Source organism: Arthrobacter parietis, from assembly GCF_039530425.1.
Classification (GTDB): Bacteria; Actinomycetota; Actinomycetes; order Actinomycetales; family Micrococcaceae; genus Arthrobacter_D; species Arthrobacter_D parietis.
This window is the reverse complement of the sequence record NZ_BAAAON010000002.1, coordinates 744,346-859,688: the sequence shown is the minus strand read 5'-3', so window position 1 is coordinate 859,688 and position 115,343 is coordinate 744,346. Positions and strand designations below refer to the sequence as shown.

Genomic DNA, 115,343 nt, shown 5'->3' with positions numbered 1-115,343 from the left:
CGGTCCTTGCGCAGCATGTAGCTGATCAGGGCCTCGTTCCGGTGACCACGGCGGATCCGGTTCCCGACGCCGTCATTCAGGGCTTCGAGCCATCGCTTGGATGGAAGGATCTCGCCGAGGCTGCGTTTGCGGTTGCCGGCGGCGCGGTGTGGGTCGCCACGAACACAGACATGTCCATCCCGCAGGCACGTGGAATCGCTCCAGGCAATGGCACGCTTGTCGCGGCGGTGAGCGCAGCCACCGGTAGAAGCCCGATCGTCGCCGGCAAGCCTGAAGCCCAATTGTTTACAACGGCGGCGGCTCACCTCGGCGTCGAGGAAGCGCTGGTGGTCGGCGACCGCCTCGACACGGATATTCTCGGCGGAAACCGTGCCGGAATGGCCACGGCGCTGGTGCTCACCGGAGTGGACACGGCAGAGAACGCGCTGGCAGCCGTCACCGGGCAGCGCCCAACGTACCTTTTCGCGGACCTTGACCAGCTGCACCGTCCTTATCCGGAGGTCACCGAGCAGGACGGCGTCTTCTCCTGCGGTGAGTCGTCAGCCAGGGTTGAGAACGGCGTCGTTCTTATGACCGGTGGCCGCGATGATCTCGACGCCTGGCGTGCAGCGTGCGCTGCCTGGTGGGCCGCGTGCCCGCTGCAGGACACCGCCGATCTTCCCGGACTGAAATTCCTGGACGAGGATGCGCAACGATGAGGAGCCATCGTGGGAGCCACTGAACCGCCTCCTGTTGAGCAAGGATCGCTGCCGGACGGCGGGCTAGCGGATTATCCAGCAGTGTCGTCCACCGGTGACGCGGCTGTGGACGACGTTCTGCACACGCTCACCGCGATGCCTGAGCTGGCCGAGGCGGACCAGCACACGGCCTACGAACAGCTTCACGACGAGCTGCTCGCTGAGCTCAACACGGAGCACAGCTGAGCGTGGCCCGACTTGACCAGGAGCTGGTGGCCCGTGGGCTGGCCCGCTCACGATCCCATGCGGCGCAACTCATCGCAGAAGGCAGGGTTCGCCGCTCCGGCTCTGTCCTGACCAAGGCCTCGTCGTCGGTCTCGGAGGGTGACGAAATACTCGTGGCCGGCAGCGGCGCCCCCGACTACCCCAGCCGCGCCGCATACAAGCTCGAAGGTGCGCTGGAAGTCTTCACCGGCGTCGGGGTTCAGGGCAAGCGGTGCCTCGACGCGGGCGCGTCCACCGGCGGCTTCACCGACGTCCTGCTTCGCCGTGGGGCGGCCGGAGTGGTGGCGGTGGATGTTGGGCACGGGCAGCTGGTCGATCAGTTGCGTAACGATCCGCGCGTTTTCGTGCACGAAGGGCTCAATGTCCGGTTCCTCGACTCGGAGCAGATCGGCGGGCGGGTGGACCTGACGGTTGCGGACCTTTCCTTCATCTCGCTGACCCTCGTGATGGCACCGCTTGCTAATGCGACGCGGAAAGGCGGGGATCTGGTGCTCATGGTCAAACCGCAGTTTGAGGTCGGCAGGAGCGCACTCAGCCGCACCGGAGTGGTGACGGATGAGGAGCAGCGGCGCGGCGCCGTCGTCGGCGTGGTGCATTCCGCACTGGAAGCGGGTCTCGACGTCGAGGGGGTCGCGCGTAGCCCACTGGCGGGTCAGAACGGAAATGTGGAGTTCTTTCTGTGGATGAAGGTGCCCTCGGGCTCGATGGTGCCTAGGATCGGTAGGGACGCAGGTCAACTTGCGCACCGAATCGTGGACGGCAGCTCCGCGTTCGGCTCCAGCGGCGATGCGTGAAGCCGTCCCCACCTGATACAACGGAGCGTGATGACTAGACGCATACTGGTACTCGCCCACACCGGCCGGCATGACGCAATGGCCGCTGCCCAGGAGGCCTGCACACGGCTGCACGCTTCCGGGCTGACTCCGGTCATGCGCGCCGAGGAACTGCGCGACATCCAGGCGGAGTACGGCACGCTGGCAGCGCCTACCGAGACGCTCGGGGCGGACGTGGGACTCGAGGATATCGAGCTTGGCATGGTGCTCGGCGGAGATGGAACCATCCTCCGTGCAGCTGAACTGGTCCGCGGGACAGACGTTCCGCTACTGGGCGTCAACCTCGGCCATGTCGGTTTCCTCGCCGAGAGTGAGCGGGCGGATCTCGCCGAGGCGGTCCGCTGGGTCGTGGACAAGGATTACACCGTCGAGGAACGCATGGCCATCGACGTGCAGGTCTGGCGTGGCGACCAGCTGACCGCACAGACCTGGGCGCTCAACGAGGCCGCGATCGAGAAGGCCAACCGTGAGCGCATGATCGAGGTGGTCCTGGAAGTTGATGGCCGCCCGGTCAGCTCCTTCGGCTGCGACGGCGTCGTCCTGGCTACCCCCACCGGTTCCACCGCTTACGCTTTCTCTTCCGGCGGTCCGGTTGTCTGGCCGGAGGTGGAGGCCCTCCTGGTGGCTCCGATCAGTGCGCACGCGCTCTTCGCGAAGCCGCTCGTGGTCGCCCCGACGTCGCTGCTCGCCGTGGAACTCCTCACCCGCACCGACGCATCCGGCGTGCTCTGGTGTGATGGGCGGCGCACCGTCGATCTGCCGCCCGGCGCCCGGGTTGAGGCCACGCGGTCAGATATCCCGGTCCGGCTGGCGCGCACGCATCAGACACCCTTCTCGGAGCGGCTCGTCCGCAAGTTCGAGCTGCCCACTCAGGGCTGGCGCGGCCCGGCCACTCATGACGGCGAGCCCGCCCGATGATCGAGGAGATCCGGATCCGCGACCTCGGAGTGATCGCAGACGCGACGCTCTCCCTGGGGGCCGGCTTCAGCGTTGTCACCGGTGAAACCGGCGCGGGCAAGACGATGGTCCTCTCTGCGCTGAACCTGCTGATGGGCGCGCGTTCCGACGCCGGCGCTGTACGCCTTGGCGCGAAGAACGCGTCCGCTGAGGCAGTGCTTCGCGTGGACCTTCAGGGCGCTGCAGCGCAGCGAGCCCTGGAAGCGGGCGGCGAGCTGGAAACAGACGACGACGGCGTCGCCGGCCTGATTCTCGCCCGCACAGTCAATAGCGACGGCCGTAGCCGCGCCTACGTCGGTGGAAGATCAGCTCCCGCCGGCGTCCTTGCCGAGGTGGGGGAGAAGCTGGTGGTGGTCCATGGCCAGTCGGACCAGCTCCGGCTGCGAAGTGCTGCGGCACAACGCGAGGCGCTGGACAAGTTCGGGGGCCCAGAGCTCGCCGCCGCCCTTGCCGCCTACCAGGGGACGTACCGGCGCTGGCGGGAGGTGAGCGCGAGCCTCGAGGCGCTGCGTAGCGCGGAGCGGGACAGGCTGCGGGAGGCCGAGTCGCTTCAGTCGGCACTCGAGGAGATCGATGCCGTTGACCCGCAGCCGAATGAGGACGAGGCGCTGAAAGCGGAAGCGATGAAGCTCGGCAACGTCGAGGAGCTTCGCACTGCGGCCGCGGCCGCGCATCAGGCGCTGGTGTCGGGTGAGTTCCCCGAATCGGGCGATGCCACAACTCTGGTAGATGCGGCGAAGCGCCAGCTGGAAGCGGTCGGAGCGCATGACGCTGAGCTGGGATCACTGGCCGAGCGGCTCGCCGAAGTCGGTTACATCCTGGCTGACATTTCCACCGAGCTGGCCGGCTACGCGGCATCTCTTGACTCGGAGGGGCCCGGGCGGCTGGCCGAGGTCGAGGCGCGGCGGGCAGAGCTCAACATTCTGATCCGCAAGTACGCTCCGTCCATCAGCGAGGTGCTCGACTGGGCAGCCACCAGCCGGGACCGGCTCGACGAGATCAGCGGTGACTCCGACAGGATCGAGGGCCTGCAGCAGGAAGCCTCTGCTTTGGAAAGCAAGCTGGTCGCTGACGCGGAGGTCCTTGGCCGGCTGCGACTGGCTGCCGCAGAAGACCTGTCCGGACGGGTCAGCAGCGAACTTTCCGCCTTGGCCATGCCTGATGCGTGGCTCATCATCGACGTCACTTCGGGCGGCACCCCTGGACCGCTGGGCGCCGACGAGGTTTCCTTCTCGCTGCAGCCGCATGCCGGGGCGGCCCCGCGTCCGCTGGGCAAGGGTGCCTCGGGCGGTGAGCTCTCACGGGTCATGCTGGCGATCGAGGTGGTGCTCGCCGCCGTGGATCCCGTACCGACTTTCGTTTTCGACGAGGTTGACGCGGGAGTCGGCGGCAAGGCCGCCGTCGAAATCGGGCGTCGTCTTGCCATGTTGGCCCAGCATGTACAGGTTGTCGTCGTCACCCACCTGCCGCAGGTGGCGGCATTCGCCTCGCACCATATCCGCGTGACGAAGAGCAGGGCGGCAGACGGCGGTTTCACCGCCAGCGACGTCGAGGTCCTCCCGGAGTCGGAGCGGGTGCGGGAACTCGCGCGTATGCTCGCGGGTCAGGAGGAGTCTGCCAGCGCCCAGGCACACGCGGAGGAGCTTCTGCTTGATGCAGCGCGGACAGCCGTCAGGTGATAGGGTCGAACTCCGTGGTGCAGCAAACAATCTCCCGGTTCCAGAAGTCCGCAAAGACTACCAAGCACATCTTCGTCACCGGTGGTGTGGCGTCTTCTCTCGGTAAGGGACTGACGGCTTCCAGCCTCGGGCACCTGTTGAGGGCGCGCGGTCTGTCCGTCACCATGCAGAAGCTGGATCCGTATCTGAACGTTGATCCCGGCACCATGAATCCGTTCCAGCACGGCGAGGTCTTTGTGACCGACGACGGCGCGGAGACGGACCTCGACATCGGTCATTATGAGCGCTTCCTCGATGAGAGCCTTGACGGCTCAGCCAATGTCACCACCGGCCAGGTGTACTCCGAGGTCATCGCCAAGGAACGGCGCGGCGAGTACCTGGGTGACACTGTGCAAGTCATTCCGCACATCACCGATGAAATCAAGCGCCGCATGCGCCTGCCCGCGGAGCCCACAGGGTCCCGCAAGGCACCGGATGTCATCATCACCGAGATCGGCGGCACGGTCGGTGACATCGAGTCCCAGCCGTTCCTTGAGTCAGCGCGTCAGGTGCGCCAGGATATCGGCCGAAACAACGTGTTCTTCGTCCATGTGTCGCTCGTGCCCTACATCGGACCCTCACAGGAGCTGAAGACCAAGCCCACGCAGCATTCGGTGGCTATGTTGCGATCAATCGGTATCCAGCCGGACGCCATCGTCATCAGGTCAGACCGCGAGGTGCCGGATGCCATGCGCGAGAAGATCGGCCGCATGTGTGATGTGGATGTCGATGCAGTGATCAACGCCGCTGACGCCCCCAGCATCTATGACATCCCCAAGACCCTCCACGCGCAGGGACTCGACGCCTACATCGTCCAGGCACTCGACTTGAAGTTCAAGGACGTCAACTGGACCAAGTGGAACAAGCTCCTCGAAGCCGTTCACCACCCGAAGCACCATGTCGAGATTGCGCTGGTCGGCAAGTATATTGACCTCCCGGACGCCTATCTCTCCGTGACCGAGGCGCTGCGTGCCGGCGGCTTCGCGAACAAGGCCAAGGTCCAGATCCGCTGGGTGCCCTCGGACGATTGCGCAACCCCGGATGGTGCGGCAAAGGCGCTCGATGGCGTTGACGCCATCTGCGTCCCAGGTGGCTTCGGCATCCGCGGGCTTGAGGGCAAGCTCGGTGCCCTGCGCTACGCCCGTGAGAACAAGGTGCCCACGCTGGGTCTCTGCCTCGGTCTGCAGTGCATGGTGATCGAGTACGCCCGCAACGTTGTGGGCCTGAAGGGCGCTTCATCTACCGAGTTTGAGCCTGACACTGATTTCCCGGTCATCGCCACCATGGCTGAGCAGCTCGAGATCGTTGCCGGCGAGGGTGACATGGGCGGCACCATGCGGCTCGGCCTGTGGGACGCATCGCTCAAGGAGGGGTCAGTGATCGCAAAGACGTACGGCCGCACCGAGGTGAGCGAGCGCCACCGCCACCGCTACGAAGTGAACAACGAGTACCGCGAGAAGCTCGAGGCCGCCGGTTTGGTTGTCTCCGGTACCACCACGGACGGCAAACTGGTCGAGTTCGTGGAACTGCCCGCTTCGGCACACCCGTACTATGTCTCCACCCAGGCCCACCCCGAGCTGAGCTCCCGTCCCACCCGCCCGCATCCGCTGTTTGCCGGGCTGGTCAAGGCGGCCCTCTCACGCCGGGGCGTCAAGGCTTAGCCATGGGAGTCGAGCCGCAGGCCGCCGCAATAGCTGACCGGCAGAGTCCACGCCGGTTGCTCAACTCCACCACGGCTTTCTCCGGCAAGATTTGGGACGTGGTCAGCGAGACCTTCCGGCTGGATGAGGACGGCGAGCCGATCACGCGCGAGTACATCCAGCACCCGGGCGCGGTCGCGATTCTCGCCATGGATGATTCCGAGCGCGTCCTGCTGCTTCGCCAGTACCGCCACCCGGTCCGGATGGATTTGTGGGAGATTCCTGCTGGTCTCCTTGACGTTGACGGAGAGGACTTCGCCGTCGCCGCAGCTCGGGAACTGGCTGAGGAAGCGGACGTCACGGCGAGCACCTGGCACGTCCTGTCGGACCTGTTCCTGTCTCCCGGCTCCTCGAGTGAAGCCCTGCGTATCTACCTCGCACAGGGCATTGAGGAAGTTCCTCAGGACAAGCGGCACACCCGCACCCATGAGGAAGCCGAAATCGAGCTCGCCTGGGTACCTTTGCCGGATGCAGTCCAGGCAGTGCTCGAGGGGCGGATCCACAGCCCCTCCGCCGCGGCAGCCGTGCTGGCAGCGGCGGCGGCCAAGACATCGGGCTACCGCTCCCTCCGCCCCGCAGATGCTCCCTGGCCCGAGCACCATAGCCAGCACGGAACGTGGCCCCAGGGCCCTGTCCTGCAGGACTGACCCAATGGCCGAGGGCAGGCAAGCGACCGTACAGGACGAGCTCCAGACCACTGGACCCGGCCGGCTTATCAGCGAGTACCTCCAGCACATGCTGGTGGAGCGCGGCCTCTCCGTGAACACCCTTGCGGCCTATCGCCGCGACCTGCTGAGATACCACCGCTTCCTCACAGCAGCGGGCATCGAGTCGATGGACACCGTGACGCGCCAGCAGGTGTCCGCGTTCGCGCAGGGACTGGCCACCGGCGAGGACGGGCAGGCGCCGCTGAGTCCCCGCTCCGCAGCCCGTACCGTTGTCGCTGTACGCGGCCTGCACCGCTTTCTCGCACTCGAAGGAACGACGACGGCGGATCCCGCCGAGGATGTGCACCCGCCCACCGCCGGGCAGCGGCTTCCGAAGGCGATCTCCGTGGACGACGTCACCCGGATCCTCGAAGCCGTCGACACTTCCACTCCCGGCGGCTTGCGTGACCGGGCACTGCTGGAATTTCTGTATTCGACCGGGGCACGCATCAGCGAGGCCGTAGGACTGGACGTGGATGATGTGTCGGTCGATGCTGCCCTGGATGGTCCCGCCGTCGTCCGTCTGTTCGGCAAGGGGTCCAAAGAGCGGCTGGTGCCGCTCGGCTCTTACGCGGCGCGGGCCATAGAGTCCTATTTGGTGCGGGCTCGCCCGGCGCTGGCCGCCAACGCATCCGAGAGGAACAGTGCTCCTGCACTGTTCCTCAATCTCCGCGGCGGCCGGCTGAGCAGGCAAAGTGCATGGACCATCCTAAAAGCCGCTGCGGAGCGCGCCAAAGTAGCCGGGGAAGTGTCACCCCATACCCTTCGCCACTCCTTCGCCACCCACCTGCTGCAGGGAGGCGCCGACGTCCGGGTTGTCCAGGAGCTCCTGGGACATGCGTCCGTCACGACAACCCAGGTGTACACGTTGGTCACCGCTGACACGCTGCGGGAAATCTATGCTGCAGCCCACCCGCGCGCTCTTTAATTGGTACGTGGTTGACAGATAATTGACAGTGCCTGTAACCCCGGAAGGCCTGTCGGAAACTATAGGTGTATGGACAGGACACATACACCAGGGGGGATAGTGTTGCAGCGATACGATGACGTTTTCGCGGCGTTACACAGAGAACACCGCGACCGAGTGTTTTCCTTCATACACCGGCGGGTGAGCAGCAGGGAAGCAGCCGAGGAACTCACCAACGACGTGTTCCGTATTGCCTGGCAGCGGAACCCGCAAGCCTCAGACGTCACGCCGGCGTGGCTTCTCACCGTCGCCCGCAACGTCATCGGCAATGAATACCGCCGCCGTGAGCGGGCGGAGCATCTCATGCAACGGGTACGGGACTCGGTTGTTCTTGCCGCCCGGGCCGGAAACGGGGCGGGGCAGCAGGCGGTAGCCGACTCACTGCTGCGGCTCCGGGAGAAGGAACGCGAAGTTTTACTCCTCGCCTATTGGGATGACCTGTCCACCACAGAGATCAGTGAGGTGCTGGGGTGTAGTCCCTCCGCAGCCAAGGTGCGCCTGCACCGGGCCCGCGCCGCATTCGCACAGATGATGCCTGCCGCTCTCATGGCAGAAGAAGGAGCCTGAAATGGACCGCATAGAGAACCTGATCCGGGGCCTCGACCCCGTGCGCGCCGAACGGGAATCCTCCGATTCACCCACCGAAATAATCGCTCTTCCGGCCGGGAACGGCCAGCAGGAACCTGGAGTTACCATGAACACCGAACCTATCGACAGCTTGCCTATCGTGGGCCGCGAAACCGGGAATGAGGGGAACGACGCCTTCAGCGATGACCGTCCCGTCGTCGTCCCCCTGCGGCGCCGCCGCAGGACGGCAATGATTCTCGCGGGTGCCGCCGCGGCAGCAGTGGTGGCGGGCGCCGTCGTCGTCGGCGGTTCCCTGGGTGCTGAATCACCCCTGCCGGCGGGAACAACGAACCCCGCGCCATCGGTTGAACCGACCCAGCAACGAACGGCCGATCCGTCACCGTCAGCTGAACCGACCGCGGAACCGACTGCGGAACCAAGTGTCGAGCCGAGCGGGGTGCCGACAGGTCCTCCGGCGGACGAGGGCTGCCGCGTGCAGGACGTCGACCGTGTCATGGAACAGGGGAGTGACTTCATGAGCCTGACTCCCTTTGCGGCTGATCCGAGCCACTATGCAGTAGTTGGTTGCACCGATGATTGGATGGCGATGGAACTGACGGACGCGGGCTTTGAGGCCAACCCGCAGGACGGCGGCAACGCCTGGTACTACGTCGCTCGACGGGTGGACGGCCAATGGCTGGTCGAAACCGCCAGCTACAGCGCGCTTACGAAGTGGGAGTTCCTGCCCGTTGTGGAAGGCCGCACCCCTCAAGAGGTGATGGACCAGCAGTTTATCGACACGGGCATCCCGGTGGAGCTTCGCCCGGAGCTGGTGGGGGATGGGCCCTCAGCGTCGGATTCGCCGGAGACCCACGAACTGACGGAACTTGGGGTCGTCTTCGACACCCGGAGTGATTGGGATGTAGTGTCCGCCTCGCAGGGAGTGGATCTGGTGAATGCCGAGGACACAAAGGTTGCCAACCTGCAGCATTCGAGCGCGAGCGGCCTCGGCGGCGCGTGTTCCCAGGCCCCGGTGCCGTGGCAGGAACTCGGAGCGGTGCCCGTTTCCGTCAGTGTTCCGGGAGGTTCAGAAGTGCCCGCACGCTTCACGCTTCGGATTTTCGAGGGAGACCCGCTCATGGCAGCCCCATCGCTGATTGGCGCAGACCAGCCTGCTTCCGGAGAATCCTGCATGCTGTACAACGTGATCAGTGGACCGGGAACGGGCCTGCTGGCGTTGACAACCACCTTCATGTTCTCACCCTACGAACCGGGCAGTGCGCTTGAGTTCAGCTCGATGGCTGAAGCGGCAGCCTATGCTCAGTCGGAAGAGTTCGCGCAGCTCGCCCAAATTGCTGACTCGATTACCGTCACCGACTGAGTCGCATTTCAGGCCGCTAACGCCCTGCTCCCCGGTCCGTCCGGACCGGGAAGCGGGGCGTTTACTTCACGAACTTTCCCGGTAGGGGTACCGGTGGTCGCTGGCATAGGACTGGAAGATGTCCTGCGTGGATTCGCCTTCGTGCTTGAACTCCTCCTTGAGGAAAGCGGCAAGCGAATCGAGAGCATCGCTCAGGAGGGCGCCGGCCGTCTGGAGGGTCGGCTGGGCAGAATGGCCTGCTTGATCAGCGATGTCGACAGCGTAGGAGAGTGAGGCAGGCAGGGACAGATCCTTGTTGGACTCCCAGAAATAGTAGGACTCCGAGGTCTGGGTGAGGTCCACCCTGATCTGCACCAGATCAGCAACGAGTGTTTCCACGGTGTTGGTGACTGCGGCAGCATTCAACTGCTCCAGCCGGGCGGCGTAACCCGCATTCTGCAGCAGGGAGAGCCTGATCGCCAGTGCGCGTCGCCTGGCCAGCGCCGGGTAGACCTGCATGAACCAGGACACCGCGGCCGTCAGCAGAGCGAAGCCCGTCAGAGCTTCCAGGGGAGCCAAGAGGCGAATCAGGGGGTCGGTAGCAATGACGTCTCCGTATCCCAGGGTCGTCAGGGTCACCATGGAGATGTAGAAGGCCTCAGCGGCGTCACCGTAGCGGGAAGGATCGAGGCCAGGAGAGTACGTGAAGCCCTGGGGTACGTGAGGATAGAGCATCAGCGCCCAGCCGAGCGCCTGCAGGGCAGCCCAGAAAACGATCACGCAGACGAGCGCGAGCGGCCCCGCAATTCCGGCGCCCTTGTCTCCCAGGCGCCGCATGATCCTCCAGACGGCCGCCACGCACAATCTGCTGAGGCGCCCGCGGCCGCTGGGGTGAAGTAGCGTGTGAAACACCTCGATCAGCCCCAGCAGGATCACCAAAGCACCGAGGACGGACAGCAGCAACGGCACAACGCTCTCCTGACTGGTCGGGGGTCGTCGGTCGGAGCAGTCTAACTGGTTCAGCATCCTGTCGTGGAAAGATGGGCGAGTGAACGACTCGCACCAATTCTCTTCCGAACCGCCCACTCCGGGAGACAGCCTGACCGCCGCCGAAATGCTCGCCCGCCGCCTGGATCGGCCGATGGGTGTGCTCGGGTTGGTCTTCCTCTTCGTGGTCCTGGGCCAGCTCCTTGCTACCAACCCGACCCTGGTGTTGGCACTGAGCATCGCGGGCTGGGTCTTCTGGGCAGTGTTTGTCGCAGAATTCTTTCTGCGTGCCTACATCGCCGGGTTCAGCAAGGCGTTCTGGAAGAAGAACTGGTGGCAGGTGGTCTTCCTGCTGGTGCCGTTCCTCCGGTTCTTCCGTGCGCTGCAGGCGGTGCGCCTGCTGCGGCTGACACGAGTGGCACGGGTGGGAGGAATTCTTTCCGCAGGGATTCGGGGTTCGCGCTCGGCTGGAAGGCTGCTCTCCAGCCGGATTGGCTGGATGGTCGCCGTGACCGCCGTCGTCATCCTGGCGACGAGCCAGCTTTTCTATGCGACCGGAACCCACTCGAATTACGGCGAGGCGCTGTTCGAAAGCGCGATGGCCACGATCACCGGCAGTGGAATCACACCGGAGACGGGCTTCGCCCGCGTGATGCAGGTTGTGCTCGCCGTTTATTCGATTGGTGTCTTCGCTACGCTGGCGGGTTCGCTGGGCGCATTCTTTCTTCGCGAGGATGACCGGCGGCGGACCACACCGGACGGCGGTATCAACCCTGGGATCGGCCGCGACTAAACTTGGCTCGCATGACCCCCCGACGCGTTGCGCTCTGTTTTCTGTTCCGGCACACGGAGGCCGGCCGCGAAGTGCTGCTCGGAATGAAGCGCTCCGGATTCGGAACGGGCCGGATCGTTGCGCTTGGCGGCGGGATCGAACCCGGTGAAACTGCGGGAGAAGCAGCGGCCCGGGAGGTTCAGGAGGAATCCGGGATAGTCGTTGACGTGGCGGATCTCCTGGAGCTCGGTCCGGTGCGGTGGCGCTTTCCGGTCAAGCCCGTACTGGACATGGACGCAGTGGTCTTTTCGGCCGACCGCTTCAGGGGTGAGCCGGCCCTCACAGATGAAATCGATCCCTGCTGGTACCCCGTTGGGCAGGTGCCCTGGGACGGCATGTGGGAGGACGCCAGGCACTGGCTCGGTCACGTATTGCGCAGCCAGCGCCTGGACGTCACCGTCACCCTCAATAGCGACAATGAGACGGTGCGGACAGCGGACTTCGCCTAGTCCCCGGCGGACAGGTCCGGTCCGCTGTCAGGAAAGGTGACGTTCTTCCGGACCGTTGTACGCAGCCAGCGGCCGGATCAGTGAGTTCGCTGCGCGCTGCTCCATCACGTGGGCAGTCCACCCGGTGATCCGGGCGGCAATGAAGAGCGGGGTGAACATCTCGGTATCGAAACCCATGAGGTGGTAGACGGGACCGCCGGGGTAGTCGAGGTTCGGCTTGATTCCCTTGGCCTCCTGCATGGCTGTTTCGAGGCCCTCATACAGACCGAGGATTTCCGGCCGCCCGTAGTGCTTGATCATGCCGTCGAGGGCCGCTTTCATGGTGGGCACCCGGGAATCACCGTTCTTGTAGACGCGGTGGCCGAAGCCCATGATCTTCTTCTTCTGGGCCAGGGCCTCGTCCATCCATGCCTTGGCCCTGGCGGTCGCTTCCTCTGCGGACTCCTCTTCGCGGATGCCGATTTCCTCGAAGGTATGCATGACGGCCTCGTTGGCACCGCCGTGCAGCGGACCCTTGAGCGCTCCGATAGCCCCGGTCACCGCGGAGTGAAGATCGGCCAATGTGGAGGTGATGACGCGGGCGGTGAACGTTGAGGCGTTGAAGGAGTGCTCTGCATACAGGATCATCGAGATATTGAAGGCCTCGACCACCTCCGGTGCCGCCTCCTCGCCGAAAGTCATCCACAGGAAGTTCGCGGAGTAATCCAGATCGTCACGGGGTTCCACCGGCTCCAGCCCGCGGCGGCGCCGCTGGTCGTAGGCAACGACTGCGGGGAAGGCAGCAAACAGCTCCACCGCTTTCTCCAGTTCGGCCTCCGGAGATGAATCCTCTGCCTTCGGATGGTTCGCCCCGATCACCGATACAGCGGTACGGCTGACGTCCATCGGGTGGCAGCTGAGCGGCAGCAGGTCAATGGCGGCCCGCACGTTGTCCGCGAGCGTACGGGCTGAGCGTTCCGCGGAGTGGAATTCACGGGCTTCCGCTTCGGTCGGGAGCTCGCCGTGCCAGAGCAGCCAGGCGACGTCCTCGAAGTTCACCGCGGCCGCAAGCTCCTGAACCGGGTACCCCCGGTAGAGCAGGGAATTGGACTCGGGGTTCACCTTCGAAATTGCCGTGGTGTCCGCGGTGACGCCGGCGAGGCCCTTGTAGATCTGCGGTTCGGTCATGCCTTGACTCCTTCGTCTGTAAGTGGTGGGTGCGCTGGGCCCGGCTTAGCGTCCGCCGGGGACCTGGAAGTTGAACACTGAGGTATCGAACTGGTTGTACGCTTCGTAGTCGACGAGCTCGTAGAGTCTGGCGCGGGTCTGCATGGAAGTAACAGCGCCCTGCTGGGTGCCGTCGGCCTTGATCGTTTCCAGCGTACGCTCCGCCGCGCCCATGGCACTACGCAGCAGCGTCACTGGATAGATGACCATGTTGACACCCACGGATTCGAGGTCCGCGATCGAGAAGAGTTCGCTCTTTCCGAACTCGGTCATATTCGCGAGGATCGGTACATCGACCGCATTGCGGATCGCCTCAAACTCGGTCAGATCCCGCATCGCCTCCGGAAAAATGGCGTCCGCACCGGCGTCAACAAGAGCCTTCGCCCGCTCCTGGGCTGCCTGCAACGTATCGGTGCCGCGAATATCAGTCCTGGCCATCACAAGGAAGTTGGGATCGCGGCGACCATCGGCAGCGGCGCGGATTCGCTTCGCGGCAGTGTCGGTGTCCACAACGTTCTTGCCATCCAGATGGCCGCACCGCTTCGGATTGAACTGATCCTCGATGTGACAGCCGGCCAGGCCCGCGTTCTCCAGCTCCTGCACCGTCCTGGCGACGTTCATCGGTTCGCCGAAACCGGTGTCCGCGTCCACCAGCGAAGGGAGGTCCGTCATGCGCGCTATCTGGCCGGCGCGCGTGGCAACTTCGGTCAGGGTCGTGAGCCCGATGTCGGGCATGCCAAGGTCATTGGCGAGAACAGCTCCGGAGATATAGACGCCGTCGAACCCCTTGTCCTCGATCAGGCGGGCGGACAGGGGGTTGAAGGCTCCGGGGAACTGCTGGATATGGCCTGAGGTCAGGCTTGCGCGCAGCGCTTCGCGCTTTTTCTCGGGCGTTATGGAGGAGTACAGCATTTAGAACAGCCCCTTCGGTGCTTGTGCGGAAAGGACGCCGACGGCGGCAGTCAGGTTCAGCTGGTCCAGCTCGCCGGACGCGAGCAGCGGGAGCCGCTGGACAGCGTCGAGGAAGCGGTCGACCTCCGCGTCGTCCACGATTCCGTTTGCGAGGGTGCGGAGTTTGCCGATGTACTGCTCGCGGGCGAAGGGGCGGGCACCCAGCGGGTGGGCATCAGCGACGGCAATCTCATCGGTGATGACGGTTCCGTCGGTGAGAGTGATTTCCACCCTTCCGCCGAACGCCTTCTCGCTGATGTCCAGTGAGTGGTAGCGCCGGGTCCATTCAGCGTCCTCCACCGTGGTGACTTTTCGCCAGAGTTCGACCGTGTCGGCGCGGGAAGCGCGTTCGGGAGTGTAGGAGTCGACGTGGTGCCAGCGTCCGTCCTGCAATGCAACGGTGAAGATGTAGGGGATCGAGTGGTCGAGCGTCTCACGGGACGCCGTTGGGTCGTACTTTTGCGGGTCATTCGCGCCCGAGCCGATCACGTAGTGGGTGTGGTGCGAGGTGTGGATCCGGACGGCCTCAACCTTCTGCGGGTCGGTGACGTCTGGATGTGCGCTATGGAGCCTGCGGGCCAGGTCAATCCACGCCTGCGCCTGGTACTCGGCGGAGTGCTCCTTCGTGTACGTGTCCAGGATTGCTCGCTTCGATTCGCCCTGGGTGGGCAGCGGAACCTCATAGCGGGCGTCGGGGCCGTCGAGCATCCACGCGATCACGCCGTCCTCACCCTCGTAAATCGGTGTGGGGGAGGTCTGCCCGCGCATGGCCCGGTCGACGGCTTCCACGGCCATCTTGCCGGCGAAGGCCGGCGCGTGGGCCTTCCACGTCGAAATTTCGCCCTTGCGTGACTGGCGCGTTGCCGTCGTCGTATGCAGCGCCTGCCCGACCGACTGGAAGATCGTCTCGACGTCGAGGCCGAGCAGGGTCCCGATCCCCGCAGCCGCGGACGGACCGAGATGCGCAACGTGGTCGATCTTGTGCTTGTGCAGGCAGATCGCCTTCACCAGGTCCACCTGGATCTCGTAGCCGGTGGCGATGCCGCGCAGGAGGTCCGCCCCGCTTGCCCCCGTGTGCTGGGCGACGGCGAGGATCGGCGGGATGTTGTCTCCCGGGTGGGAGTAGTCCGCGGCGAGGAAGGTGTCGTGATAGTCGAGCTCGCGTACGGCGACCCCGTTGGCCCAGGCGGCCCACTCGGGCGAAGATTTCCCGTCAATCCCGAAAACCGTTGCGCCGCGTCCGTTGGCGGAGACGGGGTGGCTCAGAGCCTGGGCGCGGGCAGCCACGATCGGTGCGCGGGAGAGGGACGCAACGGCGACGGACGCGTTGTCGATGATGCGGTTGATCACCATGTCGGTCACGTCGTCGTCGACTCCCACGGGATCGGCAGCCACCTCGGCGATTTTCCAGGCCAGCTGGCTGCTTCGGGGCAGGTTTTCCTCGCTGCGGTGCACTCGGACGGGGTGTAGCTCAACCATGTGGTGTTTCCTCTCGGACGGTTTTCGCGGTGTTGTCTGTTCGGGTGGTGCTGTCTGTTCGGGCGGCCAGCAGGTACTGCAGGCTGTTGTGGAGATGGACCTTGGTCGATGCAACGGCCAGGTCGGTGTTGGCCTGGGCAATGGACCGGGCTATCTGCGCATGTTCGGACGCCGAGGCCGTCAGGCGTGCAACATCGTCCCGGGCCAGCCGGCGTACGCGGCTCAGGTGAGTGCGCAAGTGCCGCTGGGCCTGAAGGAGATAGGGGTTAGCGGCGGCTGCATCAATTGCGGCGTCGAGCTCGGCGACCAGCTCGTAGTACTCGTGCTGTTCGCCGTCGGCCTCCTGAATCAGCGAGGATGCCGATTCAAACCGGCGGGTCAGTTCCTGGAATGTGTGCCGGTCCCCGCGCGTCGCAGCGAGGGCAGCAGCTGTGCAGTCCAGGGAGATACGGACATCAAACAGCCCGGTGATTTTCTCAAAGGACACCTCGCTGACGATGACCCCGCGTCCCGGCTGCGGAGCCGTCAATCCTTCGGCCGTCAACCGTGAGAGGGCCTCCCGCAGCGGTGTTCGGGAGACACCGAGCCGGGCTGACTGCTCGACTTCCCCCAGTACGGTGCCCGGGCCCAGCCGCCACTCGATGATGTCAGCGCGCAGAGCCTGATAGGCGCGGTCACTGGCCCGCATCTGCCTGCTCCATCGCCCGTATCACCGCTCCAATGTATACAGAACAGGCGCCCGAAACAATACATCGCCGCGTTAGTGCGCTTTTTGTATACATGAACTGCTCTACCCGGACATTCTCGACGCTTTCGGCTACCGGTTCCAGGTGTACTCGAGTTCAGGCCGACCACGCGTTCCGTAGCGGGGCATCCGACGGGCAGACCCGCCGTCGGCAAGGTGTTCCAGGTAGCGGCGTGCGGTCACCCGGGACAGTTCCAGCGAGGACGCAACTTCCACCGCTGACACCGGCGCCGGCGCAGCAGACAGGAAGGAAACGACGGCGCGCAGTGTCTCCTCGGACAGCCCCTTCGGCAGGGTTCCCTGCGACGGCGGACGCAGCGCTGCGAACGCGTTGTCGACTTCCGATTGCGTGGTGGAGGAGGCTTGCGCGTGCAGGTTCTCGCGGAACAGCCGATAGTTGCCCAGCTTCTCGCTGAATGCCGAATAGGTGAACGGCTTGATCAGGTACTGCACAATTCCGGATGAGATCGCGGAGCGCACCACACCGAGCTCCCGTACCGCTGTGATGGCGATAACGTCCACGCTGCTGCCCGAACCTCGGATCCTGCGGATGATGTCCAGTCCGTGAAGGTCGGGCAGATTCATATCGAGCAGCACCAGATCGACGACGGCGCCTCCCGCCTCGGTCTGCCGTCGCAGCATCGCAAGCGCCTCGGATCCGGTGCCGGCAATACCGGCGAGGTCAAACCCGTCGAGACGCTTCACGTATAGAGCGTGGGCCTCCGCCGCGATGGGATCGTCCTCCACCACGAGTACCCGGATGGGGTGAGCGGCGGGCCGGTCAGCCACGGGTAGCCTCCCCGTGCGCTCGCGGTCCGGCCGGGTCTGCGCCTTCCGGTGCGCGCGGTCCGGCCGGGAGGCGGACCGTGAAGAGTGCGCCGCCGTCGCTGGTGACGGCAATGGTGCCGCCGAGCCGGTGCACGGCCTGCCGAACCAGTGCCAGCCCGAGACCGCGAGTTCCTGCCGTGCCTTTGGAGCTGGAGCCCAGCGTGAAGATCGTGCCGAGCTGGGCCTCGCTCAAGCCGGGCCCACTGTCGCCGACCTCGATGTCAACAAAGCCGGCGTCGTCGCCCGCTGTGTGGATCGAAAGCGAGACGGACCGTTCCTCCGAGGAGGCGGCGGCATCGAACGCGTTGTCCAGCAGGTTGCCGATGATCGTGACGAGGTCCCTCGGATCCATGCCGTGGGTTTCGAGGGTGCCTGCAACATCGATGTCCAGGTGCAGCCCCCGTTCGTTCGCCTGCGCCGCCTTGCCCACCAGGAGCGCGGTGATGAACGGTTCGTCGATGGCGGCCACCACCTCATCGGTGAGCTGCTGCGACTGCTGAAGGTCCCTCGTCGCAAACTCGAGGGCCTCCGTCCGGCGATCAAGTTCGATGAGGGACACGATGGTGTGCAGACGATTGGCGTGCTCATGGGTTTGCGCCCGAAGCGCTTCGGTCAGGGTACGCATGGTCTGAACTTCGTCCGAGAGGGCCTCCAGCTCGGTGTGGTCGCGGATGGTGGTCACTGTGCCCAGGGGCTTTGTTCCCGACGCCGGGACGGCCGGTTCCTGGTTGACCACCAGCACACGGTCATCGGTGACATGGATTTCGTCCACCGCGCGGCGGCCGCTCGCCAGCAGCTCGCGAATAGAGGGCGAGAGGCCGACGTCGGACGCCGGCTTTGGCTCGCCCGGAACCGACGGCGGCAAGTTCAGCAGCGCTGCGGCCTGGTCGTTGTAGAGCACCAGATCCCCCCGAAGGTTGGTCAGCGCCAGGCCGTCACGCACGGAGTGCAGCACTGAGTCGTAAAACACGAACATGCGCGAGAGCTGTTCGGTGCCAAGGCCGAGCGTTGCCCGGCGAAGGTGGCGGCTCAGCACTAGGGAAACGATTGTTCCGGCGGTGAGCGCACCGGCTGCAATGAGCCAGACGAGCGGCAACTGCGCATTTCGCGCAATGGATACTGTGTCCACGGTGACACCGGCCGAGACCAGGGCGGTGACGGCGTTATCCGGTGTGGTGACGGGGACAATCGCACGGACTGACGGTCCCAGTGTCCCCGTGAACAACTCGACGTGAGGGACTCCGCCAAGCGCCTGCTCAACGGATCCGATGTACTGGCCGCCGATCTCACTGGGGTTTCGGTGGGTGTAGCGGGTGCGGTCGGTGTCCATAATGGTCACGAAATCGACGCCGAGCTCATCCATCACTTCCGCCGCGTAGGGCTGCAGGAGGTCCGAGGGATTCGGTGACTGCACAGCTTCAAGAACGAAGGGATCGTTGGCGAACGTCGTGGCGACTGCGAGCATGCGCGCCGATGCGGAATCGAAGGTGTTGTCCTCCGCATCGAGGTAGAGGACCCAGGAGATGGTCGTGGTCAGCGCGAGGACGAAGACGAGTTGGCCAATGAAGAACTGACGTGCCAGGCTCCAGTTCCTCACTCGGATCACGCTCCTTCCGCCTGCGACGGCGCCCGTTCTTCTGGCAGTTGCCCAGCATTGTTCACGGTCCGGCGAACAGTATGAACGCAATCGTGACCGGCATCACTCTAGCGCTCACGATGGTTAGGAACCGGCCATCGGGCCGCCTACCAGCATAAGGAGTAAATAGCATGGCGAAGATGCCTGCACAGTCTGCCGCTTCGGTCGACAAACCCCGCAAGAGGGTGGATAAGACCCACTTTCTCTACATTGCCGTCATCGTCGCCGTCATCGCCGGCGCAATTCTTGGCCTCGCTGCGCCTGAGGTTGCCAAATCACTCAAGCCCATCGGCACGGCCTTCATCGGTCTGATCAAGATGATGATCGCCCCGATCATCTTCTGCACCATCGTGCTGGGCATCGGGTCCATTGCGAAAGCGGCAACTGTCGGCAAAGTCGGCGGTCTGGCCCTCGGATACTTCATGCTGATGTCCACGTTCGCCCTGGGAATCGGCCTCGTGGTCGGAAATATCGTCAAGCCCGGTGCAGGCCTGGACATTTCCGGCGCCACCTATGAGACAGAGAGCAAGGAAGCTGAGGGAACGGTTGACTTCCTGCTCGGCATCATTCCGGACACCCTGCTGTCCTCGCTGACCGGCACCAGCATCCTCCAGACACTCTTCGTCGCCCTGCTGGTCGGTTTTGCGCTGCAGAAGATGGGAACGGCCGGTAAGCCGATCCTGCGCGGCATCGGCCACATCCAGGCGCTGGTCTTCCGCATCCTCATCATGGTCATGTGGCTCGCACCGATCGGCGCCTTCGGGGCCATTGCCGCCGTCGTCGGTGAAACCGGAGTCCAGGCCATTGTGAGCATGTTCACCCTGATGGCCGCGTTCTACGTCACCTGCATCATCTTCATCGTCGTCATCCTCGGCGGTCTCCTCAAGATCGTCACCGGCATCAACATCTTCAAGCTGATGAAGTACCTGGGCCGCGAGTATCTGCTCATCTTCTCGACCTCGTCCTCGGAAGCAGCACTGCCCCGCCTGATCGCGAAGATGGAGCACCTGGGTGTCTCCAAGCCGGTAGTCGGTGTCACGGTTCCTACCGGCTACTCCTTCAACCTTGACGGCACCGCCATCTACCTGACCATGGCATCGCTGTTCGTTGCCTCCGCCCTCGGTACCCCGCTGGCGCTCGGCGAGCAGATCTCGCTGCTGATCTTCATGATCATCGCGTCGAAGGGTGCAGCAGGTGTCACTGGCGCAGGCCTGGCCACCCTGGCAGGCGGCCTGCAGTCGCACCGCCCCGACCTTGTGGACGGCGTCGGCCTCATTGTGGGCATTGACCGCTTCATGTCCGAGGCACGCGCACTGACCAACTTCACCGGCAACGCCGTTGCCACCGTGCTGATCGGTACCTGGACCAAGGAGATCGAGCGCGGTCAGGTGGACGAAGTGCTGGCCGGCCGCCTGCCCTTCGACGAAGCGACCATGACTGCCGGTCACTTCGAAGATGCCAAAGCGGACACCGCCGAGGACGGCGCAGAAACCAAGACCGACATCGCCGAAGCCCACATCACCGGCCGCGAAGCGGAAAGGGTCGGCGCCACGCGCTGATCCCCCCGTTGAATTGTCAGGACACGCCCCTTTTGCAGGCTCATAGGGGGCGTGTCCTGCTGTTTCATTAACCTCCACCGCCAGCCAGGATCTCAAGCTTGAACTTCAAGTTGAGACTCAAGGCTCGCGCACCGCGAACACTACATTTCCACGGCTCCGGAGGGGAGCGGTTGTAACGTGGGGAAGCAAGCGAACAGTATCTTGTTACTGGACAAGCACTAGACGGAAGCGTGGATAGATACGTGAGTAGCGAACAGGGTTCCACAACTCTGAAGGACGCAACCGACTCAGAGATTGGCCCCACCGGACGTCCGGTCACCGAATTTCCCGAACCGCCGGTGCTGGCCTCCCATGGCCCAGCCCGCGTCATCGCCATGGTGAACCAGAAGGGTGGTGTCGGCAAGACCACGTCCACCATCAACCTGGGCGCCGCGCTCGCAGAAGCGGGCCGCCGTGTCCTCCTCGTAGACTTCGATCCGCAGGGTGCGCTCTCCGCGGGCCTCGGCACCAACCCGCATGAGCTCGATGTCACCGTCTACAACGTCCTCATGGACCGCAAGGTCAACATCGAGGACGCCATCCAGCGCACCGGCGTCGAGAACATCGACCTTCTTCCCGCGAATATCGACCTCTCCGCCGCCGAGGTGCAGCTGGTCAATGAGGTCGCCCGCGAGCAGGTCCTGGACCGCGCATTGCGTAAGGTCGAGGACAACTACGATGTCATCCTCATCGACTGCCAGCCATCACTCGGTCTCCTGACAGTCAACGCGTTGACCGCGGCGCATGGTGTCATCATTCCGCTCATCTGCGAGTTCTTCGCGCTGCGCGCCGTTGCGCTACTGGTCGAAACCATCGAGAAGGTTCAGGACCGCCTCAATCCGCGACTGCAGGTGGATGGCGTCCTCGCAACCATGTACGACGCGCGGACCCTCCACAGCCGAGAGGTCATCGCCCGTCTCGTGGAAGCCTTCGGAGACAAGGTCTTCGAAACGGTCATCAAGCGCACCATCAAGTTCGCTGATGCCACCGTCGCCGCAGAGCCGATCACCACCTACGCCGGTAACCACTCCGGCGCGGATGCCTACCGCAACCTCGCCCGGGAGCTCATCTCCCGTGGCGGCGCGCCTTAGCAGGCACCCCGCCTGATGGCGCAGGACGCTCACGACGACGGCGGCGCCCCCCTCGCGCTGCCGGAGCCTGAGAAGGCCGGGCGGTTCGAAGTCCGGCTCGACAACTTCAACGGACCGTTTGACCTTTTGTTGAGCCTCATCTCCAAGCATGAGCTGAACATCACCGAAATTGCCCTCGCGAAGGTCACCGACGAGTTTATCGGCTACATCCGCGCTTTCAGCGCAGCCGGGGACAGTTTTTCACTGGACGAAGCAAGCGAGTTCCTTGTCATCGCCGCGACCCTCCTGGATCTCAAAGCGGCGCGGTTGTTGCCATCGGGGGAGGTTGAGGACGAGGAGGACATCGCACTGCTCGAGGCCCGTGACCTTCTCTTCGCGCGCCTGCTGCAATACAAGGCATTCAAGGAAATCGCCCGGCAGTTGGGCACGCGCCTCGCCGAAGAGGCCGGACGCTTCCCGCGTGAGGTAGCGCTTGAACCGCAGCTCGCCGCAATGATGCCCGAACTCACCTGGCGAATGTCGCCTTCGGACTTTGCCGCGATCGCCGCGAAAGCGCTGGAGCCCCGCGAACCGGCGCCTACCGAAGTGGGCATTGGTCACCTCCACGCTCCGGCAGTAAGCGTCCGCGAGCAAGCCGACATCATCGGGCACCGCCTGCGGGAGCAGGGAGTCCTGTCCTTCCGCCAGCTCACGGCAGACGCGGACTCACTTGTTGTCGTCGTCGCCCGTTTTCTTGCCCTGCTGGAAATGTTCCGGGACATGGTCATCACCATGGACCAGGCCGCGCCGCTGGGGGAGCTGACTGTCCGGTGGTCGGCGGGGGAGCGGGACTGGTCAGCGGAGCGCATCAGCGAGGAATACGATCAGGACGTGTCGCCGGTTGTGGATGAGAACGCAGAAGGAGGAGTCCGTGAGCGAGCGAACTGAAACACCTGACGGCACTCGCGGTGAGCCGGGCGAGGGGTCGGTGACTGACGTCGCCTCTTTATCCGGCGGAGTGCCGGCCGCAGTCGAGGCCGTGCTCCTTGTCGTTGAGGAACCGGTGACCGAGATGCAGTTGGCCACAGCGCTGGAAGTTCCTGTCCAGCAGGTGCAGGAAGCGCTCGCGGAATTGATGGCCGAGTATGACGGCTATACTGGTCAGGGCCCGGAACCCGGACCAACGCGGCGTCGGGGTATTGAGCTCCGAAATGTCGCCGGCGGGTGGCGGTTCTATACGCGCAGCGAGTTCGCTGCCGTCGTCGGACGGTTTGTTCTCGACGGACAGAGTGCGCGGCTTTCGCAGGCAGCTCTGGAAACCCTCGCCGTCATCGCCTACCGGCAACCGGTCTCACGCTCGCGGGTGTCGGCAATCCGCGGGGTGAATGTGGACTCCGTGGTCCGCACCCTTGTTCAACGTGGACTTGTCGCCGATGTTGCTACCGATCCGGAGACCGGCGCGGTGCTCTACGGAACAACACCGCTTTTTCTGGAAAGATTGGGTATTGGCACCGTTGCCGATCTGCCCAAGCTTTCTCCGCACCTGCCCGGACTGGAAAACCTGCAGGACTTCGATCACACCACGTACTGACGTACAACAGCTAAGGACTTTCAATGACACAGGCGCCCCGCTCCGGATCCGGAAGGAACCGCGACGGCCGTAATCCTGCCTCCGATTCCGCGGGCAGGCCCGCCAGGGACGCCGGTGACGCGAAGCCCGCACGCGCAGGCAGGGAGTACGACGGCCCCAAACGCACCGGTGCTCCCAAGAGTGCGGGCGCAGGCGGTTACAAAGGAGCCGGTGCTGGCAAGAGCGCAGGCGGTTACAAGGGTGCCGGTGCTCCGAAGAGTGCGGGCGCAGGCGGTTACAAGGGTGCCGGTGCTCCCAAGAGTGGCGGCGCAGGCAAGGGCGCTCCGAAAGCAGCGCGCAGCGGTCAGCGTGGTGCTTCCGCCGGGTCAGCGCCCTTTGGCAAGGAGCGGTTCGGCCGCAATCTCGGCGCAGTGCACCGCCCCCGCCGCCCCAAGGCTCCGCCCGTCGACCGGCTCGATGTGCACAATCCCGACGGCGTCCGCCTGCAGAAGATCATGGCGTCCGCCGGCGTCGCCTCCCGCCGGGTGTGCGAGGACATGATCCGTGACGGCCGCGTCGAGGTTGACGGCACCATAGTGACGGACCTCGGCGTGCGCGTCGATGCATCGACCGCAGCGATCCACGTCGATGGCCTCCGTCTTCAGCTCAACGAGACCATGATGTACTACGCCTTCAACAAGCCCAAGGGTGTCGTTTCCACTATGGAAGACCCCGAAGGCCGCCCCTGCATCAGCGACTTCCTGAAGAACCGCAAGGGCGAGCGTCTCTTTCACATCGGCCGCCTCGACGTCGCAACCGAAGGCCTGCTGCTGCTGACCAACGACGGCGAACTTACCAACCGCCTGACGCATCCGTCCTTCGAGGTGCCCAAGACCTACCTGGTGCAGGTCCGTGGCCCCATGGCCCACGGCATCGGCACCCAGATGAAGGAAGGCATCGAGCTGGAGGACGGCATCGCCCGGGTCGATTCCTTCAGGCTTGTCGATTCCACTCCTGGACACGTGCTCGTGGAGGTCGTTCTCCACTCGGGCCGCAACCGCGTGGTGCGCCGCTTGTTCGATGCCATCGGGCACCCGGTCGAGCGTCTGGTCCGCACCCAGTTCGGTCCAATTCGCGTCGGCGACCAGCGTCAGGGCAGCATCCGCGTTCTCGGCCGTCAGGAAGTTGGGCACCTCCTGGCCGCTGTGGAGATGTAGCCGATGACCGTAACAAACGGCGGCACACACCTGTCGGGGCCCGTGCTTATCGTCGGCACCGGGTTGCTCGGCACCAGTATCGGGCTCGGTCTGCGCGCGCGGGGAATCGATGTTGTCCTGTCGGACATCTCCCCGTCCACCCAGGCCGTGGCGCAGGACATCGGAGCCGGCCGGCCGCTTGAGCCGGCTGATGCCGCATTCGCGCCGGAACTCGTGGTTGTTGCAGCGCCGCCGGACGTCACCGGTGCGCTCGTGATTGATGCGCTGGCAGCCTATCCGGCTGCCGTCGTCGTCGATATTGCAAGTGTCAAGGATGCGGTGCTGAAGTCGGTTCTGGAAGCAGCCGACGACGACGCCCTCTCACGCTATGTAGGCACCCACCCGATGGCGGGGCGCGAGAAATCCGGGCCGGTAGCGGCCCGCGGTGAGCTTTTCACGTCCATGCCGTGGGTGATCTGCGCATCCCAGCGGAGTGCTCCGGAAGCGGTACGCACGGCCGAGGCCCTGGCTATCGACCTGGGCGCAGTCGTATCGCGGATGACCGCTGAGGAACATGACCAGTCAGTTGCGGTCATTTCACATCTGCCGCAGGTCTTGTCGTCCCTCCTGGCGAGCCGGCTGCAGGACACGCCCGCACACGCGCTGTCCCTCGCCGGGAACGGGCTCCGGGACGTGACGCGTATCGCCGCGAGCGACCCCCGGCTGTGGGTCCAGATCCTGTCGGCGAATGCCGGCCGGCTCGTGGAGATTCTCTACGGGGTGCGCGAGGATCTGAACCGGCTGATCGGGACGCTCGAAAATCCGGTGGGGGAGGGCGCCCGCCTGGACATGGCACAGCTGATGGCCGAGGGAAACATCGGCCAGGCACGCATTCCAGGCAAGCACGGCACACCGCCGGAAGCCTTCGCCCGGCTTACCGTGCTGGTCGATGACGTTCCGGGGCAGATCGCGCGGTTGCTCACCGACATCGGGGAAACCGGAATCAACCTTGAGGACCTCCGCCTGGAACATTCACCTGAGCGGCAGGTGGGCATGGCCGAGGTCTCCGTACTGCCCGGCAAGCGGCACGAGCTCACCGATTTCCTGACGAACCGCGGTTGGAAGGTGGTCCAGTGACTGTATCTCTCGCCCACTTCCGATTGGGCAAATCACTTGTCGTGGCCATCGACGGGCCGTCCGGTTCGGGCAAGTCCAGCGTCAGCCGGGAAACTGCCCGACGGCTTCACGCGGCCTACCTCGACACCGGCGCAATGTACCGTGCGGTGACACTTCACTGCCTCGAGAAGGGCGTCGATTTCTCCGACGCCGGCGCGGTGGAACGAGCCTCCCGTGAACTCGATCTGTCCATCAGTACCCGGCCGGATACCGAGTCAGTATTGATCAGCGGAATCGACGTCACGGACGCCATCCGCGAACCGCAGGTTTCGCAGGCCGTCAGCGCCGTCGCGACCACCCTCGGTGCGCGCAGCGAACTGATCCGCCGGCAGCGCCAGATCATTGCCGACTCCCACCACCGCATCGTGGCAGAAGGCAGGGACATCACCACCGTCGTCGCCCCTGACGCGGAAGTACGCATCCTGCTGACCGCCAGCGAGGAGGCGCGGTTGCGGCGGCGCGGGGATCAGCTCGGCGGTACCCAGACAGTCGAGCAACTGAAGCAGCAGGTCCTTGCGCGTGACGCAAAGGACTCCTCAGTGGTGAATTTTCAGCAGGCCGCAAACGGTGTAGTTACCGTTGACTCATCGGACCTGGATTTTGAGCAGACAGTGGCGGCGGTGCTCGACGTCGTTCGCACTGTCGCCCACCAATAAAACGAAGGATCGCGAAATATGAGCGAGAACCAGACCGGACTTGAGGAAGAGTACGAGCCCACGGGCGAGGACTCCGTATCCGAACACATCCACGCCCTGGATGATGCGGAGGCTGAGCGCCGCGCTGAATCGCTGCGCGCCGGTCTGGAGGACTATGAGCTGGACGAGGAGGACGCAGCCCTCCTCGCGCAGGAGTTGGGCGATTACGACGACGACGCCCCGGTCCGGCTGGATCCGGTCCTTGCGATCGTCGGGCGTCCCAACGTCGGCAAGTCGACGCTCGTTAACCGCATCCTCGGACGCCGCGAGGCAGTCGTGGAGGACACTCCGGGTGTCACGCGTGACCGCGTGATGTACTCGGCCACCTGGAACGGCAACGACTTCACGCTGGTGGACACCGGCGGTTGGGAACATGATGCGCGCGGTATTCACGCTCGCGTCGCCGACCAGGCTGAGGCCGCCGTCGACCTCGCCGATGCCGTGCTGCTTGTTGTGGATGCAACGGTCGGGGCTACCGCCACCGACGAGGCGATCGTGCGGATGCTGCGGCGCAAGAAGAGGCCGGTCATCCTGGTCGCCAATAAGGTCGACGACATCCAGAATGAGGCCGATGCCGCAGCGCTCTGGTCGCTTGGCTTCGGCGAGCCGATGCCGGTGTCCGCGTTGCACGGCCGCGGTACGGCGGACATGCTGGACAGGGCTGTTGAGCTCATGCCGGAGTTTTCCGAGCACGGCGGACTGGAGCGTTCCGGCGGCCCGCGCCGGGTTGCGCTGATCGGGCGCCCGAACGTCGGCAAGTCCTCACTGCTGAACAAGTTGGCAGGTACCGAGCGGGTTGTCGTTGACCCGTTGGCCGGCACCACGCGCGATCCCGTGGACGAGATGATCGAGCTCGGTGGCCGTGTGTGGCGCTTCGTCGATACTGCGGGCATCCGCCGACGCCAGCATATGGCGCAGGGCGCCGATTTCTATGCGTCGCTGCGCACTCAGTCCGCGCTGGAGAAGGCGGAGGTCGCCGTCGTCCTCCTCGCGGTTGACGAGGTGCTCAGTGAGCAGGATGTGCGGATCCTCAATCTGACCATTGAATCCGGCCGTGCGCTGGTGCTCGCGTTCAACAAGTGGGACCTGCTCGACGACGAACGCCGCCGCTACCTGGAGCGCGAGATCGAGCAGGACCTGGCGCACGTGGAGTGGGCGCCACGCGTCAATCTTTCCGCGATGACCGGCTGGCACAAGGACCGTCTTGTACCTGCACTTGATCGGGCGCTCGAGTCCTGGGACAAGCGCATCCCCACCGGCAAACTGAACGCGTTCCTTGGTGAGCTCGTTGCAGCCCATCCGCACCCGGTGCGCGGTGGAAAGCAGCCGCGCATCCTGTTTGGGACGCAGGCCTCATCGCGTCCTCCGCGTTTTGTCCTCTTCACCACCGGATTCCTCGACCCGGGATACCGCCGGTTCATCACGCGCCGCCTGCGTGAGACGTTCGGTTTCGAGGGGACGCCGATCGAGGTTTCGATGCGCGTTCGGGAGAAGCGCGGACGCAAGAAGTAGATGCATCGTCGCCCTGCACCGGTTCGCTGGTCAGGGCAGCGATAGGATAGGATTCTTGAGGTGGTTCGGACGGTATGTCCGCGCCAATCGGGATGTGGCGCAGCTTGGTAGCGCACCTGACTGGGGGTCAGGGGGTCGCAGGTTCAAATCCTGTCATCCCGACAGCGAGGTCCCGGAAACTTACGGTTTCCGGGACCTTTTTCGTTCCCCCGGGCGTCCTTCGGGGCGGAGTTTCCGCTCCCCGCTACCTGGACATGGCGCCGGTGATTTCCTGCGCTGAGAGCCTGCGTTCGCCTACGTAATAGAGAACTGAGCCGGCAGGCAGCGGCGAGTCCCATCCGGGATTGATGACGGCTCCTTCGTGTTGAACTGCAAGCACCGTCGTAGTGAACTTTCGCCCCAATGCTTCCTGCACCTGGCCGAAGTTCATGGTCGACAGCGTGTTCGGCAGCGTTGTGCTGTAGGTATTCCTGCCCCCATGGGACATCAGGTCCGCGTAGACAATTGCAATACCCGGGTCTTGGAGTTCTTCGATAGCGAGACGCGGTGAGTGCCACTGGACGCAGCGGACGTCGTCGTCCACGTAGGAGAAGTTGCGGGCGCGGCTCATATCCCGCAACGTGACAACGATGTGCGCGTCGGGGTTTACGTGCGTGGCAGCCACAGTGATGGTCAGCGCTTCATTATCATCCCGAGCGTCGATGAGGATCCGCGTTGCGCGATGGACCCCGGCACGCTTCAGCACGCCTTCTTCGGCGAGGTCACCGCGGACAAAGCCGAGGTTGGCGTGGTCCGACATGGGGTTTTCGGCGACGTCTTCCCAGGTGCATAGCGCCACTGGGTCAGCGCTGTCTGCCAGGATCTCCTGCACCAGCCGTTCGGTGCGGCCGGGCGTGTAGCCGACAATCACCAGGTGGTCCGACATATCGAGGTCTGACTGACCCTTCATGCGCCGTCCTTTCGCGTTTTCGATCGCGGTTGCGATGCGGGTGAATAGCGTGGTCAGGGTAACGATGCCGCCGATGATGACGTAGACGCCAACAAGGTGCCCGCCGACTGTAGTGGGAAAGAAATCGCCGTAACCGACAGTGGAAGCCGTAACCATGAACCACCACCAGTAGTTCTCTGGTGACGTGATGGTGTTGCTGGATGGCTCTGCCCATGCCATGAGCGGCCAACTGGTCAGGAACACTGTAAGGATAATGAGACCCGGCGCCACCCAGATGCGGGAGCGGCCAAGTCGGCGAATCAAGCGGGAGAGTACAAACGGCACCCGGCGTTCCTTCCTGGGGATGGGCGATCACTCTCTGACCCTATGCCCTTGGGCCCGGCACGCTTCGAGCCCGTGAAGATTCAGTGGAACGTGTCCGGGCGTGAGAAGTTGGATGTGTGAATAATGTCCCGAAGAAGGCAAAGCCGGCGCGGCCGCAGCTTATTTTTGATGTCGTGAGTGCTTCCTGGCTGACCCCTCACATGGTGCGGGTGACACTTGGTGGACCTGCATTCGACCAGTTTCAGCGCAAGGACGTCACTGACAGCTATGTGAAGCTCTTGTTCGCGAAGCCGGAACTCGGACTTGAGCCGCCCTACGATCTCGCTGCGCTTCGTGAACAGCTGCCGCCCGAGGACGTTCCGGTCACCCGTACCTACACGGTTCGGCAGGTCAATTCGGTTGACCGGACCATCGACATCGATTTTGTCGTTCACGGTGATGAGGGCTTGGCCGGTCCCTGGGCGGCCCAAGCAAAGCAAGGAGACCCGATCGCATTGATGGGCCCGGGTGGAGCCTACGCTCCTGACGCGAATGCCGACTGGCACTTATTTGCCGGTGATGAGTCAGCGCTGCCTGCCATTGCCGCGGCCCTTGAGTACCTGCCGGAGGAGGCTGTGGGCGTTGCTTTCCTTGAGTGCGGCGGAAACGACGACGTCCTCGAGCTCTCGAAACCGTCCGGTGTAGAGATCGTTTGGGTTCACCGTGACGCGCGTGATGACAGGACGAAGTCGCTACTCGCCGCTGCGGTCACCGGATATCAGTGGCCGACTGGACGCGTACAAGTCTTCGCGCACGGCGAGCGGGAATCCATGAAGGCGCTGCGGGACGTCTTCCTCAAGGATCGCGGATTGTCCAAAGACCAGCTCTCGTTGTCCGGATATTGGGCTGCTGGGCGTACCGAAGACAAGTTCCAGGCCGAGAAGCGCGAGCCGATTGGTGTGGTCCTCCCTACGTGACCCTTTCGACATGCTCGATCTGCGGCATGCTCGATCTGCGGCGTGCCGCGTCGGGTGCGTTCGTGGTCCTGCAGAGTATGTTGGACGCATGGCATCCGAGGCGACAATCTTATCCGTTGATGGGCCGCACGGCACCCGCGAAGTACGCATCTCGAGTCCCAGCCGTGTCATGTGGCCGGCACTCGGACTGACGAAGCTTGATCTGGCGAAGTACCTCATCGATGTAGGCGACGCCTTCATTGCGGCCAATGGAGACCGTCCGCTCGCGCTGCAGCGTTTTGGGGACAACATCGATGGTGACCAGTTCTTCTCGAAGAACCCGCCGAAGGGTGCACCGGACTATATCCGCTCCGTGAAGGTCGAGTATCCGAGTGCGCGGTCCCACCCGCAGCTGGTGATAGATGAGCCGGCGGCAGCGGTGTGGGCAGCCCAGATGAATACCGTCGTATTTCACCCGTGGCCGTCCCGTGCCGACAACTCGGACAACCCAGACCAGCTGCGCATCGACTTGGATCCTCAACCCGGCACCGATTTCGACGACGCCGTGCCGGCTGCGATGGAGCTGCGAAAAGTGCTGCAGGAGGCCGGGCTCAACGCATTTTTGAAGACGTCGGGTAACAGGGGTATCCACGTGTACGCGCCTATTGAGCCCGTGCGGGAGTTCCTTGATGTGCGGCATGCGGTAATTGCTGCTGCCCGTGAACTTGAGCGGCGTATGCCTGAGCAGGTGACCACCTCCTGGTGGAAGGAGGAGCGGGGCGAGCGGATATTCGTCGACTTCAATCAAGCGAACCGGGACCGCACTATCGCAGGTGCATATAGCCCGCGGGCGCTCTCACACGCTCCGGTTTCCTGTCCCATAACGTGGGAAGAGCTTGAGAGGGTACACCCCAAGGACTTCACGATCCTGACGGTGCCGGATCGGCTGCGTACGGTCGGTGACCCGTGGGCCGACTTCCACGAGAAGCCAGGGACTATCGACACGCTGCTCGAATGGTGGCAACGGGACTTGGATTCCGGTCTCGGGGAGCTGCCGTTTCCGCCCGATTACCCCAAGATGCCGGGGGAGCCGCCAAGGGTTCAGCCAAGCCGGGCGAAGAAAGACAAGTAGGTTTCGCTAACACCCCCACGCTGACGGGTTTTCTGCGCACGTGCCGTCCACAAGCCGGTTATCCGAGCGCCAGATACTGATCAGGTGCGGGTCTGATTGAACCGCGGCTTGTCCCGCGATAGGAATCCATGGCCCGCCATTGACCGAATAGTCCCCATTGAAGCGGGTAGTGAGGACCAGGTTGTAGTCCCCGGTCTCGCCGTAGGCATGACTGGTGGGTGTTTCCACCAAGAGCCAGTCCGACTCGGGGACGGCGTTCCCGGCGGTTTGGGTGGTCCGGGTAGTGCCGTCGCCATAGTTCCAGTCGTAGGCCACCGGCCAGGCACGGATCCGCACCTGGTCGCCGAGGGTTTCGAAGGCAAACTCTTGTTCTTCAACGTCCGCCCAGAAGTTGTTGTGTCCGCCCAGTAGCCCGAAGTTGTTCGGCTCTGAAATTACGGCAGCGGCGATGATCGGCTGACTCTGGAAGTCCTCGAGAGTGATGACTACCGCCGGTTCCGCCACCTCTCCGCCGTTCGGCGGCTCTGGCGCAGGGGAGCCCGGATAGAGGCAGGACCTGTCGCCAGTGCGTGTTTCCGTGGGCGGGGTAGTGGAGCTGTCGATAGCAATCCACTCGACCATGGCGCCGTCGGGTTCGGAATCACAGGCAGCGTCTATGATCACGCAATCGCCTCGGTTCAAGAAGCTGCCAACTCCTTGCAAGCAAACTCGTTCGTAGCTGTACGTGATGGTTGTGGTCGCGACAGGGGCTGCAATATTCGAGCCCGACCTGACCGGGTTAGTGCCAGTGCCAGCCGGAGTGTCCTCGCTTGCTTCCTTTGTAGAGTTGACAGCGACGTCGTCACTCCCGCCGAGGATGCCTTTTGTGTCTCCTTCAGCAGCTACCGCCTCCGTAGTTCCGGTAAACATGGCAGCGACAATCAGCACTGCCCATAAGCATCGAAAAATGGATTCTTTTAGCATCCCTATGACGCAACTTCCACTGTCCCGAAGTCGAGCATCGTCCAGTGATCTGTCTCGTAGAGGGCGATAAGCTTCCGCAAAGTGGGTTCAGCGATAGCAGGGACTTCTTCCAAGGACTCCCCGTTGGGATCGAACACCGTAAGTTCGTGTTGGACGAGGGACACGAAGGAATCGACCGAGCCGGTGGCAGTTCGACGAAACTTAGTTTCGAAGCTCTCAAGACTGACCTCCCCACCACTCTGCCAGCCGCCGGTTGCATATGTGTCGCCAGTCGTTTCAGCAATGTTCTTGCAATTCTTGCAACCTGTGTCCGTCACCGCCCAGAGCGGCTCAAAGTCGTTAGTAGCCTGCGCGTAGTTCAGCAGCGCAAACCACCACTCCGTGAACGCCTCCAGCCCCTCCACCGTATTCTCGTCCGCAAGGGCCGGCTTTTCCGGAACCGGAATGTTCACGGCGGGCCCGGCTGCGGAAGCGGGAGACGGCGTCGGCGTGGGCGTAGCTGAGGGTGCCTCAGACGCCGAAGGTACTGCTGACGCCGACGGAGATTCCGACGGCGTCTGAGCTGCGCCGGGATCACCACCTGAGCACCCGGCGAGAACAAGAACTGAAAGGGCGGCGCCGGCAAGGGCACACGCCAGGCGAGACTGATTCATGAATTCCCCGAACCTGTGATGAAGTAAGCTGCCAACCATCCTAACCAGAGTCGGTTGACACGCCAGCAGTTATCCACACGCAGGGGTAACGACGCCTAGGCGAGCACCTCGCTGAGGTCGTATGCCGCCGGAATTTCCAGCTGCTCGAACGTACAGGACCGCGCTTCCCGGTCCGGGCGCCACCGATCAAATTGCACCGTGTGCCGGAACCGGTCGCCCTCCATCTGGTCGTACCGCACCTCCATGACCCGTCGCGGATGCAAGCGGACATACGAAACATCCTTCGCGGAAGCGAACCGGCTCCGGTCCGTCTCGCCGCGAACAATCTCGCCGTCCTCATCCCGGATGACATCGGGCTCAAGCTCGTCAATCAGTTCCAACCGTCGCTTGTCGGAGAATGCGGAGGCGCCGCCGACATTACGCAACTCACCGCCGTCGTCGTACAGGCCCAGAAGAAGCGAACCAACACCCTGACCGCTCTTGTGTACGCGGTAGCCAAGTACAACGACGTCGGCAGTGCGCTTGTGCTTGACCTTGAGCATGCGGCGTTTATTCGGCTCGTAGGCAGCCGCCAGCGGCTTGGCGACCACACCGTCCAGCCCGGCACCCTCGAACTCGACCAGCCAACGCCGAGCGAGCTCGACGTCGTCGGTCACCTGTGAGAGGTGCACCGGTTCGGAAAACATTTCAGCAATTCCCTCCAACGCCTTTCGGCGATCTGAGAAAGGGACATCCAACAGATTGTGTTCGTCAAGACCGAGCAGATCAAAGGCAATGAACGACGCCGGTGTCTCCTTGGCGAGCAGGCGGACCCTGCTGTCGGCTGGGTGGATCCGCTGCGACAGAGCTTCCCAGTCGAGGCGCTCAGCTCCAGGTTCACCGCGGCGGACAACAATCTCTCCGTCGACCACGCACCGCTCAGGTAGGTTCTCAAGGAGTGCCTCTACGAGCTCGGGAAAGTACCGGGTGAGCGTCTTGGACCCGCGGCTGCCGATTTCACACTTCCCGTCCTCCACATGGATAACCGCGCGGAAGCCGTCCCACTTCGGTTCGTAGCTGAGTCCGCCGGGAACGCTGTCTGGCTCTGGGACAGCGTCCACGGCTTTAGCGAGCATCGGCTGAATCGGGAAGGGCAGGTCAGTCATGGATCGATCCTGTCTCATCGAGATCTGAATTTCCATGGACACGGCATATGTGCAGCGCGGTGACGCTGGAATTGAACGTTCCGAAAGAGGTGACGCACGGCATGGGCACTGTGCCTATACTCGTTCCTAAGGCCCCCGATCGGAAGAGAAGGGGCCGCCGCTTATTTACCGCATGCCAGGAATCATCCGTCCGGTGCCCACGAAAGGCCGACAATGAGCAACATTCCCGAAGACCTTTACTACACGGCTGAACACGAATGGGTCACAGCCCCCGACAACAATGGCGTTGTTCGTGTCGGCATCACCGACTTCGCCCAGGATGCGCTCGGCGACGTCGTTTATGTCCAGATGCCGGAGGCCGGCTCCAAAGTAGGTTCATCCGATGTCATCGGTGAAGTTGAATCCACCAAGAGTGTCAGCGACATTTACGCCCCGCTCACCGGCGAGGTCGTCAACCGTAACGAAGCGCTCGACGGCGAGCCTGCCCTGATCAACACCGATCCATACGGCGACGGTTGGCTGCTTGAAATCAAGGTGGAGGACAGCTCGGTGGTCAAGGAGCTTCTCAGTTCGTCGGAATACTCACAGCAGGTAGGCTAGGGTTACCGGCTCAGGCAAACAGATGGTGGCCAGCCGGGTAACCGGTTGGCCACGAGTTTTGGGGAAGGAAATTTTCAATGGTAGGCGAGAACAACGCAGCCGCACAGGACGCTTCGGGATCGCATGTGCCTTCACCTGAAACCACCACAATAGGACTGCCGCCGCAGACCTCCACGTCGGTGGAACCGCGGCTCACTCGCGAGGAACTCGCGGCCGTTGCCGCCCTCCCGGCCGGATCGGCACTGCTGATAGCACACACCGGACCGAATGCCGGTGCTCGTTTCCTTTTGGACGAAGATGTCACGACGGCCGGACGCCACCCGAACGCTGATATTTTCCTCGATGACGTCACGGTTTCTCGCAAGCATGCTGAATTTCGCCGTGAAGCAGAGGGCTTCCGGGTTGTTGACTCCCGCAGCCTCAACGGCACCTATGTCAACAATGATCGCGTAGACAGCGTGGTGCTGCGCAACGGTCACGAAGTGCAGATCGGCAAGTTCCGCCTCACTTTCTATGCTGCCGGGAGCGTGTCGCAGCCGCAGGGTCAGGTCTAGGGACTTTCATGCCCTCCTCCCAGCCGTCCCGGCGACCCGTGGGTGTAGCCCCGGAGCGTGTCAGCGGGAACGTACTGAATATCGGGGAGGTCCTCACTGAGCTGGCCGGGGACTTCCCGCACATCAGTGCCTCCAAGATTCGGTTCCTGGAGGAAAAAGGCCTAATCAGTCCTCAGCGCACCCGTGCGGGCTATCGGAAATATACGCCTGTCGACGTCGAGCGGTTGCGTTTTGTCCTGGCCCTCCAACGCGATCAGTACCTGCCGCTTAAAGTCATCAAGGACTACCTCGACGCGGTGGACCGGGGAGAGCGCCCCGAGAACCTGCCCGGCGGTCTCACTCTCGCGCCGCGGATGGTCTCGGAGCAGCTAGCCCGCGAGCTCGGATCGCACGCTCGCCGGCTCACGCGGGAAACCCTGGCCGCGGAGGCAGGTGCACGCCCGGAACTGGTTCGGGACCTCATGGCGTTCGGTCTCATCGCCGAGGTGGAGGGCCGTTTCGATGAACACGCGCTGAAGATCACTCGTGCGTGCGTCCAGTTGGAGTCCCACGGAATCGAGCCGCGGCACCTTCGTCCTTTCCGTGCTGCAGCGGACCGTGAACTCGGTCTTGTTGAGAGCGTCGTCGCCCCGGTCGCCTCCCGCCGGGACGTTGCATCCAAGGCCCGGGCTGCAGAAACCGCTCGCGAAATCAGTGAGCTGTGTCTGAACCTCCACAGCGCCCTCGTCCAGGGCCAGATTGCGCGGATGGAAAATTAGGAGGCAGACATGATCGAGATGGATGTTGTGGGCGTTCGCATCGAGCTGCCGTCCAATCAGCCCCTCGTGCTGCTCAAGGAATCCGCAGGCACGCGCCACATCCCCATCTGGATCGGTGCGCCTGAGGCCAGTGCAATCGCCTTCGTCCAGCAGGGCATTGTTCCGCCGCGGCCCATGACTCATGATCTCCTGGTCAGCATGGTGGCAGCACTGAACCACACCGTAACTGAGGTCCGGATCGTTCGGGTTGAGGATACGGTGTTCCACGCTGAGGTGGTGTTTGAGGACGGAACCACTGTCAGTTCCCGTGCGTCAGATGCCATAGCAATCGCACTGCGTGTGCCATGCCCGATTTACTGTGCCCCACAGGTCATGGAGGACACCGGGGTGGAGATCGCAGAAGCTGACGACGACGACGGCGAGGCGGCTTCCCCCGAAGGCCAGGCTAACGCTGAGCGTGAATTGAAACAGTTCCGCGAGTTCCTGGCCGACGTCGAACCCGAAGACTTTGAGAAGTAAGCAAAAACGACACGGTTGGATTGTTATGTACGGCATCTTTGACCTCGGGCACCCGGAGATCTAACGTCGAAGCATACAGTTCCCATTGCACTAGCTGTAAACTCAGGGCAACACTCAATAAACCCCTGTGGACCTCGGCTTGCGCCACTTCCCCCCGGGAACCAGAACGAGGAGGCAACACGTGAGTCCGAAAGGCGACGCCGGTACGGGTGCCAACGCGGCCGCTACGGGTACTGCGATACCTGCCAGCGCACAGGGCCTGCTCTTCACCGAAGACCTCCCTGTGTTGGATGAAGACGCGGGTTACCGCGGCCCCACAGCCTGCAAAGCCGCAGGCATCACTTATCGCCAGCTCGATTACTGGGCGCGCACCGGCCTGGTTGAACCGGCGGTCCGGGGCGCCAAGGGATCTGGATCCCAGCGGCTCTACGGTTTCCGGGACATCCTGGTGCTCAAGGTTGTTAAACGTCTGTTGGACACCGGAGTTTCACTTCAGCAAATTCGCAGCGCCGTTGAGCACCTGCGGGAGCGCGGCGTCGAGGATCTTGCGCAGATCACATTGATGAGTGACGGCGCGAGCGTATATGAGTGCACGTCTGCAGACGAAGTGATTGATCTTGTCCAGGGCGGGCAGGGAGTCTTCGGCATCGCCGTCGGGCGTGTATGGCGGGAAGTTGAAGGCAGTCTCGCAGCGCTACCCAGCGAGCACGCAGCCGACCAGAACTTCCCGGATGACGAGTTGAGCAAGCGACGGGAAGCCCGCAAAATCAGCTGATCGGAAGTGTGCATTGTGCCCCGCCCCGAGCGGGGCATTTTTGTGTCCTGCGTCAGGATTGAGTAGATCGCAGGCCGTGCTTCAGCGGCGCGCCACGCGATTGCGCATACGGCCGGAATCGAGCAGCGCACGGAGCAAATCATCGAAGTACCCGGCGGCCTGCTTGGCCGATTCACCCGGCCAGTGGTGCACCGCGTGCGCCGCGCCCTGGATCTGCTGCCAGTTGGCCTGTTCTGCGATGGTTGGGCTGAGCAGGAGGTCGCCGAACATCTGCTTCATCTCGTTCAACCGGAAGGTGTGCTCATTGGAACCGGTGCGCACCCGGTTGGCGACTATCCCTGCGGGTGTGAGGTTCGGTGCAAACTCGTTCTTGAAAAGTTCAATGGCCCGCATGGTCCGTTCAGTGCCGGCAACGGAGAACAGTCCGGGTTCGGCAACAAGCAGAACCCTGTTGCTCGCAGTCCAGGCCATGCGCGTGAGGCCGTTCAGCGAAGGTGGGCAGTCAATCAGGACAAGGCGGTAATCCTCAACCCGTTCCAGCAGCATCGACAGGCGGCGTAAGTCGCGCTTTCCCAAGTCGGGGCGGTCGTAAATGCCAGAGTACGCAGAGCCGATCGCGACATCGAGGACGGGAGCCGTGCCGTTCGAGCCACGCTTCACGGCGTTACTCACCCAACCGCTTGGCGCCACATTGGCTGCAAGATCTCCCCGACGTGCATTCTTCAGCAGGCGGCCGATGTCAGTCTGATCGCCAGCTTGAACACCCAGTCCGGTGGTGGCGTCCGCGTGGGGATCGAGATCAACAACAAGTGTGGGGATTCCAGCGGACATCGCCGCCGATGCGAGTCCAAGGGTGACCGAGGTCTTGCCGACCCCACCTTTGAGGCTGCTGATGCTCACTACTTGCACTTGTTGAACCAATACCTAACGTTGAGATGCCCGGATCGCAGGATCTATGGTGCCCGCACACCTATTCATCATAGGTGGACCGATAGTTCCGACGAACTCGGCTCTACGGTGAGGCGCGACAAGAAGTTACCGGCTCGTGAACGCAGATTACTGTGACCAGAAAGACCAAATGTAGGCTGGGGACGCTAAGTTGTCGTTCCATCGAACCCGCAAGAGCACAGGAGAGCAATGTTCTCGAAGATTCTGGTAGCCAACCGAGGCGAAATCGCCATTCGTGCGTTCCGGGCGGGTTTTGAAACCGGCGCCAAGACGGTAGCGGTTTTCCCGCAGGAGGACCGCAACTCGATCCACCGGCAGAAGGCCGATGAGGCCTACCTGATCGGTGAGGAAGGCCATCCGGTCCGCGCTTATCTGGACGTCGATGAAATTGTTCGGGTAGCCAAGGAGGCGGGCTGCGACGCAATCTATCCTGGCTATGGTTTCCTTTCGGAGAACCCGAACCTTGCACGCGCAGCGGCCGACGCCGGGATCACCTTCGTGGGCCCGCCGGCTGATGTGCTGGAGCTGGCCGGCAACAAGGTCCGTGCGCTGGAAGCAGCCCGTCAGGCTGGTATCCCGGTTTTGAAGTCTTCACAGCCGAGTGCCGATCTTGAGGAGCTGGTATCGGCGGCGGATGAGATTGGTTTCCCGATTTTCGCAAAGGCGGTCGCCGGTGGCGGCGGCCGCGGTATGCGCCGGGTGGACAAGCGGGAGGACCTGCGCGAAGCCCTTGAGGCGGCGATGCGCGAGGCAGACTCCGCGTTCGGTGACCCGACCATGTTCCTTGAGCAGGCGGTGCTGCGCCCGCGGCATATTGAGGTTCAGATCCTCGCCGACGCCGAGGGCAACGTGATGCACCTGTTTGAGCGGGATTGTTCCCTGCAGCGCCGTCACCAGAAGGTGATTGAGATCGCTCCGGCACCGAACCTTGATGAGAACATCCGTCAGGCGCTGTACCGTGACGCGGTCGCGTTCGCGAAGGCTTTGAATTACGTGAACGCGGGAACGGTGGAGTTCCTCGTGGACACGGTCGGTGAGCGCGCCGGGCAGCACGTCTTCATTGAGATGAACCCGCGTATCCAGGTGGAGCACACGGTGACGGAGGAAGTCACCGACGTCGACCTCGTCCAGTCACAGCTACGCATAGCAGCGGGGGAGACGCTGGCGGATCTTGGCCTGTCGCAGGATTCAGTGCGGCTTCGGGGTGCTGCCCTGCAGTCCCGGATCACCACGGAGGACCCGGCGAACGGGTTCCGCCCGGATGTCGGGAAGATCACCGCGTACCGGTCGGCCGGCGGCGCGGGTGTGCGCCTGGACGGTGGCACGGTCTATGCGGGCGCTGAGATCAGCCCGCACTTCGACTCGATGTTGGTGAAGCTCACCTGCCGCGGCCGGGACTATGAATCCGCGGTCCGCAGGGCACGCCGCGCGCTGGCGGAGTTCAGGGTGCGTGGGGTGTCGACGAACATCTCATTCCTGCAGGCGGTACTGGAGGATCCGGACTTCATCGCCGGTAACGTCGCCACCTCGTTCATCGATGAGCGCCCCGAACTGCTCACGGCCCGGGTCTCCGCTGACCGTGGCACGAAACTGCTGAACTGGCTCGCTGATGTCACCGTGAATAAGCCCAACGGGGAACTCACGGTTGAGCTTGACCCGGCCGAGAAGCTACCGGAAATCACCGAGCCGGAGCAGGACACGGCGAAGCGTCCGGGAAGCCGGCAGCGGCTGCAGGAATTGGGTCCGGAGGGTTTCGCTGCGGAGTTGCGCGCGCAGACGGCGTTGGCGGTCACTGACACCACGTTCCGGGATGCTCACCAATCGCTGTTGGCGACCCGGGTCCGTACCCGTGACCTTGCCGCGGCAGGTGCGGCGGTCTCGGCGAAGATGCCGGAACTGCTCTCTGTCGAGGCGTGGGGCGGGGCTACCTATGATGTCGCGCTGCGCTTCCTGGGCGAGGACCCGTGGGAGCGGCTCGCTGTGCTGCGCGCCGAGATGCCCAACGTGTGTCTGCAGATGCTGTTGCGTGGCCGCAACACGGTCGGCTATACCCCGTACCCGGAAGCGGTCACCGAAGCGTTCGTGCAGGAAGCCGCAGCGACGGGTATCGATATCTTCCGGATCTTCGATGCCCTGAACGATGTTTCGCAGATGGAACCGGCGATCCGCGCCGTCCGGGACACCGGAACCGCCGTCGCCGAAGTGGCCCTGTGCTACACCTCGGACATGCTCGATCCGGAGGAAAAGCTCTATACCCTGGATTACTACCTCGACCTTGCGCAGCGCATCGTCGACGCCGGTGCGCACATCCTTGCAATCAAGGACATGGCGGGGCTGCTGCGCCCGGCGGCGGCGGCGAAGCTTGTCACCGCGCTGCGTGAGCGGTTCGACCTGCCGGTCCACCTGCACACCCATGACACCGCGGGTGGTCAGTTGGCCACCCTGCTGGCGGCTTCCAACGCCGGGGTCGACGCCGTCGATGTCGCCAGCGCTTCATTGGCCGGAACCACCAGCCAGCCCTCTGCCTCCGCTCTGGTCGCAGCCCTCGCGCACACCGAACGTGACACCGGCATGTCGCTGGAGGCTGTGAGCTCCCTGGAGCCGTACTGGGAAGCAGTGCGGCGGGTGTACGCCCCGTTCGAGTCCGGGCTGCCCGGGCCGACGGGCCGTGTCTACCGGCACGAGATTCCTGGCGGTCAGCTCTCCAACCTCCGCCAGCAGGCCATTGCCCTGGGTCTGGGTGAGCGGTTCGAAGCCGTCGAGGACATGTACACGGCGGCGGACCGGATGCTCGGCCGGCTGGTGAAGGTCACCCCGTCCTCCAAGGTCGTCGGGGACCTCGCCCTGCAGCTCGTGGGCTCGAACGTGGACCCTGCCGCGTTCGAGGAGAACCCGCAAAGCTACGACATCCCGGATTCCGTGATCGGGTTCCTCAGCGGTGAACTCGGCGACCCGCCCGGAGGCTGGCCTGAACCGTTCCGCACCAAGGCCCTGCAGGGACGCACCATCAAGGTCCGCGACGCGGACCTGGCCGCCGAAGACCAGCAGGCACTGGCGGGCGACTCGGCGACCCGCCGCGCCACGTTGAACCGGTTGTTGTTCGCAGGGCCCACGAAGGACTTCCAGACCACTCGGGATACCTTTGGAGACGTGTCCGTCCTGGACACCCGCGATTACCTCTTTGGGTTGCAGCAGGGCAGCGAGCACGTCATCGAACTCGAGAAGGGTGTCCGCCTCATCGCCACCCTCGAGGCAGTCTCTGAACCGGACGAGAAGGGCATGCGGACCGTGATGTGCACCCTCAACGGGCAGATGCGCCCCGTCGTCGTACGCGACCGCAGTGTCCACAGTGACGTCAAGGCCGCCGAGAAAGCCGACCCTGCCCAGCCCGGTCACGTCGCCGCACCGTTCGCGGGCGCCGTCACAGTCAGCGTGGCTGAAGGTGACACCGTCCAGGCAGGTGACACTGTCGCAACCATTGAAGCAATGAAGATGGAAGCAGGCATCACCACCACCGTCGGCGGAACCGTCAAACGGCTCGCTATCGGCGCCATCGAACAGGTACAAGGCGGCGACCTCCTCCTGGTCATCGATCCCTCCTGAAAGGTGCCTGCGCTAAGGTGATGCAGAATCCACCTGTGGTGTCCCGCTGCGGGTGTTATGCGAGCGTGAGGAATTATGGCGAACGAGAAGAAGCCGGCAGAGCGGTCCAAGGACGGGGTCGGCGTGCCGCAGGAGTCGGATGAGGCCGTAATGACTGGAGACCAGTCCGCTGGCGAGACGGCTACCGGCGGCGCCGGCACGGCACAGTCAGACGAGCAGGCGGGCTCGGATGAGTCGCAACACCCAGCACCGGAAGCGGCCGGGGAGTACACGCTGAGCTCTGAGGACGACGCCGCTTCACCGGATGGCGCTGATCTGGGCGGTCCTGCGGTGGTCCAGGCGCCGCTGCCGGACCGGCTGCCGCACATCGGGATCACCCCCGCCACGGATGGGCAGCGCCCGGGACAACATCCGACCGATTCTTCCGAGCTCACCCTGGCCGACAGCGACATCCGGCTCTCCGAGGATGAGGAGTTGACCGGTTGGCAGCCGTCAGGCGGACGTGGCAGCGAACTACCTGCTGTCCCTCAGGCTGTTACCCCCGCATCCCCTGACCGCAGCGCGCGGCGGAACAGGGAAGAGGGTCCGGAGCCGGCGTCGTCGCTCACGGCAGACAGGCTGCTGACGTCACAGCAGCGTGCTCCCATCAGCGGATGGCGGTACTGGCTGTACAAGGCGACCTTCGGCTACCTGAACCTCGGCGATTCGGACGCCGTGCGCATCCGCCGTGCGCTTGAGCACCGGGTGAGCGTCCGGTTGGGGGAGCGGACCCGGTACGTCCCGGTGCTTTCCCGCAAGGGCGGCGTCGGGAAGACAACGGTGACTACCCTGCTCGGAATGGCTCTGGCAGACATCCGCGAGGACCGGATCATTGCCATGGACGCCAACCCGGACCGCGGCACGCTCTCCGACCGGTCGCCGGGCAAAGCCGACTTCACCGCGCGCCAACTGGTGCAGAACCGGTTCATGGTCGATTCCTTCGCACAGCTGTCCAGTTATGTTGCACGGGACGGCTCGCGCCTTCACGTGCTCGCCTCCGACACCGATCCCGCTGTTGCCCAGGCGTTCGATGACGCTGATTACCGCGCGGTGACGGACATCCTCGGACGGTACTACTCGATCGTCCTCACTGACTCCGGCACCGGTATGGTGCACTCGGTTATGAAGGGGACCCTCGAGAAAGCCGACGCCGTCGTCCTCGTTTCAGGCGGCAGCGTCGACGAGGCGCGCCTTGCGTCCGAAACGCTGTCCTGGCTTGAAGCGCACGGCCGGCATGATTTGGTGGCCAAGGCAATCGTGGTGGTCAACATGTCCTCCGGGAACCGCACGGAGGTCAACGTCAACGAGATCGAGGAACACTTCCGTTCCCGTGTCGGCACTGTTGTGCGCATCCCGTATGACCGCCATCTCGCCGAGGGCTCCCGCGTGGAGCTTTCCAAACTGCAGACCCGCACCAGGGATGCAGTGGTTGAGCTCGCCGCGCTTGTTGTAGATCAGCTGCACTGACCCGTGATCCACTACGACCTCGCGATTATCGGGTCCGGCTCCGGCAACACCATCATCACGCCTGAGTGGGATGACAAAAGAATCGCGATCATCGAAGGCGGGACTTTCGGCGGAACCTGCCTGAACGTGGGCTGCATCCCGACCAAGATGTTCGTCTACCCGGCGGAGCTGGCCCGTGCAGCTGACGAGGCCGGCCGCCTCGGAGTGGACCTGCAGCACACCGGAACACGCTGGACAGACCTGCGGGACCGGATTTTCACCCGCATCGACAGCATCTCCGACGCAGGGCGTGTCTACCGGGCCGATGAACTGCAGCATGTTGACCTGTACGAGGAAGACTTACGTTTCACCGGCGACCACTCTCTGAGAACGAACGCCGGCACCGAGATCACTGCTGATCAGGTGGTCGTCGCGGCAGGCTCGCGGGCAGTGATTCCGGACATTCCAGGACTGGACCTGCCACAGGTCCACACCTCGGACACCGTCATGCGGCTGGAGGAACAGCCACGAAGGATGCTGATTATCGGTGGCGGGTACATTGCAGCCGAGTTCGCGCACATCTTCTCTGCCCTCGGCACCGACGTCACCCTTGCGGTGCGGTCGGGACACATGCTGCGCTCCCTCGACGACACCATTTCCGAACGTTTCACGGAGAAGGCACTGGCGCAGTGGAAGGTTCTTACCCGACACCAGGTCGACAGAGTGGACGCCAACGCCGACGGATCGGTCACCGCTAACGTCACTGGACCTGACGGAACCGCTCTGTCTGTGGAAGCCGACGTCGTGCTCGTCGCGACCGGACGCACGCCGAACAGCGACCGGGTGGGTGCAGCGGCGGTCGGTTTCGACGAAACCGAAGACGGCCGGATTGCGGTTGACCCGTTCCAGCGAGTGCTGAGGGACGGCAAGCCCGTACCCGGAGTCTGGGCACTCGGGGACATCTCAAGCCCCTTCCAGCTCAAGCACGTCGCTAACCATGAGGCGCGGGTGGTATCCCACAACCTGCTTCATCCGGAGGCCCTGCATACCAGCGATCACCGTTATGTGCCCGCAGCCGTCTTCACCAGGCCACAGATCGCGACCGTGGGTCTTACCGAAGAGCAGGCACTGGAACGCGCGGAGCGAACTGGTTCACGCGTTGCGGTGGCCGTCCAGCAGTACGGGTCAACCGCCTACGGGTGGGCGATGGAAGACACCTCGGGCATCGTGAAGGTGCTCGCGGAGGAAGACAGCGGCATCATCCTCGGCGCACACATCATGGGACATGAAGCCTCGAACCTGATCCAGCCGATCATTCAGGCAATGCACTTCGGTCTGGACGCGTTCACCATGGCCCGCGGCCAGTACTGGATTCACCCCGCGCTGACCGAGGTGGTGGAGAACGCCCTGCTTTCGCTGAAGGCGCCCTCCACCTGAGAACCTACGCCTGCTGCATGCGCTGCTGCGCGTAGATTTCCTCAACCACCGTGGAGTAGTCCTTGAGCACCTGCGCGCGCTTGATCTTCATCGACGGCGTGAGATGACCGCTTGCCTCTGTGAAGTCGTGCTCAACGATGCGGAATACCTTGATCGCCTCCGCCTGGCTGACCGACTCATTTGCGGAATCCACGAGCGCCTGGATTTCTGCGCGGACCGCGGGATGATTCGCCGCTTCAGCCATCGTGGTTCCGGCAGGAAGGTCGTGACGCTCAAGCCATCCGGGCAAAGCTTCCTCATCGAGGGTTATCAAAGCGGAGATGAACGGCCTCTGATCTCCCACAACAACACACTGGGACACGAGCGCGTTGGCGCGGATGGTGTCCTCCAGCTGTGCCGGGACGACGTTCTTGCCGCTGGCCGTCACAATAATTTCCTTCTTGCGCCCCGTGATGCTCAGGAAACCGTCCTCGTCGAGTTGCCCAATGTCGCCGGTGTGGAACCAGCCGTCGGTGAAGGCTTCCTCCGTGAGATCGGGACGCTTGAAATAGCCTTTCAGGACGCAGACGCCCTTGGTGAGGATTTCGCCGTCGTCCGCGATCCTGACTGCGTTGCCCGGCAGCGGCGCACCCACCGTGCCTATCTTGATCTTCTGCGGCGTGCTGACCGAGATGGGCGCCGTGGTTTCAGTCAGCCCGTACCCCTCGAGCACCATCAGCCCGATGCCATGGAAGAAGTGGCCGAGCCGGTCGCCCAGCGGCGCGCCGCCTGACACAGCATGCTGGACCCTGCCGCCCATAGCGGTCCGGATTTTGCCATAGAGCAGCTTGTCGAAGATGGCGTGCTTGACCTTCAGGCCGAGGCCCACCTTGCCCGCCTGGTCGGCTTTCGACCAGGCGATCGCGACATCGACGCCGGCATGGAAAATCTTGCCCTTGCCGTTGTCCTCGGCCTTCAGCATGGAGTTGTTGTAGACCTTCTCGAACACGCGCGGTACAGCCAGAATGAAGGTCGGCTTGTAGCTTTGCAGGTCCGGAAGCAGGTTCTTGATGTCCGGTGTGTGCGCAACGGTGGCGCCGGCGGCAACGCAGAGCACCGAGATGAACCGCGCGAAGACGTGCGCGAGGGGCAGAAACATGATGGTCTGCGCGCCCTCGTGTGCAACTTCGGGCAGCGCCGCCGCCGCGTTCTCCGACAACTCAACGAAGTTGCCGTGCGTCAGTTCGCACCCCTTGGGCTTTCCGGTTGTCCCGGACGTGTAGATGATGGTCGCTACATCGTCGAGACCTGCGATCAGGCGCCGCTCCTCAAGCGCTGCATCACCAATGGCCGCCCCGGCTTCCCGCAGGGTATCGAGCCCGCCGCCGTCAAACTGCCACACATCGCGGAACCCCTCCAGGTTCTCCGAGGCAACTGCCTGACGCACCACGTTCTCGTGGCGGCCAGACTCCACGAAAGCAGCGACTGCACCGGAATCACCAAGGATCCAAGCGACCTGCGACGGCGACGACGTTTCATACACAGGCACGGAGACAGCCCCCGCGAACCAGACGGCAAAATCAACCAGAGCCCACTCATACCGGGTACGCGCCATGATCGCGACGCGGTCGCCCGCTTCCACACCTGACGCCATCAGGCCCTTGGCGATCCTGCGAACATCGGAAAGGAAGTCCGTTGCGCGGATATCGGACCATTGCCCTGAGGCGTCCTTCGTGGCAAAAAGGGCAGGATTGCTCTGTTTCTCCGCCTGCTTCACCACGAGGTGCGTAGTGTTGTTGTCCCGAGGGACCTTCACCTTGACCGGAACGCTGAATTCGCGCACGGGAATCTCCTTTGATCTTCATCACATCCTGTGAGTGGCCCTAGCCTATAGCTTTTCCCGGGAGCTCTTACTCTCCAGTAATGTACAAAACGGTAACGGTGAACCGCAGTCAGCAACGCGGTGCAGTCCCAGAACGACGGCGGGAGGCCGGTACCCATGCAGGCGGAACGAGAAGAGCGTCCCACGGCAGGCGGAAACCGTTTCGGCGGCGGAAGCCGCCAACCCCTTGGATCGCCGCTGGCCGCCGGCTCCCGTTACGCGGCGCGCCCGTTGCGTGCACGGGGTCTTGCCATCGGCATCGACATCGGCGGGACCAAGGTTGCAGCCGGGGTCGTGGATCCGGACGGCACCATCGTGGCCTCTGCCCGCAGGGAAACTCCCGGCCAGGATCCGCGTGCAGTGGAAAGAGTCATCGCTGACCTGGTGCGGGAGCTTGGAAGCGGTCGCCGCATCCGGTCAGTCGGGATCGGCGCCGCCGGGTGGATGGACCTCGACAACGGGACGGTCCTGTTCAGCCCGCACCTTGCCTGGCGCAACGAACCATTGAGAGCCAACCTGGAGAAGGCGCTGCGGCGGCGCGTCACCGTGCTCAATGATGCCGACGCCGCCGCCTGGGCCGAATGGCGTTTCGGTGCAGGGCGTGGGGAACCGCGGCTCGTCCTCATCACGTTGGGCACCGGAATAGGCGGCGCAATGATCATGGGCGGTGTGCTTGAGCGCGGACGCCACGGCGTGGCGGGGGAGTTCGGCCACCAAATCATCGTGCCGAACGGGCATCGCTGCGAGTGTGGAAACCGTGGTTGCTGGGAGCAGTACGCCTCGGGCAACGCCCTGGGCAGGGAAGCCCGCGAGCTGGCGTCCGCCAATTCACCGGTGGCGCAAACGCTGCTGCGGGAGGTGAATGGCAACATCGACGCCATCACCGGAGCAGTGGTCACACGCCTGGCGCTTCGTGGCGACCCGGTGTGCCGGGAGTTGATTGACGACGTCGGTCAGTGGCTTGGCCTTGGCCTCGCGAATCTCGGTGCCGCCCTGGACCCGGGGACCTTTGTCATCGGTGGCGGACTCGGCGCCGCCGGGCAGCTCCTCATTGACCCGGCGCGGCGAACCTTCGAACGTAATCTGACCGGACGCGGCTTCCGTCCCGCCGCCATGATCACCTCAGCAGCGCTGGGTCCGGATGCCGGCCTCGTCGGCGCCGCGGACCTCTCACGGATCAGATACCGCCCATTGTTGGGCAGGGCTTACGGAAATGCGCCGTCGGGACGTTTCCGTGAGCGGCGCTAAGCCGCCGGCGGCAAGTTAGACCTCCGCGCCGTCGTCGTCGTAATCACGGGTTTTCGGAAGGCGGAAGATCAGGAACGTCACGCTCGCAATGAAGATCCCGACGATTCCCAGCATCACGGTGGTGGAGACTGACCGCCAGAACATTGCAATCAGCATGAGCGCTACTGGGCCGCCCACCGCGCACAGCCAGGCCAGCACCACGAGGGGATCTCCCACGCCGAGGGCCGGAGGTTCGGGCGGCTGGTAGGTGCCGTCATCCTCATTTTCGGATGCCGAGTAATCCCGGGGGCCGGGCGGCGCCGGTGCAGGCTGGTTGTCGAAGATCGCCCGAACGCGCTCCTCGGCGGTGGGTGCAGGTCCTGATGCCTGACGTTCGGGAAAGTCACTGCTGGGGCTTTCTTCCAACCGCGCGACGAGGTCCTGCCAGACGGCGTCGTCAGTGGATTCGTTAGGGTCCTGTGCTCGGGGACTCATGCGGTGGTACCTGCTGTCACGTGCTCGATGAATGCTGCGGAGCGCTCGAAGATGAGCTCCTGGTCGTGGTCCATGGTGGCCACGTGGTAGCTGTTCTCCAACCGTATTACTTCCAAGTGTGCGCTCCCAATGCGCCTTTGTAGAACTTCCAGGCTGCTTTCCGGCACAATCCTGTCCACATTGGACCGGAAGACCAGCGTGGGTGCGGTGACCTGGGGGAGCCGGTCGGTGGTGTCGCGAAAAAGCTGCGCAAGCTGGTGGACTGCAGCGACCGGCGTACGGGGATACGCCCGCTCGTCCATGCCCTCCTTCCGGATGTCATTGCCGATCGAGGGGACCGACCGGAGCAGGTACTTCAGTACGCCGGCGTAACGGGCGCGCGGATCGCCCATGGTGAGGCCGGGATTTACGACGACGACGCCAGCCACCGGTTCCAGCGCCGCCAACCGCAGAGCGAGGGCACCACCCATCGACAGTCCTGCCACGACCACCGCGTCAGTATTTCGAGCCAGATCCTGATACGCCGTGTCGATCCCCTCGTACCAGCGCTCCCAGGGTGTCCTTGCGAGCTCCTGCCAGGTGGTGCCGTGCCCGGCCAGCAACGGGAGCCGCACGGCAAAGCCGTAATCAGCCAGGTACCGGGCCCAGCCAGCCACGCTCGCCGGCGAGCCGGTGAAGCCATGGCTCAGAAGAACCCCAATACGTGCGTTATTTCCTGAACCGTTCGAGGAGAACGCTGCGAGAGTGGGGTCGGCCGTCATGATTCCAATGGTGTCATCGCGTTCCGCGGACTGCCAGTGACGTCCCGCACACTGTCCGCCCGTAGAGTAGTGTTCCAAGAACCCGTTTGCGGAAGGCATGGTTTTGCCTGTTCCCAGGTAATCGGAACATCCACGCAGGAAGGCTGGCAGAGTGTTCTACTGGATCATGAAGAGGATCTTTATTGGTCCACTTGTGAATCTCTTGTTCAGGCCATGGGTCAAGGGACTGGATAACATTCCGGCAACCGGTGCAGCTGTCATCGTGAGCAACCACCTATCTTTCTCGGATTCGATCTTCCTTCCACTTGCAGTGCCGCGTCCTGTGGTGTTTCTGGCTAAATCCGAGTACTTCACAGGCAAGGGCCTGAAAGGAAAGCTGACCGCTGCGTTTTTTCGGCTGACAAACCAGCTGCCGATGGATCGTTCCGGGGGCGCCGCGTCCGCCACGTCGCTGTCGGCAGGAGAAGAAATCCTGAAGTCCGGTGCGTTGCTGGGTATCTATCCCGAGGGAACGCGTAGCCCGGACGGCAGGCTTTACCGCGGAAAGACCGGCGTTGCCAAGCTGATCCTCGCAACCGGGGTACCGGTCATTCCGGTTGCCATGATCGGTACGGACAAGGTGCAGCCCATCGGAAGACGGATCCCGAATATTCGCCGTGTGGGCATCATCGTCGGGGAGCCGATGGACTTCCGGCGCTATGCAGGGATGGGCGAGGACCGCTTCATTCAACGTTCCGTGACCGATGAAATCATGTATGCGCTCATGCGGCTCTCCGGTCAGGAGTATGTCGACGTCTACGCCAGCAGCGTCAAGGAGCGTCTCGCCAGCGCGAAGACGGCAGGCAGGAAGACCAGCAAGAAGGCGGAGCGGATCGCGGATCCGTCCCGTCAGGCCGCCGTCCGGCTGGAAGGCTCTGCTCCGGCAGACGTATTTCAGCCGTCGTCGGACACCTCCTTGCCGCCAAGTACCGAAGGTCCGTTGCCCGGTGAAGTACGAACCATCGGACATGACCCTGGCGAGGCCTCTGATGAGACGCCGGACCCTCCTGCCGCACCCCGGCGAACACGGAAAAGGCACGAGGGCGATTCCAGCAGCCGGGCTATGTGACGGGACGGGCGCTGCCGCATGACAGGGGAGTCCGCCGGCATCGGGTATAGCCATTAGGCTTAAGTAGTGACCGAAACAACCGTTACCTCCGCTTCCCGTTCAGCAGCACCCGATCATGGGCTGGATATCTGGCGGGAGCTGGCGATCTCCCAGCAGCCCAGCTGGCAGGACTCCACGGTTCACCGGTCTTCTCTCGACGAGCTCTCCACGCTGCCGCCGCTTGTTTTCGCAGGTGAGGTGGATGTGTTGCGTGAGCGGCTCGCCGCCGCTGCCCAGGGTAAGGCGTTCCTCCTGCAGGGGGGCGATTGCGCGGAGACTTTCGAGGGCGCCACCGCAGACAGAATCAGCGCTCGTGTGAAGACCATCCTCCAGATGGCCGTAGTCCTCACGTACGGTGCCTCGCTTCCTGTCATCAAGATGGGACGCATGGCCGGCCAGTTCGCGAAGCCGCGTTCATCGAACGATGAAACCCGCGAAGGCGTGACCCTACCGGCATACCGCGGGGACATGGTGAACGGGTATGACTTCACACCGGAGAGCCGTGGTCATGACGCCTCCCGGATGGTGCGGGCGTACCACACCTCCGCATCGACGCTCAATCTGATTCGCGCCTTCACCCAGGGCGGATTTGCAGACCTCCGTCTCGTCCACCACTGGAATAAGGGCTTCACTGCCAATCCGGCCCACTCGCGGTACGAATCGCTGGCGCGCGAAATTGACCGCGCCGTCCGCTTCATGGAAGCCTGCGGCGCCGATTTTGATGCCTTGACCCGCGTCGAGTTCTTCGCCAGCCATGAGGCCCTGCTGCTTGAGTATGAGCGCGCATTGACCCGCACCGACTCACGCACAGGCCTGCCTTATGACACGTCGGCACACTTCCTGTGGATCGGCGAGCGAACGAGGGATATCGACGGCGCTCACATTGATTTCCTGTCACGCGTACGCAACCCGATTGGGGTGAAGCTTGGCCCCGGTACGTCGCCGGATGATGCGTTGGCACTCATTGACAAGCTGGACCCCAACAGGGAGCCGGGCCGCCTCACGTTTATCACCCGGATGGGCGCCAAGAATATCCGCGAGAAGCTGCCCAACCTCGTGTCAAAGGTGACTGATTCCGGCGCCAAGGTCCTCTGGGTAACTGATCCAATGCACGGCAACACGGTCACTTCCCCCAACGGGTACAAGACCCGCAATTTCGACGATGTCATGGATGAGGTGCGCGGTTTCTTTGAGGTACACAACGAACTCGGCACCTTCCCGGGCGGCCTTCACGTTGAGATGACCGGTGATGACGTCGCGGAGTGCCTCGGCGGAGCGGACCCGATCGATCAGGAAGCGTTCCTCGACCGCTATGAGTCCGTGTGTGATCCACGCCTGAATCACATGCAGTCCCTCGAGATGGCTTTCCTTGTGGCCGGGGCGCTGTCCCGACGCTAACCGGCGCAGCTACCTTCGCCGGTGCTTCGATCTCACGTCACGGTAATGGTGACCGTTGATCCTTCGGGATGCTCGCCCGTGAGGTCCTGGCCGGCAACGAGGCCCAGCACCGGGCGGCCGAAGGCGTAGTTCACCTTGACCGTGAACCCGGCCTCCTCCAGTGCGGCGATGGCTTCCGCCTCACGTTCGGAGAATACGTCGGGAACAGCAATGATGCGCGGGCCGTCGGAGAGAGTCAGCGTCACTGACCCGCCCGGAGGCAGCTGCCCCTCTGCCGGTGTCTGTACCAGGACGGATCCGGCCGGTACTTTGATGTCATTGACCGGCGCGGGCTCGATTAGCGGGGTCAGCCCGGCGCCCGCCAGGATGCTGACCGCTTCTTCCTCCGGCAGGCCCACAACGGAAGGAACCGAGACCGGCTCCGGTCCCCGTGAAACCGTCAGGCTCACGGGGGTGCCCGCGGGAACCTGTTCACCTGCTGCTGGAGTAGTCGCGATCACCGCGCCGTCGGCAACGGTGTCACTGAACTGCGGCGTCACTTCTCCTACTTCGAAACCGGCGGCGACCAGTGTGGCCGCCGCTGTTGCCTCAGCGAGACCGACGACCTCCGGAATCGCGAAAAGTTCCGGTCCCAGCGACACCAGGAGCTGAATCTCCTCCCAGGGCCTCACCGTAGCGGTTGCCTCCGGCTCGCTGGCGATCACAAGGCCCTCCGCGACGGAATCAGAATAGGACGGCTCCGCGCTCGAGGATAGGCCGGCCTGGGCCAGCAATGCCTGCGCTGCGCTTACTGAGCGGCTGGAAACATCGGGAACGGCCACCAGCGCGCCCGGACCCACACCGAAGAACCAGCCGGCTATTGCCGCCAGCGCTGCGAGCAGTGCGAGCAAGAGAATGAGAAAGGCATTCCTGCGCCGTGCATTGCCTGGCCGCAGGGTCTTTTCCGGGCGCTGTACGGCCCGTGCCTGCTCTTTGCGGTAGGTCTTGAAGTCCCTCGCAGCGAGCTTCTCTCGTGCGGCTGAATCCAGCTGCCGCTGCGGCATGGATCCTGCAACCGGCGTGGAGCCCAGGACTGTGGTGTGGTGGGAACTGTTTCCCAGCACAGTTGTCGGAGAGCCCGGGGCGCCGATGACCTCCGTTGGATATGGATGCGATCCCGCTACGTCTGTGGACGAGTGCGCTGCGCCGATGATCTCCGTACGTTCGGCGCCGTCGGAGGCCGCTGCTTCTTCGCCGCCTGGTGCCGAACCGGCGCGGTGGTCGCTGCCGTGGTCGAGCTCGTCATCGCTCAGGGTGGTTCGAATGTGCCGCAACTCGCCGAGGAGGGCATTGCCGTCGATAGGGCGTTCTTCGGGATCAACCGCGGTGCACCAAAGCACCAGTTCGTCGAGGTCCTCTGCCAGTCCCGGAACGATCGTGGAGGGCGCGGGAACCCGCGAGTTCACGTGCTGGAACGCAACCTGGATGGGCGCTTCACCGGAGTATGGCTGCCTGCCCGTGAGGAGCTCGAACAGGACGATGCCAGCCGAATAGATGTCGCTGCGCGCGTCCGCGGCTCCGCCTGTCACCAGCTCCGGTGGGAAGTAGGCCGCCGTGCCCACCAGCGTTCCGGTATGGGTTGCGGCCGAGACCGCACGGGCAAGACCAAAATCGGCAATCTTGATTCCACCGCGTTCGGACAGCAGGACGTTCTCCGGCTTGACATCCCTGTGAATGAGCCCGGCATCATGTGCCGCTCCCAGTCCCTCAACCACTGGATCAAGAATCGCGAGAGCCTGGCGGGGCGTCAGCCGTCCCCGTTCGGTGAGGAGGTCCCGGAGGGTCTTGCCCGGTACATACTCCATTACGAGGTAGGCGACGCTTTGCCCTGGTCCGTCTTCCACGCCCTGGTCCAGTACCCCGACCACGTGCGGGTGCGAAAGCCTGGCCGCTGACTTCGCTTCGCGCTCGAAACGCTCGAGGAAGCGCTCGTCTTCTGCGAGGTGCGGATAGAGAACCTTCAGCGCGACGTCGCGTTCCAGCCGTTCGTCGGTGGCAAGGTAGACGGTCGACATGCCGCCGCTCGCCAGCCGTGAACGAACGTGGTAGCGCCCGTCTACAACGGTGTCTACCAGTGAGTCCTTCGGCCGCTCCCGCACTCTTCGATACTAAGTGAAGCAGCGGCCGGCGCCCGCACCAACACAGGTCGGTCGGGCGTCGGCCGCTGAACCCGCAGGGGGCGGTGGTCGCCTACCGGAAGTTTTTCTGGTGCGCCTTGATCGCTGCCACATAATTCTTGGTGTCTGCGAACATGCCGTGGGTTTTCACCGAATACTGGCCCTGGTAGTAGGACGCGATCGCTGTATCCAGGTTGGGGCTGGTCCGGATCAGCGCCTTGATGATCGCCACACCGGCGGTTGCATTGTCATAGGGATCCAGCAGATTCAGCTTCCGGCCAACGAGATCGGAAGCCCATTCGCCGGACATCGGGATGACCTGCATGGCACCGATGGCGTTCGCCGGTGAGACAGCCCGCTGATTGAACCCCGACTCCTGGTAGGAGAAGGCGAGCGCAAGGCTTGGGTCTACGCCCATTTTGCGGGCAGTGTCAGCGACAATCGCTTTCATCTGGGCCTGCGAGGGAACCGGAAGGCCGTTCAGCGTGTGCTTGTTCTTATTGGCTTCCGCAACCACTGCATCCGGGTAGGTGTAGTGGAGGAAGGTCGATGGAACGAGGTCCGCCGGCTTCTGTTCCGGGGCAGCCTTGGACCCACCGGGGATCGTGAGCTTCTTTCCGGGGTAGATGATGGTGGTGGCGCTCAACTTGTTGGCGGAGAGCAGCGCGCTGAGGCTGACTCCATGCCTGCCGGCGATGCCGCCGAGCGTATCGCCGGCCTTGATCGTGTACGAGCCGCCGGCCGTTGGGGCGGACGGCTTCGGTGCTGCGGGCTTCGGACTTGTCTGAACAGCTACGCTCGACCCGCCGGTCAGCTTGATTTTCTGGCCAGGATGAATGATCGAGCTCATGGAGAGCCCGTTCGCCGAAAGGATGGATCCCAGACTCACATTGTGGCGGGCAGCGATCGCACCCAGCGTGTCACCTGGTTTCACCACATAAGTTGCTCCGGATGCCGATGCGGCGAGCTTTGGAGCTGACGGCTTGGGGGTTGTCGCCTTGGGCGCCGGCGCCGGCGTTGCGGATGAACCCGAGAGCTTGATCTTCTGGCCCGGGTGGATGATGGACGTCATCGACAGCCCATTTGCCGTCAGAACCGACGAGAGGCTGACACCGTGGCGGGCAGCGATTGCTCCCAGAGTATCGCCGGACTTCACTGTGTACGTTGCGGAGGACTGCTGCTTGGGCGGAGCAGTCTGCTTCACCGGAGCCTCAGATGCCGACGAACCCGCCAGCTTGATCTTCTGGCCGGGGTGGATGATGGAGTTGACCTTCAACCCGTTCGCTTTCAGGACCGCGTGCATGCTCAGCCCGTGACGGACTGCGATGCCGCTGATGGTGTCTCCCGCACGGACCACGTACGTTGTGGCGCTGCTCTGCATGGGAACAATCCGCGGTACCTGCGTTGCCACCAGGGCCGCGGGAATCATGGCGCCGGTCGCACTGGCAGCGGCCGGCATGGTCTTCAATGGCTGGTACGCGCTATGGCCTGCGGCCGGCGCGGCGGCTGCCGGTGCTGCAAGTGCAAGCGACGAAAGAACGACGGCGGGTATCGCTGCGGAAGACACTGCGATACCGATTCCACGGTTTCGGAAAGGCGTGGTGCAGGCGGCTGGCACGTTCAGCGGCGATGACGGGCGCTGGGCGGTCATGGTCTGTCCTCATCTGTAATGGCGGGCTGGGCCGCATGGCAGGGCAGGGAGCAACAGTCGATGCCGCCGTAATCCCCGAACCCCATGGTGCAGTTGATACACAAGTTGTTACTGTTACCTGTGTGACTTATGTGAATCTACACCATGGGTCGTTTACCACAACAGCTCAAAAAGTCTCAGTATTTGCGCAGTTTCGGCGCGTCGGTGATTCCATCCTGACTGCAGCTGCTGAGTGGAGTTAGGGCAGCAAGGCATGGCACGCTTAAGGGCGTGAATACACTGGAGAACCTCGTGGGCAGCTGGCTCACCCTTCCCGATGTCGCGGAAGCGCTTGATCTGTCCATCACCAAGGTTCATGGACTCATCAATGAGCGGGCGTTGGTGTCGGTTCGCGTTACTGATCGTGGAATCCGCTCAGTGCCTGCGGAATTTATCGATGACGGGCACGTCCTGGAAAGCCTCAAGGGGACGGTCGTTGTACTCGGCGACTCAGGGTTCTCGGATGAAGAGATCATTCGCTGGCTCTTCACGGAAGACGAGTCTCTGCCGGGCCGGCCGGTCGATGCGCTGAAAGCGGGGCGCAAAACCGAGATCCGTCGCCGTGCGCAATCCTCGGCGTGGTAGCCGCCCTGTTCAGGCCACTCGCGTAACGGCAGCTTCCGCAAGAACGGAGAGCGCGTCTCTGCAGGGCGGATCGAGGGGGAGTGCCTCCAGCGATTTGTAGCTGGCGCGGGCACGTTCGGCTATCAACGCCTCCACCTCGTCGCGGGCACCTGTTGCGTCAATGATGCGCTGCAGTTCCAGCACTTCGTCCTGGCTCAGGCCTTCTCGGCCAAGGCCGGCATTGAGGGTCCTGGCCTGGTCTGCGCTGCAAGCCTGCAGCGCCTTGGCAATCAGCACCGTTCGCTTTCCCTCCCGCAGGTCATCGCCGGCGGGCTTGCCGGTGAGCGCCGGGTTGCCATACACGCCCAGGAGATCGTCCCGCAGTTGGAAAGCTTCCCCGAGGGGGAGTGCAAAGCCGGAGTAGCCGGCGAGCAACGACGGCGATGCTCCCGCGAGAGCGCCCCCAATGCACAGCGGATGCTCCGTGGAGTATTTGGCGGATTTGAAGCGCACGATGCTCAGTGCCTGCTGAACTGCAACATCCGGGTGCCGATCAGGCCCGACTGCCTCTTCCAGGAGATCCAGATACTGGCCGGCCATGACTTCCGTGCGCATCCTGTTGAATATTGCGCGGGCTTCAGCGGTTCGCTTAGGTGCGGCGGTGATCGAAGCGAATGCTTCTTCGCTGAGAGACAGGCACAGGTCACCCGCGAGGATCGCAGCGCCGGTTCCGAAATGTCCGGCATCCAGATGCCAGCCGCCGTCGTCATGAAGGGTCTCGAACTGTTTGTGCACACTGGGGGCTCCGCGCCTGAGATCCGAGCGGTCAATGATGTCGTCATGAATGAGCGCAGCTGCCTGAAACAGTTCCAGGGACATGCCCGCCAGAACGACGCCGTCGTCATCCGCTGCGCCTCCGGCGCCTCGCCAGCCCCAGTAGCACAGCAGCGGACGCATCTTCTTGCCACCGGAGGCCAACCGTTCTATCGCATCGACAAGCACTGCACTGTCGGACGACACCGTTTCGAGGATGGACCGCTGCGCTGAGAGGAAGCGGGAGGTAGCTTCGGTAAGCGACTTCCTGAAGCGATCCTGCTCATCCTGCACGGGAGTGGAAAGAGCAGCGATACCGTCAGTCATAGGCTCAGTCTAGGTGCTGCCCTCCCAGGCGAAGCTGCTTCAGGTGCATCCCGCCCACCGATTCCGTGGGCGCGCAGCAGTAGGATGGTTCGCATGCCCGTCCGTTCCGACCTCGCGGGAATCGAGGACGCGGATTGCACAATCCTCCATGTGGACATGGACGCCTTCTATGTCTCAGTGGAGTTGCTTTCCCGCCCAGACCTGCAGGGCAAGGCTGTTATCGCCGGCTCGCCGTCAGGTCGGTCGGTGGTGCTGTCGGCCTCCTACGAAGCACGGCGGTTCGGGGTGCGCTCCGCGATGCCCATGGTCAACGCCCTGCGGCTCTGCCCCCATGCCGTCGTCCTCGAACCGCACCACCACCTTTATGCCGAGGTGTCGGCGTCCGTCATGGAAATCTTCGGCTCAGTCACGCCTATGGTGGAACAGCTGAGCGTCGACGAGGCTTTCCTCGACGTCGCCGGGTCGATCCGGCGACTGGGTTCACCCAGGACAATCGGCGAGTTGATCCGAACAATGATCCACCGGGAACTTGGAATAACGGCGAGCGTGGGTATTGCCTCCACAAAGTTTGTCGCGAAAATTGCTTCCACCCGCGCGAAGCCGGACGGGCTGCTGCTGATTCCAGCGGCGCGAACCGTGGAATATCTCCACACCCTTCCGGTGTCGGCGCTCTGGGGTGTCGGCGCCAAAACCCAGGAGGTTCTTGCACGGTTGGGGATCAGGACCGTGGAGGACGTCGCGCGCACTCCCGTGTCGGTCCTCCAGCGGACTCTCGGCGCCACCGGTGCCCATGTCCACCGGCTTGCCTGGGGGCAGGACCCCCGTCCGGTAACCGTCAGCAGGCAGGAGAAAAGTATCGGTGCCGAGGAAACGTTTGCATCCGATGTCGATGACGATGATCTCCTTCGGGCAGAACTGCTTCGCCTGTCGCACCGCACAGCCACGCGCCTTCGTTCCGCAGGGCTGCAGACAGGAGGGGTGTCACTGAAGGTTCGCTACGCTGACTTCTCCACCCTGACCCGGTCACGGCGCCTCCCCGAACCTGCCGACAGCGCGCATGCCTTATATGCGGCAGCGTGTCAGCTCCTGGAATCGCTGGGTGAGCGCCCGCTGAGCGTTCGGCTCATCGGAATCCGGGCGGAGCGGCTCGAAGGCGCTGCGGGCACTTCACATCAGCTGACGATCGACCGCCAGGATGACAATTGGCGCCTCGCAGAGCAGGTACTCGACAAGGTGAACGGCAAATTCGGTGCGTCGATGGTCTTGCCTGCGCGGCTGCTCAAACCGCCGTCCGGCGCGAGGGGCGGGCACCCTGCCGACGGGCAGCCAAAACGCCGGGATACCGGCGCGCAGGGGCCGGCCGGCGGGTGACTGTGGCTTTCCCTTCGGGTGATTGCAAACTATCCTTAGCAGTAGGGATCAATTAGGCGTTGACCCACTCAGATCAGCATGCTGAAGCGCATCGCGGCGGCAGCAGCCGGGAACCAGTTCACGGCTGAACTCGTTGTTGGGTTTGAGGGATTCGGTATTAGTAGCAAGGAGGCAGTGATGGCACTCTCGGAACACGAGCAGCGGCTGCTTGACCAGTTGGAACAACAGCTTCATGCCGACGATCCCAAGTTCGCCCACTCCATGGCATCAAACACCGGTCGCCCGATGTCCACGCGCCGCATCGTGCTCGGATCGCTTGTGACCGTCGCTGGCTTGGCGGTCCTGCTTTTGGGCATCTGGAATCAGTTCATCCCGGTAGGAGTGGCGGGTTTCCTCATCATGGGTGCCGGCGTGTACTACGCCACCACAAGGTCGAAGGTGGACGGCGCGGCCCCTGGTGCCGGTAAAGCTGCAAAGGCCTCCAGCTCTCCGCGTGGCAGTTTCCTCAGCAGTCTCGAAGAAAAGTGGGACGAGCGTAAACGGGACCAACCCTAAACCACCCACTTCCTCCACTTTCCCCCACAGGGCCGGCCGAAAGGCTGGTCCTGCGGCATTTAATGCGGTTCGACCCGGAACTGATCAATCGCTGACCCTGTTGCCCCCCAACTACCCTCCACTCTCCACCACACGCCAGATACCGCACAGCTACGCGGATTTCCCGGGCGAACGAATCGAGAAACGCTCGGAGGGACATTGACTGTGGAGGATTGTGGAGTAAAGTGGAGGTTATAAGAGCGTAGTGGCAGCGCTTGGCTCTCATGACGGACGGGCGGTGGCGAATGTTCCTCGGAACACACTCGCCGCGGTTGGACGAGAAGGGACGGTTGATCCTTCCGGCCAAGTTCCGCGACGAGCTGAGCGAGGGTTTGGTTCTGACCCGGGGGCAGGAGCGCTGCATCTACGTTTTTAGCCAGCGGGAGTTCGTCAAGGTCCATGAGCAGATGCGTGAGGCGCCAATCTCATCGCGTCAGTCCAGGGACTACATTCGGGTATTTCTGTCGGGTGCCTCGGATGAGGTTCCGGACAAGCAGGGCAGGGTAACCATCCCCCCAATGCTGCGGACCTACGCAGGGCTGGACCGGGAGCTCGCAGTGATCGGAGCGGGAAGCCGCGCGGAGATCTGGGATGCGACCGCCTGGAATGACTACCTCGAAGAGAAGGAAACCGCCTTCTCTGAAACAGACGAAGATGCACTGCCGGGAATTATCTGACAGCTGCGAACAAGCGAGACACAGAGCAGTACAGCAAGACCGAGTTGACCGAGGATCTTCGATGAGACCTCCAGCCGCCCAGCCGGCCGACTACCTGGATCACCTTCCCCGGAGCCAGGCAGGCGGAAGCCCGGAGCGGATGGGGATCTGATTGAAGTACCAAGGCAACGGATTCACGCAGGCTCAGCCTGAACAGGACAGCAGGAAGGAGCGGGTGAATGGGGGAGGAGCGTCCCACTCAGGAGCGGCATACTCCCGTTCTGCTGGATCGGTGCATCAATCTCCTCGCTCCCGCGATCGAGGCCGCCGGTGAGGGGGCCGTCGTCGTCGATGCGACCCTCGGCATGGGTGGTCACTCCGAGGCACTGCTTCAGCGGTTCAGTGAACTTCACCTCGTGGGTATCGACCGCGACCGGCAGGCCTTGCGGCTTGCCGGAGAGCGGTTGGCACCGTATCGGAACCGCACCGACCTCGTCCATGCGGTGTACGACGAAATCCCTTCGGTCCTCGAAGACCTCGGCATCGCACGGGTCCACGGTGTGCTCTTCGATCTCGGTGTCTCGTCCCTTCAACTGGACGAGCGTGACCGCGGATTCGCCTACTCCTATGACGCCCCCCTCGACATGAGGATGGACACGAGCACCGGGCAGAGCGCCGCGGATGTCGTCAACACCTACTCCGAGGAAGAGCTGCGACGCATCATCCGTACCTGGGGCGAGGAGAAGTTCGCAGGACGGATTGCGTCCGGAATCGTCTCGGCCCGGGAGGCAAAGCCGTTCACCACGACGGGCGAGCTGGTCGAGGCAATCCGCTCCGTGGTTCCCGCGGGAGCGGCAAGGACCGGAGGTCATCCGGCGAAGCGGACCTTCCAGGCTCTGCGTATCGAGGTCAACGAAGAGCTCACCGTGCTGACGCGTGCTATTCCTGCCGCACTCGAATCGACGGACGTGTTGGGAAGAGTGGTTGTGATGTCCTACCACTCCCTTGAGGACAAGATCGTGAAAGCCGCGTTCTCCGCGGGAACGCGATCGTCCGCACCCGTCGGATTCCCGGTGGAGCTCGAGGAACACAAGCCTTACCTCAAGACATTGACCAAGGGCACGGAGGCTCCTACCGACCAGGAGATCGCTGACAACCCGCGCGCCGCATCGGCAAAGCTCAGGGCAGTGGAACGCACCAGATCCAACACAACAGACAGGAACGCGAGATGAGCCAATCAGTGCAGCAAAGGCCGTCTGTGCGTCACAGCGCTCATGCAGCGGCCGGCGCAGTAGCCGGAAACACCGCCCGCGCGCTGCAGCACCCGGCAGTGTCCAGTCCCGCGGTGCAGCCGGGACGGGAACGACGCCGGACCCCACTCTCGGTGGTCCCGGCCGCACCCACGCGTGGCCGGGTCCCATTCGCTGTGTTCTCCATGGCCGCGCTGATCGCAGCCCTGGTGGTGGTGCTCATGCTGAACATCTCCGTCTCGAGCAGCCAGTACAAACTGGTCTCGCTGCGCGGTGAAGAGGTTGCACTTGCCGAGCGGAACCAGGCGCTGACGCAGCAGCTGGAGAACCTCCGCGCACCGCAGAACCTCGCATCAGCGGCGCACGAACTCGACATGGTGGCCTCCCCGAATTTTGGGACCATTGATGTAAATTCGTTGGCAGTCACCGGAAGCCCGGAGCCAGCCAAGGAGTCGGATGCACCGCCAGTTCTCGTGCCGGCACCTGCCGTGAACGTGCCGAGCCAGGCCGCCGCGCCGACGCCTGCGAATGAGCCGGCGGAACCGTCCGCACCAGCGGAACCCGCCGTACCGGACGCGGCCGCCGCACCGGAAGCGACCGTCGACGACGGGACAATCCCCGCACCGGCGCAGACTAAGCCCGGACAGTAAGAGACCGCAGTACACCAACGCAGCGAGGAATCACGGTGGCACCAGCCGACAACCCCCAACATGAAACATTACGGGTCGCGCTCGGAGCCGCTAGGCTCAGGGTCGGACTGGCCTTTGTCCTGATTCTGCTGCTGGTCCTTGGGGTTCGCCTTTTCCAGGTCCAGGGCCTCGACCCCGACGGAATGGCGCAGGTCGGCCTGAACAAGCGACTGGTTACCCAGCAGGTGCCGGCACTGCGTGGCAGCATCCTTGATGACGAGGGCAACGAGCTGGCGCACACGGTGCAGCGCTTCGATATTGTGGTTGACCAGACGCTCAGCGGCGGTGAAACCTTCGACCGGTACAACCGGGAGACCGGTAAGCGGGTTGAGGACATCCCCATGGAGCAGGGGTTCGAGGAGCTCTCAACAATCCTTGGAGAGGACGTCGCCACGCTCAAGTCCTCCATCCTCGGAGACGCCAAGTTTGCCTTCGTTGCGCGTTCGGTGACGCCCGACATCAGGAACCAGGTGCTTGCTGTCGGGATGCCGGGAGTCTACGCCGACCCCACGACACTGCGCACGTACCCATCGGGAGCAGTAGCGGGCTCGATTCTAGGGTTCATGAGCGGTGACGGACGCGCCCTGAGTGGAATCGAACTCACCCAGGAGGAACAGCTGACGGGGACACCGGGCAGCCGCACCTTCGAGATCGGCGGCGACGGTATACGCATTCCATACGCGACCAACGAGGACGTGCCCGCACAGGATGGCCAATCGGTGCGGCTGACCATCGATCAGGACCTCCAGTACTTCGCACAGCAGACCATTGCCGCGCAGGTCGAGGACTACAACGCCGAATGGGGCAATATTGTTGTTGTGGAGGCCAAAACCGGTGCCATCAAAGCGATGGCAGAGTCAACCACGCCCGACCCCAACGACTATGCGGCGACTGCTCCTGAGTTTTGGAAGCCGCTGTCAGTCACCGCCTCCTTTGAGCCGGGTTCAACCACCAAGCTGATCACCATGGCTGCCGCGCTGGAGGAGGGGATCATCGAACCGACCAGCAGGTTCGAAACACCGCCCACCTATACCGTGGACGGGCAGACCTTCAAGGACGCGTTCGAGCACGGGACGGAAAAGCGCACAGCGGCCGGTATTTTCGCCAAGTCCATGAACACCGGAACGGTCATGATCGGTGAGCAGCTGAGCAAGCAGCAGCGCTATGACTGGCTGCGAAAGTTCGGCATCGGCGAACCGCTCAATGTGGGGCTCAACGGCGAGACGGCAGGGATTCTCCCGACGCCGGACTCGTGGGATGAACGCCAGCAGTACACCGTCCTCTTCGGTCAGGGACTCGCGCAGACCGCATTGCACACCGCCATGGTGTACCAGGCCGTCGCCAACGACGGCGTCCGACTGCAGCCCCGCCTCATCGACGCCTACATCGATGCAGACGGCACCGAGCACGTCGTTCCGCAGGCAGAGGGTACAAGGGTGGTGTCCCAAGAGACGGCGGATCAGCTTCACACCATGCTGGAAACCGTCACGGTGGAAGGGTCCGGAGCTTCTGGAGCACTCGAGCAGTACCGGGTGGGATCCAAGACGGGTACCGCTGAAGCGCCCAGTCCACAGGGCGGCTATGACGGCTACACTCTCTCCTACGCCGGAATGGCCCCGATGGAGGACCCGCAGTACATTGTCGTCGTCACCCTTCAGCGGCCTCAGGGTGACCTGTACTATCTGGTTCCGGGGGAGTCCTTCCAAAAGGTCATGAAGTATGTTCTGAACTCGAACAACATCCCACCCTCGACCGGTAAGCCCGAGACTTACCCGGTCAAGTACTGAACCGCGTAAGCAGGCCCCAACGTGTCCACAAATGAAGAGTCCGCTGCGCTCATGCGTCCGGACGCCGTCGTCCCCCGCACCATGGATGAGGTGCTTGCCGAGCTCCCGTCGGAGCTCGCCCGCGTGCAGCTCGTAACCGGACCCCACGACGGCGGTGCGCCCGCTTCGATCACGGGCGTCACCATTGATTCCCGGGAAGTTCGTGCCGGCGACCTCTACATTGCACTGCCGGGCACGGGTCGCCATGGGGCTGACTTCACCGGTCAAGCCGTTGCGGCCGGAGCCACGGCAGTGCTCACGGATGACCAGGGAGTGGCTGTCGCCGAGCCGGCGCTGAGCGGCTCGAGGATTCCGCTGTACCGGGCAGCACCGGTGCGGGATTACGTCGGACCACTTGCCGCCGTCGTTTTCAATAGCCAGCCGGCCGGCAGCCGTCCCGTGCTCTATGGGGTGACCGGCACCAATGGGAAGACCACCACGACCTACTTCCTGACTGCACTGGAGTCGGCGCTCGGCAGGAGTACCGGACTGATCGGAACCATCGAGATCCGGGTAGGGGAAACGGTTATCCCGTCCATCCTCACTACGCCCGAATCTCCGCAGGTGCACGGCATCCTGGCGCTGATGAGGGAGCGGGGTATCGAAGCTGCTGCCATGGAGGTTTCCTCGCATGCCGTTGAGTACCGTCGTGTCGACGGAGTGCACTTTGACGTTGCGGGCTTCACCAATCTGACCCAGGACCATCTGGATCTCCACGGAAGCATGGAAGAGTACTTCGCCGCGAAGGCTGCCCTGTTCCGGCCGAACCGGACCCGCCGCGCCGTCGTCCTGATCGACGATCCCTGGGGGCGCCGCATCGCGGACCAAGCCGGCGTCGAGACGCTTACGGTGTCAGTGACCGGTGCGTCGGAGGCGGATTGGAACGTCTCGGAGATACAGCGCACCGGCCTCGGACATACCTTCACACTCATTGGTCCGCAGAGACAGCAGTTGCGGCTTCGCTGCGGCCTCCCCGGCACCTTCAACGTAGCCAACGCCGCTCTGGCTGCGGTGATGGTTCTGGCTTCGGGCGTTGAGGCGGATACGCTCCAGCGGGCTGCGGACGCGCACGATCCGTTCACCACCCAGGTACCCGGCCGCATGCAGCTGATTGCTGAGCGTCCGGCTGCCATTGTTGACTTCGCACACAATCCCGACGCGTTGGAGCTTACGCTCGACTCGGTGCGCGTGCCGGACGCCGGCTCCCGTGTGATCGTGGTTTTCGGCGCTACCGGGCAGAGGGACGTCTCGAAGCGCCCGATCATGGGCGCCACGGCAGCCAGGCGGGCCGACGTCGTGATCATCACGGATGACGATCCCCATGATGAGGACGCGGCCGGCATCCGTGCGGACGTGCTTGAGGGTGCTCGCGTTGCACGGGACGGCGAGAACCTGTCGTGCGAAATCATTGAGGTGTTCCCGCGTGCTGCGGCTATTGATCGAGCGGTGGCTCTTGCCCGGCAAGGCGATGTGGTCCTTGTCGCCGGGCGTGGCCATGAGGTGTGGCAGGAGGTCAAGGGCGTGAATCTTCCACTCGATGACCGGGTTGAGCTGGCGGCCGCATTGACACGGCACGGATTCTCTGCGCTTTCCGGCAACAGGATAGAGTCCTAGATCGTCATGATTGAATTCAGCGCAGCCGACATCGCGGCAGTCACAGGCGGAACGCTCTCCCTGTCGGCTCAAGGGGCTCCTTCTTTGGTTGTCCATTCAGCCACCACCGACTCTCGGGAAAGCCGCCCGGGTGGTCTCTTCATCGCAAAGCCGGGTGAGTCCACAGACGGCCATCACTTCGTCTCCAGTGCCTTCGCGAACGGTGCGGTCCTGGCCCTTGTCGAGCGGCCGGTAATGGACGACGCCGGCACTGACTTCCCCGCTGTGGTGGTGCCCGATGCCGTGGAGGCAATGGGCCGGCTCGCCGGAGAGGTGGTGCGCCGCCTCCGTGCGCACTCACCACTGACGGTCATCGGCATCACGGGTTCAGCGGGCAAAACCACCACGAAGGACGTACTTGCGCAGCTTCTCCGCCAGGAGGGGCCCACCGTTTCCCCCATCGGCTCGTACAACGGTGAGATTGGGGTTCCGCTGACGGTTTTCTCCGCCGAGTACGGCACCCGCTACCTGGTCATTGAGATGGGCGCCACGGGCGTCGGGCACATCGAGTACCTTGCCTCCATGGTGCAGCCGGACATCGGAATAGTCCTGTGCGTCGGATCCGCGCACGCGGGTGAGTTCGGCGGCGTCGACATGATTGCCAAGGCCAAGGGGGAGCTGCCGCGGTCCCTTGGTTCAAACGGTGTGGCCATCCTTAATGGTGATGACCGGCGGGTACTGGCGATGGCTGATCAGACCCAGGCACAGACCGTCCTCTTTACCGAGGACTCCACCTTTGACGAGCCGGGCAGCAGTGTCGTCCGTGCTGCGGATGTAACGCTCTCCGTCGAAGGTAATCCGTGTTTCACCCTGCACCTCCCGGACGGTGGTCGTCACGAGGTTCGGCCGCTGCTGATCGGACGGCATCATGTCGCCAACCTCCTCGCGGCCGCTTCCGCTGCCCACCTCCTCGGGATTCCGGGGGATCGAATCGCTGCCGGACTGTGCACCGCCCGGGCGGTCAGCCGCTGGCGGATGGAGCGTACCGACAGGCCGGACGGCGTGACGGTGATCAATGACGCCTACAACGCCAACCCGGAGTCGATGCGTGCGGCGCTTGCGACGCTCGCCGAGCTGGGGCGCGGCCGTCGCACCTGGGCAGTACTCGGTGAGATGCTCGAGCTGGGCGAGGACTCCATCACTGCCCACGATGCACTTGGCAGGGTGGTTGTCCGGCTCAATATCTCCAAGCTGCTGGTTGTCGGGTCCGGGGCCAAAGCACTCCACACCGGAGCAGTACTGGAAGGATCATGGGGAGACGAAGCGGTCTTCGTTCAAGATGTCTCCCAGGCCGAGGAAATCCTCGATCGGGAACTGCAGCCGGGTGACCTTGTCCTCGTGAAATCCTCGAATGGTGCCGGTCTCCGCCATCTGGGTGATCGGCTAGCATTGGCGTCAGACAACTCGTCGGCGGTGCCAGAAGCAGCCCCGGGATCACAGGCTGAATTGAATGGACCCGGTCCAATGAACCAAGGGGGGCCCTCGCTGTGATTGCGCTGTTGATTGCCTCCGCCTCCGCATTGCTTCTTGCACTTGTCGGCACACCACTTTTCATCAGGCTCCTCGTCCGAAAGAGCTACGGCCAGTTCATTCGCGACGACGGCCCAACGGCCCACCATACAAAGCGCGGGACGCCCACCATGGGCGGTGCCGTCATCGTCGGATCGGTTGTTCTCGCTTACTTCGCCACACACCTGATCATGATGGCGGCGGGTGGCTCCGACGGGCCGACCGTGTCCGGTCTCCTGCTGCTGATGGTCACCGTAGGCATGGGAGTCGTCGGCTTCTTCGACGACTACATCAAGATTTCAAAGCAGCGAAGCCTGGGACTCAGCGCACCGGCGAAGATCATAGGGCAAACCCTGGTGGGTGTTTTGTTTGCCGTGCTGGCCCTGAACTTCCCGGATGAGAATGGACGTACGCCGGCGTCGACTGCTATCTCCTTCGTCAGGGATACAGCAGTCGACCTGGCATTCGCCGGTTCGATTATCGGCGCCATCCTCTTCGTTCTGTGGTCCATTCTCATCATTACCGCCGCAACGAACGGCGTGAACCTGGCGGACGGCCTGGACGGACTGGCCACCGGTGCATCAGTCTTTGTCTTCGGCGCTTACATGCTGATGGGCATCTGGCAGTTCAACCAGAGGTGCGCATCGCCGGAGGTTCCAACCAACATCTGTTACGAGGTCCGCGACCCCCTGGACCTGGCGCTGATCGCCGGTGCGATGTGCGGAGCTCTGGTGGGATTCCTCTGGTGGAACACCTCACCGGCCAAAATTTTCATGGGAGACACCGGATCGCTCGCGATCGGCGGAGCAATTGCGGGATTCGCTATTCTCTCCCGCACCCAGCTTCTCCTGGTCATCATGGCGGGGCTGTTCGTCATGATCACGCTGTCCGTGATCATCCAGGTAGGCTTCTTCAAACTGTCCGGAGGCAAGCGGGTCTTCAAAATGGCGCCGCTCCAGCATCACTTCGAGCTCAAGGGGTGGCAGGAAGTCACGGTGGTTGTGCGGTTCTGGATCCTTGCCGGACTGTTCGTCGCTGTCGCGCTCGGTATCTTCTACGCTGAATGGGTTGTACTTCTGTGAGTGGTACAGGTGCCCAGGAGAGCTCTGACCGCCTTGAAAGCCTGACGTCGTGGGACGCTGACTGGGCAGGGCTACGCGTCGTGGTAACGGGGATCGGCCTGTCCGGTTTCTCTGCCGCTGACACGCTGATCGAACTCGGTGCACGGGTTGTGGTGTGCGACTCCTCGGATTCCGAAGAGAACAGGGCGAAGGCGGACACCCTTCGCATCGTCGGGGCAGTGGACGTCCTGCTCGGGGCCGAGGCCGCTGCTACGCTCCCACAGGTGGACGGCGAAGCGCCTGAACTGGTGGTGACCTCTCCCGGTTGGCGTCCTGATCAGCCCCTGCTCGCTGCGGCCGCCGCTGCCGGAATCCCGGTATGGGGTGATGTCGAACTCGCATGGCGCGTACGAGTGCGCCGGGGCAGGTCCACCGCTGAGTGGTTGACCATCACCGGAACCAATGGCAAGACAACCACTGTCACCTTGGCGGAATCGATGCTCCGCGCCGGAGGCCTTCGCGCCATCGCCGCGGGGAACGTCGGCACGCCGCTGCTCGACGCCATCCGGGACCCGCAGGGCTACGATGTGATCGCCGTCGAACTCTCAAGTTTCCAGCTGCACTGGAGTTCGAGCCTCGCGCCGCTCGCCAGTGTCTGCCTGAATCTGGCCGAAGATCACGTGGACTGGCACGGAGGATTCGAAGCCTACCGGGCGGCCAAGGCAATGATCTACGAGAACACCCGCGTGGCCTGTGTGTACAACGCCGAAGACGAAGCCACCGAGCGGATGGTGGAGGATGCTGATGTCCAGGAAGGCTGCCGGGCGATCGGCTTCACCACCAATACCCCTGCCATCAGCATGCTCGGGGTTGTAGACGGTCTGCTGGTGGATCGTGCGTATATCGAACAGCGGAAGGATTCAGCGGCGGAACTGGCCTCGGTGACGGACCTCGGGGAAGTGGTTCCCCGCCACCTCGTTGCCAACGCCCTGGCAGCGGCGGCCCTGGTGCGGGCAGCGGGCGTCCCGGCGGCCGCTGTGCGTGAAGGCATCCGTAACTACCAGCCGTCCGGGCATCGAATCGAGCTTGTTGCGGCACGGGACGGCGTGCTCTGGATCAACGATTCCAAGGCAACCAATCCGCACGCGGCACACGCAGCCCTGTCCTCCTTCTCCAGTGTCGTCTGGATTGCGGGTGGGCTTTCCAAGGGCGTCGACTACAACAGCCTGGTCAGGGATAACGCAGCCCGCTTCAAGGCGGCTGTCCTTATCGGCCGCGACAGTTCTGACCTAGCCGCTGCTCTCAGCCGACACGCGCCCGATGTTCCCGTGATAGTTCCAGCCGCGGGTCACACTGGTAGAGACGAGCTGCCGTCCCAGCACTCGAGTTCAGACGGCGTTCAGGCAATGCGCGCCGCTGTCACCGAAGCGCTGCGTATCGCCGTTGACGGCGACACTGTTCTCATGGCGCCGGCAGCAGCGTCGATGGACCAGTTCCCTTCCTACGCTCACCGTGGCACCGCATTCATCGAGGCGGTTCGCGGGATTGTGGAGGGGCAGGGATTCACCGCTAAGGAGTTGTAATGGTCAGCACGCCCACCCGGCATCCGCGCCGGAGGCCGGCGGCGCGGCAACACTCCGGCAGCAGGGGCTCGTCCCGGGTCAACGCTTCTGGCAATCCTGCGGCGGATGCCATTGCGGCGCGCCCGGAGCGCAAGGGCGTTCTTGGTGCCTTCGGACGCATGTGGCGCTTTCTCGAGGGTTCGGACCGGCAGACCAGCGGCTCCAGCTATTACATGATTCTCGGCGCCACGCTGGCGCTGACGGCCATCGGGCTCATGATGGTGCTCTCGGCGTCGTCTGTTGAATCGATTGCCAATGCAGCATCCACGGTCGAGCCAACTGATGAGGGCGCGATCGTCTTTGACTTCTTCTTCAAACAGAGCATGTATGCGGTGCTCGGCGTGGTGCTGATGCTCGTCCTGTCCAGATTGGGGCCGCGGGTTTTCAAGTTCCTTGCGTGGCCGGGGCTCGGCGTCGCTATTGTCCTGCTGGTACTGGTGCTGCTCATTGGCGAGAACATCAACGGAAACCAGAACTGGATCCGGATCGGCAACCAGTCTCTTCAGCCTTCAGAACCCGCAAAGCTCGCACTCGCGTTGTGGTGCGCCACGGTCCTGGAACGCAAGCGCGGCCTGATCCGTGACTGGAAGCACGCGCTCATACCTGTAGCACCGCTCGGAGGAGTCATCCTCCTGCTCGTGATGCTGGGCGGTGACCTCGGTACAGCGATCATCCTCGGAATGATCATGGCAGCTGCGCTGTTTTTTGCCGGCGCACCAATGAAGCTGTTTACGCTGGTCGGCCTCCTCGGAATTGCCGGCGCTTTCGGCGCCATCCTCCTCAACAGCACACGAAGTACCCGCATCCAGGCCTGGCTCAGACTGAACTGCGAAAGCGCGACGGATCCCTGTTTTCAAACGAACCAGGGGCTTTTCGCACTGGCGTCCGGGGGCTGGTGGGGAGTGGGAATCGGCCAGAGCCGGCAGAAGTGGAACTGGATCCCGGAAGCGCACAATGACTTCATCTTCGCCATCATCGGTGAAGAATTCGGGTTGATCGGTACCCTCGTAGTGATCGCGCTTTTCGGAATCCTCGCGGTGGCAACCCTCCGGGTGGCACGGCGTTACACCGACCCCTTCGTGCGCATCCTCATGGGCTCCATCCTCGTGTGGCTGATCGGCCAGGCCTTTGTGAACATCGGCATGGTCACGGGCGTTCTTCCCGTCATCGGTGTGCCGCTGCCGTTCATCTCCTACGGCGGTTCTGCCCTCACCTTCACGCTTGCCGCCGTCGGTGTGCTCCTTGCCTTTGCGCGGCGGATGCCGCCCGCCGTGCCTGGCACTGCCGGACCGGCCGTCAGCTCCAACCAGACTTCTGCAAGCGACAAGTGAAAGATCAAGAGAACCCATTGACTGAATCTGCTGCCCTGTCGGTCGTGCTCGCCGGCGGGGGAACTGCCGGGCACATCAGCCCATTGCTAGCCATTGCACGAGCTCTGGTCGAGGCCCGCCCGGACGCCCGGGTGCTTGCCGTCGGAACGGCCGCCGGAATGGAGACCCGCCTTGTTCCTGCGGCCGGTTTCCGGCTGGAAACCATTGAACGGGTGCCCATGCCCCGCCGTCCGTCCGTCGATCTGTTGAAACTGCCGGTCCGTCTGGTCCGAGCCGTGCGGCAGGCGCTGAAGATTATCGACGCGGCGCAGGCTGACGTCGTCGTCGGGGTTGGCGGGTATGTGTCCACGCCGCTCTATCTTGCGGCCTGGATCCGCCGCGTTCCCGTGGCCATCCATGAAGCTAATGCCCGCCCCGGCCTGGCCAACCGGCTTGGCGCGCGTATTGCCCGGAGCGTTGCGGTGGCATTCCGCGGCACCGGACTGCCGGACGAGCAATGGGTGGGCATGCCCATGCGGCGGGAGATTTCCACCCTGGACCGGGCGGCCGCCCGTCGGAAAGCGCGGGTAAGCCTTGGGCTGGACCCGGATCGTGCAACGCTCATCGTGACCGGCGGTTCCTCCGGCGCTGCGAGCATCAACCGGGCGGTCGCCGCAGCGGCGCCAAAAATGGTCGATGACGCAGCGCAGGTACAGGTGCTTCATATCACCGGACGCGGCAAGCAGGTTCCCGGCCCCGACGGCGCGCTCCTTGCTGCCGAGGGGTACCGGCAGGTCGAATATGTGGACGGTATGGAGAATGTCTACTCGGCGGCAGACCTGCTGTTGGCGCGTGCAGGCGCAGCAACCGTCTGTGAAGTTGCGGCAGTCGGGTTGCCCACTGTGTTCGTGCCCTTGCCGCACGGAAACGGTGAGCAGCGGCGAAACGCTTCGGGGCTGGTGGACGCAGGCGCCGCCCTCATGATCGAGGATGCGCAGCTTACTGGTGACTGGCTGCTTACCGAAGCCCTGCCGCTGGTGCAGGACCCTGTGCGTCTCGAGAACATGTCCCGGGCCGCGGCGCCGCTCGGTGTGCGCGACGCGGACGTCCGCATGGCGGAGCTCATCATCGACGCCGCGGGAGGCCGCTCATGAGTGCAGTTATCCAGGATCTCGGCCGGGTCCATTTCATTGGGCTCGGCGGAGCGGGCATGTCCGCTGTGGCGCGGGTCCTCCTCGGCCGCTCAGTAGCGGTGTCAGGGTCCGATGCCGCTGACTCGCGCGGTCTGCAGGCTCTCGCCGCGCTGGGCGCAACGGTGCACGTCGGCCACGAGGGAGCGAACGTCGGTGCCGCAGATACCGTGGTGGTTTCCAGCGCAATCCGGGAGACCAACCCCGAGCTCGTTGAAGCAAAAACGCGCGGCCTGCGCGTCCTGCATCGTTCGGAAGCGCTTGCTGCCGCGATGGACGGGCGGAAAGTGGTTGCTGTTGCCGGCACGCATGGCAAAACCACGACGACGGCGATGATCACCGTCATGCTGCAGGCCGCCGGAACCCGTCCATCGTTTGCGATCGGTGGGGACGTCGCGGCGCTTGGAGTCAACGCTGAATGGGCGGATGGGGAAGTCTTCGTGGCGGAGGCAGATGAGTCGGACGGCTCTTTCCTCAACTACCGTCCTCACGTTGGCGTTGTCACCAACGTCGAGGCGGATCACCTGGACCACTATGGGTCCGCTGCTGCAGTGTACGAATCGTTCGATCGGTTCGCTGCGCTGCTGCCGGCCGACGCCGGCGTGTTGGTAGCATGCCGTGACGACGACGGCGCTGCCGCCCTGGCGGCGCGAATCGCCGGTTCCCGCCGGGTGCGGACCTACGGCTACTGTGCCGGCGCAGACGTTCGAATCAGCAACACCCGCGCGCTCGGCAGCACGTCGAACAGCGTCCTTTCCTTCTCTATCGATGGACTCGACAGCCAGCAGGAACTCCAGCTGGGGGTGCCTGGGCGGCACAATGTCCTGAATGCGGCAGCGGCGTTCAGCGTCGGGTTGGAGTTGGGCGTGGATCCGGCTGCTGCTGCCGCGGGCCTCGCATCCTTTTCCGGTGCTGCCAGACGGTTCGAGGCTAAGGGTGAAGCAGGCGGTGTGCGCGTCTTCGATGACTACGCCCATCACCCCACGGAGGTGGCGGCCGCGCTGGGCGCTGCCCGGACCGTCGCGGGAGACCACCGCGTGCACGTCCTGTTTCAACCGCACCTTTTCTCCCGCACTCAGGAGTTTGCCAAGGAGTTCGCCGGCGCTCTGTCACTGGCTGATACGGTGCGCGTGCTTGACATCTATGCCGCAAGGGAAGACCCGGTGGAGGGAGTGACGAGCCGGCTCATCAGCGACCGGCTCACGGTTCCGGGCGGGTACGCGCCCGATGCAGACGAGGCACTGCGGGAGATGGTCATTACGGCGCAGAGCGGTGACATCATTCTGACGGTCGGAGCAGGCGACGTTACCCGCTTCGGTCCGCTGCTGGTTGACCTCCTTGCAGGAAAGGGGCATCCACAGTGACAGCACGTCCTCCGCGCAAGCCGGGCAGGGCATCGACGCCGGCCAACACAGCGTCGGGAAATGAAACCATCACCGCCGAGAAGCAGGTGCATCCTCCTCAGTCCAGCAGAATGCGGGGAAGCAGAATATCCGCATCGAAAGAAGCACCTGTTGCCCTGTTGGACCGCGAGGACGACGACGGCACGGTCATTGCTTTTCCGGAACCTCCCGGCCGCCGGCGCAGGAGGTGGTGGCTGACGGGCATCATCTCAACGGTGCTGATCGTCGCGGGCGTAATCGCCTATCTGGTGTTCTCACCGGCGCTTGCAGTACGTTCCCTCGAGGTTCAGGGGAACCAATTGGTACCGGAGGACCAGATTACGGCGGCACTGGAGCCGCTGATGGGAAGGTCTCTGACCCAGATCGGGGACGACGACGTCCGCACACTGCTAGAAGGGTTCGCTCCGATCGAGAATATCTCCGTGGCCGCGGCACCACCGTCCACCCTGAGCGTGACTGTCACGGAGCGCACCCCTGTTGCAATCCTTGAGAGCGGCGGTAAGTACATCCTCATAGACGCAGAAGGCCGGCAGCTCACCACGGTCACTGACAGGAAGTCCGTTGCCTTGCCCCTCATCGACGGAGGTACGAATGCCGTCAACAGTGCGGTCTTCTCGTCAATTACCGATGTCCTTGCCGCCCTGCCCGCAGCTATCCGGGAGCGCCTGGTCCACGCATCGGCAAAGTCAATCGACTCCGTTGAGCTGAAGCTGACGGACGGGAAAACAATTTTCTGGGGGAGTGCCGAGGAGAACGAGGCAAAGGCCCGTGTCATCGCCGCGCTGCTTACTCTTCCGCAGCAGGATGCGCCGGTTAGCGTCTACGACGTAAGCACACCATCGAGGCCGGTAACCCGATGAGTTTTCCGACACGCGGGAGTGGTCATTGCATGCCGGTGGCCGGGCACCTAGCGTCTCAATAAGAAACTACTTGACATAACATTAACTTTCAACCTGAAGGTGAATGTTAGCAAGTTGAAGGTTGGAACCTCCAGCCCATAACCCAACCAGCGCACAGATCGAACAAGGGACACAGGACGTGGCAGCACCGCAGAATTACTTGGCCGTCATCAAGGTCGTCGGCATCGGCGGCGGTGGCGTGAACGCCGTCAACCGAATGATCGAGGTTGGCCTGCGCGGCGTGGAGTTCATCGCCATCAACACTGACGCGCAGGCACTACTCATGAGTGACGCCGATGTGAAGCTCGACGTCGGACGCGAACTCACCCGTGGACTGGGCGCCGGAGCTGATCCGGAAGTGGGCCGGAAGGCGGCCGAAGATCACGCCGAGGAGATTGAGGAAGTCATCCGCGGCGCGGACATGGTGTTCGTGACCGCAGGAGAAGGCGGCGGCACCGGTACCGGAGGCGCACCCGTTGTCGCGCGGATTGCGCGTTCTCTTGGTGCGTTGACCATCGGCGTAGTGACCCGGCCGTTTACGTTCGAAGGTCGCCGGCGCTCCAACCAGGCAGAAACCGGTATCGACACACTTCGAGATGAAGTCGACACCCTGATTGTCATTCCGAATGACCGTCTTCTGTCCATCAGCGACCGCAACGTTTCCATGCTTGACGCGTTCCGCTCAGCGGACCAGGTGCTGCTCTCGGGTGTCCAGGGCATCACGGACCTCATCACCACGCCGGGCCTGATCAACCTCGACTTCGCAGACGTGAAGTCGGTCATGCAGGGCGCAGGTTCGGCTCTCATGGGCATTGGCTCCGCCCGCGGTGAGGATCGTGCAGTCAAGGCAGCGGAACTGGCGATCGCCTCGCCGCTCCTCGAAGCTTCCATCGACGGCGCCCACGGCGTTCTGCTGTCCATTCAGGGCGGATCGGATCTCGGGCTGTTCGAAATCAACGAGGCAGCGCGCCTCGTGCAGGAAGTTGCGCACCCGGAGGCAAACATCATCTTCGGTGCGGTGATCGACGACGCACTGGGAGACGAGGCGCGGGTCACGGTTATCGCAGCAGGTTTCGATCAGGTGGATGCCACGTCGCAACCAGCAGCGCCCGCGGCAAAGCCGGCCTCAGCTCCCGCCATCGGGCGCGAGTCCGCACCGGCTCCGCAGACCGTCGCGGCAGGAGCAGGCTACGGTTCGTGGTCGCAGCACTCGTCCAACGGACGAGGCAACGATGTTCCGGGTGACGCCGGGTTCGATGTGGACCTGCCGGCCGTCGTCGAGCCTGACTACTCGACCGGACGTTCCGATGACCTGGACGTTCCCGATTTCCTGAAGTAGCCGTTGTTCTTCTGGACATCGCTCGTAGCGCCCGGTATCCGGGTTGCCTTCACTGATCGTGGCGCGGGAAACCTCGCTCCGCGCATCGGGGGCAACCCGGATGCCGCCGTTCGTTCCAGGCAGGCGCTGGAGCTTGAACTCGGAACTGGCCCTGGTTCACTCCGTTTCATGAACCAGACCCACTCGACCGTCGTAGCAGAGGCAGGATCCCAGGACGTGCCCGAGGCTGATGCCCTGGTGAGCCCGACCGGCACGGACCCACTCGCCGTCCTCGTTGCTGACTGCGTTCCGGTGGTGCTCGTCGGGTCCGCTGCCCGTCATGAACCCGTGACGGCGGTCATCCACGCCGGACGAAGAGGGGTTGAAGGAAACATAGCCGGACGCACAGTTGCTGAACTGCAGCGCCACGGGGCGGAATCCATTTCAGCGTGGATCGGGCCGTCCGTGTGCGGCCGGTGCTACGAGGTGCCGACGGACATGCGCGAGGAGGTTGCCCAGGCCGTGCCACTGACTCACTGCAGCACACATTGGGGGACACCTTCGCTCAACCTTCCCGCCGGTGTTCGCGGTCAACTCGAGGCACTCGGAGTTTCCGTGCAAGATCTCGGCGGGGGCGGCAATCCGTGCACGCTTGAGAACGAAAGTCTGTTCTCCCACCGTGCCGTCCGGCAGGGTAGGCCGGCGGGCCGTCTGGCAGGGTTGGTGTGGCGGGATGGCTGACACCTCGGGAAGGCGCGCTGAACTGGAGGCCAACCTTCAGCGGGTCAACAAACGGATTGATGACGCGATGGCGGCATGCGGAGGCAGGAACAGACCTACGCTCATTGTCGTGACCAAGTTCTTCCCGCCGCAGGACCTTCTACTGCTCCATGAGCTCGGGGTTCGGGACGTCGGTGAGAACCGCGACCAGGAGGCTGCTGTCAAAGCCCGGGAGGTTCCGGATCCGGAACTGCGCTGGCACTTCATCGGCCAACTGCAGACCAACAAGGCCCGGTCGGTTGTGGGCTACGCCCACTCCGTGCACTCCGTCGACCGCAGCTCCCTGGTGAGCGCTCTGGAAAAGGCGATGGCAGGTCGCGCCGAACACCCTGATTCGCCTGCGGGAGGAACTACGCGCGGCCGTCCTGCAGTGTTGGACTGCTTCGTCCAGGTCAACCTGTCAGCCGAGGGCACCGGTCGCGGAGGAGCTCATCCTTCCGATGCGCTTGAAGTTGCCGCGCGGATTCATGACAGCGATCATTTGCGCCTGGCGGGAGTGATGGCCGTTGCGCCGCTTGGCGGGGACCCCCGCGAAGCCTTCAGCCGGCTCGCTGGCCTATCCTCGGAGCTCGTCTCCCGTTATCCGGCGGCAAGCGGCATCTCGGCTGGGATGAGCGGTGACCTTGAACATGCTGTCGCGGCCGGTGCGACACACCTTCGCGTCGGCTCAGATGTCCTCGGTGCCCGCCCGCCCGTGGGGTAGCGTCAACGCTGTAACCGCGGGGAATCTCAGGAGGTGCCTGGGCGGTGTTGAATCACACCTTGCTTTACATTCTGCATGACGGATGCAGGACGAAGGACTGACAGGAGCAACCATGGCTGGCGCACTGCGCAAGACAATGATTTACCTTGGGCTCGCCGACGGTGACGAGCACTACGAGCCCGAGCCAAAGACATCCCACAGCAGGAATGAGGACTACTCCGTGGACTACGACCGTGACGAGCGCCATGTCGAGGCCGCGCCGGCAGCAAAGGCGGCTCCGGATGAGTATCGCGCTCCGGTCACGCCTATCAAGCGGGCGCAGTCTGCACGCGAGGACGCTTCATCGCTTCGCCAGATCACCACGGTGCACCCGCGCTCCTACAATGACGCGAAGATCATCGGAGAAAGCTTCCGCGACGGCATTCCTGTGATCATGAACGTCACGGACATGGGCGAGGGAGACGCCAAGCGGCTGGTGGACTTCTCGGCCGGACTCGTCTTCGGCCTTCATGGGTCGATCGAGCGTGTCACCAACAAGGTATTCCTGCTATCGCCGTCCTACATCGAGGTCCTCGGGGAGGATCAGAAGACCAGCGACGGTCAAGCGAGTTTCTTCAATCAAAGCTGACACTGTTTACTGGTACTCGTAACTATTCCGTTCATGCCAGAGGACTGTGACTGACACGTGAGCTTGGTCTTCGCCCTGATCTACCTGGTGCTGATGCTGTTCCAGCTCGCGCTGATCATTCGTATTGTTTATGACGCCGTTCAAATGTTTGCCCGTAATTGGCGCCCCAGACGGCTGGCGCTTGTTCTTGCATCCATGGTGTACGCGGTGACAGATCCGCCTATCCGGCTTTTTCGCCGGCTCATCCCGCCGCTCCGGTTGGGTGGCGTTTCGCTCGACCTCGCATTCATCGTGGTGTTTCTGGGGGCTACTATCCTCAAGGCAATTGCAGGTTCATTGGCAACGGCTTGATCCGGTTAGTTTTCGAGACCTAAAAGATATACGCTGAATCACATATTGGTGTGAAGCAGGAGGTTTTGCCTCCACAAGCATGTCCACAATTCGGTAACGTTGTCAGGTCTGCTCGACAGGCGGCTTCGACTAAATGCATATGAGGTGACCAGATGGCCCTGACGCCAGAAGATGTTGTCAACAAGCGGTTTCAGCCCACCAAGTTCCGTGAAGGCTATGACCAGGACGAGGTGGACGACTTCCTCGACGAGATCGTCGTGGAATTGCGTCGTCTGAACCAGGAAAACGACGACCTTCGCCGCCAGCTCTCGGAAGTTTCCACGGGCACAGCGCAGAACGCCGCCGTCCCTGCTCCGGTGGCCGCCAGCACCGCTACCGAAGAGGTCCGCGAGGAGGAAAAGCCTGAGGAGCCCAAGGTGGAGGCACCGAAGGCTGAGGAGCGCCCGGCTGCCCAGCCGGTTGCCGCCGCTGCACCTGTCCAGCAGGGCGGCACCGCGGAGTCTGCGGCGGGTGTCCTCGCGATGGCGCAGAAGCTTCATGACGAGTACGTCAACGCCGGCGTTGAGCAGCGCGACAAAATCATCGCCGAAGCGCAGATCGAAGCCAGTGGCCTCGTCAATGACGCTCAGGAAAAGAGCCGGAAGGTACTCGGCGCGCTGGAGCAGCAGAAAGCAGTCCTCGAGCGCAAGGTCGAGCAGCTGCGTAGCTTCGAGCGTGACTACCGGTCCCGTCTCAAGGCATACATCGAAGGTCAGCTCCGGGACCTTGATTCCCGCGGTTCCGTTGCATCTGAAACTGCAGACGCCTAAGCAGGATCCAAAGCTCACGAGGCCAGTCGCCGGTTTATCCGGCGGCTGGCCTCTGCCGTACCCTGAATAGAGAGCCAAGCGTCCACTGCCGCCTCTTCGGCGCGTACAACTGAAAGCACCATGACCGAGCATCCTTCCGTCTCAGGCCCCGATTCGGGCCGGTCGCACCGCAAGCACGGCAAACGCATCGGAGCCCGCTACGCGCTGCTTCTGGTTGCATTCGCACTGGTCGCCTACATCATCGATCAGCTGACCAAAATCTGGGTCGTTTCCACCATGGTGGAGGGTCAGATCACCGAGGTGCTGCCGCCCGTGCTGAGCTGGCATTTCATTCGCAATTCCGGGGCGGCGTTTTCCATCGGAACAGAGATTACTTGGGTCTTCACCATCATTCAGGCCCTCGTATCCATAGCGATCATCACGCAGATCGGTAAGGTCGCTTCAAAAGGCTGGGCTGTTGCACTGGGATTGGTATTGGGCGGCGCCGTCGGGAACCTCACGGACCGGTTGTTTCGTGAGCCCACATTTGGTCAGGGGCATGTCGTCGACTTCATCGCGCTGCCGAATTTCGCTATTTTCAACATCGCCGACATCGCCGTGGTCAGTGGAGTCATTCTCATTTGTCTGCTGACACTGCGGGGCATCGGCATGGACGGCCTACGCAGCAACGAGGAGCGGGAGGACCCGGACACTGCCGAGGTGGTGGATGATGAGCGTCCGTAGTACTACGTTCGACATTCCGGAGCCGGCTGCGGGTCAACGCATCGATGCGGTGTTGGCAGGGTTGACCGGGGTATCCCGTTCGGTCGCTGCCGGATGGTGCAGCGGGGGGAACGTCACCATGGACGGTGCACCCGTCCAGAAGTCAACCCGTGCCGTCGCGGGCGGATCACTCACCGTCGTTGTACCGGAGAAAATCGATCCCTTGCGGATCGTGGCCGAGCCGGTTGACGGAATGGGCATCCTTTTTGACGACGATGACCTGGTGGTCATCGATAAGCCGGTGGGAGTTGCGGCTCACCCGTCCCCTGGATGGGTGGGACCCACTGTCGTGGGAGCGCTGGCGGCTGCCGGGTACCGGATTTCCACGACCGGTGCACCTGAGCGGGTAGGTATAGTCCACAGACTCGACGTTGGGACCTCCGGAGCGATGGTGGTTGCCAAGAGTGAGCATGCCTATACCGTGCTCAAGCAGGCTTTCCGGGATCGGACCGTAGACAAGCAGTATCACGCGCTGGTCCAGGGGCTACCGGATCCGCTCCAGGGAACTATCGAGGCGCCCATCGGCCGCCACCCGGCGCACGACTGGAAGTTCGCCGTCATGGAGGACGGCCGTCCATCGGTGACCCACTACGCAGTGGAGGAAGCGTTCGGGAAGGCAAGTCTCGTCAAGGTCCGCCTGGAGACCGGGCGTACGCATCAGATCCGCGTGCATTTCTCCGCTCTGCGCCACCCATGCGCCGGTGACCTGACGTATGGGGCGGACCCCCGGCTGGCGGCGGAGCTCGGACTCACCCGGCAATGGCTGCACGCCAGCATGCTTTCGTTTGACCATCCGCGCAGCGGCGAACGGGTAGCCGTTGAAAGCGGGTTCCCCATGGACCTGCAGTATGCACTCGATGCGCTGACCGGCGGAACGGTCTGAGACCGACACCCGCTTGCAGGCGCGCGGGAAGCGTCCCCGGCGCTCGCTAGAATGAGTTGGTGGTTTCCTCAGCTCCGTCCTCATCCCCAGTGGCCCCGGCTTCGTCGCGGGACTCCTTCGTCCACCTTCACAACCACACCGAGTACTCGATGCTCGATGGCGCTGCCCGCCTGAGTGATCTCTTCAGCCATACGGCGGAGCTCGGCATGAACGCGTTGGCCACGACCGACCACGGGTTCGTGTTTGGGGCCTTCGACTTCTGGAACAAGGCCCGTGATGCGGGAGTGAAGCCGATTGTCGGAGTCGAGGCCTACCTGACGCCCGGCACCGCCCGTGCGGACAAGACGCGTGTCAAGTGGGGAGGAGGCGGACGCGATGACGTATCGGGTGCGGGCGCGTACACCCACATGACCCTGTGGTCGGAAACCACCGAGGGCATGCACAATCTCTTCCGGATGTCCTCGCTGGCTTCGCTGGAGGGCTATCTGTACAAGCCGCGCATGGACCGCGACCTGCTGCAGACCTACGGCAAAGGGCTGATTGCAACCACCGGTTGCCCCTCGGGAGAAGTCCAGACAAAGCTGCGCCTCGGCCTGTACCGGGAGGCAGTTCAGGCGGCATCCGACTTCCGCGACATCTTCGGTCGCGAAAATTTCTTCTGTGAACTCATGGACCATGGGTTGGATATTGAGCGGAACGTCCAGGCGGACCTCATCAAGCTCGCCCGTGAACTGGGCCTTCCCCTCGTGGCCACCAATGACCTCCACTACACCCATGCAGAGGATGCCAAGGCGCACGCGGCGCTGCTGTGCGTGCAGTCCGGTTCCACCATGGCGGACCCCAAGCGCTTCAAGTTCGACGCCGATGAGTTCTACCTCAAGTCGCCGGCCGAGATGCGGGCAATTTTCCGTGACTTCCCTGAGGCTTGCGACAACACGCTGCTTATTGCCGAGCGGTGTGACGTCGAGTTCAACACCAAGGCGAACTACATGCCGCGCTTTCCGGTTCCCGAGGGTGAGAACGAGCAGTCCTGGTTCGTTAAGGAAGTCGAGACGGGCCTGCAGTACCGCTACCCGGCCGGCGTACCCGACGACGTCCGCAAGCAGGCGGAGTTTGAGGTCGGCGTCATCACGCAGATGGGCTTCCCGGGCTACTTCCTGGTTGTGGCCGACTTCATCAACTGGGCCAAGAACAACGGCATCCGGGTGGGTCCCGGGCGCGGATCCGGTGCCGGTTCCATGGTGGCGTACGCCATGCGCATCACGGACCTGGACCCCCTGAAGCACGGCCTCATCTTCGAGCGGTTCCTCAACCCCGAGCGCGTCTCCATGCCGGACTTCGACGTGGACTTTGACGATCGCCGCCGCTCCGAGGTCATCCGGTACGTAACTGAAAAGTATGGCGACGAGCGCGTCGCCATGATCGTCACTTACGGCACCATCAAGGCCAAGCAGGCACTCAAGGACTCCTCGCGTGTGATGGGCTATCCGTTCTCCACGGGGGAGCGCCTCACCAAGGCCATGCCGCCGGACGTCATGGGCAAGGGGCTCGCATTGGCGGACGTGCACAACAAGGACGCCAAGCGGTTCTCGGAGGCGGAGGAACTGCGGGAACTCCTGAAGACCGATGCCGAGTCTGCGAAGGTATTCGAGACAGCCCTGGGACTGGAGGGGCTGAAACGCCAGTGGGGTGTGCACGCGGCCGGGGTCATCATGTCCTCCGACCCGCTGATCGACATCATTCCGATCATGCGTCGTGATCAGGACGGCCAGATCATCACGCAGTTCGATTACCCCACGTGCGAGGGTCTCGGCCTGATCAAAATGGATTTCCTCGGTCTGAGGAACCTGACGATCATCACCGACGCCGTTGAGAACATCAAGGCCAACCAGGGCGAGGACCTCGTTCTGGAAGACCTCGAACTCGACGACCGGGAGTCTTATGAGCTGCTGGCGCGTGGCGACACCCTTGGCGTCTTCCAGCTCGACGGCGGGCCCATGCGCTCGCTTCTGAAGCTCATGCGCCCCGACAACTTCGAAGACATTTCAGCGGTCCTCGCTCTCTACCGCCCTGGTCCCATGGGCGTGAATTCACATACGAACTATGCCCTGCGCAAAAACGGAATGCAGGAGATCGAGCCGATCCACCCAGAACTCGAGGGACCACTGGAGGAGATTCTCGGCGGCACCTACGGCCTGATCGTGTACCAGGAGCAAGTTATGTCGGCCGCACAGAAGCTGGCGAACTTCACATTGGGCCAGGCGGATATGCTGCGCCGCGCCATGGGCAAGAAGAAGAAGTCCGAGCTGGACAAGCAGCAAGCGGACTTCTTCGCCGGAATGAAGGCCAACGGTTATTCACAGTCGGCTATGGACAAGCTCTGGATCGTGCTTGAGTCATTCTCCGACTACGCCTTCAACAAGGCTCATACCGCGGCGTACGGACTGGTGTCCTACTGGACCGCGTTCCTCAAGGCGCACTACCCTGCCGAATACATGGCGGCACTGCTGACCAGTGTCGGCGATGACAAGGACAAGCTGGCCATCTACCTCAACGAGTGCCGACGGATGGGCATTACAGTGCTGCCCCCGGACGTCAACGAGTCGAGCGTCAACTTCACTCCGGTCGGGACTGATATCCGCTTCGGGATGGGCGCAATTCGCAACGTCGGCGCAAACGTGGTCGGCGGGATGGTGGCTGCTCGGGAGGAGAAGGGTGCGTTTGAATCCTTCTCCGACTTCCTGCAGAAGGTGCCCGCCGTCGTCTGCAATAAGCGGACGATCGAGTCGCTCATCAAGGCCGGTGCCTTCGACTCTCTGGGTCATCCCCGCCGCGCACTGGCGATGATCCACGAGGAAGCCGTGGATTCCGTCGTCGTGCTCAAGCGTAATGAAGCCGCCAACCAGTTCGATCTCTTCAGCGCCTTCGATGATCCGGGCGTCGGAACCGGGCTTTCGGTCGAGGTTCCGGACCTGCCGGAATGGGCAAAAAAGGACAAGCTCGCTTTCGAGCGGGACATGCTGGGCCTCTACGTATCCGACCATCCCCTCCAGGGCCTGGAAGGCTTGCTCAGCCAACATGCTGATTCCGCCATCACCTCCATTATCGGCGAAGACGGCCCGGCCGACGGCGCCCCCGTGACCATTGCCGGAATGATCACCTCTCTCCAGCGCCGCATCGCCAAGAATAGCGGAAACGCCTACGCCAGGGCCGAAATTGAAGATCTTGGCGGATCGATGGAAGTGATGTTCTTCGGGCAGGTCTACGGACCGATCGCGTCGGTACTCGAGGAGGATTTAATCGTGGTGGTTCGCGGACGCCTGCAACGGCGCGACGACGGCGCGGTCACCCTCAACGCCCAGGAACTTTCCGTTCCGGATCTGACGGAGGGCCACTCCGGCCCGGTGGTCATTTCCATGCTTCACCACAGGGCTACCGAACCCGTAATCCATGAACTCGGCTCAGTGCTGAGACAGCACCGGGGCAACTCCGAGGTGCGGCTGCATGTCCGTAAGGAACGCCAGATGTCAGTGCTATCGCTGCCGGTTGACCTTCGGGTCAACCCGACGCCGGCGTTGTTCGGGGACCTCAAGGTGCTTCTTGGACCAACGTGCCTCGATGCATGAGTTCCGACAGATTGGGAACGGTTAGATGAGACGGACGCAGGAATCAGCAGCGGAGCCGGGTACGTATCCACCAGCGGTCTATGCCGGTCCCGCCGCGGAGACGGCGGTGCCGCCGTCGTCGTTGCTCTGGTGGGCCGCGGCAACGACTGTGCTCGGACCGGTGCTCGGCGTCCTCTGGTGGTTCGCGTCGCCTGGTGGCGGATTCTATGGAGACAGGGCCAACGCTGAGTCCTGGCTGATCCGGGACCTTGTGCTCGGCGGATTGCAGTTGCTGGCCGGCGTCGTCGTCGGATGGCTGTTGACTAACCGTATCGACCTGCCCGGCGCGTGGCAGCGTGTGTGCGCGGCCGTGGGCGGAAGCATGGTGGGATCCGTCCTTGCTGTGTTGGTTGGGCAGGGGCTTGGAGCCCTGTTTTCCGGCGGTGACGGCGAATTTCCTTTTGTGCTGCGTTCGCTCGGTGTGGCATTGGTCTGGCCCGCAGCCGCAGCGTTGGTGGTTTTCCTGGCCTCGCTGCTCGGGCTGCTGCTTATCCGGCGGAATCGGTAGCGCACCCTTTCCGTCGTGGGCAGAAGCCAGGACAGCCGCCGGTAGAATTGCGGCTGTGACTGCTCAGACCGCTCCCGGATCATTCGACGCCTTCCGCACGATCGACCTGCGCGGGACACATCTATCCACCGCCGAACTCCGTGCCGCGATGCCGAGGAGCACCACGTCGTCGTTCGAATCGGTCGCCTCCCGCGTTGAAGACATTATTGTTGCTGTCCGGTCACGCGGATTCGACGCGCTCAGCGAGCTGGCGCAGCGGTTCGACGGCGTTGAACAGTTCCACCCGCGGGTGCCGGCTGAGGCTTTAAGTGAGGCACTTCGGGCGCTCTCGCCTGACGTGCGGGCCGCGCTGGAGGAGTCCATTGACCGCGCCCGTGTCTTTGCCCTGGCGCAGAAACCGCAGGACGTCGTCGTCGAGATCCGACCTGGAGCTGCCCTGACGCAGCGGTGGGTGCCCGTTGGCAGGGTGGGGCTCTATGTCCCCGGTGGGCTTGCGGTCCTCGCCTCGTCGGTCATCATGAATGTTGTACCTGCACAGGCTGCCGGCGTTCAGTCCATTGCACTGGCATCGCCGCCGCAGAAGGAATTCGGGGGACTGCCGCACCCGGTGATTCTTGCCGCGGCGGAACTGCTCGGTGTCAAGGAGGTCTACGGCATCGGCGGTGCCCAGGCGATTGCCGCCTTCGCACACGGTGTGTCAGGCGAGGAGGATCGTAACGCGATTGAGCCGGTGGACGTTGTCACGGGCCCGGGGAACATCTACGTCGCCACAGCGAAGCGGCTGGTCAAGGGCATGGTCGGGATCGACGCTGAGGCCGGCACCACGGAGATCGCTGTGTTGGCAGACGGGACGGCGCAGCCGCGACTGGTTGCCGCGGACCTGATCAGCCAGGCCGAACATGACCCGAACGCCGCCTCGGTACTGATCACGCCTTCGGTTGAACTGGCTGCTGCCGTCCGGGCGGAGCTGTCGATCCAGGCGAAGTCCACCCGGCACCGCGAGCGGGTCGAAACTGCGCTGGGCGGGCCTCAATCGGGCACCATCCTGGTGGACAACATTGACCACGGTATTGCGGTATGTGACGCGTATGCCGCGGAACACCTGGAGATCCACACGGATCAGGCGCCAGCAGTAGCGGCGCGTATCAAGAACGCGGGGGCGATCTTCGTGGGCGACTACAGTCCGGTGAGCCTGGGCGACTACTGCGCGGGCTCGAATCACGTCCTGCCCACAGCCGGCACGGCGGCGTTTGCTTCCGGGCTGAGCGTGTTCACCTTCCTGCGGGCAATGCAGGTGATCGACTACAGCGCAGACGCCCTGCGGGAGGTGAGTGAGCATGTTGTTCAGCTTGCTCAGGCTGAGGATCTGCCGGGACACGGCGATGCGGTGCGGGTGCGCTTTTCCTGACGGGTACTCCGGCTGACCGCTCCTGTCCCTGAGTGCCAAACCACCACATCTAGTAATGACATGGTTGTAGTTTCACTACATCTAGTTCTAGAATGGTTTCCGGACGCCGTTGAAAAGTTGCGTCGTATCCGATGAATACGCTGTTCGCCAGAGTTGAAACGAGGGTGGAGTGCACTGTCCGTTCTGCCGCAGTTCCGACTCGCGTGTCGTTGACAGCCGTCTCACCGATGATGGATCAGCGATCCGCCGTCGGCGCCAGTGTCCCGAATGCGGCAAGCGATTCACTACCGTGGAAACCACCAGCCTGTCGGTCATCAAACGGTCCGGCGTTGCCGAGCCCTTCAGCCGCAGCAAGGTCATCAGCGGCGTGCGCAAGGCCTGCCAGGGGCGGCCTGTCACTGAGGATGACCTCGCACTGTTGGCGCAGGACGTCGAGGAGGCTGTTCGTGCAAGCGGCGTCGCTGAAATCGACGCCCACGAGGTTGGGCTGGCTATTCTTGGGCCGCTCCAGAAGCTGGACCAGGTAGCCTACCTTCGCTTCGCCAGCGTGTACCAGGGCTTCGACTCCCTCGAGGACTTCGAGAAGGCTATCGAGAAGCTCCGCCTCGAAGCGGAGAATGCGGCGGCCCGGGTCCCATCGGGTAAGCAGCGGCCGCTCACCGCCACATAATCTCCGGTGGTGGCTGCGGAGGGGAAGCCGCCGCCACCACCGGCACCACCCGCTATTTCGCTTCGACCGGCTGGCTCTTGAAGTGAAGCGCCGCTTGAAGCGCTGCTCCCACAATGCCGGCGTGATTCCGGAGCTCGGCAGGAATGATGGGCGTTCGCAGGGAAAGATTGGGAAGGAAGTCCTTGCTTCGCTTCGAAATGCCGCCGCCCACAATGAAGAGTTCAGGCGAGAACAGGAATTCGACGTGGGAGAAGTAGCGCTGCAGCTTGACGGAGTACTCATCCCAACTCAGTCCCAGTCGTTCGCGGGCTACGGCTGAAGCCTGGGTCTCGGCGTCGTGCCCGTCTATTTCAAGGTGGCCAAGCTCTGCGTTCGGAACCAGCTTGCCGTCGAAGATGAAAGCGGAACCAATCCCGGTACCGAGTGTGATGACAAGGACCGTACCGTCGACGCCCTTGCCCGCGCCGTACTGAACCTCTGCGAGGCCGGCGGCGTCAGCATCATTGATAACGTGCACGTCGCGTCCGAGGACCTTGGTAAACAGTGCGTCCACATCGGTGTCGATCCAGCTCTCATCGACATTCGCCGCCGAGCGCGCCACACCGTGCTGGATGATGGCCGGGAAGGTCACCCCGATCGGCAGGCCTGCAGGCGGCGCTCCCTCCCGGACGGACAGTTCAGCAACAATGTCGGCGACGACGACGGCGACAGCCTCCGGTGTAGCCGGCTGGGGAGTCTCCACCCGGAACCGATCACCGACGATGGCCCCGGCGGTGAGGTCAACAATGCCGCCCTTGATGCCGGTGCCACCGATGTCGATTCCGATGACCGTGGCAGGCAGGTTCCTGCCGCCCTTCGTCTTGCCGCTGTTCTTGCCCATGTTTCTCCAGTAATTCTCTCGGGTGTGTTTGGTCCGCGCCTTGCCGGTAATGCGCGGAGGTGGTGCTTGGTCTTGCTAGGGAAGCGTCAGGACTTCGGCGCCGGTCTCAGTCACCACGAGCGTGTGCTCGAACTGCGCGGTGCGCTGACGATCCCGGGTGACCACAGTCCAGTCATCAGGCCACATATCCCACTCAATGGTTCCAAGCGTGAGCATCGGTTCGATCGTAAATACCATCCCGGGCTCGATGACGCGGTTGTAGGCCGGCGCGGCATCATAATGCGGGATGATCAGCCCGGTGTGAAAAGCCTCTCCGACTCCGTGACCCGTGAAGTCCCGCACAACACCGTAGCCGAATCTCTTCGCGTAGGACTCAATGGCACGGCCGATGACGTTAATTTCCCGTCCCGGGGCAACCACCTTGATAGCCCGGTTCAGAGCCTCCCGGGTGCGCTCCACCAGCAGGCGGGAATCCTCGTCGACGTCGCCGACGAGGAAGGTGTAGTTGGTATCCCCGTGCACACCGTCGATGTAGGCGGTGATGTCGATGTTGATGATGTCTCCGTCGCGGAGCTCGGTGGAGTCAGGTATGCCGTGACAGATGACCTCGTTGAGCGACGAGCACAAAGACTTCGGGAATCCGCGGTAACCGAGGGTGGAAGGGTACGCCTTGTGCTCGATCAGGAACCGGTGCCCAACGGCGTCGAGCTCGTCAGTGGTGACGCCGGGGGTAATGTGCCGGCCGACTTCCTGGATGGCTTGCGCGGCTATCTTTCCTGCCCGGCGGATTTTCTCGATGGTGTCAGCCGACTTGACCTCGGATCCCTCGAACCGGGCAGGTCCGGGGCGGCCGACATACTCCGGACGCTCAATTGACCGCGGCACCTTACGGGGAGGACTGATAGTCCCCCCGATGAGCGTGCCGACGGGTGCGGAGGAGGAATGCTGGGACATACTCTTGATCCTATCGGTGTGGAACCACCGAAGCCGAAAGTGAAAGCAAGACCAAGGAGGCCGCGATGGTGCAGTACTGGTACAACGTTCGGACCCACGAGGTTGAAGAAGATGCCCAGTCCGACTGGAGCCAACTCATTGGTCCCTATCCCACGCGAGCAGAAGCGGAACGCGCGCCGGAAAAGGTTCAGGAGCGCAACCGTGCGTGGGACGCACAGGACGAGGAGTAGCTTCTGCGGAAGCTGCTAGAAGCTGTGCTCGGGACCGGGGAAGCTTCCGTCACGGACCTGATCGCCGTAGGTGCGAGCGGCATCGGAAAGCACGGATCTAACATCTGCGAACTGTTTGACGAACTTGGCCTGCTTGCCCGAGCGCAGGCCCGCCATGTCCTGCCACACCAGTACCTGGCCGGTGGTCGCCGAGCCTGCACCGATGCCAATGGTGGGCACGCTGACAGCGCGGTCCACCTCAGCCGCTACATCCGCCGGCACCATCTCCATGAGAATGCAGAAGGCGCCGGCCTCCGCGAGTGCTACGGCGTCATCAATTACCTGCCGTCCGGCCTCACCCCTGCCCTGGACCCGGTAGCCGCCCAGGGAGTGCTCGCTTTGCGGTGTGAAGCCGACGTGTGCCATGACGGGAATGCCTGCGCGCACAATAGCGCGGACTGTTTCCGCATAGTGCGCTCCGCCCTCCATTTTCACCGCATGAACCAGTCCCTCCTTCATCAGACGGACGGAGGATTCCACGCCCTGGGCAGGCGAGACCTCATAGCTGCCGAAAGGTAGGTCCGCAACCACTAGAGAGCGGCTCGCTCCCCGTGTGACGGCGCGGGAGAAAAGGATCATTTCGTCGAGCGTGATCGGCAGTGTGGTGGCGTGCCCGAGCACATTATTCGCAGCGGAATCTCCAATAAGCAACACCTCTATGCCTGCAGCATCGAAGATTTCTGCTGCGTACTGGTCGTACGCGGTCAGCATGGCGAATCGTCGGCCGCTGTCTTTCGCCGCCTGGAGATGGTGTGTCCGGATCCGCGGGACCGGCTGGGACGGTGCACCACCGGCCTGTGATCCGGTTCCATAGGGGGCTGGAGTTTCCGCGAAATTCATGACCACGAGCCTACTTCACGGGTAACGCCGTCGTAACACAAGCCGGACATACTGTACGGGTGCGGCTCTCCGCACGCCGGTGCCCGCGCTGACGGTCCATTGTCAGTAAAGTGAGCAGCGGACCGGGGAGTAGGCACCTGGTTGTACGGGAGGTCGGAAAGACAACGGGATGAGTGGGAAAGAGGTTGGAATGGATCGGCAGCAGGAGTTCGTCCTACGCACCATCGAGGAACGCGACGTCCGTTTTGTCCGGCTGTGGTTCACCGACGTCGTCGGCTCGTTGAAGTCGGTTGCCCTTGCTCCCGCGGAAGTCGAGGGTGCTTTCGAGGAAGGCCTCGGCTTCGACGGTTCCTCGATTGAGGGCCTCGCCCGGGTTTTCGAGTCCGACATGCTTGCCCAGCCGGATCCCTCGACGTTTCAGATCCTGCCCTGGCGCGGTGAAAAAGAGCAGACATCCAGGATGTTCTGCGACATCCTGACCCCGGATGGCCAGCCGTCATCAGCTGACCCGCGCGGCGTGCTGAAACGGACCCTCGCTAAAGCGGCGGACATGGGATTCACTTGCTACACCCACCCGGAAATCGAGTTCTACCTTCTCAAGTCTGACGAGCTCGGCGCAGACGGTCAGCCTGTTCCGGTGGACCAGGCGGGTTACTTCGATCACGTACCGGGCGGCGTGGCGCAGGATTTCCGGCGGACCGCGGTTGCGATGCTCGAATCTGTCGGAATCTCGGTCGAGTTCAGCCACCACGAGGCCGGTCCGGGGCAAAATGAGATCGACCTGCGTTACGCCGATGCGCTGCAGACTGCCGACAACATCATGACATTCCGCACAGTCATCAAAGAGGTAGCGCTGACGCAGGACAGCTACGCCACCTTCATGCCCAAGCCTTTTTCCGATCACCCGGGCTCCGGGATGCATACGCACTTTTCGCTCTTCGAGGGGGACACCAACGCGTTTTTCGAAGCCGGCGCCGAGTTCCAGTTGTCCAAAACGGCACGCCAGTTCATCGCAGGCATCCTTCGCCACGCACCGGAATTCACGGCAGTCACCAATCAGTTCGTCAACTCCTATAAGCGTCTCTGGGGCGGCGGCGAAGCACCAAGCTACCTTTCCTGGGGTCACAACAACCGTTCCGCGCTGGTGCGCGTTCCGCTGTACAAGCCGAACAAGGGGCAATCCGCCCGCATTGAATACCGCGGTATAGATTCCGCAACAAACCCATACCTCGCGTACTCCGTGCTGCTGGGTGCCGGTCTGAAGGGAATCGAGGAGGGCTACGAACTGCCGCCGGGAGCAGAGGATGACGTCTGGAGCCTGACAGCCGCGGAGCGGCGCGCCATGGGTCACGATCCGTTGCCGGCGAGCCTTCACGACGCCGTGCGGGCCATGGAGGATTCGGAACTTGTGGCTGAGATCCTCGGCGAGCAGGTCTACGAGAATTTCCTCCGCAACAAGCGTGCGGAGTGGCATGACTATCGAATCCAGGTAACCCCCTACGAGCTCAGGCGCAACCTCGGCATCCTCTAGGCATAAAGGAAGTTGTCCATGAGCCTGAACAGGGAACTGATCAGCAGGGGTTTCACGGACCTCGACAAGAGCACCCGGTTTCTGGCTGCGGCAGAACTTGCGGATATACCGGAGGACCGGCTCTTCAACGGGCTCACTGTCGCGGCTAATCCGGACCTGGCACTTCAGTCCCTCGTTCGCCTTCTCGCGGTCCAACCCGAACTGGCCGACCTCGTGCGGCTTGGGGGCTCCGGCGCTGAGTCCCTCTTCCGGTTGCTCGGGGCCTCTGAAGCGCTCGCTGAATTCCTCATGCGCCATCCGGAGCACTCCGATGTGGTCCGGGTTGGGACAAGTGCAGAGCCCGGGCGGGTGGACGCGGCGGTGCTGCGGCAATCGCTTTTGCGGTCTGTCGGTGCTGACGCGGGAGATGCCAATCCCGTCGCGGCGGTATCCGGCGAGGACGCATACCGCGCCCTGCGCACGGTCTATCGCCGGCACCTTACCGAGCTGGCCATACGGGACCTCGGTGCGGCATCACCCACCGATTTTCTCCCCACGGTCGGCCAGGAGCTGTCCGACCTTGCCGCAGCGGCACTCGAGGCAGCCCTGGCGGTCTCGCGCGCGGAACTGGCGACAACCTTCCCGACTGCACAGGTGGCGGCCGTCAAGTTATCGGTGATCGGAATGGGTAAATGCGGAGCCGGAGAGCTGAACTACATCTCGGATGTCGATGTCATCTACGTCATCGACGCTGAGGGCCTTGAGGAAGAAACCGCCGTGCGCGTCGGGACCGCATTGGCCGCCGGCATTTCTCGGGCGGTGACGTCGGCCGGACGGGAACCGGGACTGTGGGAGGTGGATGCAAATCTTCGCCCTGAGGGAAAGGACGGCCCGCTTGTCCGCACCCTGGACTCCCACCTGACCTACTATGCGCGCTGGGCCCGGACCTGGGAGTTCCAGGCGTTGCTCAAGGCACGTCCAATCGCGGGGGATCCGGCATTGGGCGAGCGTTATGCCCAAGCGGTGTCCGACCTCGTCTGGACCTCATCGGAACGCGATGGATTTGTTGAATCCGTTCAGGCGATGCGCCGGCGGGTCACCGACAACATCCCCTCCCACGAGGTCAACCGGCAGCTGAAGCTCGGGGCAGGAGGACTGCGCGATGTTGAGTTCACGGTGCAGTTGCTCCAGCTGGTCCACGGGAAAGTTGACGAAACGCTCAGGACCCGCGCCACCACGACGGCCATCGCCGCACTGAGCTCAGCCGGCTATATCGGCCGGCGGGATGCCCAGCAATTCGACCAGGCCTACCGCTTCCTGCGCGTCCTCGAGCACCGCATCCAACTGGTTCAGATGCGCCGCACCCATCTCATGCCCGACGACGAAGCGAGCCTGAAGGCGCTCGCCAAGTCATCAGCCAGCTCTCTGCTGGAGACCCGGCCCACCGCAGCTGCGCTGACCGAAGAATGGCAGCAGACCAAACGCCTGGTACGACGCCTGCATGAGGCCATCTTCTACCGGCCGCTGCTCAACGCGGCGGCGAATCTCAGCGCTGACGAGGTCCGGTTGACTCCGGAGGCAGCCAGCGCTCGTCTTGCTGCCCTCGGTTATCTGGATCCACGCGGGGCCCTGCGACATATTGAAGCACTAACAACGGGAATCAGCCGAAGATCGGCATTGCAGCGGCAACTGTTGCCCGTCCTGCTCGACTGGCTCGCTGACGGTGTGGATCCGGATGCAGGGCTGTTGGGTTTCCGACGCCTAAGCGAAGCACTGGGGGAGACGCACTGGTACCTCGGAATGCTTCGGGACTCCAAGGCAGCGGCGGAGCGGTTGTGCCACATCCTGTCCTCCAGCAGATTCATCACCGATCTGCTGGAGGTCTCTCCTGAATCAACGAAATGGCTCGGCTCGGACAAGGAGCTGAGGCCCGTTGCGTTCGAAACACAATGGCAGGAGATCCAATCGAAGATGTCCCGCCACCCCGCACCAAAGGAGGCGATGCGCCTCATCCGATTGATCCGCCGTCGTGAAATTCTGCGGATCGCCATCGCGGACAGTTCAGGGTTGCTCAAGCAGGAGGACGTCGGGCCTGCACTTGCCGATGCGGACCGGGCCGCCATTCTTGGCGCTCTCAACGTAGCGGAGGCGGAGGTGTATGCCGGGGAGCAGGCGCTGACCGACGTCGTCGTTATTGCCATGGGTCGCCAGGGCGGACGGGAGATCACTTATGGCTCCGACGCCGACGTCATGTATGTCCACCGGCCGCGGGATGGAGCTGATCCAGCTGCTGCGCAGAAGCAGGCCGAGCAGATCGTCGGCAGGCTGCGGCAGTTCCTACAGCAGCCCTGCTCGCCTCCGATCATGGCGGAGCGTGTTTTGGAGATCGATGCAGACCTGCGCCCGGAGGGTAAGCAGGGCCCGATCGTTCGTTCCCTCGAATCGTTCCGCGAGTACTACCGGCGATGGTCCCTGGTCTGGGAATCTCAGGCGCTGCTGCGGGCCTCGCCGATGGCGGGAAACGATAGGCTGGCATCGGATTTCCTGCAGCTGATAGATCCTCTTCGCTACGAACGGGACGTGACAGAGGGTGACCTGCGGGAGATACGCCGCCTCAAAGCGCGGATGGAATCGGAACGGCTGCCGCGCGGTGCCGATCCATCACGCCAGGTCAAGCTGGGCAGGGGCGGCCTCAGCGATGTTGAGTGGCTCATTCAGCTCTTGCAACTGCAGCACGCGCACGGCTCGCCGTCCCTGAGGACAACATCGACGCTCGAGGCGATGGACGCGGTCGAGGAGCAGGGGCTTCTGCCTGCCGGCGACGTCGACACTCTCCGATCAAGCTGGCGGCTCGCCTCACGTGTGAGGGCTGCAAACACGGTGTGGGGCGGCAGGCAATCGGACCTGCTGCCCTCCTCCCGCCGAGACCTTGAAGCCGTTGCGCGCTGGTGTGGTTACGGTCCGGGGCAGGGGACGGAGCTTGAGGAGGACTACCTGCGCTTGACCAGGCGGAGCCGTGCAATTTTCGAGCGCTCGTTTTACGGGTATGGCGATTGACGGCGAGTGACCTTGGACAGCAGCAGTGAGACAGCAGCAGGGCCGCACCGGAGTGCGGCCCTGCTGCTGATTGAGGTGCGTGGTGCCTAAACGCCGTAGTACAGCTCAAACTCGTAGGGGTTCGGGCGTGCAGCGAGCGGAGTGATTTCCACCTCTCGCTTGTACGCAATCCAGGTGTCGATCAGGTCCTGGGTGAACACACCACCGGCCTGCAGGAACTCATTGTCGGCTTCCAAAGCCAGCAACGCTTCCTCAAGGGAACCGGGAGCCTTCTGGATATCCTTGGCCTCTTCAGCGGGGAGCTCGTAGAGGTCCTTGTCGATCGGGTCGGCCGGTTCAATGCGGTTTTTGATTCCGTCCAGGCCGGCCATCAACTGCGCGGCGAAGGCGAGGTACGGGTTGGATGAAGGGTCCGGGGCGCGGAACTCGATGCGCTTGGCCTTCGGGTTGGAACCGGTGATCGGGATGCGGATACCTGCGGAGCGGTTGCCCTGCGAGTAGACCATATTGACGGGGGCTTCGAAGCCCTTCACCAGGCGGCGGTATGAGTTCACGGTGGGGTTGGTGAACGCGAGCACGGCCGAGGCATGCTTCAGTACGCCGCCGATGTACCAGCGCGCAAGATCCGACAGGCCGGCATAACCGCGCTCGTCGTAGAACAGCGGCTCGCCGTTGCTCCACAGTGACTGGTGGCAGTGCATGCCGGAACCGTTGTCACCGAAGATCGGCTTGGGCATGAATGTTGCCGACTTTCCCCAGGCATTGGCAACGTTCTTGACGATGTACTTGAACTTTTGCAGGTCATCGGCAGCATGGACCATTGTGGTGAACTTGTAGTTGATCTCCGCCTGCCCCGCACCTCCCACCTCGTGGTGCGAACGTTCAACCTCAAGACCCACTGCATCCAGCTCAACGCAGATTGCGTCACGGAGGTCCGCCTGCTTGTCCACCGGGGCAACAGGGAAATAGCCGCCCTTGAACGGGGTCTTGTTGCCGAGGTTGCCGCCAACCTCCTCACGACCGCTGTTCCAAGGGGCTTCAATGGAGTCAACCTTGTAGAAGCTCCCTTGCGGGCTGGATTCATACTGGATGTTCTCGAAGATGTAGAACTCTGCCTCCGAAGCGAAAAACGCGGTGTCCGCGATGCCTGTAGAGGACAGGTATGCTTCGGCGCGCTCTGCGACACCGCGCGGATCACGATGGTACGGATCACCCGTGCGGGGGTTGACGATGGAGAAATTCAGTGCCAGCGTCTTCTCGATCCGGAAAGGATCGATGAATGCGGTAGTGACGTCCGGAATCAGCTGCATGTCGGATTCGGCGATGCCCTGAAACCCTCGGATCGAGGATCCGTCGAAGAGCTGACCGTGAACGAAGAAGTCGGCGTCAACCGATTTCGCCGGGACATTGAAGTGCTGCTGCACGCCGGGGAGGTCGGTGAATCGGACGTCGACGAACTTCACATCTTCGTCGACGATGTACTTGAGGACTTCGTCCGCATTCTTGAACATCGGATTATGCTCCTTACGCATATTCGGGAAGAGCGACCGGGGCCGGTAGCGCGGGGGAGACGCCACAAGGGTTGACCTGCTGCGGTCGCAACAGCCTCCACACTATGAATGCGCAGTTACCCACTGGTGTCGCAAATGTTTCCGGCATGTAACTTAAGCCGGCAGCTACGCATACGTGCTCTTGTTCCACCCTATCGGTAGCGCCCCCGCGCTACGAGTAGGACTGTATCGGGGGGACTGCATCCAGTTGGACAGAGCAGGTCCACAGAGCCGGAATGCCCGAGTGATGCAGGATAGAGTGGAGCGGTGGTTGACCGCAGAGACATCAGTTCGTGGCTTGAAGGACCGCCGTCGCGGGGTGACGGCCACTGGCCGGGTCAGCGCCTGGGCCGGCCACGGAACGGCGCAGGTTCAATCGCCCGTCCTGGGCGCCGGCTAGGCGCTCTCGCTATCGACTGGGCGCTGTGCAGCCTGATCTCGGCGGCATTTTTTGGATACGACGGTACTGCAACGCTCGGCATCTTCGCACTCGAACAGATGCTGCTCGTCGGGTCACTGGGATATAGCGTGGGACACCGCGTCTTCGGCATGCAGGTGCAACGGCTGGAGGGCACGCCCGCAGGGCTGGGAGCAGCGATTGTGCGTACCCTGCTCATCTGCCTGGTGATTCCGGCAGTTGTCTTCGATGAGGATCAGCGCGGCTTGCATGACAGAGCCGTTCGAACCGCCTTGGTACGGATCTAGCGGCCCCGCATCGCCTTGCGATCCGGGCGGGCCTTGAACGGGTCCACTCCCTTGGGAATCGGCATCCGGGTACCCAGCGCGCTCAGCCGCTTGTCAACGGCAGAGACTTCCTGACGCGTGAGGTTCTTCTTCATCTTCTGCAGTTTCTTCGAGATGCGCTGAAGCGGAACCTGCCCCTCTCCGTTGCCGGCATGGACAACCTGAACCGGCACACCGGGCACAATCCTGTTCATTTTGACCCGTTCTGCGTTGACCAGCGGTTTGACGCGATTCACTGGCCCCTCCGCCACGAGGACGATGCCGGGCCGCCCGATCGCACGGAAAACGGCGTCCTGGGTACGAGCGTTCACTGCGACCGGCTCATCCTTCAGGATCCAGCCCCGGCGCAGGACACTGAGGGCCGCTCCTGATGCGCCGGGTTTCCCCTCGATCTGCGAGAACGCAGCGCGTTCAGCCCGTCTCGACAGGATGAAGAGTGCTGCGAGGAATGCCAGTGGGATGGCAATGATAAGCATGGTCACGACGTTGCGGATCAGGAAACCGATGAGCAGCCCGACGGCAACAACCGCCAGGAACGCCAGCACCATAATCCAGATAACGTTTGGATCGTTGCGCCGCGTCATCGCGAAGACCTCGCCGATACGCTTCAGCGTTCCCGGCTTTTTGGCCGGCTTGGCGGCCTTCGGCTTCCGTGAGAAGAGGCGGCGCCGCGAGCCCGATCCGTCTGGGTCCGAGGTGGCGTTTGAGCTGTTGTCAGTACTGTTGGCCATAGTGCATTAAGTCTACGGGATACCTAACGCATCGGACGTCCGCGCGCAGCGCGAACGTCCGAGCGAAGGTTTGCGCCTCGTGACGCTACGTCAGCCGGGAATGAGACTCGAAGCTTCCTGCAGAGTGCTTCCCGAATCCTCAATGTGAGCAAGCTCAGGAGGTAATTCAAGGCCCTTCTTTCGCATCGCCCGTGCCCAGAGACGGCCGGCGCGGTAGGAAGACCGCACAAGCGGACCGCTCATGACGCCGAGGAAGCCGATCTCGTCAGCCTCCTGCTGAAGTTCCACAAACTCCTGCGGCTTGACCCAGCGATCCACCGGAAGGTGCCGCTCACTGGGACGCAGGTACTGGGTGATTGTAATCAGGTCGCAACCTGCGGAATGAAGGTCGCGCAGTGCTTCCGAGATTTCCGCGCGGGTTTCACCCATCCCGAGGATCAGGTTCGACTTTGTCACCATGCCGTGGTCCCTGCCCTGCGTGATGACGTCCATCGACCGTTCATAGCGGAAGGCTGGACGGATGCGCTTGAAGATGCGCGGGACCGTCTCCACGTTGTGGGCGAAAACCTCCGGACGGGCGTCGCAAATTCCGGCGATGTGTTCCGGTTTGCCGGAGAAGTCAGGAATCAGGATCTCGACGCCGGTTCCCGGGTTGAGCGAGTGGATCTGACGAATAGTTTCCGCATAGAGCCACACCCCCTCATCTTCGAGGTCATCGCGTGCCACCCCCGTAACGGTGGCGTAGCGCAGGTTCATGGTCTGTACGGACTGCGCGACCTTGAAGGGCTCGCTGCGGTCCAGCGGTGCAGGCCGGCCTGTGTCGATCTGACAGAAATCGCACCGCCGGGTGCATTCTGAACCGCCGATCAGGAATGTTGCCTCCCGGTCCTCCCAACACTCGAAAATGTTGGGGCAACCTGCTTCCTCGCAGACGGTGTGCAGGCCTTCCTTCTTCACGAGGTTCTTCATTCCCACGAACTCGGGACCGATGTTGACCTTGGCCTTGATCCAGTCCGGCTTGCGCTCGACCGGGACTGCGGCGTTCCGTGCTTCGACGCGCAGCAGGCGCCTTCCCTCGGGGGCCAGGCTCACAGTAAGACTCCTTCCGGCCGGTCGTTGCCGACGGCCTGTGCTGTCTCGGCTAGCTGGCGATTGCCTTCGGGACCGAGCACCAGCGACGCCTCATTGTTGCGCAGTTCTTCTTCAATGCGCGAAACGATGTCGACCGGTGATACGGAGCGACCGATCTCCTTGGAGATGCTCGTGACACCGGCGTCAGTAATACCGCAGGGCACAATCTGCGCAAAGGGCGCGAGATCGTTGCTGCAATTGATCGCGAATCCGTGCATGGTTACCCGCCGGTTGATGCGGATGCCGATAGCAGCAATCTTCCGCGCCGGTCGTTGGGAATCACCTGATAACCAGACTCCGGATCTGCCTTCGATTCGAATTCCGGTGATCCCATAGTCGCTGAGGACCGCGATGATGACATCCTCGAGAATTCCGACATAGTCGGCAACGCGGGTGGGCTCAGGAAGGGCGAGGATGGGGTAGCCCACCAATTGACCCGGGCCATGCCAGGTAAGTTTGCCTCCCCGGTCAACCGGTACAACGGGGGTCCCATCGAACGGCTTTTCGTCTTCCTCGGTCCGTTTTCCTGCGGTGTAGACCGGCGAATGTTCGAGGAGGAGAACAGTGCTGGGCGACGTACCGGCAATCACTGATTCATGCAGCGTCTTTTGTCGGTCCCATCCGTCCCGGTAGTCGACGAAGTGGGGATCGAATCCGATTCGGGAGAACTCCAGCGTCATTCCTCAAGCGTAGACCCGGGTGGGCGGCGATCCCACATTCGTGAATGTGGACAGAGTGTGGATAACTTCTGCGCCGGGAGCGCGAGTAGCCAAGACTTGTCACCATGGACAACTTTCGACGCCAGACGGCCGCAGCACGGGAAGCGACTTCTACCGATCGTCCAGAGGCACAGCAGCCTCCCAGGCTCGGTGGGTATCGCACAGGAAGGCTACTGGGCGTCGGCAGTAGCGCTCATGTCTGGCTGGTCGAGGATCAACGCACGGGTATTTTCAGCGCTCTCAAAGTGTTCCCCACGACTACACCTCTTTCACGAGCAGAGCTTGAAGGCAGGGATGGGTCCCTAACTCCACTTGATCGGGAGCTCGCTGTTCTGGGCGCGCTGAAGCACCCTCATCTCCTGGGAATCCGCGACGTCGTCAGTACAGACCGTGGTCCGGGACTCCTGATGGACTATGCCGGCGGAGGATCACTCCTCAATCTGGTGACGGCCCGCGGTCGGTTGAGCGTCGGTGAATGCATCACTGTCCTTGGGCCGATAGCACAGGCACTGGCATACCTGCACTCCTCCGCCATTCAGCATGGCGATGTATCGCCGGGCAACGTGCTGTTCACGGCCGATGGAAAGCCGCTACTTGCTGATCTCGGCGTCGGACGCATGCTGGGGGAAGCGGCAGATCATGCTCGCGGCACGGCGGGCTTCGCCGAGGCGGGCCTGCTGCCAAGCCTCTCCGCCGGTTTTGCTTCCGACGTGTTCTCAGCTGCCGCAGTCGGGTGGTACTCACTGACCGGCAACCCACCCGACCGGGCCAGGGATCGGGCGCCGCTGAGCCTGCTCGTGCCTGGCGTGCCGGGCGAATTGCTCCATATCCTTGAAGCCGCACTGCACGACGACCACGGCGAACGCCCGAGCGCCAATGAGTTGGCGGATGCCGTGCTGCGAGCGGCGCCAGCACAGCCGCTGGACCTCGTCGCAGCCGTGCACCCTTCTGTGTTGCCCCAACTGCTCACCAGGCGCGCCACTGCCGATTCCACGAAGGGGACCCGGCGCCGGCTGCCCGAAGCCCTCGCGCGGATATACGCGACGAAGATCCCGACGACGCTCCGGAAACCGACAAAGTCCGCACACCCATCAACCCGCGCGGAGCGGTCGCGCCGCGCGGACGGTTCTCGCGGGAAGCTGAACCGACAACCTTCCAGGGCCCGGCGCCGGAGCGCGCGTAACTCGGAAGGAACGGGGATGGGTTCTGTCATCCGGGGCGCCGCCGCACTGCTGGTGCTGTGTGGAGTTCTGCTGCTCGGTCCGCAGCTTCTGGACACCTTGGGCAGCAGTGTTCCTCATTCAGAACGTGGGTCTGCTGAATTCAAGGACACGCTGGATGCGCCCGCGGGTGTTCCGGCAAAGCCTGCAGCGGGAGGCGCTCCGGCGGACTCCAGAAGCGGGAATGCTCCAGCGAAGGACACGGCACTCACTGACGAGATGACGCAGCGTCTGGCGGACGAAAACCCGGTAACAGCTCTGTCCGCCCTCGTTGCCGTGAGAGCTATGTTCCTCGCAACAGGGGAAGCGGGCCTCCTGCCGGTTGTGAACGTCAAGGATTCGGACGCTATGGCCGCCGACCGGCAGATCATGGCCGGGTTGCAGGAACGTGGCCACGTCTTCAATGGGTTGAGTATCCGTCTGGAGAAGGCCGCGCCGGCGGAGTCATTCCCCGTTCCGGAGGGCGCCACAGCGGTCACCGCGACGGCCGTCATGTCCGGCTACACCGAAATGGACGCTTCAGGTGCTGCCGTGCGCGAGGTCGCGGAATCGACGCTGCAGGACCTCGTTTTCGTCCTGGTTAGAGAGGAAGGAGTATGGAGAATCGCCAGTGTCCACAATAGCGACGCCGTCTGAGCGGGCGGTACGGGAGTGGTTATGATCGGATGATGGCTTCCTCTCACTACCTACGCTATCCGCATCTGTCCGGAGATCTCCTCACTTTCGCAGCGGAGAACGATGTCTGGGTTGTCCCGGTCTCGGGCGGGCGCGCGTGGAGAATATCGTCGCTCCAACAGCCGGTACGGAACCCGCGATTCTCCCCCGATGGCTCCACCATCGCTTGGACAGTGGTACAGGGCGCCGCACCGGAGGTAGTTGCTGCTGATGCAAACGGGGGGAACTTCCGTCGGCTTACCTACTGGGGGCATCAGAGCACCAGAGTGAAGGGCTTCACTGCAGACGGTCAGGTCATCGCGACGAGCGCTTTCCGGCACGAGGATCCCCGGCATACCTGGGCGTACACGCTTCCCGTGGATGGTTCCCCGGGTAACGTCGTGCCTTATGGACCGCTTGACGCCATTGTTCATGGGGAAGCTGTCGGGGACGAGCGCCCCGTTGTCATCAGCAGCGTCATGACTCGTGAACAGGCCTGGTGGAAGCGGTATCGGGGAGGTACCGCGGGCAAGCTCTGGATTGATCCGGATGGTTCCGGTGATTTTCGGCGCTTCCTGCCTGAACTCAACGGCAACCTGGCCGATCCGATGTGGGTCGGTGGCCGTCTTGCCTTCCTTTCGGACCACGAGGGGTACGGGAACCTCTACTCTGTGACGGCAAGTGGTCAGGATCTGAGGCGCCACACAGATAATGAGGCCTTTTATGTCCGTCATGCGAGCACGGACGGGAGCCGCGTAGTGTACGAATCCGCAGGGAAACTTTGGCTGCTCGAAGCCCTTGATGCGGAAGCGCGGCCACTCGATATCCAGCTTGGCTCAGCCTCCACCGGCAGGCGCCCACAGCCGCTCAACGTAGCGCGGCATCTCGCGGCCGCTGTTCCCGTCAAAGACGGCCGCGCCAGCGTAGTTGAATCTCACGGGACCCTGCATCTTCTGAGCCACCGGGATGGGCCCTCCCGCGTTGTGGATGCAACTGCGGGTGTGCGGGCACGGCTCGGTCGTCCGGTTGGCGAAGACCGGGTTGCCTACATTGCCGACCATGAGGGTGAGGAAGCGCTGTACATCCGCAGCGCGTTCAACGTCGATGTCCCTGTCACCACCGGTTCAACCCGCCCGGAAACTTTGGCAGCGGATGATGGTTTGCCCGCGCCGGTGCCGGCAGCGAAGCCGCACAGCACGAGCGAAGATCAGGAGTCGGGCGAAGCTGAGCCTGTTGAGCGTGGGGCGCCGGACGCCGCCGTCTTTGCCCAGGACCAGGCGGGCAGCACAGTTGTTTCCTGCATCCGGTTTGGAGACCGTTTCAGGGCAAGCAACCTCGCAGTGAGTCCCGACGCGAAAATCATCGCGGTTGCAGGTGAAATGGGCGAGATACTGATTCACGAGATTGGTGCTGAAGGATTCTTCACCCTGTCCACCACCGCCCACGGCGCAATCGACGACGTGACGTTTTCACCCGACTCAGCCTGGCTTGCCTGGGCGGAGCCCGTCACGGGTGAAGGGGCGCGCACGCGCGTCCGGCTGAGCCGCGTACTTCAGAATACCGAGATCCTGAACGTCACCGATGGCCGCTTTCGGGACCATGCTCCGTCATTCACCCCGGACTGCAAATTCATTGCCTTTCTGTCCGACCGTAGTTTCGACCCGGTGTATGACACTCATCGTTTCGATCTCAGCTTCCCGGCCTCGACGAAACCGTTCCTGGTGGCTCTCGCGGCTGACACAGCGTCACCGTTCGGACCTGCTGTGTACGATCCGCCGGCGCCGGCCGAGGAAAAAAAATCTCCCTCGCTGGTTGTCGAGGTTGATGCGGACCGCCTTGCCGAACGCATCATTCCCGTGCCGGTGACGCAGGGATCCTATGAGGGTATGCGGGCAGTGGAGAACGCGCTGCTCTGGACGGCAGCTGACACGATGGGGATCACCGGCGACGGCCGCGCCACCACGGATGCCAAAGAGCCGGCGAGGCGGCTCGAGCGCTTCGATATGGCCAAGCGTGAGACCTCCACACTCGTTCAGGAGGTGGACTCCTTCGAAGTCAGCGGCGACGGCAATCGTGCGGTAATAGTCCACGCGGGAGCCGTTACAGCGGTGCCCACCTCCGGTCCTGCGGAACCGGACTCTGCTGAGCGGGTAACGGTGGATCTCAACCGGATCCGTGTACTGCTTGATCCTCCCAGCGTTTGGCGGCAGGCGTTTGAGGATGCGTGGCGTCTGCAACGCGACTTTTTCTGGGCCGAAGACATGGGCGGCCTGGATTGGGAGGGCGTGCGCGAGCGTTACCGACCGCTGCTGGACAGTATCGGCTCGCATGATGATCTGGTCGACATCCTGTGGGAGCTGCACGGCGAACTCGGGACGTCCCACGCCTACGTCACTCCGGCCCTACCCAGCGAGGCGGGCGCGGGCGCCCAGGGTTTCCTCGGAGCCGAGCTCAGTCGAGCCGAGCGTGGTTGGAGGGTAGACCGTATCTTCGTCGGCGAGTCCTCCGACCCGCAGGCAGCTGCGCCGTTGGCAGCGCCAGGAGTGGCTGTGGAGCCTGGAGACATCATTCAGGCGGTGGACGGCGTGCCCGTGCCTCCGGAATTTGGTCCGGCCGTACTCCTCACAGGGGCAGGGGGGCGGCCCGTCGAACTCACCGTGGCACGGTACAACGATGACGGCGGCCAACCCGCCGTTCGCCGGGTCGCGGTTGTACCGTTGCGCAGTGAGGAACGGCTCCGCTACCAGAACTGGGTCAGCGCGAACCGTACGATCGTCCACGAAGCTTCGGATAGCCGGTTCGGCTACCTGCACGTTCCGGACATGGTGGCCAGGGGATGGGCGCAACTGCATAGGGACCTCGACCGCGAGACTGCCCGCGACGGTCTCATCATCGACGTGCGCCGCAATCGGGGCGGTCACACTTCACAGCTGGTAGCCGAACTCATCGGCCGTAAAGTGACGGCCTGGTCACTCCCGCGAGGTGAGCAGCCGGGTACCTATCCGGCACATGCACCGAGGGGTCCGGTCGTTGTCCTCACTGATGAGTTCGCAGGTTCCGACGGCGACATCATCACCCAGGTGGCGAAGCTTCGGGGGATCGGGCCGGTCATCGGCACCCGGACGTGGGGCGGTGTCGTCGGCATCGACGGTCGGTTCAGCCTCGCCGACGGAACCGGAGTCACACAGCCGCGCTACGCGTTCTGGATGACCGGAGGCATTGAGTGGGGCGTGGAAAACTACGGCGTGGACCCCGACATTGAGGTGCAGTTTCCGCCGCACGCGTACGCCGCACAGGAAGATCCTCAGCTAGAGCACGCCGTCGGAATTCTGCGCGAGATGCTTGAAGAACTGCCCACGGACGTACCGCCGGCACGCAGGAACCATCCGCAGCTTGCACCGCTGCCCCTGCCGCCGCGCAGCTGATCTGTCGCTGGTAGCACTGTGCCCCGGTCACCGTAGTTGGTGACGGGGGCACAGTGCTACCGGATGAAAGCAGGTATCAGGACTCCAGAGTTGCATCCAGCGAGATGTCCTTGACGCCGGCGAGTGCCTGGGAGACAGGGCACCCCGTCTTCGCTTCGTTGGCAAGGCGCTGGAAATCCTCCTCGTTCAGATCCGGCACCGATGCCTTCAGGGTGAGCCGGATGGCGGTGATGCCAACGCCTGGCTGGAAATCCACCTCGGCCTTGGTCTCGACGCGGTCCGGAGTCTTTCCTTCTCCGCCAAGAGCATGGCTGAAGGCCATGGAGAAGCATGCCGAGTGTGCTGCGGCGATGAGTTCTTCGGGGCTGGTCTTTCCTTCAGCCTCCTCTGCCCGCGCCTTCCATGTGACGTCGTAGGTCCCAAGTCCGGAGGTGTCCAGAGAAACCTGTCCTGATCCGCTGGGCAGGTCTCCACTCCAGACGGTATGTGCTGAGCGTACTGTAGCCATCAGTTCTCCTCTTCAATGATTGAATCACGTGCACCGGACGGGCGCCCGGGTGTCTTGCGCATCAGGTGATGCGGAAGCGTTCTGCTGGTGCATCCTCAAAGGCAGAAGGCAGCGCACCCGGTAGTCGGAGCGCTGCCTTCTGCATCTGTGTGAACTACAGGCCGAGGTCGGCCTCGAAAGCGCCTTCCTCCAGGCGGGACTTCAAAGCCTGAAGGAACCTGCCTGCGTCCGCGCCATCCACCAGCCGGTGATCGTACGTGAGGGACAGGTACATCATGGAGCGGATCGCGATGGTGTCATCGCCATCTGCATCGGTGACCACTACGGGACGCTTCACGATTGCCCCGGTTCCCAGAATGCCGACCTGGGGCTGGTTGATGATCGGAGTGTCGAACAGGGCGCCGACCGAGCCGATGTTGGTGATCGTGAAGGTACCGCCCGAGAGTTCGTCCGGTCCGATCTTGCCGCTGCGCGTACGCGCACCGACATCGGCGATCTTCTTGGCAAGGCCCGCCAAATTAAGGTTGCCGGCATCGTTGATTACCGGAACCAGCAGGCCCTTTTCGGTGTCCACCGCGATAGCGAGGTGCTCGGCGTCGTGGTAGGTGACTTCCTTGGCTTCCTCGTCGAAGGACGCGTTCAGTTTGGCGTGCTGCTTCAAGGCCTCTGTCACTGCCTTGGCAATGAACGGCAGGAAGGTCAGCTTCGCGCTGTTCTGCGCCTGGAAAGTTTCTTTCGCCTTCGCACGGAGACGCGCAACGCGGGTCATATCAACTTCGATGACCTGCGTAAGCTGCGCTGAAACCTCCAGCGACTCCCGCATGCGTCGCGCAATCGTCTGGCGGATGCGCGGGGCCTTCTCCACGGTCCCGCGCAGCTTCGAAGCTGCAGGCGCGGCCGCGGGTGCGGGTGCAGGAGCGGAAGGAGTAGCACTCGGAGCGTCCTGCTGTGAAGCCTTCGAGGATTCGGCTGCCTCAAGCACGTCCTGCTTCCGGATGCGTCCACCCACGCCGGTACCCTTGATGGAGCTCAGGTCCACGCCATGCTGGTTGGCGAGTTTGCGGACCAGGGGAGTGACGTATACGGAATCTGAGCCTGTTGCTTCGTCGCTCGGTGACTTTGCGGGAGCCGGCGCTTCCTTTGCCTCAGTGGGCTCAGTGCTCCCGGACGGTTCCGGCTGTGGTTCGGGCTCCGGCCGGGCTGCCTCCGGTTCTGCAGTAGGCTCTTCGCGCTCAGCCGACGGCGCCGCAGCGACGGGTTCGGCGCTCTTCGGCTCCGCCTGTGCAGGAGCGGCGCCGGCAGATCCAATGACAGCCAGTACGGAGCCAACTTCTGCGGTCTCATCTTCGTTGACCCGGATCTCCTGCAGGGTGCCGGCGACGGGGGAAGGGATTTCCGTATCTACCTTGTCGGTGGACACCTCGAGAAGCGGCTCGTCCACCTCCACGTCATCGCCGACTGCTTTGAGCCAACGCGTTACTGTACCCTCCGTCACACTTTCCCCGAGGGCGGGCAGAGTGACTTCGGTTCCCTGACCGCCGCCCGCGGCTTCCGTGGACTCCTGCGTGGGAGGGGTTTCTGCTTCTTCTTCGCTCTGTTCGACAGGCTGGTCCCCACCATCATTTTCAGCTGCATCGCCCGAAGATGACTCCACACCTGAATCCCCACTGTCGGAACTGTCCGAGCCGCCTGAGCCGTCTCCGATCCTTACCAGCGGAGCGCCAACCTCGGCGGTCTCGTCTTCGGCGACGAGGATCTCCTCGATAACTCCGGCGATGGGGGAGGGGATCTCTGTATCGACCTTGTCCGTTGATACCTCGAGCAACGGCTCATCGACTTCGACGCGGTCGCCGACCTGCTTGAGCCAACGGGTGACGGTACCCTCGGTAACGCTTTCGCCGAGGGCCGGTAAGTTCACGGATTCAGACATGGTGTCCGGTTCTCCTTGTTCGTTCTACCTTCGACCGCCGGTACCGGGAACAGCCGGTCGGTTTGAGGTTGCCAGTGATGCTTTATGTGGAGTGTGGTGCAGCGGTGCAGCAGAGGGGCCGGAGCCGGTCAGCCGTGGAGCGGTTTGCCGGCGAGAGCAAGATGCGCTTCGCCCAGCGACTCGTTCTGCGTGGGGTGCGCGTGGACCAGTTGGGCCACATCTTCGGGGTAGGCTTCCCAATTCACGATGAGTTGGGCCTCGCCGATCTGCTCACCCATGCGGGTACCGATCATGTGGACGCCCACCACCGGGCCGTCCTTCTCACGCACCAGTTTGACGATTCCGCCAGTGCCCAGAATGGAGCTCTTTCCATTACCTGCGAGGTTGTACTCCTGGGTCTCGACCTTGTCATCACCGAGCTTCTCGCGGGCAGCCTTCTCGGTGAGCCCGACAGAGGCGATCTCGGGTTCCGAGTAGGTCACCTTGGGGATGTTGACGTCCTCGACGACGACCGGCTTGAGTCCGGCGATTTCCTCGGCCACAAAGATGCCCTGCTGGTACCCGCGGTGTGCAAGCTGAAGTCCGGGAACGATGTCGCCGACAGCGTAGATGTTCCCAACGCCGGTATGCAGGCGTTCGTTGGTGATGACGAATCCACGATCGAGCGTGATCCCGGCTTCGTCGTACCCGAGGCCGTCCGTAACGGGCCCACGGCCGACTGCGACCAGCATCAGGTCCGCCTCAAAGGTCTTGCCGTCGACGAGAGTCACCTTGACGCCGTCGTCGTTCTGCTCGACCTTGTCAAAGAAGGTGCCGGTGTTGAATTTGATGCCGCGCTTCTTGAAGGCACGTTCGAAGTTCTTGACGATGGAGGCATCCTCATTGGGAACCAGGGAGGGCAGTCCTTCGATGATCGTGACGTCTACGCCGAACGACTTCCACACGGAGGCGAACTCGCATCCGATCACGCCGCCGCCAAGAACGATTGCGCTGGAGGGAATCGTTTCCATGGTGAGGGCGTGATCAGAGGTGATGACCTTGCCGCCGATGTCGAGTCCGGGGAGGGACCGCGAATATGAGCCGGTCGCGAGAACGATGTTCTTGCCGGTGTACGTGGTGCCGTTGACCTCAACCGTGTTCTCACCGGTCAGCTTGCCTGCACCCTCGATCACGGTGATGCCCTTGGCTTTGATGAGTCCCTGGAGGCCCTTGAACTTGCCGGCGACGATGCCGTCCTTGTAGGCGTTCACGGCGTTCAGGTCGATCGACTCGAACGTTGCCTTGACGCCGTACTTCTCCGCGGAGCGTGCACTGTCCGCGACCTCGGCTGAGTGCAGCAGCGCCTTGGTGGGAATACACCCGTTGTGAAGGCAGGTTCCTCCGAGCTTTCCCTTTTCGATGAGCCCGACAGAGAAGCCGAGCTGAACGGCGCGAAGAGCGGCGGCGTAGCCCCCGCTGCCTCCGCCCAATACCAGGATGTCGAACTCTTGCGCAGTTGCCGTATCGGCCACGTGGACGCTCCCTCGCGTAATCGGTGACGCACTTAGGTTCGCGCGTCGATTGAGTCTGGCGGAATGCTTGGTGTGATCTGGGTTCACCCTATCGCCAGATCACACCATCAGCCACTTGATGAAGGCTGTTGCACACCCCTGTGTGTCGAGTGTCACCTCGTGACGGACGTGTTCAGGCTGAGTGCTTCTCGGCGCGCTCAATGACGTCTTCCACGTAGGCGAGGAGAGTGCGGACACCTACGCCGGTGGCACCTTTGGGGGTGTAACCGTACGCGCCACCCTCGTTGAAGGCTGGGCCGGCAATATCCAGGTGTGCCCACGGAATCTTCTTCCCGTCCATTTCTCCGACGAATTCACGGAGGAATACTGCAGCCGTCATCATGCCGCCGAACTTCTCTCCGATGTTCGCGATGTCGGCAACCGTGGAATCGAGGCTTGGACGCAGTTCCTCGGGCAGCGGCATGGGCCAGAACTGTTCGCCCACGCGATCTGCAGCTGCTTTCACGGCGTCCCTTACCCCGTCGTCGCCCATGACACCGGACACGCGCTTGCCAAGCGCAACCATCTGTGCACCGGTGAGCGTCGCGATGTCGATAATCGCGTCTGGATATTCCTGGCTCGCCGCAGCCAGGGCGTCGGCCATGACCAGCCGGCCCTCGGCATCGGTATTAAGAACTTCCACAGTGCGCCCGCCGAAAGTGGTCAGTACATCCGAGGGCCGCTGCGCTGTCCCGGAGGGCATATTCTCCGCGAGACAGAGCCAACCGCTGACGCTGACCGGAAGACCCAGCCGCGCAATCGCCGCAACGGCAGCAAGCACGACGGCGGCGCCTGCCATGTCCAGCTTCATCGTCTGCATCCCGGCGCCCGGCTTGAGGGACAAACCGCCGGAGTCGAAGGTAATGCCCTTGCCGACCAGTGCGAGGTTGATTTTTGACTTGGCGGGGGAGTACTCGAGCTTCACGAGCCTTGGCGGACGGGAAGATCCCTTCCCCACCCCAAGAATCCCGCCGTACCCGTCCTTCTCCAGTCTCTTTTCATCCAACACGGTTACTTTCACCGGTAGTCCCTTGACATGTTCCCGGGCGAATTGCGCGAACGATTCCGGGTAGAGGTGGCTCGGCGGCTGGTTGACAAGCGTGCGAGTCACATTGACTCCGCGTCCAAGTGTCTGTGCACGCTCAAGTGCCGCCTTCAGCGTCCGGTCCTGCGCGGCGGGAGTGAGTAACACGACTCGCGAGAGAACGGCGGCGGAGGGCCGCGGCGCCTTGCCGCCAACTGCCGAATAGTGCTCCGTGTAGGTGTAGCTTCCCAAGAGAATGCCCTCGGCCACCGCGGCGGCCTGTGCAACCGTGGCGGCGGGGAGGGCAACAGCCAGGCTCTCAACTCCGCCCAGCTGACGCGCAGCGGCTCCTGCTGCCCGGCGTAGCGTCTCCTCTGACAGCGGGGTCCCGGCGACGGTGCGTCCCGTACCGGAAAGAACGAGTACGTCTGCGCCGGTTTCAGGTAGTCCGGGGAATCGACGCACTTCGTCAGCGGCTCCGGTTACTCCCAGCGAGGGGAGACTGTCGGTGAGGGCGCGGGCAGATTTAGCCGAGAGCGGGTTTTCCAGAAGCACGGGACCATCCGGGCTTTGGCCGGTGCCGATCACCAGGACCTCGCACGCGGATTTCTTGATGTCCCGGGAGACTGCGGTCAGGTGAATATCGCTGGTGTTGCTCACGAAGGTTCTTCCTCGCTTCCGATGGCTGGGCAGTGCTGCAGCGGGCGTGCGGGTCTGGTGACGCCCATGCTTTCCTATCGATCGTAGTCGCAGCCTGTGACATGCGTCCTACGGACAGGCAGCGGGAATGAGAGGAGCGACCTGGGGTGTTACACACACCGGGCACGCGATGGTGCATCAACTAGGGTTGACGCAACGGCGCAGCGCTGGAGTGAACACTGAAAAAGCCGCCGGGATGACGCGCGCTGCACTGCCCGCAGTGTCTTGATACGAATTGAGGAGGATGAAATGTTGGAGCCGCAAAGCCTGTACAACGTCAGCAGCTCGATTCGTCATGATCCTTCCCTTCGGGGGCTACCCCTTATTGCAGGTTTCACCGGGTTCGTCGATGCGGGGCAGGTGGTTGCGCAGGTGCGCGATGAGCTGCTCGGAACGCTCGACCACGAAGTCCTGGCCGTGTTCGACGTTGACCAGCTCATCGATTACCGGAGCCGTCGGCCCCGAATCACGTTCGAACAGGATCATCTGCGGGATTACCAGCCGCCTGCCCTTGAGCTCCGGGTTCTCCAGGACGGTCTGGGCGAAAAATTCCTCTTCCTGAGCGGAATGGAACCGGACTTGCAGTGGGAAAGGTTCTGCTCCGCCGTCGCACAACTCGTTTCCCTGTTCGAAGTGCCGTTGGTTTCCTGGGTCCACTCGCTCCCGATGCCCGTTCCACACACGCGTCCGCTCGGTGTAACCGTTCACGGAAACCGGGGAGACCTGATCGAAGGGATGGGTTCCACCTGGCGGCCCACCGCGGAACTGCAGGCCTCCATCGGACACCTGCTGGAGTTGCGTCTCTCACAGTCCGGGCACGACGTCGTCGGATACGTGGTGCACGTTCCCCACTATTTGGCGGAAGCGGAGTATCCGCCTGCCGCAGTGACGGCGCTGGAGTACCTCGGCGCATCCATCGGCCGTGTTCTGCCCACTGACCGGCTGCGGGAAGCAGGCCGTGACGTGGAGCGGCAGATAGCGCGTCAGGTGGACAACTCGGCCGAGGTGCAGGGCGTCGTGTCATCGCTGGAGAAACGCTACGACGAGCACTCCGACGGCGCGCGTCGGTCACTGCTTGTGAAACAGAATATGGAGCTGGCCGACGCCGAGGAGCTGGGTTCGGCCGTGGAGGCCTTTCTCGCAGGTCCGCATGCGGCCGACGAGCTCGCCGCGACGCTGGACGAGGACGCCCCGCAAAGTGACGCAGCAGGCGGAGAAAGCGGCACGTCCGGCAGCACAGGGTCTGGACGCAGTGGCGACGGCGCGGCGGGTGACACCGAAGACGGAGGCAAACAGACTGGGCGCTGATCCGGCTGCCGGAACGGACCGGCGCGCCTGGCTGGTATGGGGCGCCGGGGTACTGGCCTACCTCATAGCAGTTACGCAGCGCACCTCCTTCGGTGTTGCAGGAGTCGAGGCGACCGAGCGGTTCGACGCAACAGCGTCTGCTTTGGCTGTCTTCACGGTCGCGCAGCTAGTGGTCTACGCCGGACTGCAGATTCCGGTGGGCGTCCTGGTCGACAGATTCGGCCCGCGCATCATGATCGTCAGCGGCGCGGTTCTGATGGCGCTTGGCCAGACTCAGCTTGCATTCGCCGAGTCCATCACGGCAGGAATAGTGGGCCGGCTGCTGGTTGGCGGCGGTGACGCAATGACTTTCGTCGCGGTTCTCAGGTTGCTGCCGGCATGGTTTGAGACCCGGAAAATTCCCGTGCTGACCCAGCTCACGGGCATCCTCGGGCAGCTCGGCCAGATTCTCAGCGTCATCCCATTCCTGGCCGTCCTGCATTTGGCCGGCTGGAGTACTGCGTTCCTGTCAGCGGCCAGCCTGGGAGTTCTCTCGGCCGTTCTCGGTCTTGCCCTGATCCGGGATCATCCGGAAGGAAATGGCCAGCGAAGCCGCGCATCGCTGCGCCAGACTGGTGTCTCCCTCACCGAGGCGTGGAAGCAGCCCGGGACCCGCCTCGGCCTCTGGTGCCACTTCACTACGCAGTTCTCAGGCACGGTTTTCGTTCTGATGTGGGGCTACCCCTATCTGGTGAGTGCTGAGAAACTCGCCGCAGGGACGGCTTCGGTGCTGATGACCCTCTTTGTTGTAGTGGGCATGATCTGTGGGCCACTCCTGGGAGTGTATGTAGCCCGGCACCCGCTGCGCCGCTCGACCATGGTTCTGGCAATTACCGCGGCGACTGCGCTCGCGTGGTTGGTGGTGCTGACCTATCCGGGAAAGGCACCCGTCTGGCTGCTCGTGCTGTTGGTCGTGACGCTTGCCGTCGGCGGACCGGGGTCGATGATTGGTTTCGACTTCGCCCGCACGTTCAATCCTGCCTCGCGGCTCGGTACCGCGACCGGCATTGTCAACATTGGCGGATTCACGGCAGCGCTTCTCACCATGTTCGCCGTAGGCCTGATTCTGGACCTGCTCCTGGCGAGCGGATTCTCCAACGGTGACCTGTATGCACTCGAATCATTCAGGATCGCTTTTGCTGTGCAGTTTGTGGTTCTCGGAATTGGAACCGTCGCAGTCCTGGTGCTCCGGCGCCGCGTGCGCGCCCAGCTGGCTCGTCAATCGATCATCGTGCCGCCACTGAGGCAGGCAATTGCGAGGGAAATACGACGACGGCGCGAAGTGCAGAGGTAGCGACCCTCCCTCCACATGCAGCCGAATCTCGAGGTTTACCCACATAGCGCCTTTTGAAAGGCCACAGGCGGGTGCATGAGCGTCACAGTCGTATTCATGACAGCAAACGCACCTAACCCCGAAGCCCCCATCAAGGTCAGCACGCCGGCCGACATCCTCAGTTACGTTCCCCATATCCTTGGCTTTCAACCGCGGGAGAGCCTCGTTTTCCTCACCATGTCGGGCAAACGCATGGGCGCCACACTGCGTCTCGACCTTCCGCCGGCGGACTCTGATCCACTGGACTATGCATCCACGGTGCGGGACTACCTCGAATCGGACTCTTCTGCCGACGGAGTGTTGATGGCGGTGTACACCGACGCCGAGTGGGCCGAGCCGGGCTCCCCGCCCTACGCTCCGTTGATCCACTGCCTCGACCTGGTGCTCGACGCCGCAGGACTGCCGCTGTTGGACGGATGGCTCGTCAGCTCAAGTCATTGGCGGGACTACTTCTGCGAGGATGCGTCCTGCTGTCCCTGGCCGGGCCACCCGCTTGCCAGGATCACCGAAAGCGTCCTCAACGCGGAGCTGGTCTATCAGGGGAGTACCTATGCCGCTTCCCTGGCAGCCGCGGTCGGAACACCCGACCCCGGGCACAGCGAAGAAATCAATCAACTGGCGGCCTCCTACGTGGAACAGTGGTGTGGAAGGTGGGACAAGACAAGCCTTGGCCGTGATTCCCTCATCCTCTGGGACGCGTTTCTTTCACGCACGGCAGATCCGCAGGAACCGGCAGTTTCGCCGCAGGTTGTTGCTTTCCTTTTGGCCGGTCTGACTAGCGCGCCCGTGCGGGACAGCCTCATAGTGCTGGCAGCCGCGGGTCCGGACGCTGCGCAGGAAGCCGCAGTCGCAGCCGGCGTGCTGCCGGCGGATCCGGAGGAGGAGGAACTTCCGTACGCCTGCGACGCCCTGATGACGGGCCTGCAGGCTCTGCGACCGACGGGAGGTCTTCCGCGACCCGCAGACCAGGAGGACAACGAGGATCCCTCAACACTCTTTCGGGATGTCTTCCTTGCCACGCTCAGCGTGCCGGACTGGGATCGCCTTGATGCAGCGCACACCCGCTTTCTCGGGTTGACCGCAGTGGCGAGCGGGGAGCCGCGGGCGGCTCTTCTCAGTATTCTGGGTTGGCTCGAATGGGCACGTGGCAGGGGGTCGCGTGCTCATCACTATCTGCAGGAGGCTTTGGACGAAGCTCCGGGATACACCCTCGCTGAACTTTTGATGACGCTGGTCGGAACCGGTTCCCTTGCACCGTGGGCTCGCCGGCGCGAGACCGCCTGGACCTCCGAATCCCGCAGCGTGGCCTGAACCGTACACGGACTCGTTGAGGAAAGAAGAGCGGGATTCACCGGAAGCACCGGCTGTCGGTTCGGAATTTACGTGAGGTTCGCAAAGCGTGCGACAATGGAAACGAGACCCGGTTGGGTTCGTGTTTCAGATCGACGCGTTTCAGGCACTTCGGATGTTGGTATTCACACCACCACACGTCCGCAAGGGGAATAGCGCACTCGGCAGAGCTGTTGTACGTACGAACAGTTCCCGTTGATAGGTCTGATTTCAAACACGGACTTGACAGGGTCATAGTGGTGTTGCCCTCCTTGGCGGCGCCGCAAACCGCCGTATGAAAGGTTCTTGAGTGTCGGCCAAGAAGACAACAGCACCGGTGTTAACAGAACCCGGTACAACTGCAACCAAGCGCAAGACCGCCGCTGCTAAGCCGGCATCGAAGACCGCTACCGCTCGTGGCGCCAAGCCCGCGGCAGCCGAAGGCAGCGTAGACACGAAGGCCCCGGAGGGCAGCCCCGCAAACGTTCCTGCAGAGCAGGAGACCGCGCCGGGTGCCGCAGAAGTCGAAGGTGCAGACACTGAGGCTGCAGAGCCGGAGGCGGCTGAAGCTTCGACTGGGAGCGGGTTTGTCTACTCGGATGCTGACGACGACGATGCACCGGCACAGCAGGTCGTTTCCGCAGGCGCTACTGCGGACCCGGTCAAGGACTACCTGAAGCAGATCGGCAAGGTCGCCCTTCTCAACGCCGAACAGGAAGTAGATCTCGCTCTGCGCATTGAGGCGGGCCTGTTCGCCGAGGAGAAGCTGGCGGCGAATGAGAACATCGATCCCAAGCTGCGTCGGGAACTTGAGTGGGTCATCCATGACGGGAAGCGCGCCAAGAACCATCTTCTCGAGGCAAACCTCCGTCTCGTGGTGTCGCTGGCCAAGCGCTACACCGGCCGCGGAATGCTCTTCCTGGACTTGATTCAGGAAGGCAACCTGGGTCTGATCCGTGCTGTAGAGAAGTTCGACTACACCAAGGGTTTCAAGTTCTCCACCTACGCAACGTGGTGGATCCGCCAGGCCATCACCCGTGCCATGGCAGACCAGGCCCGCACCATCCGTATTCCGGTACATATGGTCGAAGTCATCAACAAACTGGCCCGCGTCCAGCGGCAGATGCTGCAGGACCTCGGCCGGGAACCCACACCGGAAGAACTGGCACTTGAACTCGATATGACGCCTGAAAAGGTCGTCGAAGTTCAAAAGTATGGCCGCGAGCCCATCTCCCTGCACACTCCGCTCGGCGAAGACGGTGATTCCGAGTTCGGCGACCTGATCGAGGACTCGGAAGCAGTCGTCCCCGCGGATGCGGTGAGTTTCACACTTCTGCAGGAGCAGCTTCACTCCGTCCTGGATACGTTGTCGGAGCGGGAAGCAGGTGTGGTCGCCATGCGGTTCGGTCTTACTGACGGCCAGCCGAAGACCCTCGATGAAATTGGCAAGGTGTACGGCGTCACCCGTGAGCGCATCCGCCAGATAGAGTCCAAGACCATG

Annotated in this window: 99 protein-coding genes and 1 tRNA gene (1 of these 100 running past the window's edge); 71 read left to right on the top strand and 29 right to left on the bottom strand. The window is 63.2% G+C overall.

The genetic code is table 11. The features are described 5' to 3' along the window. The 10 genes from ABFX19_RS12135 to ABFX19_RS12090 all read left to right on the top strand — a co-directional run. Positions 1 to 698 carry the 3' portion of an HAD-IIA family hydrolase gene (locus ABFX19_RS12135; protein ID WP_346028409.1) on the top strand. The gene continues 316 nt to the left of window position 1, outside the view, so only the last 698 of its 1,014 coding nucleotides appear in the window; its start codon lies beyond the left edge, outside the window; its stop codon occupies positions 696 to 698. A 9-nt stretch (positions 699 to 707) separates the two neighbouring features. Then, the gene (locus ABFX19_RS12130) at positions 708 to 923 is read left to right on the top strand and encodes a hypothetical protein (RefSeq protein WP_277359389.1); all 216 of its coding nucleotides are present in this window, start codon (positions 708 to 710) and stop codon (positions 921 to 923) included. 2 nt (positions 924 to 925) lie between these two features. Beyond that, positions 926 to 1,756, top strand: a complete 831-nt coding sequence (locus ABFX19_RS12125; RefSeq protein ID WP_277359388.1) for a TlyA family RNA methyltransferase — start codon at positions 926 to 928, stop codon at positions 1,754 to 1,756. Positions 1,757 to 1,786: 30 nt separating this feature from the next. After that, positions 1,787 to 2,713 carry an NAD kinase gene (locus tag ABFX19_RS12120; protein ID WP_346028408.1) on the top strand — a complete coding sequence of 309 codons (927 nt, stop codon included), beginning with the start codon at positions 1,787 to 1,789 and terminating at the stop codon, positions 2,711 to 2,713. Next, the gene (gene recN / locus ABFX19_RS12115) at positions 2,710 to 4,431 is read left to right on the top strand and encodes a DNA repair protein RecN (protein ID WP_346028407.1); all 1,722 of its coding nucleotides are present in this window, start codon (positions 2,710 to 2,712) and stop codon (positions 4,429 to 4,431) included. The genes ABFX19_RS12120 and recN overlap by 4 nt, the downstream gene beginning before the upstream one ends. Beyond that, positions 4,428 to 6,131 (top strand): CTP synthase, encoded by a 1,704-nt coding sequence (gene pyrG / locus ABFX19_RS12110; protein ID WP_346028406.1) that lies wholly within the window; start codon positions 4,428 to 4,430, stop codon positions 6,129 to 6,131. The genes recN and pyrG overlap by 4 nt, the downstream gene beginning before the upstream one ends. A 2-nt stretch (positions 6,132 to 6,133) precedes the next feature. Further along, complete coding sequence (locus ABFX19_RS12105) at positions 6,134 to 6,817, top strand: NUDIX domain-containing protein (RefSeq protein ID WP_346028405.1); 684 nt, start codon at positions 6,134 to 6,136, stop codon at positions 6,815 to 6,817. 4 nt (positions 6,818 to 6,821) lie between these two features. Continuing rightward, positions 6,822 to 7,805 (top strand): site-specific tyrosine recombinase XerD, encoded by a 984-nt coding sequence (gene xerD, locus ABFX19_RS12100; RefSeq protein ID WP_277359383.1) that lies wholly within the window; start codon positions 6,822 to 6,824, stop codon positions 7,803 to 7,805. A gap of 69 nt (positions 7,806 to 7,874) precedes the next feature. Then, positions 7,875 to 8,411, top strand: a complete 537-nt coding sequence (locus tag ABFX19_RS12095; RefSeq protein WP_346028404.1) for an RNA polymerase sigma factor — start codon at positions 7,875 to 7,877, stop codon at positions 8,409 to 8,411. 1 nt (position 8,412) lies between these two features. Continuing rightward, on the top strand, positions 8,413 to 9,792 hold the full coding sequence (locus ABFX19_RS12090; protein ID WP_346028403.1) for a hypothetical protein: 1,380 nt from the start codon (positions 8,413 to 8,415) through the stop codon (positions 9,790 to 9,792). Positions 9,793 to 9,858: 66 nt separating this feature from the next. On the opposite strand, the gene ABFX19_RS12085 is transcribed toward ABFX19_RS12090, so the two are convergent. Further along, positions 9,859 to 10,740 (bottom strand): potassium channel family protein, encoded by an 882-nt coding sequence (locus ABFX19_RS12085; protein WP_277359381.1) that lies wholly within the window; start codon positions 10,738 to 10,740, stop codon positions 9,859 to 9,861. Positions 10,741 to 10,819: 79 nt separating this feature from the next. Here ABFX19_RS12085 and ABFX19_RS12080 point away from each other — a divergent pair, with 79 nt between their 5' ends. Together ABFX19_RS12080 and ABFX19_RS12075 are read left to right on the top strand one after the other, a co-directional pair. Then, positions 10,820 to 11,551, top strand: a complete 732-nt coding sequence (locus ABFX19_RS12080; protein WP_346028402.1) for a hypothetical protein — start codon at positions 10,820 to 10,822, stop codon at positions 11,549 to 11,551. An 11-nt stretch (positions 11,552 to 11,562) separates the two neighbouring features. Beyond that, on the top strand, positions 11,563 to 12,039 hold the full coding sequence (locus ABFX19_RS12075; protein ID WP_277359379.1) for an 8-oxo-dGTP diphosphatase: 477 nt from the start codon (positions 11,563 to 11,565) through the stop codon (positions 12,037 to 12,039). Positions 12,040 to 12,066: 27 nt separating this feature from the next. Here the strand turns inward: ABFX19_RS12075 and ABFX19_RS12070 are convergent, their stop codons facing one another. The 6 genes from ABFX19_RS12070 to ABFX19_RS12045 all read right to left on the bottom strand — a co-directional run bounded on the left by ABFX19_RS12070 (position 12,067) and on the right by ABFX19_RS12045 (position 18,845). Continuing rightward, entirely contained in the window at positions 12,067 to 13,206 is a 1,140-nt protein-coding gene (locus ABFX19_RS12070) for a bifunctional 2-methylcitrate synthase/citrate synthase (RefSeq protein ID WP_346028401.1), read from the bottom strand. A 45-nt stretch (positions 13,207 to 13,251) separates the two neighbouring features. Then, on the bottom strand, positions 13,252 to 14,157 hold the full coding sequence (gene prpB, locus ABFX19_RS12065) for a methylisocitrate lyase (RefSeq protein WP_346028400.1): 906 nt from the start codon (positions 14,155 to 14,157) through the stop codon (positions 13,252 to 13,254). Further along, positions 14,158 to 15,675 (bottom strand): MmgE/PrpD family protein, encoded by a 1,518-nt coding sequence (locus ABFX19_RS12060; RefSeq protein WP_346028399.1) that lies wholly within the window; start codon positions 15,673 to 15,675, stop codon positions 14,158 to 14,160. Then, positions 15,668 to 16,363: a GntR family transcriptional regulator gene (locus ABFX19_RS12055; protein ID WP_346028398.1), complete on the bottom strand. Its 696-nt coding sequence runs from the start codon at positions 16,361 to 16,363 to the stop codon at positions 15,668 to 15,670. The genes ABFX19_RS12060 and ABFX19_RS12055 overlap by 8 nt, the downstream gene beginning before the upstream one ends. Before the next feature lie 129 nt (positions 16,364 to 16,492). Next, a complete protein-coding gene (locus tag ABFX19_RS12050) occupies positions 16,493 to 17,209 on the bottom strand; it encodes a response regulator (protein ID WP_346028397.1) in 717 nt (238 codons plus the stop codon). Further along, positions 17,202 to 18,845 carry a sensor histidine kinase gene (locus tag ABFX19_RS12045; RefSeq protein WP_346028396.1) on the bottom strand — a complete coding sequence of 548 codons (1,644 nt, stop codon included), beginning with the start codon at positions 18,843 to 18,845 and terminating at the stop codon, positions 17,202 to 17,204. The genes ABFX19_RS12050 and ABFX19_RS12045 overlap by 8 nt, the downstream gene beginning before the upstream one ends. 170 nt (positions 18,846 to 19,015) lie before the next feature. On the opposite strand from ABFX19_RS12045, the gene ABFX19_RS12040 reads away from it, so the two are divergent. The 9 genes from ABFX19_RS12040 (at position 19,016) to ABFX19_RS12000 (ending at position 27,863) form a co-directional block, all read left to right on the top strand. Continuing rightward, on the top strand, positions 19,016 to 20,443 hold the full coding sequence (locus ABFX19_RS12040; RefSeq protein ID WP_346028395.1) for a cation:dicarboxylate symporter family transporter: 1,428 nt from the start codon (positions 19,016 to 19,018) through the stop codon (positions 20,441 to 20,443). Between the two features lie 242 nt (positions 20,444 to 20,685). Then, positions 20,686 to 21,573 (top strand): ParA family protein, encoded by an 888-nt coding sequence (locus tag ABFX19_RS12035; RefSeq protein ID WP_056547036.1) that lies wholly within the window; start codon positions 20,686 to 20,688, stop codon positions 21,571 to 21,573. 15 nt (positions 21,574 to 21,588) lie between these two features. Next, entirely contained in the window at positions 21,589 to 22,500 is a 912-nt protein-coding gene (locus tag ABFX19_RS12030) for a segregation and condensation protein A (RefSeq protein ID WP_277357852.1), read from the top strand. After that, a complete protein-coding gene (scpB, locus tag ABFX19_RS12025; RefSeq protein WP_404800706.1) occupies positions 22,484 to 23,143 on the top strand; it encodes an SMC-Scp complex subunit ScpB in 660 nt (219 codons plus the stop codon). Before ABFX19_RS12030 ends, scpB begins: the two co-directional genes overlap by 17 nt. Positions 23,144 to 23,166: 23 nt before the next feature. Further along, on the top strand, positions 23,167 to 24,339 hold the full coding sequence (locus ABFX19_RS12020) for a pseudouridine synthase (protein ID WP_346028394.1): 1,173 nt from the start codon (positions 23,167 to 23,169) through the stop codon (positions 24,337 to 24,339). Between the two features lie 3 nt (positions 24,340 to 24,342). Continuing rightward, positions 24,343 to 25,455: a prephenate dehydrogenase gene (locus ABFX19_RS12015; protein ID WP_346028393.1), complete on the top strand. Its 1,113-nt coding sequence runs from the start codon at positions 24,343 to 24,345 to the stop codon at positions 25,453 to 25,455. Beyond that, complete coding sequence (cmk, locus tag ABFX19_RS12010; RefSeq protein ID WP_346028392.1) at positions 25,452 to 26,150, top strand: (d)CMP kinase; 699 nt, start codon at positions 25,452 to 25,454, stop codon at positions 26,148 to 26,150. The genes ABFX19_RS12015 and cmk overlap by 4 nt, the downstream gene beginning before the upstream one ends. An 18-nt stretch (positions 26,151 to 26,168) precedes the next feature. Continuing rightward, positions 26,169 to 27,701 carry a ribosome biogenesis GTPase Der gene (der, locus tag ABFX19_RS12005; protein ID WP_346028391.1) on the top strand — a complete coding sequence of 511 codons (1,533 nt, stop codon included), beginning with the start codon at positions 26,169 to 26,171 and terminating at the stop codon, positions 27,699 to 27,701. Positions 27,702 to 27,789: 88 nt separating this feature from the next. Beyond that, a tRNA-Pro gene (locus tag ABFX19_RS12000) sits at positions 27,790 to 27,863 on the top strand. A gap of 82 nt (positions 27,864 to 27,945) precedes the next feature. On the opposite strand, the gene ABFX19_RS11995 is transcribed toward ABFX19_RS12000, so the two are convergent. After that, complete coding sequence (locus tag ABFX19_RS11995; RefSeq protein WP_346028390.1) at positions 27,946 to 28,974, bottom strand: ion channel; 1,029 nt, start codon at positions 28,972 to 28,974, stop codon at positions 27,946 to 27,948. A gap of 173 nt (positions 28,975 to 29,147) precedes the next feature. Between ABFX19_RS11995 and ABFX19_RS11990 the strand changes: the two genes are divergently transcribed. Next, the gene (locus ABFX19_RS11990; RefSeq protein ID WP_346028389.1) at positions 29,148 to 29,930 is read left to right on the top strand and encodes a siderophore-interacting protein; all 783 of its coding nucleotides are present in this window, start codon (positions 29,148 to 29,150) and stop codon (positions 29,928 to 29,930) included. 88 nt (positions 29,931 to 30,018) lie between these two features. Next, positions 30,019 to 31,041 carry a non-homologous end-joining DNA ligase gene (gene ligD, locus ABFX19_RS11985; RefSeq protein WP_346028388.1) on the top strand — a complete coding sequence of 341 codons (1,023 nt, stop codon included), beginning with the start codon at positions 30,019 to 30,021 and terminating at the stop codon, positions 31,039 to 31,041. Positions 31,042 to 31,047: 6 nt separating this feature from the next. Here the strand turns inward: ligD and ABFX19_RS11980 are convergent, their stop codons facing one another. The 3 genes from ABFX19_RS11980 to ABFX19_RS11970 form a co-directional block, all read right to left on the bottom strand. Beyond that, on the bottom strand, positions 31,048 to 31,704 hold the full coding sequence (locus ABFX19_RS11980) for a hypothetical protein (protein ID WP_346028387.1): 657 nt from the start codon (positions 31,702 to 31,704) through the stop codon (positions 31,048 to 31,050). Between the two features lie 302 nt (positions 31,705 to 32,006). Continuing rightward, entirely contained in the window at positions 32,007 to 32,456 is a 450-nt protein-coding gene (locus ABFX19_RS11975) for a DUF6318 family protein (protein ID WP_346028386.1), read from the bottom strand. Positions 32,457 to 32,752: 296 nt separating this feature from the next. After that, on the bottom strand, positions 32,753 to 33,802 hold the full coding sequence (locus ABFX19_RS11970) for an ATP-dependent DNA ligase (RefSeq protein WP_346028385.1): 1,050 nt from the start codon (positions 33,800 to 33,802) through the stop codon (positions 32,753 to 32,755). Between the two features lie 213 nt (positions 33,803 to 34,015). Between ABFX19_RS11970 and gcvH the strand changes: the two genes are divergently transcribed. The 5 genes from gcvH to ABFX19_RS11945 all read left to right on the top strand — a co-directional run bounded on the left by gcvH (position 34,016) and on the right by ABFX19_RS11945 (position 37,008). After that, positions 34,016 to 34,402 carry a glycine cleavage system protein GcvH gene (gcvH, locus tag ABFX19_RS11965; protein ID WP_277357842.1) on the top strand — a complete coding sequence of 129 codons (387 nt, stop codon included), beginning with the start codon at positions 34,016 to 34,018 and terminating at the stop codon, positions 34,400 to 34,402. 77 nt (positions 34,403 to 34,479) lie between these two features. Continuing rightward, on the top strand, positions 34,480 to 34,956 hold the full coding sequence (locus ABFX19_RS11960) for an FHA domain-containing protein (protein ID WP_056547075.1): 477 nt from the start codon (positions 34,480 to 34,482) through the stop codon (positions 34,954 to 34,956). An 8-nt stretch (positions 34,957 to 34,964) separates the two neighbouring features. Further along, complete coding sequence (gene ftsR / locus ABFX19_RS11955; protein WP_346028384.1) at positions 34,965 to 35,714, top strand: transcriptional regulator FtsR; 750 nt, start codon at positions 34,965 to 34,967, stop codon at positions 35,712 to 35,714. Positions 35,715 to 35,723: 9 nt separating this feature from the next. Next, positions 35,724 to 36,233 carry a bifunctional nuclease family protein gene (locus ABFX19_RS11950; protein ID WP_277357841.1) on the top strand — a complete coding sequence of 170 codons (510 nt, stop codon included), beginning with the start codon at positions 35,724 to 35,726 and terminating at the stop codon, positions 36,231 to 36,233. A 181-nt stretch (positions 36,234 to 36,414) separates the two neighbouring features. Beyond that, entirely contained in the window at positions 36,415 to 37,008 is a 594-nt protein-coding gene (locus ABFX19_RS11945) for a MerR family transcriptional regulator (RefSeq protein ID WP_056547084.1), read from the top strand. A gap of 81 nt (positions 37,009 to 37,089) precedes the next feature. Here ABFX19_RS11945 and ABFX19_RS11940 read toward each other — a convergent pair whose 3' ends face one another. Beyond that, a complete protein-coding gene (locus ABFX19_RS11940) occupies positions 37,090 to 37,917 on the bottom strand; it encodes a ParA family protein (RefSeq protein WP_277357840.1) in 828 nt (275 codons plus the stop codon). Between the two features lie 228 nt (positions 37,918 to 38,145). Here ABFX19_RS11940 and ABFX19_RS11935 point away from each other — a divergent pair, with 228 nt between their 5' ends. From ABFX19_RS11935 to ABFX19_RS11925, 3 genes are all read left to right on the top strand, one after another. Next, positions 38,146 to 41,559 carry a pyruvate carboxylase gene (locus ABFX19_RS11935; protein WP_346028383.1) on the top strand — a complete coding sequence of 1,138 codons (3,414 nt, stop codon included), beginning with the start codon at positions 38,146 to 38,148 and terminating at the stop codon, positions 41,557 to 41,559. A gap of 75 nt (positions 41,560 to 41,634) precedes the next feature. Next, the gene (locus ABFX19_RS11930; protein ID WP_346028382.1) at positions 41,635 to 43,065 is read left to right on the top strand and encodes a nucleotide-binding protein; all 1,431 of its coding nucleotides are present in this window, start codon (positions 41,635 to 41,637) and stop codon (positions 43,063 to 43,065) included. Positions 43,066 to 43,068: 3 nt separating this feature from the next. Beyond that, on the top strand, positions 43,069 to 44,481 hold the full coding sequence (locus tag ABFX19_RS11925) for a mycothione reductase (RefSeq protein WP_346028381.1): 1,413 nt from the start codon (positions 43,069 to 43,071) through the stop codon (positions 44,479 to 44,481). A 4-nt stretch (positions 44,482 to 44,485) separates the two neighbouring features. Here ABFX19_RS11925 and ABFX19_RS11920 read toward each other — a convergent pair whose 3' ends face one another. Beyond that, positions 44,486 to 46,303, bottom strand: a complete 1,818-nt coding sequence (locus ABFX19_RS11920) for an AMP-dependent synthetase/ligase (RefSeq protein ID WP_346028380.1) — start codon at positions 46,301 to 46,303, stop codon at positions 44,486 to 44,488. Positions 46,304 to 46,459: 156 nt separating this feature from the next. Between ABFX19_RS11920 and ABFX19_RS11915 the strand changes: the two genes are divergently transcribed. After that, positions 46,460 to 47,590 carry an ROK family glucokinase gene (locus ABFX19_RS11915; RefSeq protein ID WP_346028379.1) on the top strand — a complete coding sequence of 377 codons (1,131 nt, stop codon included), beginning with the start codon at positions 46,460 to 46,462 and terminating at the stop codon, positions 47,588 to 47,590. A gap of 15 nt (positions 47,591 to 47,605) precedes the next feature. Here the strand turns inward: ABFX19_RS11915 and ABFX19_RS11910 are convergent, their stop codons facing one another. Further along, positions 47,606 to 48,064, bottom strand: coding sequence for a hypothetical protein (locus ABFX19_RS11910; protein WP_346028378.1), 459 nt, complete (start codon positions 48,062 to 48,064; stop codon positions 47,606 to 47,608). Further along, positions 48,061 to 48,825, bottom strand: a complete 765-nt coding sequence (locus tag ABFX19_RS11905; protein ID WP_346028377.1) for an alpha/beta hydrolase — start codon at positions 48,823 to 48,825, stop codon at positions 48,061 to 48,063. The genes ABFX19_RS11910 and ABFX19_RS11905 overlap by 4 nt, the downstream gene beginning before the upstream one ends. A 151-nt stretch (positions 48,826 to 48,976) precedes the next feature. Between ABFX19_RS11905 and ABFX19_RS11900 the strand changes: the two genes are divergently transcribed. Together ABFX19_RS11900 and ABFX19_RS11895 are read left to right on the top strand one after the other, a co-directional pair. Then, on the top strand, positions 48,977 to 49,933 hold the full coding sequence (locus tag ABFX19_RS11900) for a lysophospholipid acyltransferase family protein (RefSeq protein WP_277357832.1): 957 nt from the start codon (positions 48,977 to 48,979) through the stop codon (positions 49,931 to 49,933). 66 nt (positions 49,934 to 49,999) lie between these two features. Further along, positions 50,000 to 51,370: a class II 3-deoxy-7-phosphoheptulonate synthase gene (locus tag ABFX19_RS11895; RefSeq protein ID WP_056547105.1), complete on the top strand. Its 1,371-nt coding sequence runs from the start codon at positions 50,000 to 50,002 to the stop codon at positions 51,368 to 51,370. Positions 51,371 to 51,402: 32 nt separating this feature from the next. Here ABFX19_RS11895 and pknB read toward each other — a convergent pair whose 3' ends face one another. Beyond that, positions 51,403 to 53,508: a Stk1 family PASTA domain-containing Ser/Thr kinase gene (gene pknB, locus ABFX19_RS11890; protein WP_277357831.1), complete on the bottom strand. Its 2,106-nt coding sequence runs from the start codon at positions 53,506 to 53,508 to the stop codon at positions 51,403 to 51,405. 91 nt (positions 53,509 to 53,599) lie between these two features. After that, entirely contained in the window at positions 53,600 to 55,177 is a 1,578-nt protein-coding gene (locus ABFX19_RS11885; RefSeq protein WP_346028376.1) for a LysM peptidoglycan-binding domain-containing protein, read from the bottom strand. Between the two features lie 270 nt (positions 55,178 to 55,447). Between ABFX19_RS11885 and ABFX19_RS11880 the strand changes: the two genes are divergently transcribed. Continuing rightward, entirely contained in the window at positions 55,448 to 55,801 is a 354-nt protein-coding gene (locus ABFX19_RS11880; RefSeq protein ID WP_056547110.1) for an Rv2175c family DNA-binding protein, read from the top strand. Between the two features lie 9 nt (positions 55,802 to 55,810). Here ABFX19_RS11880 and ABFX19_RS11875 read toward each other — a convergent pair whose 3' ends face one another. Then, positions 55,811 to 56,920, bottom strand: a complete 1,110-nt coding sequence (locus tag ABFX19_RS11875; protein ID WP_346028375.1) for a polyprenyl synthetase family protein — start codon at positions 56,918 to 56,920, stop codon at positions 55,811 to 55,813. A gap of 93 nt (positions 56,921 to 57,013) precedes the next feature. Here ABFX19_RS11875 and dinB point away from each other — a divergent pair, with 93 nt between their 5' ends. The 26 genes from dinB to nrdR all read left to right on the top strand — a co-directional run bounded on the left by dinB (position 57,014) and on the right by nrdR (position 86,438). Continuing rightward, positions 57,014 to 58,291: a DNA polymerase IV gene (gene dinB / locus ABFX19_RS11870; RefSeq protein ID WP_346028374.1), complete on the top strand. Its 1,278-nt coding sequence runs from the start codon at positions 57,014 to 57,016 to the stop codon at positions 58,289 to 58,291. Positions 58,292 to 58,468: 177 nt separating this feature from the next. Then, entirely contained in the window at positions 58,469 to 58,846 is a 378-nt protein-coding gene (locus ABFX19_RS11865) for a DUF3040 domain-containing protein (protein ID WP_346028426.1), read from the top strand. Between the two features lie 284 nt (positions 58,847 to 59,130). After that, positions 59,131 to 59,562, top strand: coding sequence for a division/cell wall cluster transcriptional repressor MraZ (gene mraZ, locus ABFX19_RS11860; RefSeq protein WP_056547768.1), 432 nt, complete (start codon positions 59,131 to 59,133; stop codon positions 59,560 to 59,562). 218 nt (positions 59,563 to 59,780) lie between these two features. Then, a complete protein-coding gene (gene rsmH / locus ABFX19_RS11855) occupies positions 59,781 to 60,773 on the top strand; it encodes a 16S rRNA (cytosine(1402)-N(4))-methyltransferase RsmH (RefSeq protein WP_346028373.1) in 993 nt (330 codons plus the stop codon). Next, the gene (gene ftsL / locus ABFX19_RS11850; RefSeq protein WP_346028372.1) at positions 60,770 to 61,441 is read left to right on the top strand and encodes a cell division protein FtsL; all 672 of its coding nucleotides are present in this window, start codon (positions 60,770 to 60,772) and stop codon (positions 61,439 to 61,441) included. Before rsmH ends, ftsL begins: the two co-directional genes overlap by 4 nt. Positions 61,442 to 61,476: 35 nt before the next feature. Further along, complete coding sequence (locus tag ABFX19_RS11845) at positions 61,477 to 63,267, top strand: peptidoglycan D,D-transpeptidase FtsI family protein (RefSeq protein ID WP_277357825.1); 1,791 nt, start codon at positions 61,477 to 61,479, stop codon at positions 63,265 to 63,267. 51 nt (positions 63,268 to 63,318) lie between these two features. Next, positions 63,319 to 64,920, top strand: coding sequence for a UDP-N-acetylmuramoyl-L-alanyl-D-glutamate--2,6-diaminopimelate ligase (locus ABFX19_RS11840; RefSeq protein WP_346028425.1), 1,602 nt, complete (start codon positions 63,319 to 63,321; stop codon positions 64,918 to 64,920). 6 nt (positions 64,921 to 64,926) lie between these two features. Further along, a complete protein-coding gene (locus ABFX19_RS11835; protein WP_277357824.1) occupies positions 64,927 to 66,450 on the top strand; it encodes a UDP-N-acetylmuramoyl-tripeptide--D-alanyl-D-alanine ligase in 1,524 nt (507 codons plus the stop codon). Further along, positions 66,447 to 67,550, top strand: a complete 1,104-nt coding sequence (mraY, locus tag ABFX19_RS11830) for a phospho-N-acetylmuramoyl-pentapeptide-transferase (RefSeq protein ID WP_056547130.1) — start codon at positions 66,447 to 66,449, stop codon at positions 67,548 to 67,550. The genes ABFX19_RS11835 and mraY overlap by 4 nt, the downstream gene beginning before the upstream one ends. Beyond that, positions 67,532 to 69,112 (top strand): UDP-N-acetylmuramoyl-L-alanine--D-glutamate ligase, encoded by a 1,581-nt coding sequence (gene murD, locus ABFX19_RS11825; RefSeq protein WP_277357823.1) that lies wholly within the window; start codon positions 67,532 to 67,534, stop codon positions 69,110 to 69,112. Before mraY ends, murD begins: the two co-directional genes overlap by 19 nt. Beyond that, on the top strand, positions 69,112 to 70,482 hold the full coding sequence (ftsW, locus tag ABFX19_RS11820) for a putative lipid II flippase FtsW (protein ID WP_277357822.1): 1,371 nt from the start codon (positions 69,112 to 69,114) through the stop codon (positions 70,480 to 70,482). The genes murD and ftsW overlap by 1 nt, the downstream gene beginning before the upstream one ends. Before the next feature lie 17 nt (positions 70,483 to 70,499). Next, positions 70,500 to 71,615 (top strand): undecaprenyldiphospho-muramoylpentapeptide beta-N-acetylglucosaminyltransferase, encoded by a 1,116-nt coding sequence (murG, locus tag ABFX19_RS11815; protein ID WP_277357821.1) that lies wholly within the window; start codon positions 70,500 to 70,502, stop codon positions 71,613 to 71,615. Beyond that, positions 71,612 to 73,015 (top strand): UDP-N-acetylmuramate--L-alanine ligase, encoded by a 1,404-nt coding sequence (gene murC, locus ABFX19_RS11810; RefSeq protein ID WP_346028371.1) that lies wholly within the window; start codon positions 71,612 to 71,614, stop codon positions 73,013 to 73,015. The genes murG and murC overlap by 4 nt, the downstream gene beginning before the upstream one ends. Further along, positions 73,012 to 73,914, top strand: coding sequence for a cell division protein FtsQ/DivIB (locus ABFX19_RS11805; RefSeq protein WP_277357819.1), 903 nt, complete (start codon positions 73,012 to 73,014; stop codon positions 73,912 to 73,914). Before murC ends, ABFX19_RS11805 begins: the two co-directional genes overlap by 4 nt. A 178-nt stretch (positions 73,915 to 74,092) precedes the next feature. Beyond that, the gene (ftsZ, locus tag ABFX19_RS11800) at positions 74,093 to 75,292 is read left to right on the top strand and encodes a cell division protein FtsZ (protein ID WP_056547145.1); all 1,200 of its coding nucleotides are present in this window, start codon (positions 74,093 to 74,095) and stop codon (positions 75,290 to 75,292) included. Positions 75,293 to 75,295: 3 nt separating this feature from the next. Continuing rightward, positions 75,296 to 76,012 carry a purine nucleoside phosphorylase YfiH/LACC1 family protein gene (locus tag ABFX19_RS11795; RefSeq protein WP_346028370.1) on the top strand — a complete coding sequence of 239 codons (717 nt, stop codon included), beginning with the start codon at positions 75,296 to 75,298 and terminating at the stop codon, positions 76,010 to 76,012. Beyond that, positions 76,005 to 76,754: a YggS family pyridoxal phosphate-dependent enzyme gene (locus ABFX19_RS11790; RefSeq protein WP_277357817.1), complete on the top strand. Its 750-nt coding sequence runs from the start codon at positions 76,005 to 76,007 to the stop codon at positions 76,752 to 76,754. The genes ABFX19_RS11795 and ABFX19_RS11790 overlap by 8 nt, the downstream gene beginning before the upstream one ends. A 112-nt stretch (positions 76,755 to 76,866) precedes the next feature. Next, positions 76,867 to 77,382: a cell division protein SepF gene (locus ABFX19_RS11785; RefSeq protein ID WP_056547770.1), complete on the top strand. Its 516-nt coding sequence runs from the start codon at positions 76,867 to 76,869 to the stop codon at positions 77,380 to 77,382. Positions 77,383 to 77,439: 57 nt separating this feature from the next. Further along, a complete protein-coding gene (locus ABFX19_RS11780) occupies positions 77,440 to 77,733 on the top strand; it encodes a YggT family protein (RefSeq protein ID WP_056547155.1) in 294 nt (97 codons plus the stop codon). Positions 77,734 to 77,885: 152 nt separating this feature from the next. Continuing rightward, positions 77,886 to 78,542 carry a DivIVA domain-containing protein gene (locus ABFX19_RS11775; RefSeq protein WP_056547157.1) on the top strand — a complete coding sequence of 219 codons (657 nt, stop codon included), beginning with the start codon at positions 77,886 to 77,888 and terminating at the stop codon, positions 78,540 to 78,542. A gap of 120 nt (positions 78,543 to 78,662) precedes the next feature. Further along, positions 78,663 to 79,265, top strand: a complete 603-nt coding sequence (gene lspA, locus ABFX19_RS11770) for a signal peptidase II (protein ID WP_277357816.1) — start codon at positions 78,663 to 78,665, stop codon at positions 79,263 to 79,265. Further along, the gene (locus ABFX19_RS11765; RefSeq protein ID WP_346028369.1) at positions 79,252 to 80,187 is read left to right on the top strand and encodes an RluA family pseudouridine synthase; all 936 of its coding nucleotides are present in this window, start codon (positions 79,252 to 79,254) and stop codon (positions 80,185 to 80,187) included. Before lspA ends, ABFX19_RS11765 begins: the two co-directional genes overlap by 14 nt. Before the next feature lie 56 nt (positions 80,188 to 80,243). After that, the gene (gene dnaE, locus ABFX19_RS11760) at positions 80,244 to 83,813 is read left to right on the top strand and encodes a DNA polymerase III subunit alpha (RefSeq protein ID WP_277357814.1); all 3,570 of its coding nucleotides are present in this window, start codon (positions 80,244 to 80,246) and stop codon (positions 83,811 to 83,813) included. Positions 83,814 to 83,838: 25 nt separating this feature from the next. Then, positions 83,839 to 84,360 (top strand): hypothetical protein, encoded by a 522-nt coding sequence (locus ABFX19_RS11755; RefSeq protein WP_277357813.1) that lies wholly within the window; start codon positions 83,839 to 83,841, stop codon positions 84,358 to 84,360. A gap of 46 nt (positions 84,361 to 84,406) precedes the next feature. Continuing rightward, positions 84,407 to 85,768, top strand: a complete 1,362-nt coding sequence (gene hisD, locus ABFX19_RS11750; protein WP_428831036.1) for a histidinol dehydrogenase — start codon at positions 84,407 to 84,409, stop codon at positions 85,766 to 85,768. 169 nt (positions 85,769 to 85,937) lie between these two features. Beyond that, positions 85,938 to 86,438, top strand: a complete 501-nt coding sequence (nrdR, locus tag ABFX19_RS11745) for a transcriptional regulator NrdR (protein WP_346028367.1) — start codon at positions 85,938 to 85,940, stop codon at positions 86,436 to 86,438. Positions 86,439 to 86,490: 52 nt separating this feature from the next. Here nrdR and ppgK read toward each other — a convergent pair whose 3' ends face one another. Together ppgK and map are read right to left on the bottom strand one after the other, a co-directional pair. Next, complete coding sequence (ppgK, locus tag ABFX19_RS11740; RefSeq protein WP_346028366.1) at positions 86,491 to 87,318, bottom strand: polyphosphate--glucose phosphotransferase; 828 nt, start codon at positions 87,316 to 87,318, stop codon at positions 86,491 to 86,493. A gap of 75 nt (positions 87,319 to 87,393) precedes the next feature. Beyond that, positions 87,394 to 88,272: a type I methionyl aminopeptidase gene (gene map, locus ABFX19_RS11735; protein WP_277357809.1), complete on the bottom strand. Its 879-nt coding sequence runs from the start codon at positions 88,270 to 88,272 to the stop codon at positions 87,394 to 87,396. A gap of 65 nt (positions 88,273 to 88,337) precedes the next feature. Here map and ABFX19_RS11730 point away from each other — a divergent pair, with 65 nt between their 5' ends. Continuing rightward, positions 88,338 to 88,502 (top strand): SPOR domain-containing protein, encoded by a 165-nt coding sequence (locus ABFX19_RS11730; protein WP_157359053.1) that lies wholly within the window; start codon positions 88,338 to 88,340, stop codon positions 88,500 to 88,502. Between the two features lie 15 nt (positions 88,503 to 88,517). On the opposite strand, the gene panB is transcribed toward ABFX19_RS11730, so the two are convergent. Beyond that, positions 88,518 to 89,381 carry a 3-methyl-2-oxobutanoate hydroxymethyltransferase gene (gene panB, locus ABFX19_RS11725; protein ID WP_346028365.1) on the bottom strand — a complete coding sequence of 288 codons (864 nt, stop codon included), beginning with the start codon at positions 89,379 to 89,381 and terminating at the stop codon, positions 88,518 to 88,520. Positions 89,382 to 89,571: 190 nt separating this feature from the next. On the opposite strand from panB, the gene glnA (ABFX19_RS11720) reads away from it, so the two are divergent. Together glnA (ABFX19_RS11720) and ABFX19_RS11715 are read left to right on the top strand one after the other, a co-directional pair. Continuing rightward, positions 89,572 to 90,912, top strand: coding sequence for a type I glutamate--ammonia ligase (glnA, locus tag ABFX19_RS11720; protein WP_056547176.1), 1,341 nt, complete (start codon positions 89,572 to 89,574; stop codon positions 90,910 to 90,912). A gap of 18 nt (positions 90,913 to 90,930) precedes the next feature. Next, a complete protein-coding gene (locus ABFX19_RS11715; protein ID WP_346028364.1) occupies positions 90,931 to 93,948 on the top strand; it encodes a bifunctional [glutamine synthetase] adenylyltransferase/[glutamine synthetase]-adenylyl-L-tyrosine phosphorylase in 3,018 nt (1,005 codons plus the stop codon). 86 nt (positions 93,949 to 94,034) lie between these two features. On the opposite strand, the gene glnA (ABFX19_RS11710) is transcribed toward ABFX19_RS11715, so the two are convergent. Beyond that, on the bottom strand, positions 94,035 to 95,459 hold the full coding sequence (gene glnA / locus ABFX19_RS11710; RefSeq protein WP_277357806.1) for a type I glutamate--ammonia ligase: 1,425 nt from the start codon (positions 95,457 to 95,459) through the stop codon (positions 94,035 to 94,037). Positions 95,460 to 95,765: 306 nt separating this feature from the next. On the opposite strand from glnA (ABFX19_RS11710), the gene ABFX19_RS11705 reads away from it, so the two are divergent. Further along, on the top strand, positions 95,766 to 96,203 hold the full coding sequence (locus ABFX19_RS11705; protein ID WP_277357805.1) for an RDD family protein: 438 nt from the start codon (positions 95,766 to 95,768) through the stop codon (positions 96,201 to 96,203). Here the strand turns inward: ABFX19_RS11705 and ABFX19_RS11700 are convergent. The 3 genes from ABFX19_RS11700 to lipB all read right to left on the bottom strand — a co-directional run bounded on the left by ABFX19_RS11700 (position 96,200) and on the right by lipB (position 98,784). After that, on the bottom strand, positions 96,200 to 96,973 hold the full coding sequence (locus tag ABFX19_RS11700; RefSeq protein WP_277357804.1) for a DUF4191 domain-containing protein: 774 nt from the start codon (positions 96,971 to 96,973) through the stop codon (positions 96,200 to 96,202). The genes ABFX19_RS11705 and ABFX19_RS11700 overlap by 4 nt on opposite strands. Positions 96,974 to 97,063: 90 nt before the next feature. After that, positions 97,064 to 98,065 carry a lipoyl synthase gene (lipA, locus tag ABFX19_RS11695; RefSeq protein ID WP_056547190.1) on the bottom strand — a complete coding sequence of 334 codons (1,002 nt, stop codon included), beginning with the start codon at positions 98,063 to 98,065 and terminating at the stop codon, positions 97,064 to 97,066. After that, on the bottom strand, positions 98,062 to 98,784 hold the full coding sequence (gene lipB / locus ABFX19_RS11690) for a lipoyl(octanoyl) transferase LipB (RefSeq protein WP_277357803.1): 723 nt from the start codon (positions 98,782 to 98,784) through the stop codon (positions 98,062 to 98,064). Before lipB ends, lipA begins: the two co-directional genes overlap by 4 nt. A gap of 104 nt (positions 98,785 to 98,888) precedes the next feature. Between lipB and ABFX19_RS11685 the strand changes: the two genes are divergently transcribed. Together ABFX19_RS11685 and ABFX19_RS11680 are read left to right on the top strand one after the other, a co-directional pair. Further along, on the top strand, positions 98,889 to 100,679 hold the full coding sequence (locus tag ABFX19_RS11685) for a serine/threonine protein kinase (protein ID WP_346028363.1): 1,791 nt from the start codon (positions 98,889 to 98,891) through the stop codon (positions 100,677 to 100,679). 32 nt (positions 100,680 to 100,711) lie between these two features. Beyond that, on the top strand, positions 100,712 to 104,122 hold the full coding sequence (locus tag ABFX19_RS11680; RefSeq protein WP_346028362.1) for a S41 family peptidase: 3,411 nt from the start codon (positions 100,712 to 100,714) through the stop codon (positions 104,120 to 104,122). Between the two features lie 76 nt (positions 104,123 to 104,198). Here ABFX19_RS11680 and ABFX19_RS11675 read toward each other — a convergent pair whose 3' ends face one another. The 4 genes from ABFX19_RS11675 to ABFX19_RS11660 form a co-directional block, all read right to left on the bottom strand. Then, positions 104,199 to 104,630 carry an OsmC family protein gene (locus tag ABFX19_RS11675; RefSeq protein ID WP_056547199.1) on the bottom strand — a complete coding sequence of 144 codons (432 nt, stop codon included), beginning with the start codon at positions 104,628 to 104,630 and terminating at the stop codon, positions 104,199 to 104,201. A gap of 154 nt (positions 104,631 to 104,784) precedes the next feature. Continuing rightward, positions 104,785 to 106,560, bottom strand: coding sequence for a 2-oxoglutarate dehydrogenase, E2 component, dihydrolipoamide succinyltransferase (sucB, locus tag ABFX19_RS11670; protein WP_346028361.1), 1,776 nt, complete (start codon positions 106,558 to 106,560; stop codon positions 104,785 to 104,787). 128 nt (positions 106,561 to 106,688) lie between these two features. Further along, positions 106,689 to 108,071 (bottom strand): dihydrolipoyl dehydrogenase, encoded by a 1,383-nt coding sequence (gene lpdA / locus ABFX19_RS11665; RefSeq protein WP_346028360.1) that lies wholly within the window; start codon positions 108,069 to 108,071, stop codon positions 106,689 to 106,691. Between the two features lie 172 nt (positions 108,072 to 108,243). Then, a complete protein-coding gene (locus ABFX19_RS11660) occupies positions 108,244 to 109,794 on the bottom strand; it encodes a leucyl aminopeptidase (RefSeq protein ID WP_346028359.1) in 1,551 nt (516 codons plus the stop codon). Between the two features lie 288 nt (positions 109,795 to 110,082). On the opposite strand from ABFX19_RS11660, the gene ABFX19_RS11655 reads away from it, so the two are divergent. From ABFX19_RS11655 to ABFX19_RS11640, 4 genes are all read left to right on the top strand, one after another. Continuing rightward, on the top strand, positions 110,083 to 111,141 hold the full coding sequence (locus tag ABFX19_RS11655; RefSeq protein ID WP_277357797.1) for a proteasome assembly chaperone family protein: 1,059 nt from the start codon (positions 110,083 to 110,085) through the stop codon (positions 111,139 to 111,141). After that, a complete protein-coding gene (locus ABFX19_RS11650; RefSeq protein ID WP_277357856.1) occupies positions 111,131 to 112,474 on the top strand; it encodes an MFS transporter in 1,344 nt (447 codons plus the stop codon). Before ABFX19_RS11655 ends, ABFX19_RS11650 begins: the two co-directional genes overlap by 11 nt. 96 nt (positions 112,475 to 112,570) lie before the next feature. After that, positions 112,571 to 113,824, top strand: coding sequence for a DUF4192 domain-containing protein (locus ABFX19_RS11645; RefSeq protein WP_346028358.1), 1,254 nt, complete (start codon positions 112,571 to 112,573; stop codon positions 113,822 to 113,824). 355 nt (positions 113,825 to 114,179) lie between these two features. Beyond that, positions 114,180 to 115,343: RNA polymerase sigma factor (locus ABFX19_RS11640; RefSeq protein ID WP_346028357.1), on the top strand; the 1,164-nt coding region annotated here is incomplete at its 3' end.

Coding starts and splice junctions, on each gene's coding strand:
- rsmH (WP_346028373.1), top strand. CDS start 59,781: ATGGGGGAGGAGCGTCCCACTCAGGAGCGGCATACTCCCGTTCTGCTG.
- ABFX19_RS11775 (WP_056547157.1), top strand. CDS start 77,886: ATGGCCCTGACGCCAGAAGATGTTGTCAACAAGCGGTTTCAGCCCACC.
- ABFX19_RS11655 (WP_277357797.1), top strand. CDS start 110,083: ATGTTGGAGCCGCAAAGCCTGTACAACGTCAGCAGCTCGATTCGTCAT.
- ftsL (WP_346028372.1), top strand. CDS start 60,770: ATGAGCCAATCAGTGCAGCAAAGGCCGTCTGTGCGTCACAGCGCTCAT.
- murC (WP_346028371.1), top strand. CDS start 71,612: ATGAGTGCAGTTATCCAGGATCTCGGCCGGGTCCATTTCATTGGGCTC.
- ABFX19_RS12095 (WP_346028404.1), top strand. CDS start 7,875: ATGGACAGGACACATACACCAGGGGGGATAGTGTTGCAGCGATACGAT.
- ligD (WP_346028388.1), top strand. CDS start 30,019: ATGGCATCCGAGGCGACAATCTTATCCGTTGATGGGCCGCACGGCACC.
- map (WP_277357809.1), bottom strand. CDS start 88,272: ATGTCCCAGCATTCCTCCTCCGCACCCGTCGGCACGCTCATCGGGGGG.
- ftsR (WP_346028384.1), top strand. CDS start 34,965: ATGCCCTCCTCCCAGCCGTCCCGGCGACCCGTGGGTGTAGCCCCGGAG.
- ABFX19_RS12030 (WP_277357852.1), top strand. CDS start 21,589: ATGGCGCAGGACGCTCACGACGACGGCGGCGCCCCCCTCGCGCTGCCG.
- ABFX19_RS11755 (WP_277357813.1), top strand. CDS start 83,839: ATGAGACGGACGCAGGAATCAGCAGCGGAGCCGGGTACGTATCCACCA.
- ABFX19_RS12090 (WP_346028403.1), top strand. CDS start 8,413: ATGGACCGCATAGAGAACCTGATCCGGGGCCTCGACCCCGTGCGCGCC.
- dinB (WP_346028374.1), top strand. CDS start 57,014: ATGCCCGTCCGTTCCGACCTCGCGGGAATCGAGGACGCGGATTGCACA.
- ABFX19_RS11950 (WP_277357841.1), top strand. CDS start 35,724: ATGATCGAGATGGATGTTGTGGGCGTTCGCATCGAGCTGCCGTCCAAT.
- ABFX19_RS11730 (WP_157359053.1), top strand. CDS start 88,338: ATGGTGCAGTACTGGTACAACGTTCGGACCCACGAGGTTGAAGAAGAT.
- ABFX19_RS11875 (WP_346028375.1), bottom strand. CDS start 56,920: ATGACTGACGGTATCGCTGCTCTTTCCACTCCCGTGCAGGATGAGCAG.
- ABFX19_RS12105 (WP_346028405.1), top strand. CDS start 6,134: ATGGGAGTCGAGCCGCAGGCCGCCGCAATAGCTGACCGGCAGAGTCCA.
- ABFX19_RS11785 (WP_056547770.1), top strand. CDS start 76,867: ATGGCTGGCGCACTGCGCAAGACAATGATTTACCTTGGGCTCGCCGAC.
- ABFX19_RS11840 (WP_346028425.1), top strand. CDS start 63,319: ATGCGTCCGGACGCCGTCGTCCCCCGCACCATGGATGAGGTGCTTGCC.
- ABFX19_RS11935 (WP_346028383.1), top strand. CDS start 38,146: ATGTTCTCGAAGATTCTGGTAGCCAACCGAGGCGAAATCGCCATTCGT.
- ABFX19_RS12040 (WP_346028395.1), top strand. CDS start 19,016: ATGGCGAAGATGCCTGCACAGTCTGCCGCTTCGGTCGACAAACCCCGC.
- ABFX19_RS11765 (WP_346028369.1), top strand. CDS start 79,252: ATGAGCGTCCGTAGTACTACGTTCGACATTCCGGAGCCGGCTGCGGGT.
- ABFX19_RS11915 (WP_346028379.1), top strand. CDS start 46,460: ATGCAGGCGGAACGAGAAGAGCGTCCCACGGCAGGCGGAAACCGTTTC.
- murD (WP_277357823.1), top strand. CDS start 67,532: ATGGGTTGTACTTCTGTGAGTGGTACAGGTGCCCAGGAGAGCTCTGAC.
- ftsW (WP_277357822.1), top strand. CDS start 69,112: ATGGTCAGCACGCCCACCCGGCATCCGCGCCGGAGGCCGGCGGCGCGG.
- lspA (WP_277357816.1), top strand. CDS start 78,663: ATGACCGAGCATCCTTCCGTCTCAGGCCCCGATTCGGGCCGGTCGCAC.
- ABFX19_RS11680 (WP_346028362.1), top strand. CDS start 100,712: ATGGCTTCCTCTCACTACCTACGCTATCCGCATCTGTCCGGAGATCTC.
- xerD (WP_277359383.1), top strand. CDS start 6,822: ATGGCCGAGGGCAGGCAAGCGACCGTACAGGACGAGCTCCAGACCACT.
- der (WP_346028391.1), top strand. CDS start 26,169: ATGAGCGAGAACCAGACCGGACTTGAGGAAGAGTACGAGCCCACGGGC.
- ABFX19_RS11790 (WP_277357817.1), top strand. CDS start 76,005: ATGGCTGACACCTCGGGAAGGCGCGCTGAACTGGAGGCCAACCTTCAG.
- prpB (WP_346028400.1), bottom strand. CDS start 14,157: ATGCTGTACTCCTCCATAACGCCCGAGAAAAAGCGCGAAGCGCTGCGC.
- ABFX19_RS12055 (WP_346028398.1), bottom strand. CDS start 16,363: ATGCGGGCCAGTGACCGCGCCTATCAGGCTCTGCGCGCTGACATCATC.
- glnA (WP_056547176.1), top strand. CDS start 89,572: ATGGATCGGCAGCAGGAGTTCGTCCTACGCACCATCGAGGAACGCGAC.
- lipB (WP_277357803.1), bottom strand. CDS start 98,784: ATGACGCTGGAGTTCTCCCGAATCGGATTCGATCCCCACTTCGTCGAC.
- sucB (WP_346028361.1), bottom strand. CDS start 106,560: ATGTCTGAATCCGTGAACTTACCGGCCCTCGGCGAAAGCGTTACCGAG.
- ABFX19_RS12015 (WP_346028393.1), top strand. CDS start 24,343: ATGACCGTAACAAACGGCGGCACACACCTGTCGGGGCCCGTGCTTATC.
- ABFX19_RS12020 (WP_346028394.1), top strand. CDS start 23,167: ATGACACAGGCGCCCCGCTCCGGATCCGGAAGGAACCGCGACGGCCGT.
- ABFX19_RS12060 (WP_346028399.1), bottom strand. CDS start 15,675: ATGGTTGAGCTACACCCCGTCCGAGTGCACCGCAGCGAGGAAAACCTG.
- ABFX19_RS11910 (WP_346028378.1), bottom strand. CDS start 48,064: ATGAGTCCCCGAGCACAGGACCCTAACGAATCCACTGACGACGCCGTC.
- ABFX19_RS11835 (WP_277357824.1), top strand. CDS start 64,927: ATGATTGAATTCAGCGCAGCCGACATCGCGGCAGTCACAGGCGGAACG.
- ABFX19_RS11905 (WP_346028377.1), bottom strand. CDS start 48,825: ATGACGGCCGACCCCACTCTCGCAGCGTTCTCCTCGAACGGTTCAGGA.
- ABFX19_RS11865 (WP_346028426.1), top strand. CDS start 58,469: ATGGCACTCTCGGAACACGAGCAGCGGCTGCTTGACCAGTTGGAACAA.
- ppgK (WP_346028366.1), bottom strand. CDS start 87,318: ATGGGCAAGAACAGCGGCAAGACGAAGGGCGGCAGGAACCTGCCTGCC.
- glnA (WP_277357806.1), bottom strand. CDS start 95,459: ATGTTCAAGAATGCGGACGAAGTCCTCAAGTACATCGTCGACGAAGAT.
- ABFX19_RS11645 (WP_346028358.1), top strand. CDS start 112,571: ATGACAGCAAACGCACCTAACCCCGAAGCCCCCATCAAGGTCAGCACG.
- ABFX19_RS11930 (WP_346028382.1), top strand. CDS start 41,635: ATGGCGAACGAGAAGAAGCCGGCAGAGCGGTCCAAGGACGGGGTCGGC.
- gcvH (WP_277357842.1), top strand. CDS start 34,016: ATGAGCAACATTCCCGAAGACCTTTACTACACGGCTGAACACGAATGG.
- ABFX19_RS11885 (WP_346028376.1), bottom strand. CDS start 55,177: ATGACCGCCCAGCGCCCGTCATCGCCGCTGAACGTGCCAGCCGCCTGC.
- mraZ (WP_056547768.1), top strand. CDS start 59,131: ATGTTCCTCGGAACACACTCGCCGCGGTTGGACGAGAAGGGACGGTTG.
- ABFX19_RS11675 (WP_056547199.1), bottom strand. CDS start 104,630: ATGGCTACAGTACGCTCAGCACATACCGTCTGGAGTGGAGACCTGCCC.
- recN (WP_346028407.1), top strand. CDS start 2,710: ATGATCGAGGAGATCCGGATCCGCGACCTCGGAGTGATCGCAGACGCG.
- ABFX19_RS11715 (WP_346028364.1), top strand. CDS start 90,931: ATGAGCCTGAACAGGGAACTGATCAGCAGGGGTTTCACGGACCTCGAC.
- ABFX19_RS11960 (WP_056547075.1), top strand. CDS start 34,480: ATGGTAGGCGAGAACAACGCAGCCGCACAGGACGCTTCGGGATCGCAT.
- panB (WP_346028365.1), bottom strand. CDS start 89,381: ATGAATTTCGCGGAAACTCCAGCCCCCTATGGAACCGGATCACAGGCC.
- ABFX19_RS12070 (WP_346028401.1), bottom strand. CDS start 13,206: ATGACCGAACCGCAGATCTACAAGGGCCTCGCCGGCGTCACCGCGGAC.
- ABFX19_RS11970 (WP_346028385.1), bottom strand. CDS start 33,802: ATGACTGACCTGCCCTTCCCGATTCAGCCGATGCTCGCTAAAGCCGTG.
- ABFX19_RS11700 (WP_277357804.1), bottom strand. CDS start 96,973: ATGGCCAACAGTACTGACAACAGCTCAAACGCCACCTCGGACCCAGAC.
- ABFX19_RS12075 (WP_277359379.1), top strand. CDS start 11,563: ATGACCCCCCGACGCGTTGCGCTCTGTTTTCTGTTCCGGCACACGGAG.
- ABFX19_RS12120 (WP_346028408.1), top strand. CDS start 1,787: ATGACTAGACGCATACTGGTACTCGCCCACACCGGCCGGCATGACGCA.
- ABFX19_RS11685 (WP_346028363.1), top strand. CDS start 98,889: ATGGACAACTTTCGACGCCAGACGGCCGCAGCACGGGAAGCGACTTCT.